Origin of the sequence: Saccharibacillus deserti (genome assembly GCF_013618475.1) — a bacterium.
GTDB classification, from domain to species: Bacteria; Bacillota; Bacilli; order Paenibacillales; family Paenibacillaceae; genus Saccharibacillus; species Saccharibacillus deserti.
The window spans coordinates 286,429-401,771 of the sequence record NZ_JABJVN010000003.1; the positions used below are offsets into that span (position 1 = coordinate 286,429).

Here is a 115,343-nt window from a genome sequence, read left to right on the forward strand (position 1 = left end):
GCCGGAAGCGGGAATACGAAATCGGGGGAGAAAGATGCCGCGAGTGAAGGCGATCCGGCCGTTGGCGGCGTGAACGCCGGACCTCCTCCCGGAATCCCGCTGGACGGGACCGGGCTCGAAGAAGGGCTTCCGGCCGGGGAAGCGTTCCCTCCGGCGGCAGCCGAACCGGCCGGTACCGCGGAAACGGACGGCGCAGAAGCAGATAACGCAAAAGGCTCCGGGACCGCGCCGGACAAGCCGGAGTCCGGACGCTATAGGTATGCCCGCGAACTTCAGGACCCGTGGACGCTTCGGCGGATCGGAATGATGGTCGTGGAATTCGATTCCGTGAGGCTCGAAGCCCTGCTGCAAAGCCAGGCGCCCGCCGCCGGAGGCCAGGTACTCGTATTGGCGGCGGACGGTACGGTGCTCTACGATTCGGAAGCCCTCTACACGGGCGAGGTCTACCCGTATCGGCCGGATGAATCGGACGGCGCAAGCGGAACGGAAGCCGATCTGCCCGGCGGAGCGTTCCGGACGAACGAGCTGAGCGTGGCGGGATCGGGGTTGTCCGTGCTGGGAGTCGTATCGGGTGCGTCCGTCGACCGCAGCATGGCCGGGCTGACCGGCGCCCTTATTCTGGGGACGCTCCTGTTCGCCGGGGCCAGCCTGGGCCTTGCGGCCGGTATCATCCGTTCGCATTCCAAGAAAGTCCAGCGGATTATCCGCTCGATGGGCCGGATCGGCGCCGGCGATCTGTCGACACGGATCGAGATGCCCGGCGAGGATGAGCTTCAGCAGATCGCCCAGCGCATCAATGCGATGTGCGAGCGCCTGGAGACGTATATCGATAAAGTGTACACCTCGGAAATCCGGCAGAAAAACGCGGAGCTTGCGCTGCTGCAGTCGCAGATCAATCCGCATTTTTTGTACAACACCCTGGAATCGATCCGGATGAAGGCTTATTCGATGGGCGCCCAGGATGTTGGCAAAATGATCTACAGCCTGTCGGTCATGTTCCGCAGTCTGGTCAAGAAGAGTACGATCGTCACCGTGCGCGAAGAGATCGAGATCTGCTCGATGTATCTCGATTTGTTCCGGATCCGCTACGAAGGCCAACTGCAGATCGGGATCTCGGTGGCGGAAAAAGCGGCGGACTGCCGCATGGTCAAGCTGCTTGTCCAGCCGGTGGTGGAGAATTACATTCTGCACGGGTTCCGTCCGCTGGACGAAGACAACCGTATCGAAGTCCGTGCGGAGTCCGCGGCCGGGCGTCTGACGATCGCAGTCGAAGACAACGGAACGGGAATCGCGCCGGAACGTCTGGCCGAGATCCGTCTCATGCTCGAAGGAGGCGCCCCGGTTCCCGACAAAGAACATCGTTCGATAGGCCTCATCAATGTGCACGAACGGATCCGGATGAACTACGGAGAAGATTACGGGGTGTCCGTGGAGAGCAAGGAAGGAACCGGAACAACGGTGCGGATGGTCCTGCCGGCCGAAGGTTGAGCGAAGATCGTCGGGAAAAATAGACGGCAGGCAGGCGCAGAGCGTACGCGGTATGCGGGAAATGGAAAATCGACGGCGAAAATGCACGGCGAAAGACAAGCGGTGACAGAACAGATGCAAAACAATCAACTTCATCATTTAACTGCTGGACAACCGTTATTTCAAAAAGGTAGGGCTGATTTGTTCGGTTTGGCAGGAAATAGCTGCCTGTAGGACGTTATGGAATTTGCGGAGCGCACAAGAAAGGATGGGACGGGTATGCGTACGGTATTTTTCGTCGACGACGAGCCGCTGATCGCACGGGGAATGTCGTCGATTCTGGATTGGGAGAAGTACGGGCTGCAGCCCTGCGGCCAGGCGGGGGACGGCGTGCAGGCGCTGGAACGTCTGGGGGACACGGGAGCGGATCTGGTGATCACGGATATCATGATGCCCCGAATGAACGGACTGGAGCTGATCGCCGAACTCAAAAAGCATCATCCGAATATGCGCTTTATCGTGCTCAGCGGCTACGAGGAATTCGAGTATGTCAAAGTCGGCATTCGGCTCGGCATCGAGAACTACATCCTCAAGCCGATCAATATCGAAGAGCTGGAAGCGACCGTTCGCCGGATCGGCGAAGTGTGGGAACGCGAGGAAGCAAGCCGGATCCGGCAGCAAGAAGACCGCCGGGTCCTGCGGAGCCACGTGCTGGTCCGATGGACGCAGGGCGAAATCGGCCGGGAAGAACTTCTGCAGCGGGCGGTGCTGCTGGAGATTCCGACCGATTGCGGCGAGTATCGGGTCGATGTGATCCGGGTGCTGGAGGGTGAAAGGAGAGCCGAGTCCTCGGCGCAGGCGGGACGGGCTGGCGCACCGGCCGAGTGGCAGGCGGCAGGAGGAGCCGGGCGGGCCGGGATGCCCGCCGACAGCGCCGCTGTGCGCCCTTCGTGCCTCGCCGAAATCTGCGAGGCGCTGCTTGCCGCCGCCGAGCCGGGCGCGGCGGCAATCTGCTTCGCGGATGCCGACGACGATATCGTCTGCATTCGCTGCCGCAGCGCGGCCGGCACGCCGCGCCAAGCGTCTTCCGGCGCTGCGCTGCCGGAAGACGACCCGTTGGCCGAGGCTGCGCGGAAGCTCGGCCGACGGGCCGGAGCCGCCGTCTGGCTGGCCGGCGGCGGATCTTCGCCGGACATGGCCGGCGTGCACGTCCGCTTCGCGGAAGCGCAGGCGCAGCTGCGCCGCCTGCTCCCCGCGGGGGAGCGGCAGCTTTGGGTCAGCGGGCCGGATACCGCGCCCGAACTGCAGGGCTCTTCCCTCTCCTGGGAAGAGCGGCTGCTCGGCGGCGCTGCGGAAGCCGCCGTCTGGCTGCCCCGCCGCGAGCCGGTGAACGCGGCCGTGCGGCTCATGCTGGAATCGGTCCGCACGGACGGCGCAGCCGAACCCGCGGAGCCGGATTACGGCGGCCTCTACGCGCCGCTCCAGCGTATCCGTACGCTGGAAGAACTGCGGCGGCATGTCCGCCGCTTTCTTCGCGGAGACTCGGCGGCGGGTGCCGGACCGGCCGCGGCAGGACCCGCGCACAGCGCGCATGTCGCTTTCCTGCTGGAGCAGATTCGCGACCATTACGCGGAAGAACTGTCGCTCAAGACGCTGTCGCAGCGGCTCGATCTGCACCCGAACTATCTGGGGCAGCTGTTCCAGCAGGAGACCGGAGGCAATTTCTCGGATATGCTCAACCGGCGCCGAATCGACCGGGCGACGGCGCTGCTGCTGCATACGAACCGCCGAACCGCCGAGATCGGGGCGGAGGTCGGGTATACGGACAATTCGTATTTTTACCGGCAGTTCAAGAAATATACGGGCCTGTCGCCGACCGAACTGCGCAGCGCTTACGGAGGCGACAGCGGATTCGTACTTGCCGGCCGCTAACGGATCGTATATCCGTTAGCGGCCTTTTTCGCGGCTGCCCGAAGATTTAACGGAACCCAGAGACGCTTAGAAGATAAAAGGGATCGGAAACGCGCCCAAAACCCCGTCGTTTCTCGTCTAAGCGTCTTCTCGTTCCGGTAAAAATTTCCCGCCGCTCAAATCCCGCTCTAAGCGCCGCCTCGCTCCGTTAGCATCCGGACCGGGGGTGCGATCGCGCGGGCCGTTAGCCGAGGCCGCTCCCGCCGCTCTCCCGCGGCCGCTTCGGCCGCGCCCCTGTCACCCGGCCGCGCCCCTGCCCCCGCCCCGCTCTCCCGAAGCCGCCTCCGCCGAGTCCCCGCCCTGTCACTTCCGCCCCCAAAAGGGGCTTTTCTTTACTTTGTCCACCTGAATCTAACATTATTCAACTTGTTTGAAGATAGCGCTTTCAATCACAATAGAAAGTGCCGAAGGCGGGTGGCGAGACGGGAGGCAGGCGATGAGTACGGACGCTTGTCCGCCCGGAGCGAAAGCGATCTTGGGGGATCCGGCCGCGCAGCGCACACCGCCGCTTACAAACGCCATGTTTCGAGGAGGAATCATCTTGACGGCCTTTTGGAAAAAGATCGTGCGCAACCGGGCGCTGCTGCTGCTTGTTCTTCCCGGAACGGTCTGGTTCCTGATCTTCGCCTACCTGCCGATGTTCGGCACGGTGCTGGCGTTCAAAGATTTCCGGATCAGCCCGGATGGATTTTTCGCAAGCGTTCTCAACAGCGAGTGGGTCGGGTTCAAGAATTTCGAGTACCTGTTCCGGACCAGCGACGCCTATATCATCACCCGCAACACCATTTTGTATAATGTCGCGATGATTATCCTGGGACTGGTCAGCGCCGTCGCTTTCGCGATTCTGCTGAGCGAACTGCTCAACAAGCGGATGGCCAAAGTGTATCAGACCGGCATGTTCCTGCCTCACTTTCTGTCGTGGGTCATTATCAGCTATTTCGCTTTTACCTTCCTTAGCCCCGACAAAGGCGTGCTGAACCAACTGCTGACCGCGCTCGGCATGGAGCGGGTCAGCTGGTATTCCGAACCGGCCTACTGGCCGTTCATCCTGCTGTTTGTCGGCATCTGGAAAGGGATCGGCTACAGCAGCGTCATTTATCTGGCGGCGATTACCGGTATCGACAAGTCGTATTACGAAGCCGCGACGATCGACGGCGCGCGCAAATGGCAGCAGATCCGCTACATCACGCTGCCGCTGCTGCGCCCGCTGATGATTATCCTGACGATCCTGGCGATCGGGGGCATTTTCCGCTCCGACTTCGGGCTGTTCTATCAGCTGCCCAAAGACTCCGGCGCGCTGTATCCGGTCACTAACGTCATCGATACCTTCGTGTACCGCGGGCTGATGAACATGGGCGACATCGGCATGAGCACGGCGGCGGGTCTGTATCAGTCGCTTGTCGGCCTGATCCTGATTCTGACGACGAATTACATCGTACGCCGGATCGACCGCGACCAGGCCATCTTTTAGAAAAGGAGGATGGGGCATGGCACAAACGTTCATCAAGCCAAGGGAAGCCGGCGAAGACCGTAGCGGACGCAAGAAGCGCGATTACAACGCCATCACTCCTTTTTGGAACGTGATCTTCAATATCGGGGTCGGGCTGTTCGCCTTCTCCTGCGTCTTCCCGTTTCTGTTCGTCATTATGATCTCGCTGACGGACGAACAGACGCTTGCGCTGGAAGGCTTCAGCTTATGGCCAAGCGAATTCAGCACCGCCGCTTACCGTTACGTATTCCAGTCCGGCAATGAGCTGCTGCTGTCGTTCGGCGTCACGCTTGCGGTCACCGTCATCGGCACGCTGCTCACGCTGGCGCTGGTGACGACGTATTCGTACGCACTGTCGCGCCGCAGTTTCGAATTCCGCGGATTCTTCAGTTTTCTGGCTTTTTTCACGATGCTGTTCTCGGGCGGCATGGTGCCGGGCTACATCGTAATGACCCAGTTCCTGCATCTGCAAAATACGATCTGGGCGCTTATCCTTCCGCTGTCGCTCAGTGCGTTCTCGATCATCGTGATGCGCACCTTTTTCCAGACGACGGTACCGGACGAAGTGGTCGAATCGGCCAAGATCGACGGGGCGGGCGAGTTCCGGGCTTTCTTCAGTATCGTGCTGCCGATCTCGCTGCCGGGGATCGCGACGATCGGGCTGTTCAGCGCATTGGGCTACTGGAACGACTGGTTCAATGCCCTGCTGTACTATAACAATCCCGATCAGACGCCGCCGCTGCAGTTTCTGCTGATGCAGATCGAGAAGAACATGGATTTCCTGACCAAAAACGCGCAGTACCTCGGGAACTTCGACGCCGCCGCGGGTCTTCCGACCGAGACGGTTCGTATGGCGATGGTCGTGCTGGCCACGCTGCCGATCGTGCTGGCGTATCCGTTTTTCCAGCGATATTTTATTCAGGGTCTTACGGTCGGTTCGGTCAAAGGCTGAACGGATCGGTGAACCCGATGTTTGTTGGACAAGGATTCGACGGCTCAACGGGACTTTCGGTGCGTCAAGCACTCGAACATTCCGTTCGCGCCGAATCATGATAGCGTTACCATTTTGAATGCGGAGGGGTCTGTTATGTTAAAAAGAAAAAAGCTGCCGCTTGCGCTCGCTTTGATGCTGATGATATCGGTGCTGGCGGCGTGCGGCGGAGGCGGAGCCGCGGACAAAGGGGCACCGGCCAAAGAATCCGAAGCGGTGCAGAGCGACGGAACGGTGGATGTCTCGAAGCTCGATCCGGTTACGCTCAAGCTGTACCTGATCGGTCCGACGCCGAACGATCTGCCGAAGGTTCAGGAAGAGATGAACAAATACTTAACGGAAAAGATCAACACCAAACTCGATATTTCGATGATCGACTGGGGCGACTACACGCAGCGGATGCAGGTTATTACAAGCTCCGGCGAAGATTACGATATCGCGTTCACGAGCGCTTGGGCGTTCGATTACCTGCCGAATGCGGCGAAGGGCGCGTTCCTGCCGATCAACGATCTGCTCGACCAGTACGGCCAGGGGATCAAGGATACGATCGACCCGCGTTTCCTTGAAGGAAGCAAAGTGAACGGGGTCAACTACGCGGTGCCGAACCAGAAAGAACTGGCCGGCCAAGCCGTATGGCGCTTTAACAAAAAGTATGTGGACAAATACAAGCTTGATCTGGACAGCGTTACGACGCTCGAAAGTCTCGAACCGCTGCTCAAGACGATCAAGGAAAGCGAGCCGGCCGATATTACGCCGCTGGCGGTGCCGAAATCGTTCAAGCCGCCGCTGCCGTTCGACTTCCTGATCGGCGACGAGATTCCGATCGGCATGTACCTCGACGCGAAAGACAACAAATATGTCAACGTGCTGGATACGCCGGAATTCAAGCAGGCCCTGACGACGATGCGCAAATACTATCAAGCCGGCTACGTCCGCGAGGATATCGCCACGCTTGAAGGCATCGACAATATGAAGACGGGCAAGTGGCTTGTCGACAAAGAGATCACGCAGCCGTACGCCGATCTGCTGTGGTCGAGAAGCGCGGGCTACGATATCGTCAGCCGCCCGATGCAGCAGCCGGTCATCGCGACGGGTTCCGCAGCCGGTTCCATGATGGCGATCTCGTCGTATTCGAAAAACCCGGAGCGCTCGATGATGTTCCTCAACCTGCTCAATACCGACCCGGTGCTGCGCAACATGATCCAGTACGGCATCGAAGACGTGCACTACAAAAAGCTCGAAGGCAATTACATCGAAGATCTGCCGGCCATGTCGGAAAATTACGCCATGCCGGGATTCGCGCTCGGCAATCTGTTCCTGACCTACCTGCATGAAGGCGATCCCGAAGACAAATGGGAGCAGTTCGAAGCGTTCAACGAATCGGCGCTGGTCGCCCCTTCGTTCGGCTTCAACTTCGATACCGCGCCGGTCAAGACGGAGGTCGCTTCCGTGACCAACGTCGCCAAGGAATTCATTCCGGTGCTGTTCACGGGTTCGGTCGATCCGGACGAATACCTGCCGAAAGCGCAGCAGAAATTCAAGGATGCCGGAATCGACCGCGTGATTGCCGAAGCCCAGAAGCAGTATGACGCCTGGGCGGCGGAGCAGGGCAAATAAACGCAAACGCAGGCAGATTCGGGAAGAGGGCATAAAGGCCGCATACAAGCCCCGTTTACGCCCTCTACCGAAGCCTAACAGTAAGAATGCTGCAGCAGGTCGTCATTTCGCGCTTTTTTCGCCACATGGAGAGAAGATAAGCCCGGATGCCGCACTTCTGCAGCCTTTTGCTGTACGGACGGCTGTTCCCGGCCCTTGTTGAAGCATAGTCGTATCTTTACCGGCACGAAGTCCGATTCCGAAATCCGATTTGCGAGTATACTACATGCACCGGGAGGAACTTAATCCGATGAAAATGAACAGACGCAAGCCCGATCGCAGGGCGAATGCCGCTTCCCGTACCGCCGCATCTTTCGCTCCGAACGCCGATCCGCAGCAGCCTTTGTCGGACACGCCGCAGTTTGATCGCCCGTCCGGCGGGCATCCCGGATCGCCGCGGCCGGTCCGCAGTCCTTTCCGCATGTGGCGCAGAACGCTGGGGACCGCCGCCGTGACGCTGCTGGCCGTTACCGCGCTGAGCTTCGGCCCGCAGGCGGAAGCCGCCCAGCCGTATTCGTCCTACTGGTATCCGGATACGCTGCTGGAGTGGTCGCCTTCGTCCGATCCCGACGCGCCGTTCAACCGCGGCTCGATTCCGCTGCAGAACAAGCGGATCCAGGGCGCGCCGGTCAATCCAAATACGGACAAAGACGCGCAGGTCATCGCCCTGTCGGCCATGTATCCGAGTACCAGCGGCGCTCCGTCACAGGGATCGGAAACGTTCCATATGTATGCCTTCGGCTTCTGGCAGTATGTCGACAAACTGGTCATGTGGGGCGGATCGGCGGGAGAAGGGGTCATCGTGCCGCCAAGCGCCGATGTGATCGACGCGGCGCACAAAAACGGGGTGCCCGTGTACGGCACCGTCTTCCTGCCGCAGACCGAGCACGGCGGCAAAATCCAGTGGATGCGCGATATGCTGAAACGGGATGCGTCCGGGAAATTCCCGGTTGCGGACAAGCTGGTGGAATCGGCGCGGTATTACGGCTTCGACGGCTGGTTCATCAATCAGGAAACGCAGGGAGGGACGGCGCAGGACGCGGCGGATATGCAGGACTTCCTAAAATATCTCCAGCAGATCAAAGACCCGGGGATGGAGATTCTCTGGTACGATTCGATGATCGAATCCGGTCCGATCCGCTGGCAGGGCGCACTGAATACGCAGAACGACGGATTTTTCCAGCAGAACGGACAGGCCGTCTCGGACGCCGTGTTCCTGGACTTCCGCTGGCAGTCGTCGAGTTACCTGCCTGGCTTCCGTTCTTCGCCGGCCGCGGCGGAGGCGCTCGGCCGCAGTCCGTACGATCTGTTCGCCGGTATCGACGTGGAAGCGAACGGCAGCAATGGCCGCTATAACTGGCCGGAGCTGTTCCCACAGGGCGGCGCTCCGATGTCGCTTGGCCTGTACCGGCCGGATTGGGCATTCAAAACGTCGCAGAATCAGGCGGAGTATCTGGAGAAGGACGAGCAATTCTGGACGGGACCCGCGGGAGATCCGAGCCGCCCGGCGGCGATCGATCCGGCCAATCCGTACGCCTGGCGGGGAATAGCGGCGGATATTGCGGATAAGAGCGCAGTGACGGGTACCGAGTTTATTACGCACTTCGGAACGGGCAACGGGAAAATGTTCGCCGTCAACGGCGAAGTGGTCCGCGAGCGGGAATGGAGCAACCGCAGTATCCAGGACATCCTGCCGACCTGGCGCTGGATGACCCGCGCCGAAGGCGGCGGGCAGGCGCTGGAACCTTCGCTGGACTTCGAGCGTGCCTACTACGGAGGCAGTTCGCTCAAGGTCGCGGGCAATCTCTCCAAAGGCTCTTCGACGACCGTGAATCTGTACCGGACGCAGATTCCGGTGGACCGGACGATGGAAGTCTCGGCGGCCGTTTACGGAATCAACCGCGATGCCTCTGTCCAGATCGGCGTTTCGTTCACCGATGCGCCGGACGAATACGTCTTCCTGGAACCGAAGAACTGGCAGTCCGCCGGCAAAGACAAGTCCTGGCAGCGCGGCAGCGTCAAGCTGAACGCCTACAAAGGCCGCACGGTGGCCGGCCTTGCGCTGAAGTTCGAAGGCAAAGCCGCGATCACCGGCTACGAAGCCCATGTCGGCGAGCTGTCGCTGCGCACGGTCAGCGATGCCGCCCGCAAGCCGGACGCCGTCACCGGACTGACCGTGACGGAGAGCGATTTCCGGGACGGCATCTACGGTGATGCCCGGTTGAAATGGAAGGCGCCGGCCGCGGGAGAAGCGGCGGTGTTCTACCGGATCTACCGCGAACAGGCGGACGGCAGCCGCGAATGGGTCGGCGAGACGCCGAATACGGTCTACTACGTACCGGAACTGCGCCGCGCGGACGGCGAAGACCGGACGAAGCTGGTCGTCGCGGCGGTCAACCGCCACTACGAGGCGGGCAAGGAAAGCACGGCCTCGATGCAGTGGCCGGCCTATCCGGTGCCGCAGGCGAACTTCGAAGCCGACCGCACGCTGATCGCGCCGGGAGAAAGCGTGCAGTTCACCGACCGGTCGTCGGAAGTGACCACCGAATGGAAGTGGAGCTTCCCGGGCGGAGAACCGGCTTCGAGTACGGAGCGCAATCCGAAGGTCGTCTATAAGGAAGCCGGAACCTACGAAGTGACGCTGGTCGCGAAGAACCGGGTCGGCGAAGATACGCTGAAGCGGCAGCTGATTACGGTGACGGACGAAGCTGCAGGCGGCGTGTCGGATCTGGCCCGGGGCGCCAAAGCTTCGGCTTCGGGCTTTACCAATGCCGGCGAAGCGCCGCCGATGGCCGTGGACGGCGATGACAAGACCAAATGGTGCGCGGTCGGCGACGGTCCGCATACCCTGACGCTCGATCTGGGCTCCGCCCGCAAGATCAGCGAGTTCGTGGTCAAGCACGCGGAGACCGGCGGCGAACCGGCCGCGTTTAATACGCGGGCGTTCACCATTCGCGTAAGCGGCGACGGCGAGAACTGGACCGACGCCGTGAAAGTGACCGACAACGCTGCCGGTCTGGGCAAGCATGCGATTCCGCTGACCTCGGCCCGCTACGTGCAGCTTGTCGCGGACAAGCCGACGCAGGGCGGGGATACGGCGGCACGGATCTACGGGCTTGAGGTCATGGGATTGAACGCGGCCGAGTAACCGCCATTTGAAGAAATTTTGTTCGGAATCGCCAAACAAAAAAAGCTGTCCGGCTGTTTAGCCGGACAGCTCAATATGTCGAGAAAATCTGATCCAAAGCGAAGCCAATAGGCGGAAGGAGAAATTCAGTGAAGGAACGATAGTGTTCGCCTTTGAAATCGGGAAAATTCCATTGAAATTTAATCCTTTTTCCCGATTTCAACACGCGACCGGAACGGATTTCTCCTGCAGCCGCCATGCTTCTAAAGCGAATAGGACTTTCTCGACAGCCTGAAGCTGTCCGGCTGTTGAGCCGGACAGCTTTTTGGCGAGCGCTGCCGTCTTATTTCGGCAGCCATATCCGCATCATAGAGAACAATTTCTCGATATCCAGCGGTTTGCTGATATAATCCGACGCGCCGGCAGCCAGGCACATTTCCCGTTCATCCTTCATGGCTTTGGCCGAGAGGACGATAATGGGCAGGCTGCTGAACTCGGGCTTCGACCGGATTTCCTGCATCGCTTCGTATCCGTTCATTTCCGGCATCATGATATCCATCAGAACCAGATCGTAGGAAGGATCGCGTTCCAGCACTTCCAGAGCTTCGCGGCCGTTCTCGGCGATGCCGACTTCCGCGCCCTTGTTCTCGAGCGCGATCGAGATGGCATAAATATTGCGCGCATCGTCGTCGACCAGCAGCAGCCTGCGGTTGCGGAACAGTTCCAGATCGCCTTCCCGGTCCACGGGCATGGAGAGTTTCGATACGCCCGGAGCAATAGCGGGACGTGTCGAAGCGGGAGCGGGCTTGAACATCGGATCCGCTTCGCCCGTTTGCGAAGCGCGCAGATCGAGCGGCAGAATCAAGGTGAAGGTACTGCCTTTGCCGTCGGAACTTTCCACGCCGATCCGGCTTTTGAGCAGCCGCGAGAACTCGCGGCAGATGGATAATCCGAGTCCCGTTCCTCCGTATACGCGCTCCGTCGCGCTGTCGGCCTGGCGGAAAGCTTCGAAGATCAGGCTCCGCTTTTCGTCCGCGATCCCGATGCCCGTGTCGGCGACTTCGATCTTCAATTCGCGGCTTCCCGGCTCCGCTTCCGAACCGACGGTGCCGATCTTCAGTTTCACCGACCCCTGCGGCGTGAATTTAATCGCGTTGGACAGCAGGTTCTTGACGATCTGTTCGACACGTCTTCCGTCCGTCCAGATCAATGCCGGCGTATCCGGTTCGATGGCGGCTTCCAGCAGAAGGTTTTTGCGTTTGGCGATTTCGCTGAACAGACCGAGCATCGAATGGGGAAGTTCCGTCACGTTGTACGGCTCGATCAGGACGTCCATTTGGCCGGCTTCGGCTTTGGCCAGGTCAAGAATATCGTCGATCAGAGCCAGCAGGTCTTTGCCGGAACGATAGATCGTGGCCGCATATTCTTTCTCCTGGCCGCTCAGCGTATGATCTTCTTTCTCGGACAAAATCTGCGACAGAATCAGGATGCTGTTCAGCGGCGTCCGAAGTTCATGGGACATGTTGGCGAGGAACTCGGACTGGAATTCGGAGTTCCGGACCAGCTCGCCCTGCACGACTTCAAGCAGCCTGTTCTTCTCTTCGACCTGCAGGTTGGTGCGCTCCAACTGTTCGTTGGCGCCGCGGAGCGTATCCTGCTGGCTGCGCAGCTCTTCCGACTGGGACTGCATTTCTTCCGACTGGGACTGCAGCTCTTCCGCCTGCGTCTGCAGTTCTTCGGTCAGCATCTGCGATTCGCGCAGCAGGCGGTCGACTTCCATCCGGCCCGCTACGCTGTTGAGGGCGATGCCGAGCGTATTCGTCAGCTGTTCAACCAGGTGCTTCTGCGCAGGGCTAAAAGGTTCCAGCGAAGCAAATTCCACGACGGCTTCGATTCGGTCTTCAAACCCGATCGGCACGATCAAGAGACTGGCCGGAGCCGCTTGTCCCGTTCCCGAAGCAATCCGCAAATAATGTTCCGGTACGTGTGCGATCGAGAGAATCTCTCCGCTTTCCGCGGCGCGCCCTACCAGTCCTTCGCCGATTTTGAAGCTTTCATGAGCTTCTTCCGAAGGATAGCCGGCAAAAGACGAGATCCGTTTCAAGTCGTCGTTTTCCGTACGCAGATAAAAAACGCCGTAAGCCGAGCCCGTCAGCGGGACCACTTTGCGCAGGAAGGTATAAGAGAGCTGATCGAGAGTGTTAATATTCTGATACAGCGCCGAAGATTCCGCCAGCGCCGTCTGGATCCAATTGTATTCGGCCAGTGCTTCATTTAATTCGCGGGCTTTGCGGTTATGCGTCTCCAGCGAAGCGGCCATTTCATTGAACGAAAAAGCGATGTTTCCGATCTCGCCGTGCGGATCGGCATGAAGGCGGGGAAGCGATTCCGCATTGTTGAAATCGACACCGCGCATCACATCGGTTACCGACTTAAGACTGCGTGTCGTACCGCGTATTGTCCAGAACATAAGGAAAATAGAGAGGAGGATGGTCACGGGAATGGCGATTCCGATTACCCACAGCGTGATTCGGGTGATTTCGCCCGTACGTTTACGGGACTCTTCCAGCGCCTGCCGCTGAACGGATTGAAAAGCATCGAGTTTTTTGAGAAGGCCGGCGCGATTTCGCTCCGTGATGCGGCTCAGCTCCGCCGCCGCATCTGCGGTCCGGCCGCTGCCGATTTCTTCGGCCAGCGTCTGCGCGGAATCCAGATAGGTCTCGTAATCGACCCGGATCGCGGCAAGGCGCGCACTGCCCGGATCGCCGCCATCGAAGTTTTCGGCAATCAGCAGCTGCTCCAGCGCCTGCCTGCGGTACTGGCTAATCCGTTCAATCCGCGAGGCGACCCGGGAACGGTCTTGTTCGCCGACGAGACGGACCAATTCGCTGTCCAGTGTATAGAATGTGCTGCGCAGGTCCGAGACGGCTTTGCTTTTTCCGTAACGGGCTTCCATATCGACGTTGACCGATTTGTTGTTGAGATAGAGGAAAACGGAGGCTGCGGCCAATACGATTAACAAAATAGCCAGCAGACCGCTGAACCCTAAAATCTGTCTCTTCTTGTAGTTCAAGGGGGGTGTCCTCCAGACTGGATATAGGTCGGATCGGGTACGTCAGATAAGTTGTGCTCAATTAGTATAAACCATTTTAAGAACCTTTGCCCTACAACTGCCGAGAGAATCAGAAAATGTTTGATCCGCACGAAGCTGGAGCATTGTCCATTGTCTATGAGGCGGCCTCCGCTTCGAATACGGGTACGGATTGCTCTGCCGGTTCGGAAGCCTCAGATGCCGTGTTTGTCTCCGGCGCCGTGTCCGCATCCCCGCCCGGCGTCGGCTCGGGCAGGGGAGGGCCGGTGTTGGAATCCGGTTCGCTTTCGCTGGATAAAGGGTCCTGTACGTCGTCCGGAGTTCCGCCTGGGGAAGGCAGGGGAGCGGCGTCGCCCGTATCCTGCGTCTCTTCGACGGCGCTGCCCGGTTCCAGTTCGACAAAAGAAAACGCAAAGCCCTGAAGCTCGTATACGGCGGTCTGGTCTTCTTCCTCGGCATCGATCGGATGAGCGGCGCGCAGCGTCTGTCCGCCGTCTTCGATCGTGTATCCGTCCGCTTCGACGCGGAACATCGGTGTGAAAGAGCCGCCTTCCAGGCGGATAGCGGTATAGACCGCTTTGCGCGAGAGCGATTCGGACTCGATGACGACGACCGGAGTCGTCCCGTCGGACAGCTGCTCCTGGATCTCCAGGCTTCGGGCGTTCGCAGCAGCCAGATTCTGCGGAGCACGGTACACGGTCCGGCCGCTGCCAAACTTGAAGCCGAAGTGAAGAAGACCTTCTTCGTCCAGAGCGGCGACGTAGACATCCGCGCCGAACCGGCCTGTTCCGCTTACGGCCAAGGAGTAGGAACGCGACGAATCATTCAGTTGGAGGATGCGCAGCGGTTCGGCTTCTATCCAGGCTTCTTCCGCTTTGCGGATCGCTTCGGCCGTATCGGCATAACCGTCCAGCGCTCGGTACAAGGCGATCGCCTCCTCAAAACGGCCGTCCGCAATCAGCGAACCGGCTCGATTATTCAGTTCGCCGATCCGCGTTTCGATCCAGCCCGACAGATCGGAAGATCCTCCCGTTTCCGAGACGAAGTCCGCAAAGTTTCGGGCATGCGAAGCGAACGTCGAATAGGATGAAGCTTCGAGATCTTTGCGAAGCACCGTGCCGGCTGTCTCCTCGGCCTGCGCTCCGACCCACGGCGCCTCCACGCCGATCGCGGCGTAGCTGCCCAGCGTAATCTGCGCTTCATCCAGCATGCCGGTGTAATTTCCGGCAGCGGCGAGCTTTTTGAGCTTGCGGCGGTCGTAATCGGCCCAAAGAGTGTTCAGGTGGTCGGTTTTGACTTGTTCTTGAGCTTCCGTGTCCTGTGCGTTCGCGGTCTGCGTATCGGCGGAATCCGGGGAAGCGTCGTTCGGATTCTTCCCGGCAAAAAAGGCCGCGGGGATACTCAGCAGCTGCTCTTTGGAGGATTCGTCGCGGTAATCGCCCGATTCGAGGTTGCCGTCCAGCTTTTGCTCGAAGCTTTCCCGAAACGTGGAGAATCCTGCGGCCGCCGTTTCCGCTGCGGCGTACCGTTGGTCGAGTTCGCGGTATTCGGCCGCGAATTCGCCGTCCAGAGACAGCTTCCCGAAATCGGCATAGACTTCGTAGGATCCGAGAAATGCTTCGAAATCGCCGGTTTCCGCCGCGTTCAGCAGTTCGCTTTTGGACAACAGGATCTCTTGGCGCAGTCGGGTAATCGGAGCCAGCTCGGCCAGGCGCTCCCGGACATGCTCTTCCCGGTAGCGGATAACGGTGTTCGAGAGTGCCGCCGCATAAGCGGACTCGGCCGCGATTCGCCGGTGCTCCGTGTAGAAGGCATCGGCCTGCCGGACCTGCTGAATCTTCGCTTCGACCCGGAATCCTTTGACCGTTACGGCCGCAAGCGCGGCTGCGCACAGAAAAATCAGCAGATTGCGCAGGGTCAGCGCGCCGCGAATCGTCATAAAGATATTGTAGAGCTTTCGGCTCATGAGAAATCGCCTTCGCCGCCGGATGCTCCTCGCCTTGGGCTTCGTCCGCCGAAGCGGACGCGGTAGACCTCGTCCGCTTCGAGCTTCAGCGGCTCCAGGCTTCCGGGATGCTGGGCCAGTACTTCGCGCAGACGCTCGAGCCGGTCTTCGGGCAGCTTGTGCGCATAGCGGCGGATAAAGTCCGGATACAGTTCGATATATCGCTTCATCCGTACGGCAGCGCCCGCCACGGACGCCAGAATATGGTCGCCGCGGGGCAGACTGCGAATCCGGGGCTCGTACCGCAGACAGTAGCGGATCGCATTTTCTTTGATCAATTCGCGGTTGAGCCGGGCGACCTCGCCGATATAGCCGGCCAGATGCGCGGAGAAGCCTTCCATAATCAGCGAATCTACCAGCAGATCCATATCGCGCCGGAGCAAGAAGGTCTGCAGCAGTTCCGCCTGCAGTCCGCGAATCGGATCGTTGCGCAGCAGCGTATTGACCTCGCGCAGCATCTCGTAGGCGCGAGCGGGTTCGGATTCGAGCCGGGCCTCGGCGGCCCGGATATCCTGAATCAGGCCGTGCCGGATCCGGTCGCGGTCTCTGGCGAACAGGCGGTCGGTTCGGATCCGGATCTGCGCTTCGTAGGCCCGGCGCTGGGCGAACGCCAAGAGACCCGTCAGCAGAATGCCGGCGGCGGCCGAAATGCCGATCCAGGGCATCGTCCCGGCGAAGAACATGGCGAGCAGGGTCAGCAGGGCGGCAAACAGCAGCTCCGACTGCATGGAGCGCCGGGTCTCGCGCCGGGCCGCCGCCGGAATGTCCGACAGCGTTCGGCTTCCGCATGACGGGCAGACGTCCGCAGACAATACGGTATAACTGCCGCATTTGCGGCAAAGCCGAAGTTTGTCGTAGGCATACCGGGTACGTTCGTAGGGGGTGAAGGTAACGTTCAACTTTTTGTTCATTCGCGTTCACGCCGATCGTTTAGAGTATTGAGCAGCCGTTTGTCCAGCTCCGCCCGTTCGGGCGCCTGTCTGGGGCTTCGCATATAGAGTAAGGATTTAATTACCGTAAAAAGAAACAAAATCCCGAGCATTCCGTATGTGAGATAAATCAAATAAGCGGACAATGTCTGCACGTTCCTTTCCGGGCTCGATTTCGGTTCCGCCCAAGCCTGACGAAGCGCCCAAACGGAAACAGCCGCTCTCCCTCGCGGAAGATACGGATAAGCCGCCGTATAGGCCGAGCGATCATTCGGGCAGTGCCTTCTTGGTTAACGATAGCCGGAAACGGCTTCCGGCGCAACCGTTCGCTTGGACGTCGGCGGGAGCCGTTGGTTCGAAGCGCAGGGCGCATATTTGGGCAGGAAAAGGGACAGCCGCCGTTTGAAAAGACATCCTGAGGAGGAAGGTTACAGGGTTTTCAGAAGTTATTAACGAAATATTAAGGATTTTCACAGAAAACAGGCCTATGATAGTTTGGACGGCTTCGGCCGAAATCCGAAAGGCACCGAATACATGAACACGTAATGCATTTAGTCGATAAAGGGGTTTTGATGAAATGGTTCTGAGAATGGGGAAACGGATTTATCCGCTGCTTGCGGCGCTGCTGTTGGCTTCGGGAGTATTCCCGGCCGGCGTGCAGCCTGCCGCGGCGTCGGGAACGGCTTCCTCCCAGCCGGGTGCAGGAGGAACGTCGACCGCCGGCTCCGCGCCGATCGACGCGGTACTCGTGCTTGATGCCAGCAACTCGATGGCGACAAGCGATCCGCAGAAGATCGGGAACGAAGCCATGCGGCTGTTCATCGATATGCTGCCCGTACAGGGCGACCGTGTCGGCATCGTCTCCTATACGGATGTCGTCCAGCGGGAGAAAGCGCTGCTGGAGATCCAGGGCCGGAGCGACAAGGACGAGCTGAAGACGTTCATCGGCCAGCTCGGCCGCGGCGCCTATACCGATACGGCGGTCGGCGTAACCGAAGCGGTCAATATGCTGCGGCGCGGCGCGCAGACCGGCCGGGAGCCGATGATCGTGCTGCTGGCCGACGGCAACACTCAGCTCAATACGACCAAGTCCAAGACGCTCGACCAGTCCAAGCAGGAGCTGGCCGATTCCGTGAAGAAAGCGGCCGACGCCGGAATTCCGGTCTACACGATCGGGCTCAACGCCGACGGCAAGCTGAATCAGGCCGAGCTTGAGAAGATCGCGTCGGATACGAACGGCAAATCGTTCGTGACGGATTCCGCGGACGATCTGCCGGGAATCCTGAGCGAGATTTTTGCCAGCCATCAGCAGCTTAACGTGACGGCGCTTGATCCGCTGACGGGCAATGGAGAATTCCAGAACGTCACGATCGGCGTGCCGAACGCAAACGTCCTGGAAGCGAATGTGTCGATCACCTCGGGCCAGCCGGTCGAGCTCAAGCTCCAAGACCCGGGCGGCGCCGAAGTGACGATTCCTTCGGACGCCGTTACGCTGTCCAAGTCCAAGACGTATTCGCTGCTGAAGCTCATCAAACCGCAGGAAGGCGATTGGACGCTCGGCGTCAAAGGCGCAAACAAAGACCAGATCGATATTAGCCTGGTCTTCAACTACGATCTTGAACTCGCAACCGCTCCGTTGGGCGCGGACTCCTACGGCAAAGGCGACAAGGTCGACGTTTCCGCGTACCTGACGAGCGCCGGCCAGAAGCTGGATTCGCCTGGGTTGGCCGCCACAATGAAAGCAACGCTCGTCGTCAAAGATGAAGAGACGGGAATCGAGACGAATGTGCCCATGGCGCTCAAGGATGCGCAGTTCGACGGCAGCTACGAGCTGCCCGAAGCGCACAAGTATACGCTGATTGTCCGGGCCAAGGCCGACAGCTTCTACCGCGAATCCGCTCCGATCGAGATCGACGCCGCTTCCGGCTCGGTATCCGGCGGTTCGGGAGCCGAAGCGGACAAGCCGTTCCCGCTCGTGCCGGTTATTCTGGGCGTCTTGGGGCTGCTTGCGCTCGCCGCGCTTGTTTTCTTCCTGATGCGTTATCTCAAAAAAGCGAACAAAGGCTTTGTCGGCCAAATGGTGATCGAGATCCGCGACGAAAATACCGGCGAACGTTCTTATCCGCAGTATAAGAAACTAAATACGTACAAAGGCCGTCTTAATCTGCATCAGCTTCTCCAGCTTGCGCCCGAACTGAAAGACGCCGAGAACATCGTCTTCACCCCGGGTTCGAACGACCGGATTCTGCTGCGCAGCAGCGCCGAAGGCGTTCCGATCGAGAAATCCGGCCGCGTCGTCGATACGTCGAAGGGTCTGGAACTGAAAAGCGGCGACCGGATCACCGTTCCGATGGCCCAAGCCGGCAAGACGATTAATTTGGAATATTTAGTCTAGTCAAACTCCTCGCCGCGACTTTGACCAAAGAAGATCGAAGCGGGACGGCTCAACCCGCTTCGATTTCTATCCAAAAGCGATTTCTATCCAATTTGACTAGACCCGCTTCGGAACGCAAAAGGTTTGTCCGAATCCATCCCTATCCGCTATCCGCACCGAATCGGCCTTCCGCGAAGAAGCACAAGCGCGAAGGCCGCATCCCGAAAGGAGCTTTTCATGAAACCGATCGTAAGAGAACATATCCAGCAGCTCGACGTCTCGCTCGGAGGCGGAATCGTCAGCGAGAAGATCCGCGTCGATACCATCGACAATCCGATGCTCATTATCGGACTCGGCGGCACGGGCATCGACGCCCTGCTGCGCCTCAAATACCAGATCAACCGCCGCTTCAAACTGCCGGAAGATCCGGTCTCCAAGAAGAAGATGGAGAAGCCGTCCAACGTCGAGTTCCTCGCGTTCGAGACGAACGAGCAGGATCGCGGCAAGCGCTACAAAGGCATCGGGCTCGACCCGATCAACGAATTCGTGCTGCTCGCCAACGCCGAGATCGGCGGACTGCTGCAGAACCGCAGCATCCTCGAGCCGTACATCACCGAATGGCTGTCGCCGGAGCTCAGCATCACCGACGGCATGAACGGCGCGGCCGGCGTGCGCCAGGCGGGACGCCTGCTGCTGTTCACGAAGATCAACCAGGTCGTGCAGGCGATCGACAAGAAGATCAAGACGCTGTCCGTCGGCACCAACAAGAAGCTCACCGTGTTCCTGCTGACCGGTCTGTCCGGCGGTACCGGCAGCGGCTCGTTCCTCGATATTTCGTACATCATCCGCGGGCTGGTCGAACGCGATCACGGCGCAGCCGGCGTCGACCGCCTCAACATGCTGGGCTACCTGTTCACGCCGGACGTCAATCTGTCGAACAAAAGCCTCAGCGAACATACGCGCGAATACGTCCGCAAGAACGGCTACGCCGCCCTCAAAGAACTGGATTACTGGATGAACGTGGACGCGCGCGGGGAGCGGTTCAAGCAGCAGTACGGCAGTATCCTGACCGTCAACTCGCCGCTGCCGCCTTTTAACCTGTGCCATCTGATCTCCGCGACCAACACCGAAGGCAAGCTGCTGGAGAACGCGTACGATTACTGCATGAACGTGACGGCCGAGAATATTACCAACTTTATGGCCAGCGAGGAAAAAGCGTCGGGCGAAGAGTTCGCGATCCACGATTATATCAGCAACATCCGCACGAACATCGCGCAGATGACCAAAGCTTATCCGGCCAACTACGACTACAACATCATCGGCGCGTCGTCCGCGGTGCTGCCGATCGAAGAAATGACGACGTATCTCGCGTACCGCCTGTTCCAGAAGATGGAGAAGATGTTCCAGCACGCGCCGAACCAGGAAGAGGTCGAGCGGTTTGCGCAGAAGCTCATGCTGGATCCGGATTCGATGCTCAAGACGTTCGAGTCGAGAGTGCCGGAACCGATTCCGGGCTACCAGAACAGCGAACGCCTCAGCTACGCGAACGTGATCAAAATGCAAAGCGTGAGCATGGACGCGGAGCTGGAGCAGACGTTCCTGACGCGGGCGCGCGAAGAATACATCAAGATGAAGAAACAGCTGCCGGGCGAGATGCTGGAGCGCTTTTCCGAACAGATCCGCCGTGCTTTCCTGAGTCCGGAGCAGGGGCCGTTCTACGTCTCCCGCCTCATTTATACGGAGAAGGGATTCTCCCTGCTCAAAATGCTTCAGGCGTACATCGAGAACCTGCGCGAGTCGCTGCTGCGGATTCCGCGCGATATCGAAGCGGCCGAAGAACAGGCGAACGAACGGATGGGCGACGCCAAGAGCGCGCTCATTTCCCGGGACAAGAAGAAGAACGCCTATATCGAAGCCAAAATGAACGAGTACTGGCTGCGGGCCGACATCGAGCGCACCGAGCAGATGATCGAGTTCTATGAAGACTTTTACGAGCTGCTGAACCGGGAAAACAACCGCATCTATGGGGTGTTTACCGAGATTCTCAACGCGCTGAGCTCCATCTTCGAACGCAACGGCGAGATTCTGACGCGCGGCGACGAACAGGTGGACCACAAAGGGAACAAAACGTATTACTGGAACGTGGTCAGCGTGCCGGACATCTCCAAATTCGTCGGCAGCCTGATGGAAAAACGCGACGTGGACGATCTGATCCGCGATTTCTCGCAGGAACTGATCGACCATTCGGACCGCTGGATCAAAGAACAGGAAGTCGATATCATCGGTTCGATCTCGGACTTCCTGACGAGCAAATTCGGCGATCTGATCACGCAGTCGATGGAAGATTTCCTGCGCATGAAGTTCGGCGAAGACGAGTCGATCGAGAAGTTCGTCGAGCGCAACATCGCGGGCAAGCTGGACGAGGAAGCGATTCCGGTCTTCCACTTGAGCAACAGCTCCGGCAATTTGCATTTCCCTTCGTGGGGCTTCGTGTCCGTGCCGGTTCAGGCACCGGGCATTCTGAAGGGCATCCGCAACTACCAGGAGAACGCGATCGGCAAATCGAATTTCACGGTCAAGGAAAGCCAGGTCAAGAACCGGATTTTCTGGCTCAATACGCGCAACGGGGTGCCGCTGTTCGTCTATACGCCGCTCAAAGTCTATGAAGAAAACTACGAACGGACCATTCTCGGCAAAGAAGGCGTCGGACGCCATCTGGTGCAGACCGAACGCGACAACTGGACATATCTGCCGTCGCCGATTCCGCAGCAGTCGTGGGGCGACGTGTACGACAACGGCCGGGTCAAAGACTATAACGGACGCGTCCGCAGCGAGTTCGACCGGGCGCGCCAGTATGGGGTCATCGTGGAAAAAGACGCCGATCAGACGACCAGCAGCCGCTATTCCGTCGTCACGACGGTCGCGTTCGACTTGTTCGCGTCGCTCGCAGGCTTCGATATGCAGCTGCAAAGCGCCAAGCCGAACCTCGGCGAAGTGAAGCGCGCGCATGCCGAACTCAAGCGCCTGCTGAGCGAAGGCATCGGCCGGGAGTCGGTCAAGGATATTTTCGGCAGCATCAACGAAGACCTGGCCAAAGAAAACCTGATCCGTTCGCCGGAGCAGATCCGCCGGGTGCGCGAAGAACTGGCGAAGTACGAGACGATCCAGGCCAAAGTGTCCGAACTGGAATCGCTGCTGTCGCAGCATGCCGGGGAAGAGAAACTGCTGGATCAATATATCGAAGCGCTGTACACCGAGACGATCGTCAAAAAAGGCGCGCTCTACGTCTACGACCGCGAAGAGGACGAAGAGAGCTGGGAGCCGTTCGTCAATCTGATGAAGAGCCGCAGCTATCCGCATTTCGAGATTTACGACGTGTTCCGTTCGCTCGGCGACCGGCAGCGGCAGACGCTGCTGCGCAAAGCGTCCCGCCGCTCCAGCGAGCTGACCGCTTCGGAAGACGTTTCCCTGCTGGCCGGCAAGCTGGACGAGCTGTACACGGCGTTCATCGAAGCGAGGCAGCAGCTGGAATACGAGAAGATGGAACTTGTGAACGGCGAAGAAGCGTACCGCTTCTATCAAGAAACCGCGGCCAAGCTCAACGAGCTGCGCAAAAGGTTGAGATAACATGAACGAGCTGCTGGAGCAATTCGCCGCCGCGTACGCGGCGCGGGAAGAAGGGCTTCCGGGCTTCGCGGAAGGGAGGAGCGGCCTGCATTATCCGGCCGCTTTCCTGTTTGTGGGAGACCGGGCGGCCGAAGCGGCGTCGGCGCTGGCGCGGCTGAACGCGGGCAAATACGATAACGCGGCGGGCATCGCCTATTTCCATGTCGCTTCGTCCGCGCTGCCGCAGGACGATTTGGATCATCACCGTCAGGCGGTACGTTTCCGCTGGGATGCTTTTGGCGGGCAGGACGCGGAAGAGAATACGCTGCGCCGCGATACGCACCGCGCGTTCGTCAACCCGAAAGCGGACCATCTCTATGAACTGAACCGCGCGCTGCGCCGGTCCAGCCGCATGCTGTCCGAGAGCGGCCGGCTGTTCGCGTCGTTCGACCGGCTGCATCTTTCGGTCGTGACGCATGCGGACGACGTGATGAACGTGCTGACGCCGGAGATCTCGCTGCTGGCCGGCGCGGTGTTCGGACAGTCGTTCAAGTCCGTGCAGACGGATCTCTACGTCCTTGTCAGCGATCAGGAGCAGGCCGATTCGTTCGGCTATTCCAGTTCGGTCGGCGTGTCGTTCCTGCGGGAGCTGGATCTCGTCCAGCGTCCGGAATACGCGTTCTCCGCGCCGCTTCAAGTGACGGAAAACCGATTGGCGATCGACGTGAACCACGCGCCGTCGCCGCTGTTCGATCTCGTCTATCTGCTGTCGGACAAGAACGAACGCGGCATCGCCGCGCCGGGCGGCCTGCGCGGCGCATACGAGATTATCTGCCATGCGCATCTGCTCAAGAACCGCCGCCGCGATTCGGGTTCGTCGGCGGGCAGCGCCGCGGCCGGAGAAGAACAGCCGCTGGAAGGATTGAAGACCGGCGCCGGCCAGTACAACAATTCGTCGTTCAAAAGCGGGTTGTCGAACGAGTCCGGGCGCCGGGGGATGGCTTCGGGCGGTTTTGCCCGGGTGACCCGGCCGGACCGCTCGATCGCGCTGGCCGTGCTGCATTATTTCGCGCGCGGCCTGAACCGCCGCATGCGGGAGATTCCCGAGACGCCGGCGGCCGAGCAGCTGTCGCGCCTCGAACTGGACCGCCCGCATATGCGCGAGCGCGCCGAGCGCCTGGCGCCGGACGAAGGCAAGCTTGAAGATATGAACGGTATCATGAGTTCATCCGCGACGTATTCGTCGATCCGCCGCATGACGCTGGCGGAAGCGGAAGCGGCGCTGTTCGGCTCGGCCGCGGAGAGTTTCTTCCGCGGCAACTTCGAGGCGGAAGCGCAGCGGCGCCTGGCCGAGGCCGATATCGGCCGGGGCCTGCGGCAGTATGCCGAGCGTGCGGCGGCGGAAGACGCGCGGCACGGGCTGTACCGGATCGCCGCCTGGAGCGATCCGTCGGAATCCGCGAACGCGGCGCCGTCGGCGCTGCTGGAGCGGATGCGCGAAGCGATGCTGGAGCAGGGCAGCGCCCGGGAGGAGCTGGACCGGCTCTACGGCGGCCTTGTCGAAGAGCAGCCGCACAAGAAAGCGCTGCTGCGCGACAGCCAGAATGTGCGACACTTCGTCCGCTATTTCTTCGAGCAGGTCTACGGTCTCAAGCTGCGCATCCTGCGCCTGGAGATGGAGATCGAGCTGTACCGGCGCTACGAAGACGCGCTGTCCGAGCTGCATGTCCGCTACAAGGCGATGATTCGCCGCGTGGAGCAGCTGGAAGAACGGCTGCGCCGCGCCGCGGAATACAGCGCGAGGAGCGCCGACGATTACATCGGCCAGAACCTGATGCCGTATTACGAGCGCGTCGTCGATACGCTGATGCGTGATGCGGAAGACCGGCGCGGCCGGGATTACTATTTCGAGGAGCGCCGGCTTGGCGACCTCGCCGCGCTGATCGCGGATCGTCCGGAGGACGGGGAGGCTGCGGGAGAGAGTTCGGGAATGGGAACAGGAGTAGGCGAAGCCGGAATTTACGGCAGTGGGACCGGACTGCCGGGCAGCGTGCCGACCGGCATGAACGAAGCCGGACTGCAGCCGATGAACGCGGGCGAGCACCGGCTGCTTCGGCGGCTGACGGATCTGTGCGCCCGCGAGCTGCTGGGCGCGGAGCCGCTTGTGCAGACGTACGAGCAGGAACTGCTGCGCCGGGCCAACGTCGCCGTCGAATACGAAAACCGCGAGACGATGACCAAGGAAGATCTGTTCCGCATTCTCTACCGCAAGCTGGAAGAGCGCGCGGCGATCAATCTGCGGCTGTTCGACTACACCCAGGAGCACCGCCACGAAGAAAAGTATTTCTTCGGCGACGGCAACGGCGAATTCATGCGCTATGCGCTGAACGAGGAAGAGACGTCGCGGATCTACCGCGTCGGCTACGTCCACGAACGCCGCAGCGACGGGGTGGAGAAGCTGAACCTGATGGGCGGCTTCCATATCGAAGACTTGATGTACTACCGTAACGGCCGCGTCTATTACGACGCTTATGTGAAAGCGGGGTATCTGTTCCACGCGATCGACGCCCATCGTCTGCCGGAGATCTGATGGGCCCGCTCGGCTGCCGGAATGTTCCCTTTGAGTGGGCCGGGGCAGGTCTTCTGTGAAAAGCGGGACGAAATAAAAGCGCAGCGGCACTTATTTCGTCGGTTTTGGGCGCTTGAAGTCTTTTAGCTGCGAGAGAACCGTTACTTGGAGCGCCGCCTGCTTTTTTCGCCGGATTCGGAGGAAATAGCTGTCTCTACGCAGTTATTTGCAGGGTATCAGCGGTGAAAAGAAGGATAACGGCTCGTAGGCAGTTATTTGGGGCTGCGCAGGGAGTAAGAGAGTAAGGCGTAGGAGGCCGCTGCCGTCTGCGGCCTGGAGGTGGCTGCGCCAACCGGAACCTATCGATTGGCCCGAAGGGGGATTCAATAGGTTGCGGCATACATAGAGAGGGGTGAGGAAAGATGCAGCGTAAAATCAATGGGCTGCTGCTGGTGTTGGCGCTTGTCGGCGGGGCGGTCGGATTCGGGATCGGGGAATGGCTGCTGAGCCGTTACGAAGGAGAGATATCCAGTATTCTGCTGGTCGGGATCTACTTTGCGGTGCTGGCTTTTTGTATCGGGCTGGGCTGCCTGGCTGCGGAGATGATCTCGCCGAAGCTGAACGGGCGCTCCTGGAGAGAACGCTACGCGGGAGTGTCGTGGAAGATGCTTGTCCCGGTCACGCTGGCTGCGTTTCTGGCGCTGGGTTCGCTGTTTGAGTTCGTGTACGAACTGGATCTGGGCGGAGCCAAGCGGATCAACGATATCGTGCTGTTGATCGACAATTCGGGCAGCATGACGGGCGACGAGGAGAGCAAAGGCAACGATCCCGAGAACGAGCGGTTCACGGCGGCCAAAGAACTGATCGGGCGAATGGACGCGGAGAAGAGAGTGGCCGTGTTTACTTTCGACGAGGTTCCGCAGCTGATCCAGCCGCTGACCCCGACGGCGACGGATAGTGCAAAGCAGCAAATTTATGCGAAGATCGATGCGATCGAGCCGACGACGTACAAAACGAAAATCGACCAGGCGTTGACCGGTACGATGGAGCATATCCGGGAGCAGGGCAATGCGGAGAGCGGCGCGATGGTCATTCTGCTGTCCGACGGCGTGACCGACGTGGATTTGAACGCGGTGGTGTCCGAGTATCGGGACCAGCGGGTTCCGATCAATGCGATCGCCCTCGGCAACGCGGAAGACCAGACGCTGAACGCCCAAGATCGCGAAGCTCTGGCGGAAGGATTCCGTCTGCTGGAGAATCTGTCCGAGCGGACCGGCGGCACCTATACGAATGTCGCCAACGCTGACCAGATCTCGCTGGCGTTCCAGGATATCTACCGCGATCTGGATGACCATACGCTGCTGACCGAACGTACCGGGGCTCCGGCAGGCAGCACCTATCTGCAAATTTTGCATATCGGTCTCATCCTGCTGCTGGGTGCCGCACTCGGCATAGCGCTCGGGACCATGTTCGACAATCGGTTCCTCGCCAAAAGTTTCGGTATCGGCGGAGCGCTGGCCGGTCTGGCCGCGGGCCTGATTCTGGAACTCGGACTGCAGGGCGATTCGCTTGGGCACCCGACGGTCAGACTGCTGGCCGATCTGGCCCTGGCTTTGATTATCGCCGTGTTCACGCTGGTTGTGCCGGTCAGCGACCAGCAGCGGCGGGAACGCAGACGCAAAGGCGCGGGCGTGTCCAATCCGTCTGCGGGTCTGGGGACACGTCCCGGCGATCGCAGCAGCGGTTTTTGATTGCCGGATAAGGAAGTCTGAAACCGAGCGGATTCGCAAAAAGAATTCCGGCCGCCGCGCTGACAGACTAAGAGCGGCATGAGACCGGATAGGCCGGCAGGGTTGACGGAAGAGAGGGACGGTTAAAGATATTGAGAGTGATTAAATAGCGCACTATCGATAGCGGGAGGCAGCCGAAGGGTTTTTTTGTGAAAAAGATCCTGAATTCCGACCCTGCATCCCGAACCCCAAATCCCAAATCCGAGAGGAAGAATCCCATGACTCAATCCCTGCAGCATTCGTTCGACATCCTGTTTATCGGCAGCGGCCAGGCGGCCTGGAACGCAGCGGTGCCGCTTGCCGCGGCAGGCCGGAAGATCGTCGTTATCGAGCGTCACAAGATTGCGGGCGTCTGCACCAGCTACGGCTGCAATCCGAAGATTATTCTGGACACGCCGATCAAGGTAATGGAAGACGCGCAGCTGTATGGCGGGCACGGTCTGGAAAGCTCTTTTTCGCTCGACTGGTCCAAACTGATGGCGCACAAGAATTCGATTCTCGATCCGCTGCCGGACCTGGTGGAGCAGAGATTGACCGGAGCGGGCGTCACGGTCGTGCGCGGCGAAGCGAAGTTTGCCGATCCGCGTACGGTCGTGGTGGACGGCGTGTCCTATTCGGCGGAAACGATCGTGATCGCGGCGGGACAGCGCCCGGCGGAGCTGGACATTCCGGGCAGCGAACTGCTGAAGACGAGCGACGATTTCCTGTATCTGCCGGAGCTTCCGCAGCGGATCGTGTTGATCGGCGCGGGGTACGTGGCGATGGAGCTGGCGTCGATCGCGTCCAAAGCGGGCGCGCATGTCGAAGTCGTCCAGACCTCGAACCGGGCGCTGAACGGATTCCATCAACCGTATGCCCAAGCTCTGATCGAGAAGATGCGGGGCGACGGCGTCGTGTTCCATTTTGAAGACCGGGCGGCAAGTTTGTCCAAGCAGGGCGAAGAGACCGTGCTCAAGACGGAAAAAGGACTTTCGCTGCATGCCGATCTGGTCATCAACGCGACAGGCCGTATTCCGAACACGGATCAATTGGGATTGGAAGCGGCAGGCGTCGAATATACCGGCAAAGGCATCGTCGTCGACCGGTATCTGCGTACCTCGCAGCCGAATATCTACGCAAGCGGCGACGTATTGGACAAAAAACAGCCGCGCCTGACCCCGACATCCGTATTCGAAGCCAAGTATTTGGCCGCGCTGCTGTCGGGAGCGATCGACGCGCCGATCCAGTATCCGCCGATTGCCACGATCGCGTTTACCCTGCCGCGGATCTCGCAGATCGGCATCTCGCCGGAGGAAGCGGAGCAGTCGGATACGTATACCGTGAAGCCGGTCGAGCTGGGCAAACAGTGGGACTTCGCCGGTCGGGGCGATACGGATGCCCATCTGACGCTGGTGTTCGACAAGGACGGCCAACTGGTCGGAGCGGCCGCCTACAGCCGGGAAGCGCTGGATATCGTCAACGCGCTGACGCCGGTCATCGCGCTCAAGCTGTCGGCGGAGCAGGCGGATCAGCTGGTGTACGCTTTCCCTTCGTTCGAATCGACGATACCGGGTCTGCTGCGTCAGGGACAGACGAAGTAACGAGTCAAGAGTCGGCCAGGATGTCTGAAGAACGGCACGCAGGAAGCTTGAAAAAGAAAGCGTAAAAAGAGGAGGAGGCCGATGGATCGACAGGTGTATCGGCCTCCTTTTTGCTCTGCTTGAGCCCGCCTATCGGGCTGTGGGGGAAGACGTGGTATGGCGAAAACGGATGTCGGCCGATTGTTCGGATTCCCCGGCTGGAGGCGGGGGCCGCGAGCAGACGGCTGTGTTATAATGGGAGAAGCTGTGAAGATTGAAGAAAAGCCGTTCGGGAGCCGGGATTCCGACTGCCGGAACCGGCGTGACAAGGCATGAATAGAAGGGCGATTTCGAACAGGGAAACCGGAGCGTATAACGGTCGAGCCGACGTTTGGCGCAGGAATCTCCGTCTCTCGAAATTGTCCCAAGTCCACGAAGGAGGCATCCGGGATGCGGTTTATCGAAGCGGGTCCGGACTCTCCGGTCATCCGCGAACTGACGCGCCGCGTCAGCGGCGACGTCTGCACGCTGCAGTGGCAGTGGCCGTCCGGCGCGGATTCGGTCTATATCGGCCGAAGGGCGCTCGACGCCGATCTTTCCGGCGCGGGCGGAACCCCGTCCGCGCCGGAACGCAGCTTCAGCCCCGATCCGTCCGGGCTGAAGCTGTATACGCGGGAAGAATACAAAGCGGCGGCTGGTTATCGCGATCGTCTGGACGGGATCGGCCGGTTTGCGTATACCGTATACGCGGTGGTCCCGGGCGCCGGCGAACCGGTGCTGGTCCGCCAGCCGGACGGTTCCAATACGATCGAGACGCCGGCCGGCCGCGCGAAGATTCGCTGCGCCGTCCGGGAGAAAAAAGCGCTGTTTCGTCCGTACAAATCGGTGCGGATCGAAATTTCCTGCGAGGTGCCGCTGGGCGAAGACGTACTCTGCTATGTCAAAAAAAGCGGCGCTTATCCGACCGGTCCGCAGGACGGCACGGTGTATCCGTTCGGGACTCCGTTCCCGGCCGGCCGCACCGGTCTGCCGGAGATCGAAGTGGGCAAGAACGATTTTGTGCGGGTGTTTTTTACGGACGGGAAAAAGTATGGGCTCTTGTATGAACTGCTGCCCGAATAAGCGCAGTTCACCTTGGGAATCATGCAGATCGCGATCCAACCAATAAGGAGTCAGGGGGAACGGCGATGAGCTTTTTTAGCCGATTCAAAAGAAAGCTGCAGGAAGAACCGAGGCCGCTGTTTTACGATATCGTCTGTCCGTACTGCTTCAGCAAGTTCTCGCCGGAAGAAGTCGTCTTCCGCGCTTCGCATCATCGCGAGGACGACGAAGACTTCGCGCTGCGCGAAGACGCGCCGCTGAACCGGTACCGGGAGCGGTTCGGTCTCGATACGGTGTACGACATGGAAGCGATTCTGAATCCGCGGGATATTCTGCCGGAGCACCGGACGTACACGGACAATGTCCTCACTTCGCTGACGGACCGCTACGGCGAGACGACGCGCAGACGGCTGTGCCCGCACTGCCATAACGAGCTGCCGGTGACGGCGGGCAAGGTGCCGAGCAACATCATCTCGATCGTCGGCGCGTCGCAGGTCGGCAAGTCCGTCTACATGACGTCGCTGATCCATACGCTGCAGCAGACGACGGCCGACCGGTTCGACGCCGCGTGCATGCCGCTCAACGCGGAGATCAGCCGCAAGTTCCGCATGAATTACGAAGATCCGCTGTTCGAACGCGGCGACCTGCTGGCTTCCACGCAGAAAGAGCGGATGCAGGAGCCCTTCATTTTCCAATTCGTGTTCAAAGACGACAAGAAACCTCCGCTGACGCTCGTCTTTTTCGATGTGGCGGGCGAAGGCATGGTGGACGAAGAATATATGAACCTGCACGGGCGGCATATCCGCAACTCGGCGGGCATCCTGTTCATGGTCGATCCGCTGCAGATCCGTTCGATCCGCGAGCGGATCCGGATCATGCTGGGCGACAAGCCGGGCGAGTGGACCAACCGTTACGACGAGCCGCGCGACGTGGTGCTTACCATGTTCAGCGACTTCATTTCGCATCAGGAAAAAGGCAAAACGGATATTCCGACCGCGGTCGTGCTGACCAAAAGCGATATGCTGCGCGCACTTGCGGACGAAGGCGGCGACTACATACGTCCCAACAGCAACGTATTCAACAATATGGAACACCACGATTACTTCGACCTGACCGAGTTCGGCAATATCGACGGCGAAGTGCGGCGCTTTATCGAAAAGGTGGACCGGCCGTTCAAAGGCACGATGGATGTCTATTTTAACGAGACCGGGTATTTTGCGGTGTCGGCGCTCGGCAGCAATCCGGTGGACCAGAAGATCCAGGGCGTCGTGAGCCCGATCCGGGTCGACGAACCGTTTATCTGGCTGCTGTACAAGCTGAAATATATCGAGGGGAGAGAATAAAACGTGAGCCCATTCTCCTCCAAACCAATCGGCCAGCAGCTCTACACGCGCGCGCGCAGCGGCATTTTCCGGGATACGGAAGGCTACGACACGATCGCGCGGACGGAAGGCCTGGACGAAACTTTTATCAAAAAAACGCTGCACCCGCTCTGCGCCTACGACGCGCCGGCCGAGCTGACCGCTTCCGGCGTCAAGGAAGAGTCCGCCTATCCGGATTCCGTGCATTTGGTGCAGCTCGAGAACGGCGATGTGGTACTTGGACGCAGTCTGTACAAATCGATCGACTTTGCGGGGCTGCGCAGCACCTTTTTCACCCATAACTATGTCATTCCGTCGGAAAAAGCGGATAGCCTGGCTTCGGAGTACATGAATTTCCTGTATGCCGACTTCGCGTCCGAAGCCGCCGAACCGCCGGAAGGCGCGACGGATTCCTCCCTGCTGCCGGAGCTTGCCGCCCTGCCGATGAGAAGCGAGCTGCCGCAGCCGAAGACCGGACCGGACAAACTGGACGAACTCGGTCTCGACGCTTCTTCGTTCAAGCGGCTGCTGCTGGCGCTGATGGAATCGATGGGCGGGCGGCGCAAAGTCTACGTGACGCTGAACGCGCCCGTTGCCGAATCGAGCGCCCGTGCCCTCAGACTGCTGGAGGTGCTGTATGCCGCGCTGCCGCCGGAATTCCGCCGCCGTCTGGGCTTTGTCACGTATTCGCGCGAACCGCACAGCCGCAAAGGCGTCCATCTGACGTTCGTCGAACAAGGCTCGATGCGTCCGGGCGACCGGAATATCGAGAAAGATTTCCTGTTCGATTTCTCGCGCGGACGGATCGTCAATGCCGCCGAAGGCGGAAGTCTGCAGGAACTCGCGGACTTCCTGTATGAAGGCCTGCGCGATCCGCAGCGGCTGGAGCGGTTCTACGCGTTCGCGGACGAAGCGCTGGGCAGTACGCCGGATGCGCTGAACTCCGGGCGCTATCTGGAGCTGTCCCGACTGTTCCGGATCGAAGAAGGCGAAGAAGAACCCTACGAGCAAGATCGGCGGGGAATTCTGGCGCTGCTGACCGCCTGGGTGCGCCGTGCGGGCGAATCGCGCCTAAAGGCCCGGATGTTCGACCTGCTGGGCGGCCGTTTCGACCGCGAGCTGGACGATCTGATGGCCGGACGGATTCCGGAACCGGATCTGCTGCGCGACATCGTCGCGTATTTCCGGGTCGGAGGCAAAGGCGCCGGGGCCGCGGTACTGCGCTATCTGCTGACGCTGATGCCGATGGTGACCCGGCAGAAGCGCAAAGACGGCGGGATGTCCTATTACGCGGTGATCGAAAGCGATCCCGAGCTTGCGGATATGTTCTTCTCGACGCTGATCGGCAACCGGCAGCTGGCTTCCATGCTGTTCGAACCGTATCTGGACCGCAAAATGGAATCGGCGTCGGACGCGGCGGAAGTCGTGCGGATCGTGCAGAAATGGTCCGACGACCATCCGGGCCTGCTGAACAACGATCACTTCTGCGATTCGTCCCTGCGGGCGATGGGCAGCAAGCTGCGCCGTTCCGGCGAACCGGTCTCGGCGGTGAGAGGCGTGGTCGAGACGCTGCGAGGCGACGGCAACCCGACCGCCGGCCTGATGGACGGCACGGGCGAAGAGCTGATGAAGCATCCGCTGTGCGTGGCGCTGGCCGACGAAGCGATCCAATACCTGCTCGATGAATGGGAATGGGAAAAAGTCACGCTGCAGCAGGTGACGGGACTCGGCTTCCTGTTCGAAGGAGAGAGCGACGAAGAACGTAAACGCAAAGTGCGCGGTCCGCGCGGAACGGACCGGTACGCCGCGCTGCGCGCCGCGTATCTCTGGTTCACGCTGGAGCGGCCGGATGCGGGTCTGCTGGACGGTCTGGGGATCCGGGAGACCGACGAAGTGCAGAAGCTCGGCCGGCGCCTGCTGCCGGCCGAAATCGCGGCCGGCCGTTACGGCCGCCTCATGCCGGCCTTCTCGCGCAGCCTGAGCGGAGGCGGCGAAGACGTGGATTACCGCCGCCTGGTCGACGCGGTGCGGATCAATTCTTCCGCGACCGGGGGACGCGAAGCGGTATACCGCTTCTTCGCATGGTCGGCTTTGCAGGAGCCGTACTTACAAGACGGCAGACTGCATCCGGCTTATGCGGCTGCGATCGAACATTACTTTGCCGCCCACGACCGCGAAGCGTTCCGGGACAAGAACAAGCGCCGCGATCATTTCGACGGCGCACCCGCTCCGCTGGCCGCGGTATACCGCAAAATCCAGGCGCAGCAGGCTTCGCCGCTTGTGCGCTGGATGCGCAGGAACCGCAGCCTGGCGCTGCTGCTGATGGGCCTGCTGGCGCTGGTGATCGTCGGCGGCGGAACCGTCGGCGTGCTGTACGCGACCGGCGTGCTGGGCGGCGAAGAACAGACCGCCCAGACGCCGGCCGATCCGCCGGAAGAGACGGTTGCGGATACGCCGGGCACAGGCGAGACGGTACCTGGCACGGATGCGGGGCCGGCTATGCTTGTCATCGCGCCATCTAACGGACAGACGGTCGAATTCCGTTTCCGCACCGCGGAAGAACGGGACGCTTTCCGGCCGGCCAAGCTGGAACTGACCCTGGCGAATACCAGCCGCGTTGTGCTCGACAACCCGGCGCTTGAGCAGGGAGCGGACCCCGACCCGGTCGAAGGGTCGACCGGTACCGAAGACCCGGCCGCAGGCGAGCCTGCCGACGGCACATCCGGCGAAGCCGGGCAGGATGCCGCCGGAGAGACCGGCAGCGGCGGCACGGATAACGCCGGCGAAGAGCCGACCGGCACGGAAGCCGGTACGGAATCGGGAGAGACGACCGGCGAAGCGGCCGGTCAGGGAACCGATCCCGCAGCCGGCGATCCGGCCGGCACAGAGCCGGGAACCGAAGCCGGCAGCGCACCCGGCGAGAGCGCCGACCCGGCCGCAGGCACGCCGGCCGGTGAAGAACCGGGTTCCGGGCCGGAGTCCGGAACCGATGCCGCCGGAGGAAATACCTCCGGCACCGAACCGGGAACCGGCACGGACGCGGCCGGTTCGGGCACCGATGCTTCGGCAGGCGAAGGCGCCGAAGCCGGAAACGGGTCCGCCTCCGAAGCGGCGGACCCCGGGAACTATCCGTACACGGCCGTGTACCGGATCGTGAGTGCGCTGGGTTCCCCGATCGAACAGGTGACGGTCGACGGGGAGAGCTACGACATCCGCACGGATTCTGCGGCGGAATAAATACAAGAACCAAGTGAAGACCCTTAGGCAAGCGGCGGAAGCCTGCATGCCTAAGGGTCTTTTTGTGCAGAATTTAGATATAACTCTGTATGAAATTGTTTATTTACCTTTTATTTGGCGTCATAAGCGAATTAAATAAAGAATAGGTATAGAAGGAATTAATGAAGAAAAAAGACGGACTTAGAACTTTGCTTGTTTTATTTTGAATAATTCTCAGATTCTTTACTTGCTCAATAATCGATGCTAAAATCAAAGTACTTATAAATGTTCTGTAACTAAATTGAACATTTTTTATGAAGGGAAGATACTGAACGATGTTTAATGAAGAAGCTCCAATAAAATCATATTCATCCCATGTTCTTCAACATAGAAAAATAAAAAGTTGGACTCGTTCTGACTTGGCTTTCCACACCGGATATTCGACAAGCTACTTGGGCGGAATCGAGCGAGGCGAGCTGGAAACAACACTTCAGTTTGTCAGCATTACTTCGAAAGCTCTGGGTTTCTCCGAATACAGCAGTTTGGTCTCGTATTATAAATCAAACGGATATGCCAAATTAGGCGCAGAAGTATTCGGGAATGTATGGGATTATACACAGGTAATACAGCAGTTGAGTAGAGGCGAGTATTCTATTCATGCTTATTGGTCTGCCTCGGCAGATTATCGTGAATTTATTGCAGACTCGGAGGGATCGAGTAGAACTCGCTGGGAGTACAAAAAAGGAACGGTGATCGAAAGAAAGACCTCTGTTAGTTATGAACGAATGAGCGAGATATTTAACTCTTACTGGAATCCGATCTATAACGGCGCAACCTTGCAAGAAGCATTGGAAATTTGCGCAGCAACCGATAAGCCTTTTTATCAGCTGTTTGCGGTTTGTTCGGGAAGGTATGGTATTTATGATCAAAATACGGTCCATATCGCGGCTACCTTAAACGCATATATTGAAGAACATAGAGAAGGTACAAAGCGGCAGCTGCAAGAAAAGCAAACCACTTACCAAATTATTGTAGAATCATTTGCTGAAAAAGCCTACTTAGAGGATTGCCTGAAGTTATATCGTGCACATCTGCGCTCTAAAACGGATTAAAGACATAAAAAAACAACCCAGCTCTGCCAGATGGTGGCGGAGAAAGGTTGATTTCTAAGTACTCACAAGCCTTGCACGATGGTGGCGAGGAAAATGAGTACACAAATTTGATTTTCTGCTTCTATTATAGCGTTAATTTGTAAGTTGAACAAGTTCGATCCTTATTAAATTATTAGGTACCCTAATCAAGTCAGGAGACTAAGCTGTGACCTATCATATCTTTTTCGACGAATCGAATAAACTGGATCAGAAACGCGGAGGCTATTCCTATTACGGGGCGTTAGGGATCGATGAGTCTGTGCTGCAGCAGATTTCGGATGCATTGGAATCAATTATAGGCCCCGGGCAGGAGCTTCATTTTGCGGAGTATAAGAATGATCGCAAATTCGAGAAATACTTTCGTTCAATTTTATTGACGATTGCCCAAGATATTCACGTCAATATCTTTTTGGTAAACAACGAAGATGCCCAAAAAATGGGCGAAAGCATGGGGATCAACGATAAACAGTTAAGACAGTTTTTTTACGTGAAAATCCCGGAAAGACTTTTCTACGGCGTGACACGCAATTTGGCCGGAGGGGAACAAGTCCGTATTGCAGTGGACGAAAACAATGAGTATGAGACGCCGGAGATCAATTTGAATGAAAGTCTACACCGGCAGATGAATGCGCACTCCGCTTATCGAAAAAAAGGATATCGAATCGAGTCTGTCATTTCGCAAAAGTCGCACGAGTCTTTTTTGTTACAGATCATCGATGTTTTGATCGGGATGGTTGTATTCTTGATTGAAGAACAATACATAGATACCCCCTCAGCGCAAGAGCGTGATGTACGAAGAGTAAAAGGCGATTTAATTTATCGAATCTTGCTGGAACCGGACATCACCGATCATCTTCAGTCCAAAATCAGACTCTATGAATGGAATACAAAGTCGCTCGAGCAAATTCTTCCGTTGAACTTGGGGAATTACTTGTCTAAGTTCTTGGTCGACCAAACGCAACATGATTTATCGGAGATGCTCAAACTACAGCAAATCCGAATTATAAACCCTTATTTTACGACCAAAGAATTAAGGGAAGCCATGGGATATTCCAACTCAAGATTAAAAACGATACAGGGCTATCTGGATCAGTTGAATGGAAAAAGCCGAAACCATTATTATACAAGTGAGCAGCCGCCTTTTATCCCTTCTGAATAAAAGCCGACGGATCGCCTCGAATACAGGCAAACCGCCGGCTTTTTCAATAGGTCACCCTTTCACAGCCCCCGCCACAACCCCTCTTACGATATACTTTTGCAGCAGGATAAACACCAGAATCGATGGCATCACCGCCATCACCATCGCCGTCATCGCGTACTGCCAGTCCGATGTGTACTGACCCACAAAGGTATAGGCGGCGAGCGTCAGCGTCTTGGTCGCCGGCGAGCCGTTGACCATCAGCAGCGGGAGCAGGAAGTCGTTCCAGATCCACATGACGTCGATGATGATGATGGTGGTCGTCACGGACTTCAGCAGCGGGAAAATGACGGAGAAGAACAACCGGAAGCCGGAAGCTCCGTCGATCGTGGCGCTTTCGTCTATCTCGCGCGGGATGCCTTTGACGAAGCCGTGGTAGATGAAGATCGCGAGCGGCGCGCCGAACCCCCAGTACAGAATGCCGAGTCCCCAGGTGCTTTCGGACAGGTGCAGGGCTTTGGCCATCTGGAGCACGGTCAGCATGATCGATTGGAACGGAATCAGCATCGGGATAATGCAGAGCATGTACAGCACGCCGCTCATGCGCGAACGGCTGCGGGACATTTTGTAGGCGGCGATCGACGAGAACAGAATGATGCCGGCCAGCCCAATTCCGGTGACGATCGTATTGTTGAGGAACAGCCGCGGATAGTCGACGGCTTTCCAGACGTAGGCGTAGTTGGCGGAGCTGAACGACTGCGGCAGGGCGATGACGTCGCTCATGACTTCGGCGAAACTCTTGAACGAGTTGATGACGGTCAGAATCAGCGGATAGAGAAACAGCAGCGACAGCAGCACCATGCAGATTTCCAGCACCAGACGGCCGGGACGGATACGCCGTTTGGGCACTGCGGATACGGATTTGGACATCTCAGGCTTCGACCTCCCGGCGTTTGAAAATATAGAGCTGGACGAACGTGATCGCAAGTACGGCGACGAACAGAATCAGTGCTTTGGCGGTGCCGTAACCGTACAGATTATTCTGGAATGTATCCCGGTAGATGTCGTAGGCGACGCTGTACGTCGTGCCGCCGGGTCCGCCGGAGGTCAGCGAGAGGATCACGTCGAACACCTTGATCGCGTTGGTCAGCGCCATGAACACGGAGATGGTGATCGACGGGGCCAGCAGAGGCAGCGTGATGCTGAAGAATTTTCGGACGGCGCCCGCACCGTCGACGGTGGCGGCTTCTTTGAGGTCGTCCGGCACGGACTGCAGTCCGGCGATATAGATGACCATGTAGAAGCCGACGGACTGCCAGATCGAGACGCCGAGAATGGAGACGAAGGCCAGACCGGGTTCTCCGAGCCAACTGAGCGCAAATACGGACCAGCCGGTGGAGTCGCCGAGCGATTCGAAGCCCTGCATGAAAATGAATTTCCAGATAAAGCCGACGATGACCAGACTCAGAATATACGGGACGAAAAAGGCGGCCCGCAGCCAGTTGGTCGAGCGCAGTCCCATGTCGAGAACCAGAGCCAGCGCAATCGCAAGTACGTTGACGAGCACAATATACAGAATCGTATACTTGAGCGTGAACAAGGCGGCATTCGTGAAATTGGCGTCGCCGGTCAGGATTTGGCGGAAGTTGTCCAGCCCGATGAAGGTCGGGTGCTTGGCGATGCCGTTCCATTTGGTCATGGAGTAGCGTACAGTCAGCATAAACGGCACATAAAAAGCAAAAGCGATACAGATCAGGGCAGGCAGCGTAAACAGACCGAACTCCAGCCGCTCCCCGCGTCTTCTTCCCAGTTTGAACATGGCGCACCTCTTTTTCGATAAACGGATTCTTTCACCCCGGGCCTCAAAACGGGACGTTTGCGGCTCTGCGCGAAAAGGTATGGATTTTCTCGATGTTTGTATTATAGAATGTCGATATTCCGGCCAGAATGGACGAAAGAAAACTCTTGAGGGTAAAAAGGTGAACCAATATGCAAACGCTTACTTCGAAAGGAAGAAAAACGGCCGGACGGCTGTGGAGACGCCTGACCGGCAGACTGGCGTACAAACTGTTCGTGCCGTTCACCACGATCGTGATTCTGGTCGTGGTGCTGCTGAGCGTGGTGTCCGATCAGAGGCTGCGCGGGGAAGCGGTGCGCCACAGCATCGACAGCGCCGCCAACAATCTGCTGCTGGTTAACCGGAATGTGCAGGACTACATGGACGGGATTGCGCAGCTGACGCTGCCCCAGCTCCAGTACGATGATCTGATCCATGCCGTGCTGAATGAAGAAAACGACTACGGGTCGCGGATGTACCTGGAGAATTATCTGCGCCGGATGTTCTATTCGCGCAGCGATCTGGACGGGATGGAGCTGCATATCGTCAAGACGAACAAGACCTATTCGGTGACGCGAGAAGCCTACAATGTGGTCATCCGGGCGGCTCCCGACAGCGGGACGGCGCGGTCGGACTGGTACAAGCGCCTGAAGGAGCAGCCGGACAACCAGCTGTACCGCTCGCTGCTGCAGCTTGAGCCCGGTCCGGCCGCAGCCGAAGGCGAAGGAGAACGGTTCCTCGCGTATCACCGGGTGCTGCGCTCGATCGCATCGCGCCAGCCGCAGGCCGTGCTGACCGTATACGCCAATCCTTCCGGGCTGGACACGATCGTCCGGGACGCGCCGCTCGAACAAGGCGAACATCTGGCGCTGCTGAGTGCGGACGGCGATCCGTACTATACGGACGACCGAAGCTTCTACCGGCAGGCGGAAGCGGGAGGCCTGGTCGGCCGGTTCAAGCAGGCCGCTTCGGCGGGACCGGTGAACGGGGAACTTGGCCGGGAACGTTATCTGCTCATGGCGAACGTGTCGGAGCCGGGCGAGTGGACGCTGGCGAAGTCGATGCCGTACCGTCAGATCTACGAAGCGGCCGACCGGACCCGCCGCCTGAATATCCTGATCGGAGCGGGGTTCGTTCTGCTGTCGGCGGCCTTGGTCGCGCTGGCGTCCGGTGCGATTACCCGTCCGCTGGCCCGGCTCGCCCAGCGGATGAACCGCTTCAGCGGCGGGGATTTCGAGACGCTGGCGCCGGTTCGCGGCCACGACGAGATCGCGCATCTGACGCGCCATTTCAACGAGATGGTGCAGCGGACGAACGAGCTGATCAACGAACGCTACCGGATGAAACTGGTCGAGCAGAGCGCGATCCTCAAAGCGCTCGAAGCGGAACTGAATCCGCATTTTCTCTACAACGCGCTTCAGGCGATCTCGACGCAGGCGCTGCGGGGAGGGCGGCTGGATATCGCGGATATGGTCGACGATCTGGCCCAGTCGCTGCGCTACTGTATCGGAGGGAGCGACATTGTGTCCGCGGGCGACGAACTGCGGCATATCGAACGTTATCTGTCGCTGCAAAAAGCGCGGTTCGGCAGCCGCCTGCGCGTGGAATACGATTGGGACGAATCGCTGCGGCAGCTGCGTATTCCGAGGCTGTCCGTGCAGTCGCTGGTCGAAAATTCGATCAAGCATGCGCTGGAGCGGGTGAAAGACACGGTGACGATCACGATTGAGGCGAAGCAGACGGGGGAAGGAGCGTGCATCACGGTCAGCGACGACGGTCCGGGCATTGAGCCGGGGCGGCTGCGGGAAGTGCTGGATTCGCTGGAAAAGCCTTTTGCGGAGCGGGCGGGCGACCATATCGGTCTGCAGAATCTGCATGCGCGTCTGCGCATTCTGTACGGCGAACAGTCCACGCTTGCGATCGATACGGATGAAGGAGGAACGCGGCTGATGCTGAATATTCCGCAGGGAGGCGAAGAATATGTATAACGTACTCATTCTCGATGACGAAGAACCGCTGCGCGAAGCGATCCGTATTCTGGGGGATTGGGAAGGACTCGGGATCGGAACGATCCATGAAGCGACGGACGGGGAGGAAGGATTGGCGCTGCTGAGGGAACACCGGATCGATCTGGCGATGATCGACATGAAGATGCCGGGCATGGACGGAAGCGAATTTTTGCGGAGGCTGGAAAAAGACTATCCCGATGTGCTCAGCGTAGTCATCAGCGGCTACAACGACTTCGAATACACGCGTCAGGCGATTCGTTCAAGGGCGCTCGATTATCTGCTCAAACCGGTAAACCGGCACGGGCTGAACGATGTCCTGCGGCGGGCCGTGGAGGAGCTGGACCTGCGGCGCCGCAAAGCGGAGGAGAAGATCAGCCGTGGGAGAGCGCTCAATGTCTCGCTGCCCAAACTGCGCGAGAATGTCTATCTGTCGATGATCCGGCGAAGCTTCCATCCGAACCGCGAAGCGGATACGCTTGCCATGATCGGCGCGGGCGGCGGAGAAGCCCGGCTGTACGGAGCCGTGTCCCTGCGCCTGCTGAATCTGGACCGGGTACGGCGGGGGCGTTTCTACGGCGATACCGGCCTGCTGCATGCCGCGATCGCCAATGTCATTCGCGACTGCGCGCCGGAAGGGATGGAGAGCTTCGGCTTCGCCGATCCGGCTGCGGACCGCGAGATGATCGCGGTCTGCGCCTGCCGCACCGACAGCGGCGGAGAAGCTTCTGCGGAGCTGCGCGTCGAAGCTTATCTGTGCGAGCTGCTGCCGACGCTGGAGCGCCTGTTCGGGCTTCGCGCGGCGGCGGGATACGGGCCGCTGTCCGCTTCGCTCGGCAGGCTGGCCGATTCGTACGAAGAGGCGAGAGCCGCGGCCGGGCGGCTGAATCTGCTGCGCATCGACGGGCCGGTGCTTGCGGGGCCCGGCGGTACGGGAGAGCTTCCGCTGCGCCGCGCGGGAGAAGGGGCGCAGCCGCCGGGCCGCCTGCCGGCAGCGGCGGCCCGGCACGGGGCGAAGCCCGATGCGGCGGCGTTTGCGGCCGCGCTGGCGCGTATTGCCGCCGCTGCACAGAGCGGCGCACACGCGCAGGCGCTGCGCATCGCGGAGGATGCGCTCGCCGAGCTGAAAGCGCCGGGATTCCTGGCGCTCGGCGACGCGCAGCGGCTGTTGGCCGAGGCGGAAGCCGTGCTCGGCCGGGGAGCCGACGGGGAACCGGTCGGCGGGTCCGATCCGGCGCACGGCGCACCGGCAGGGCAGGCGGAAGGACGCTCCGCCTGGCAGGATTCCGCGCCGGAAGACGCAGAGGCGGGGGATCTGGCGGATGCCGCCCAGTGGGAGCGGCGGATGCTCGATGCCGTCGAACGCTGCTGCCGGCATGCGCGCAGGGCGGACCGCACCGGGGCGTCTTTTCATATCAGCGATATTCGCGCCTATATCGACCGGCACTATTTTGAAGAGATCAAGATCTCCATGTTTACGGAGAAGTATTTCCTCAGCCGCGAATACCTCATGAAGCTGTTCAAGCAGGAGTACGGCGTCGGCATCCATGAATACACGCAGAAGCTGCGGATGGAGAAAGCGCGCGTGCTGCTGGGCGAGGAAGGGCTGAAGATCCAGGAGATCTCCGATATGCTCGGCTACAACGACAAGAATTATTTCAGCAAAGCGTTCCGCAATTACTTCGGCGTGTCGCCGTCGGAGTATCGGAGCGGGGTGCGGGTGTGGATTGGAGGCAGGAACTAGCCGAACCCCGCTCCCGCTGTCGGAAAGTCCCGGCAAGCGAAAGCTTCTATTCCGTCTCTGTCGATCAGCGATGACCGGCTGTTTGAGCGAACGCCGGTTTCATCGCTTGCTTTTTGTACGGACAGTGAGCGCTCTAACGAATCCTATGAACGCTATTTGATCAAAATGGGCCTTGCACAGAGAAATTGCAGACAATAGAGGGATGAGAATTCGTCAGATTTTAAAAATCCAGAAAAATGGCGAATAGCGATACCGGGATTCGTTAGAGAAGGTTCTTTCCGTTCATCGCCCCAGCAATCGGGAGCGGTAATGACGCGGATAGAAGGTCTAGTCGGTATCCGTTTTTTTCTCGCGAATCAATACGATGACCGCTGCCAGCACGCCTGCAGCCGCGACAATGGCGCACAGCATCGGCTCCGGCATCGGGATTCTCCCACGCAGTACGGCACTGAACAGAAGGTTATGATAAGAAAACGTCATGTAGAGTACAAGTACGGCCAATCCGGACAATGCGATGCCGACCGGCACGAGTTTGATCAGCATCGTCATCAGATTGGAGCTGAACCTTGCCAGCACGAACGCGAAGCAGGCGGCAGCGATGCTCAGTAGAACGATCATGCCGGCGAGAAAAAGGGTGTACGGCCCAAACGTGATCTCGTACAGCACCATGTCGGTAAGCGTGAACGACAAAATCGAGACATTCCCGTAATCGCCGACGCCTGCCGCAAGCAGAGGAACAGCGCTCAAGGCGATCAGCAGAAGCGACAGCGCGCAGCCGCTGACGCACATGGCCGCCGCTTGGATCTTCAAGATCCGCCTGCCGATCCTTGACGAATAGTGAACCTGATGCATGTTTTGCATCCGATCGCGAGAAAGAGGAACCGCCGTGAGCAGCAAAGTCGAAGCGATACTGAACACACCGACTACTGCCGCGTACAGGGAGACGCTGCTGCTCAAATCATGTCGGATCAGGCTGTCGTTTCGCTGCTCCAGAATCTGGCGGGCCGCTTGAACGACAACCGGCCGTTCGTCGCGGTCGATATAAATTTGCAGGAAGGATTCATAATCGGCATACGTCTGTTCAAGCGCTTCGAGCGTTTGCAGGCGGATCTGTGGAGAAGTATACCATTCGTCCAGTGTCTGCTTGTCGTCGCTGAGTGACAGCCTACTTATCATTTGGTTGACCGTCTCGAAAAACTCCATACGTTTTTCTTCGCCGAGACCCTCCGTATCGCGGTCGGCAAAAGCCTGATACTCTTCGGCATTTCGGATACCGTGTTTGGCAAACAGCGAATCGCCCGCGATCAGAGCATCCATTTCCGCATGAATCGCCGCTTTTTTGCCCGGAATGTCGTAGTCGGTCAGTTCCTCCGGTTCCAGAGTCTCGCCGTAGAGTCCGAACATCTCGCGTTGGTACGATCCATATATGCCGTGCGTGCTCAAGCTGTCGTAGGAATCGGCGAATTCGCTCAACATCGAGAACCAGATCAAGACCGCGAGGGCGGCAATCAGGGCGAGCATGCGCCAATTCCATATTTTTTTGAGTTCGTGCAGAAATAAGTTCAATGCGGTTCTCTCCTTTGTGACGATTATGCGGGCACGGGCAGCCTTTTACAAAATGTCCGCTTTCCGTTCGCGCGCCGCGACGATCACCGCTGCCAGCAGTCCGGCCGCCGCCAAGACAACGCACAGAATCAGCTCGGGCATGACGACGCGGCCGTGCAGGATGCTTCTGAACAATGCGTTGCGAGGGTCGAAAGGTTCGCTGATCGCGCTCAAATACAGCACCCAGAATGCAAGACCGAGCGGAACAATCTTGAGTACTGCGCCTATGATGTTCGTGCTGAATTTCGCCAGTACGAACGCGAAACAGGCGGCCGTCATACTCAAGAGAACGATCATGACAGCAAGCAGAAGGAGATACTGCCCGAACGTGATCTCATAGAGGGATTGGATGCTGCCGTAATTCATGGACAGCATCGAAACGCCGAAGTAGGCGCTCATGTCGGTCGTAAGCAGCGCAGTGGCGCTCGCACCAATCGCCACAAGCGAAAATACGCAGGCGCTGACGGTTACCGCCGCCCACTGAATCAACAAGATCCGGCGGCCTACCGTAGATGAATATTGAAGCGGATGAATATGTCGTGCCCGATCGCGAGTCAGCGAAGGGGAGACGAGCAGCAGGGTCGCGAGAATGACGAACACGCCGACCACCGTTGAGTATCCCGATGCGGTACCCTTCAAATTGTAGGGGACCAAGCTGTTGTTATGTTTGGCCAGAATCTGCCGGGCAGCCTCTACAGCCACCGGCTGATTCTCATATTCGAGGTAATGCCCAATATTGCGTTCATACTCCGTATACGTATCGTTCAAGTTCGACAGCATCCCCAATCGAACATAAGGCGAAGTGAATTGTTTCTTGGGATCGTTCCAATATTCGTCAAGCCACAGTTTCCTATCCATCTGCATCGTGATTTCACTAAACTTCTCATATTCTTCCTTATCCATGCTGTCCCTATCTTGAGAACGAAAGTCTTCGTATTCCGCATAAGTCGAAATGCCGTTACCCGTGAACAGCGGATCGCTGGCGATCCAGTCGTCCAGTTCCCCTTCGAGCGCTGCTATTTTTCCCGAAATATCATAGTCGGCCAACTCTTCCGATTCTAACGTCGGACCATATTTGTCGAACATCTCGCGCTGATAAGGACCGAACGAGCTGGCGTAATGGCTCAGCGTTTTGTAAGTCTGCACATCTCCTCTCAGAATCGAGAACCAGACCAGCGCCGCGAACGCGGCCAACAAAGCCAGCACACGCCAACTCCAGATCTTCTTCAGTTCGTACAGAAAAAGTCTCAATGGATTTCCCTCCTTCTCAGCAGGTGGTAAGCGCCCCAGGCTGCAGCGGCAAAAGCGGCCGAGTAAGCGCACAGCCCCAGCGTTTCGAAGTTGGCCCACAACATATCCGCTCTGCCGTCGGTGAACCAGGTGCCGCTGTTTCTCCACAGCCACATCGGATTCAGCCCCCAGGCGCTTTTGAAGATCGAGCCGACGGGCAGAAACGGAGCACGCGCGATCAGATCGAAAGCGGCGAGTACGAAGACGGCCGCGCCGAAAGCTCCGTAAGCGCTGCGCAGTCCCGTACCGGCCGCAAAGCCGAGCAGGCAGCAGCCAAGCGCAAGCCCGATGCCGATCCCGATCGTCGCCCATAGATATTCCGCGACCGTCAGATCGTGCCAAGTAATAAAAGGTTTGGTCTCGCCCAGGGCATGATCGAATACGCTGGAGACATCGGCCTGCCACGGAACGGAGAAGTTGAACAGGGCGAAAAAAATCAGCAGGCTCGCACCGATTACGAACACGCTCAGCAGTGCCGATACGGTCAGCGAAGCGTAAAGCTTGGGCAGCTGTACCCGCCGGCCCGTCTTCGAAGCATAGATGACCGGCTCGGTGCCGCGCATCTGCTCGTAAGCGGCCGCCAGCAGGGCGGCAAGCAGCGCGAGCAGGCCGATCTCCTGGCTGATGAACTTCAATAATTTGCCGAACAGCAGCACCTGGAAATCGGACATTCGGCCGCTGAAGTAAACCGGAGGCTTCTCGCCGACCGCCGCTTTGCGATCGACGACAGGCTGGAGCTTGTCGTATTTATTGCGAATCCGCTGGGCGTTCGTTCCGTCGAGACGATACCAGCGAATGTAACTCTCGGCGATATCCGCCGTTCGATATCCTTCGAAAATAGGAACCGTTCGGGCGGCGACGGCATCGGCGGGTCGGGCCGTCTGACCCATCGGCTCAAGTCCGTCGCGCTCGACGAGCAGAAAAGTCAGATTGACCAGTACGCACAGCGCGGCGAGGCTTAGAATCAAAGGCGACAGCACCAGCTTTTTCAACTCGTAGAAGAAGATCATGGCCGCGTCCTATCGTTCTTCGTCCCGATAGACGTAGAGAAACACGTCTTCGAGATTGGGATTGACGCTCTGCGCGGATTCGCCGCAGTCGTGTTCGCTGGCAAAGCGGGTCACGGTCCGGCCGTTCTCCTGCCGCTCGGTCAGCAGCAGATGCGGTACCCGGATGTCTTCGATCGCATCCGTTTCGTAGACTTTGCCTGCCAGCGTCGCGCAGACGGCGGCCGGGGAATCCTGGGCGAACAGACGGCGGTCTTTGAGCAAAATAACGCTGCCGGCGATCGTCTCGATATCGGACACGATATGCGTCGATAGGATCACGATCCGGTCTTTGGACAGCGAGGAGATCAGATTGCGGAAACGGACCCTCTCTTTGGGATCGAGCCCGGCCGTCGGTTCGTCGAGTATCAGGATCTGCGGATTGTTCAGCATCGCCTGGGCGATGCCGACCCGCTGGATCATGCCGCCGGAGAATTTGCGCATTTTTTTGCCTCGGACCTCCGAGAGGCCGACAAGATCGATCAGCTCGTCGATTCGCTGCGCCGCCTGATCGCGTTTGAGGCATTTGACCGCCGCCATGTACCGCAGGAATTCGCGCGGCGTATGATTGCGGTAGTAGCCGAAGTCCTGCGGCAGATAGCCGATGAGCTCGCGGTACGACGCGTCGAGCGCCACAATATCGTCGCCGTGCCAGAGGATCTCTCCCCGAGTGGGAAAGATCAAGGTGGCGAGCATCTTGATCAGCGTCGTCTTGCCGGCGCCGTTGGGGGCGAGCAGGGCATAGACGCCCTGCGAGAATTCCAGATCGATATGTTCCAGAGCCGTGAAATTTCCGTATTGTTTGGTGACCCGATTAAGCGATAGCATAAGGTTTTACCTCCCGCAGCATTTTTGAGAGCTGCCAGACGAACAAGGCGGCGCCGATAACGGCGAATCCGATCGAGAGAGCGGCCGGCATGCCGCGCAGCAGATTCTCCCACCGTTCGCCGGCGGCAAAACCAAGCGCGAGGTTCGCGAATATCCACCCGGCTGTGAACAGCGCGTGGAACCATTCGTTTCTCGTTCTGTGCAGCATGGATAGCGATAGAGCCGAGCATACGAACAAGGCTGCCAGGCACAGCGGGAACAGCGAGAGAAACCCGCCTTCGCCGTTCGCGCCGGCGAAGGCGACGATCGCCGTCAAAACCGTGCCGGCGGCAGAGTAGACGATCACGCGCAGCGCGGCGATCTGCCGGATCGTGTACCGGCACGTCTGCTTGATCTCGTACAAGCCGCCGAGCCGCTCCGACGTTTCGGCGAACGAAACGGCAAGCAGCATGAGCAGCGGAGCGATAGCCACCGCGGCGGAAGCTCCGGATTCCTCGGGCATGAGCATAAACAATACAAACGCACAGCCGAACGTGAGCGCCGCGAAGAAGAGGCTGTACCCCGTGTCCCAGAAAATAAAACGCAGGCCCAATTCCCGCAGCATGGATCCGATCCGTTCTCCTGCCGCAGGCGGCTTGACCAGCCCCCGATCGAGAATGGTATCGATACTTGCGTTTTTGTCGAAGTCATTCATGATTCGCAAACTCCTTTCCAAGCTGGTTAATCAACCGATAATAACGGGATTTGACACTCCCTTCCGCCAGATCGACCATTTCCGCGATCTCCCGGAAGGTGCAGCCGCCGAACAGATGAAGCCGGAAGATCTTCTGGGTATCCGGCGGCAGTTCGCCCACGAACTCGAAGACCTGGGCGATAAATTCGTCGCTCTCCAGCTGTGTGGTGAAATCGCCGGCGTCGATCGGCTCGATGTCGTCAAGCGTCATCGTCATCGCCGAGTTGCGATAGGCGCGCGAGCGGTACCAATCGATCAATTTGTTGGCGGCGATCCGATAGATCCAGGTTCGGAAGCTCGCCCCTCCGCGCCCCTCGTAATGGCCGATAGAGCGGAGAATAGAGATGAAAATGTCTTGGGTCAGATCCAGCGCGAGGTCGTCGCTTGAGACCTGCCTGCGCACGAAACGGTAGATGTCGTCGTAATAATGCCGGACCAGTTGGTCGGCGGAGGCCCGATCGCCGCTTCGCCGAATCCGCTTGATGAGGCGCAGCTCGTTCAACCGCTCAACCTCCTTTTTCTGTGATTCTATCTGTATAGTCGGTAGGGGCCGCGGAATAGTTTCAGCAGGCTGCGGCTACTTTTTTACCCCTAACAGGCCGCTTATGTACATTCTGCCCGGGCCTCGTCCTGCCCTAAAATAGCGGTAACGGGCGCGGGCCGAGCTTTCTTTCGGAAATGCCGATCCGCTTCACTTTTCGAATACAGGGGGTACGAAAATGTTCAAGAAAATGTTTGCCCTGCCGGCGGTACTGCTGCTCGGCACGTCGCTGCTGGCCGGCTGCGGAAGCAGCCCGGCGGCCGATACGGGAAGCACGGGATCGACGGGAGAAGCCGCCGCCGACCAACCGGTGACGATCAACATGTTCACAGCTTCGCCGGAGTATACGGATGCTTTCAATGCCTATATCGAAGAGTACAAGAAGGTCAAGCCCAACGTAACGATCAACCTCGAAATCATGCAGGCCGATTACAACACCGTCCTCAAATCGCGGATTGCCGCAGGCAGCACGCCGGACGTGTTCCAGACGACGGCGGGCGGGGATATCGATACGTACGCCGACTACAGCGCCGATCTGACGGACGAACCGCTCGCGGCCGCGATGACCGACGCCGTGCGCGCCAATATGAGCTCGCTGGACGGCAAGGTGCTGGGTCTTCCGGTCAAAGGCAATCTGTTCGCGATGATCTACAACAAAGACCTGTTCGAGCAGGCCGGCATCACCGAACCGCCGAAGACGATTGCCGAGATGGACGATGCGATCGCCAAACTTGAAGCCAAAGGAATCACGCCTTTTGCGAACGCGTACAAGGAATGGTGGGTCTGGAAGCATGTCTTCCAGCACTATGTGGACGCTGCCGCGGAGGATGCCGGCATCACCGCGCAGGAGCTGGTGAACAAGTTCATCAAGGGCGAGACCGCGTTCAGCGAATACCCGCTGCTGACGGACAATTTCTTTGCTTTTATCGATACGACCGTCGCGCACGGCACGGACAAACCGCTTGAGCGCGACAGCAACGCCGAAGTCAGCGATTTTGCATCCGGCAAAGCGGCCATGATGACCGGCAAAGGCGCCTGGGACGAAGAAGCGATCATGAAGATCAGCCCGGACTTCAAGATCGGCATCATGGGTTACCCGGTCAGCGACAAAGCCGGGCAGTCCCGGATCATCACCGGTGCCGACCAGGCGCTGCGCATCAACAAAGATTCGGCCGCGGCCCCGCAGACGATCGAATTCTTCAACTGGCTGTACACGTCGGAATACGGCAAGAATTGGTTCTCCCAGGTCGCCAAAGTCATTCCGCCGATCCGGGACGCGCCGCTGCCTGATCTGCAGATGCCCAAAGAAATGGATGAGATTCTGAAGAGCGGCAAATCCGGCGACTTGGCCGTCAACTATTCGCTCGACACCTTCCACCAGAAATTCGGCGAGATCATGCAGGCGTATATCGGCAAAAACAAAACGAAAGAACAGGCGATCGAGGAGATTCAGCAGGCTTGGATTCAGTTGGGATCGTCGCAGTAATATCGATTAAAGTCAAATAGAGCCGGAAGTTCGCCCTCTCGATGATCGAGCGGAGTAGAACGTTCGGCTTTTTGTATAGACATTTATCACGGGATTCAACCGATAAATAGGATGTATTTGTAATTGCATAAAGGTAAAGGCGGTTGAAAAATGATCCGAATTTGCATCTGCGACGATGACCCGCTTCACCGTTCAAGACTGGAGGAGATTATTCTAGACCGTGCAAAGAGCCTCGGGAATATCGAACTGGATGTTGATATTTGTAAATCAGGTAGGGGCTTGCTAAGCGCGCTGATTTTATGGCAAGCATAATCCTAAAAAGGGTAGGCTTCTTGTAAGAAAGAAGCCTACCCTTTTTTAAGTCTGTTTTCTGGCATTCATCAGAGTTCCGGCCGGTACAAGTAAACCCCGCTGCCGTTCTGCGCGCCGAAGTAACGGAGATAGTGGCCGTTTTTGTACAGGTCGCGAGCCTGTTCGACCTGCTCGTCGTTTTCCAACTCGATATGTCCCGTCAAATACAGCATGACCAAATATTCCTCGAAGCGAAGGTTGCCGAGACGTATTTCTTCCTCTGCAATGCCGTGGAAGATCGTGATTTCGAGCGTCAGCATGTCGGACATGCCTATTTGCGTCGAGTTCATGACCCAGGCATAAGACGAATCTTCCGGTTCTTCTTCCGCATTTAGCCGCGCCAGCTTGGCTGTGCCGCGCGGGTCTTCGAAGACGTAAGCTCCTGCTGCATGTTCGAAATTCGCATGGGCATCTTTCCGTAGATCCGCGAAGCGCTCCAGGTCCACTTTTTCCGCATAATAAACCTCGGTCAACCGCTTATGAATCTGTTCGTCGCTAAACGTATTCGGGATATTCAAAGTCAGGTACTTCCCGTAAATCCGCCGAATATCGATGTACATGAAAGATCAGTCCTCCTTCGGCCGATGCTCCAGGCCCCAATCGCACAGCCCTTCCATCAGCGGCATCAGCTGCTCCGCTTTCTTGCGGGGCGGGAACAACCATGTGGATCTCGACGTGCTCGATCCGGCACGAGCCGTATACGTATTCGCCGCTGCCCGCCTGGCCGAGCTGCTGCGCGAACTGTCGGCGGACACGGATGTAGTCGGTCTGGGCTTCGCCGAACATATGCCATGGAACGCGATCCATCTGAAAAGCATGCTGGCGGAAATTCCGATTCTGAACGGGTAAGAGGAAAGAGGAGCCGCGCCGGCATACGCCAAAAAGCCTGAACAATGACCGGTTGCATGCGGCCCGCGTTCAGGCTTTTTCTTACAAACCGGGAACCGGCTGCGGCAGACTTCCGGGTTCGTCGGGCGGAACGGCCCGGCCGAACAAAGGCCCCTGCATCCCGAACCGGGCGAACCCGCGCAGGATCGAAACCTGATCTTCGTTCTCCACGCCTTCGGCCGCCACCCGGATCTGGAGTGCCCTGCCAATGTCGGCGACCGAGGCGACAATCGCCTGTGCAACCCGGCTGCTGCCGATATGGCGGATCAGATCGGGATCTACCTTGAGGGTATCGACCGGCAGATCCTGCAAGCCGGAGATCATGGCATAAGGCGCCCCGCAGCCGTCGACCGATAACGATATGCCAAGCCGCTTGAGTGCATGCAGGCGGGGAAGAAGATGCTGGGGATTGCGTAGAAACGAAGCTTCCGGCAGTTCCAGCTCCAGCAGCTCGGGGTCTGCGCCGCTCTCGTCCAGGCAGTGTTTGAGAAGTTCGGGCAGATTGTCCTGTTCAAGCTGCGGGGAAGACAGATTAAGCGTGGTTTTAACCGGTGTGCCTTGGTCCTGCCAGCTCCTGGACTGCCGGCAGGCTTCATGCAGCATCCACTCGCCGATCGCCGGCATCAGTCCGATTTCCGCCGCGGCCGACATGAAGCGATCCGGTTCCAGCAGCCCGTATCCCGGCCGGTTCCAACGAATCCGGGCTTCGACGCCGGTCAGAACCTGGGTATCGGGATTGAACTGGGGTTCGTAATGGAGAGACAAGGCGTCGTTTGAGAGCGCTTCGGCGAGATCCTGTTCCAGGACCAGTTTGTCGAAGACCCACGAAGCCGAATCGCCGAACAGCCGGTAGTGCCCTTTGCCGCCGTCTTTGACCTGATAGAGGGCGATATCGGCTTTCTTCATCAGGCCGACCGCCGTCGTATCGTCGGCCGGGTAACGGGCGATACCCATGCTCGGCGTTCCCGGCACCTTGCGCCCGTCGATATCGTGCGGGAGGCTCAGTTCATCCAGAATGCGCCGCGCCCGATTCTTGACATCGTCAATGCCCAAGATGTCCTGAAAAAGCAGCGTAAATTCGTCCCCGCCCTGACGGGCGATCCTATCGCCTTTGCGCATGCAGGAGCGAAGGCGATCCGCGACCGAGACGAGCAGTTTGTCGCCGACATCGTGACCCAGCGTATCATTAACGCTCTTGAAGCGGTCCAGATCGATAAAGACGACGGCCAGTTCCTTGTGTTCGGAATCCGCTTCGGTCAGGGCCTGTTTGAGCGCCTCGTCAAAAGAAGTCCGGTTGGCGAGATCCGTCAGCGGATCGTGGTAGGCCAGGCGGCTGATCTTGGCTTCGTTGCGTTTGTTTTCCGTAATGTCTCTGCCGATGCCGAACAATCCCACTACCCGGCTGCCTACCCAGATCGGAATGCTGGTGATGCTTACTTCGTACAGCTGCCCCGCCCGATCCCGGATCGTAACTTCATGCCGCCTCGACTGTCCTTCCCGACGCTGCTTGGCTTCTCCCCATATTCCGGCCGAAGAAGGATCGTCAATAAAGTCCGTGTAGGACATGCCTCTCAGTTCCTCGCCGGTATAGCCGAGGATCTCCGCGCAGGCTCCGTTTGCACTGTCGAAATTTCCGTCCAGATCGAGCGAATAGACCGCGTCGGGATGATAATCGAACAGGGAGCGGTAGCGCTGTTCGCTGATCTCGAGCTCCTGCGTCTTTTCGTACAGATTCTGCAGCAGACGCCGGTTCTCCAGCAGAATGAATACTTGGCGGGCGATGACGAGCAGGATCGAGATTCCGCATCCGATCATGAGGGGATCGATCCGGCCGGAATCCGCGACCATAAAGAGGAACAGGATAATGACGTTCATATAAGGAAACGCGACGCGGACAAGCTCCGTTTTCCGGTTCCGCTTGATAAGGTTCTCCGGCACCCGCGGTGCAGCTTCCGCAGTCAGCCGCCGCTGTTCGAGCGCGCCGGCACCGCCGATCAGCAGCAGACTGAGCGTAAACAAGGGATCGACCAGATTGCCCATCGTATAAGCGTCATGCGAGACCAGATAGAGATAGACCGAATTGGCCGCCGCATGAACGACCAGGCCTCCGACGACCAGCAGCACAAGCTTGTCCGCGAAGATCTGCCGGGCGCCCCAATACAGGCTGACTGCGCCGAGCAGCAGGGCAAGGTCGCCGACCGGATACACCAACGAGACGGCCAGATGAAGCATGTCGGCGTCCCCGGTACTCAGCAGCGGATCGATCAGGAAATGCCAGCTGAAAGTGGTGGCGACCGTCATGACGATCAGGACGTCGAACAGAAGGCGAAGAGCGCGGTAATTCCGCTCAAGCCGGGTGAACGGATAGATGAAAGCGGCCAGATAGAAGACGATTTGAAGAATGAAGAAGACGTCCGTCCAACCCGGAGAAGGCGGAGAAATCCCCAGTACGGCTTCGTCGTACAGCCAAAGCGTCTCCGCAGCCAGATAGCTGAAAGTGCCCAGCGAAAGAAAGATCCAAAAAGATTTCCTCTCGCGGCTGCTTTTTCTCGCCGCACCCGTCAGCCATATGACCGCGATCAGATTGCCGGCGCCCGAGAAGAAGCTTCCCCCCATGGCGGAGAGGTCCGGACTGTTTTTCCAGAGGCCGATCCAGGCGTAATAACCGAGAGTAAATATTATGATAAACATGCCAAGAGCGATGTGTTTGTTACGATCCGTCATGGTCTTCGAGCTCTCCTGTCTAGTTCGGTATGATGCTAAAGCTCTGGTTCTATAGTCTATTATAAACAGGATTGCCAAAAAAACGACTATTCAAGTAAGCAATCGGAAAAACCGGTCCGGTGCGTTCTTCCCTGCCGCCTATCTCTGTGGCGGCCTAGGCGGCATTCGGCAAAAATTCTACAAAAAAAGTCCGCTGGCAGGAGCCGGTTTACGGTTCCCAGCGGCGGACTTTGCGTCATAGCCAAGGGTCAGGCGTAGAAATTCCGTGCCCAACGGTGCGCCTTCAACTTCTCGAGCCGTTCCTGCGGCAGTCCCCGTCCGTCGCCGATCGGCATGTTGCGCTCGACATTGCGAACGCTTCGCATACCGGGAATGACAGTCGAGACAGCCGGATGGCTCAGCACATAACGCAGCGCGGTCTCGGCGATTGCGTCCTGTTCGATGCCGAGTTCCTGCGTAATCTTCCGTACGCGTTCGTACACTTCGCGCTTGCGGTCTCCGCGGAAATAGCGGCCGCGGAAATCGCCTTCCTCGAACTCCGACTCCGGCGTAATGCTGCCGGTCAGCCCGCCTTCGTCAAGCGCCACACGCACGATCACGCCCACATTATGCTCGATGCAGGCCGGCAGCAGGTTGTCTTCCGGCGTTTGCTCGAAAATGTTGTAGATCACCTGTACCGTATCCACTAGACCGCTCTCGATCAGTTTAAGGGCATTATCCGGTTCGTAATCGTTGATCGACACGCCGAAGTAGCGGATTTTGCCCTGCTCTTTGAGCTTTTGCACGCCTTCCAGCCAATCGCCCTGCGAGGTCCATTCATCGGACCAGACATGGAACTGCTGCACATCGATCGTATCGAGTCCCAGATTGCGCAGGCTGGTCTCCGTAGAGGAGATAACGTGTTCGGCGGTAAACGTCTCGCTGGACGGAACGCCCGCCCGTGCCGGCCACTGTCCGTTGGCGGGAGGGATCTTGGAAGCGACGTAGACGGTCTCGGACCGCTCGCGCATCACCTGTCCGACCAGCTTCTCACTGTGTCCGTCACCGTATCCGAGTGCCGTGTCGATAAAATTCAGACCCAGATCGATCGCGCGGTGCAGCGCCTTCACGGACTCGTCGTCCTGCGCCCCGAGCCATCCCGAATTGCCGATGCCCCATGCGCCGTACCCGATCTCCGATACCTGAAGTCCCGTTTTGCCCAGCGTTCTGTAGTTCATGTCCATTATTGGTTTACGCCTCCTTGGCTGTCGTTCGAGTGGGTGACAAAAGATCGAAACGCTAATCTTTAACCCGGATCGGTCCTTTTGATAGAAAGAATAGGCCGGTTCAGCGTATTTTTTTGCAAAAGAGGCCCGAACAAGCGAAGCCGGATCGCCGATACTGTCATCTTCCTGCCGCTTATGGTTAAATGATAAGAATAACGAGACAAGTCCGGGGCTTCGATCTCGCGTGAGCGCGGCTTTCCGACAAAGGCACAAGCGAAGCGCGGAAGAAGCTTTTTCGACGATTTGGCCATACGGGAGGACTTATGAACCTAAAAGAATTCAATGCGACCGTCAGCCGTCCGGCCGATCTGCGCTACGAATATTTCGTGGAAAAAACGGCGGATTCCGAGATGCTCTGGGGATTGTACGAAGAGGGTTGGGCCATGACGAACGATCTGTCCGGCGCGGCTCTGCTGCCCCTTTGGCCCAAGAGCGAATTTGCGCTTCACTGCGCGATCGACGAATGGGCGGGATATTCCAGCCGTCCGCTGGATCTCCGCGCCTTTATGGAGAAGATCCTGCCCCGGCTGGAGCAGGACGGCGTCCGCACGGCTATCTTCTACAACAACAGCGATTCGGCGATCGTGGAAGCGGATAGGCTGCTGAAGGATCTGGAAGCGGCGCTGGGCAAAAGAGGGAAGTAGCGGCGGGTACGAGAGGCACGATAAAAAAGGCAAAAAGCTTGGTCGGGTCCGTAAGCGGGCTTGACCAAGCTTTTTTGAGGTAACCGTATAGGCTGCGGGTTCTATCGGAAGGCTCTCCCGGCTTCGAGCGGCGATTTCTCGAAAGCCTGCAGGCGTCCGCAAAGTCCCGGAGCAGCCCCGCTATTTCAAGGGAGTTTCCGATTCGTCTTCCGGCAGAAAATGCGGGGCCAAATCGCCGATCAGCGAATAATAGTCGCCGTTCGTAAGCTTCTCCTTGTCGGCGATCCGATCCAGAGTCTCCTGTCGGAGCCAGCCGTCCGCGACTAGGATTTCCAGGGCTCCGCCTTCCGGTGGGGACAGATCCATCGCGCTTGCGATCAGCTTGGCCGCCGTCTCCAGGGACAGCGGATCGGTCGACGTTCCGTCCGTGCCGGCCAGCGCCGACTGCATGTCTCCCGGGAAAAAGTCCGGATGCAGCGAACGCATGACGCGTACCGCATTGAAGAAACGCCGGACATTGGCTTCGTTGTCCATCCCCCATCCGTCGTTGTTGTAGCCTCCGGATGTCAGATACATATTGGCCGCGATCAGCATCCCCGGATAATCTTTGTGCTGCATGAACGCCGGCTGCGGCAGATCCGGCATGGACAGATCCATCCCCTGTTTGCGCAGCCGCTGCTGCAGCGCTTCGACCTGCTCCTTCGAGCCGGACAATTCGCGCAGGCTCATATTTCCTTCAAGGGCAAGCTTGACCGCGGCGCCTGCGGCTTGGCCTGTCGCCATGCCGACGGGGATGGTCCGCGCGCTGCCGTGCGGCACGGTGTCGAACCCGGCCGAACGGCCCACGACGAGCAGACCGTCCACGCCGCGGGGGACAAGCGTCCGCAGCGGCACGCCGTATTGGCTCGGCTGCATCAGCACGGTACCGATCCGTCCGTCGCTTGTGCTCTGGATATCGACCGCATAGGAGCCGTAAGCGATATCGTCCCAATGCGTGCGGTTCTCCATCACGTCGGCCAGCTTCAGCCGGTATTCGGCTTGGAGATGGCGCGATTCCCGCACATACAGTTCGCTTGCGACGCCGTCATACTCCAGCGAAGCCATCTCGGGGAAACGCTGTTTGAGGAATTCGACGATCTTGGGCGCCTCCTGCGTTCCGACCGCGATTCCCTGCCGCACCGACTCGGGATCGAGCGGATCGACGCCGAACAGCAGCAGGGCATTGATCAGAATCGTGCCGTCGTTCTGACGCCCGATATTCAGGCCCCGCATTTTCACTTTGGCCGGGTCGCTCGAGACATACTCCTGGGCTTCCTTGTAGCCCCAGGAACTCATCCGGTCGATTCCCGCATCTTCGCGTTTGCCGAGCTTTTCCCAAATTTCCTGCGTCATGCCGCTCATGCGGAAGACGAGGGTGGACGCCATGCGGCTGTTCGTATCTCCGATGTCTTCCCGTCCAACCGTAAACTCGGCGCCGGCGTCGGCCGCAACGTCGGCGTTTTGCGTCGCGTCGATCACGGCGGAAGCGAGCACCTTTTTGCGGCTCCCGTCTTGGAGAGTCAGATTCATGCCGGTCACGGCGATGCGGTCGCCCCGCGTTTCCGTCAGCGGAACCATGGCCTGCGTTTTCATCAGCAGATCGATATTGGATTCGGCTTTGACCATGCCGTAGAACAAATTGGCGGCCGTGTTCACATCAAACGCGGACTCGCCGAAATGATCGTACCATTCATAGAATAGGCCTTTATTCAATTGTTTTTTCTCACGCAGCTGCGGCAGAAATAACGGCTGCTTGGGAGAATAGCTGGGGTCGATCATATTGAGCCAGCCGACCGTCATGAGCCCGCCCAGCACGGATCGGTCGTGTCCGTCGACAAGCAGGACCTTCAAGCCGTTTCGGGCGGCGGATACCGCGGCTGTGACGCCTTCGGGATCTGTTCCGGCCACGATCACATCGTAGCGGTCCGCAATTTCGGTAACGGAGACAACAGGCAGCGGAGCTTCCGGTTTGCCGTGATTGACGAGTCTGGCATGCTCCAGGTAGCGGAGCGTCAGGAATCCCGCGAGGCCCAGGACCAGAATGGCGGCAACGGAGAGGGCGACGACTTTTTTCCGGTTTCTCAAACGCATTTGAATGTGCAATTCCTTTCTTCGATTCGGCGGTACAGCCGCATTTGCGCAGGGTTTTTTCCGCACGCATGGTTTGACTATATCGGTTTTTTTCCAGCCGGACAAGGTTTGATCATTCATTTCGAAGAGAGGGTTTTTCCGTAAAAAGCCCGGATTTTTCTATAAAAAGTTCGGAAAAAAGCCCGTTTTCCGTTGAAAAAACCGAAATAAAAGAAAATTCCGAGCAAAAAGCTGCTTAAACAGGAATTAAGACTTATATATTTAGGTCTAATTGCATAGTAGGATTGGGTAGCATTACGGATTTTCGGGATAGGAGGTGTTGAAATGGAAAAGATCTCTTTCGGTAAAGGAGATTCGGGGGATTGGGGGATGAATTACCGGACTTCGAATATCGTGAACCCGGATCTGCTGGATAAAAGTCCAAAAAGCGAAGGAATCGGATCGAAGTCGATCTTGCAAAAAGACGCGGCCGGGTCGGTGGACGAATCTAATGGAGAAAAAAATCCGGCCAGCCAGACGGAACGCAAAAAGCATGATGATCTGATGGCCCGGAAGTTGGAAGAAGAACATCTGGCGCAGCAGCGTCTGCTCCAAACGTTCTACAGCGAGAAGCTGCGTATCGAACTGTCGCCCGAGAAGTTCAAAGATTCAATGAAATCGATGGCCGAACGTTCGATCGAACAGTTGATGAGCCGGGAAGGCTCATCGCTGAAGCTGGAATGGAAATCGGAATTGCATCAGTTCAGCCTGGCAATCAGCATGGAGGCCTACGACAAACTGAACGGGGAGAATTCCCGGAAGCCGGAACTCGTCGGATCGGACAAATCGTAAACGGCTCAGTCCTTAGCCCGGCAGGCAGCCCGTAATAGGGAACGCGGCGGAAAAAGCGGACGAAACGATCATTGAGACCGTTTCGTCCGCTTTTTGTGGATTTCGAAAAAAACGCTTTACCCGCCTTCGTCTGTTCGGTTTGCTTCGTCCGAAGTCGGCTGCGTCTGATATCCGGCCGTTCGGCGAGCAGCGGCTTGCAAGCCGGATACGGATCCGTGCTTTCTTCTCGGATGTGCCGCGTTATCCATGATGCGGCGCGGCGGATGAGTCGATCTCCGGGCCGCGGATGTGCCGCTTTGCGGGCAGCATGTCTTTGCGCCGATAGATGCCGAGGATCAGGCCGATGATCGCGCAGTGCACGATCGTCGAACTTCCGCCGTAACCGATAAACGGCAGCAGCAGGCTCGTAAAAGGCAGCAGGCTGAGCGAAGCGCCGATGCCGTACACCCACTGCCCAGCCAGCAGAATCGACAAGCCGGCAGCCAGCGAATCGAGCCTTTGAGCAGTTCTTTGCTTACTTTCATCGCGCCGATTCTCCTTTGGGATTATACATAGAATTACTATGTATCGTAAATCTAGGCCTGTGTATTGTTAACCTTTCGAAGGAAAAAAAAGGAATCGGCAGGAATCCGCACCGTGCGGCGCGAATGCTAAGCGGGGCAGAGATAAGACGATCATACATGTACAGGGGGTTGTCATGAAAAAGCTTGGAATCACGCTGCTGACGCTGATGCTGCTCGTCCTGACATTGGCACCGGCGGGACGGTCGCAGGCCGCGGGAGCGAATACCGTCGATCCGTCCGTTACCTATACCTATGGAGTGCTTACCCGCGATATTCGCGAGCTGGCCGCCAAATATCCGGATCTGATCGAATACAAATCGATCGGCAAAACGCTGTACGGACGGGAGATCTGGGCTGTCGGATTGGGCAGCGGCAGCGCGACGGTCTTTTTTAACGGATCGCACCATGCCCGGGAATGGCTGACGACGACGCTCAACATGACGATGATCGAACAGTATGCGGCGGCTTATACGGCGAACCGCAGGTTTGAAGGCTACGATGTCCGCGATATTCTGGGCAAAACGAAGATCTGGTTCGTCCCGATGGTCAATCCGGACGGGGTGACGCTTCAGCAGACGGGCCTGCAGTCTTTTCCCGCCAGTGTCCACAAAGCGCTGATCGCCATGAACGACGGCAGCCGCAGCTTCAAGCGCTGGAAAGCGAACGCGCAGGGCGTGGACCCGAACCGGCAGTATGACGCAAATTGGCGGGAGCTGGTCAACAACTATCATTATCCGCACTGGATGGGGCACAAAGGAACGGCTCCGATGACCGCCCGCGAAAATAAAGCGATGATCGCGTTCACGTACGAAATCGATCCGGAAATCGCGGTCTCGTATCATTCGGCCGGGCGGATTCTGTATTGGAACTTCCGTACGCCGGCCGCCAACGTGGCACGCGACAAGCGTCTGGCGAATATATTTACGGCATTTACCGGGTACAGCCAAGTCAGTCCAAGCTATAATTCGAACGGCGGAGGCGGCTACACGGACTGGTTTATCCAGAAGCTTGGCCGTCCCGCTTTTACGCCCGAGATCGGGATCAAGAACGGAGAGACCCATCTCCCGCTGTCGGCGTTCGGGGAAGAATGGCGCCGCAACAAGAAAATCGGTCTGTGGATCGCCCAGGAAGGCTACTCCCTGTGGGCGGCCAAGAACCGGGCGGCGGTCAAACCGGTCTCGCTGTTCCTCGACGGCAAGCGGGTGGAAGGCGATCCGGCGGCGTTCAGCGAAGACGGCGCGACGTACGTCTCGTACAAGCCGCTGCTGACTGCCCTGGGCTATCGCTTGACCTGGGACGGCGCGGCCAAGTCGGTGACGGGGAACGGTCCTTCCGGCACTTTCCGCTTCGCGCTCGGACAAGCGCAGGCCGAGATTGACGGACAGCCGGTGAAGCTGCCGGCAGCTCCGCGGCTGTACGAAGGCAGCGTCTACGTGCCGGTACGGCTGGTGAGCCAGGCTTCCGGCGCGGTACTGACCGTTCAGAGCGGCACCGGAGCGGTATCGCTCAAGAGTCCCGCCGTCCGGGTGGCACCTGCGGTGCCGGATACACCGGCCGCTGCGGAACAACCGGCGGCGCCTGTGCCGGCAGTCGCACCGGAGGCTCCGGCAGCGACCGTTCCGTCCGGGGTTCCCGTCAACGAAGGCACGGTTCTGCCGAATGCGGCGGGAACGCCGTAAGGCAGCGACAGGCCGGGAGGGTTGACGGCACGGGGTGCGCGGTGGTACAACTAGTCCATTGGCCGGCAGGCAAGACTCGGCCAGCCGATCCTAACTTCGATCAACAGCCATGACCGGAACCCTAACCCGCGAACGCCGCCGTATGCTGCGGCGCATCCGTCTGCCGACAGAGAAGAATCCCTTGAGCTGCGAGGATTTCCGGCAGGCCCGCGGCGGTCCTATTCCGCGAGCTGCGGCGCTTCAATCGCCGCCGGCCGTCCCCGTTACCGGACATCGAGCCTTTTTGCGCCGCTGCGGCTGCCGACCGGATATCCGTCTCTCGAGGGGATCCGCTGCGGTTCGCCTGCGCAGGAAGGGAACCAGGGTGGTACCGCGAAGACGCATTCGTCCCTAACGAATGCGTCTTTTTTGTGTTCTCCGCCCGTGCTTCATCCGTTTGGCCCACCCATTTTTTCGAAGGAGAGATTTGTTATGAAACAAAGTCAACTGTTGATCCCTACCCTGCGCGAAGCGCCTGCGGACGCCGAGGCGGCCAGCCACAAGCTTATGCTGCGCGCCGGATTGATCCGCCAGCTCGCCTCCGGCGTGTATACCTATCTGCCGCTCGGCTTCCGGGTGCTGAGAAAAGTCCAGGAGATCGTCCGCGAGGAAATGGACCGAGCGGGTGCGCAGGAACTGCTCATGCCGGCGATGCAGCCGGCCGAACTGTGGCGCGAATCGGGACGCTATGAGGTGTACGGTCCGGAGCTGATCCGGCTCAAAGACCGTCACGACCGCGAATTTGCGCTCGGACCCACGCATGAGGAAGTCATCACCTCGCTGGTCGCAGGCGAAGTCAGCTCGTACCGCCAGCTGCCGATGACCCTGTACCAGATCCAGACCAAGTATCGCGACGAACGCCGTCCGCGCTTCGGTCTGCTGCGCGGCCGCGAATTTCTGATGAAGGACGCTTATTCGTTCGGGCGAAGCTGGGAAGAGCTGGACGAGACATACCGGGCGATGTACGACGCCTATACGCGGATTTTCACGCGGGTCGGTCTGAACTTCCGTGCCGTTCAGGCAGATGCGGGAGCGATCGGCGGCGAAGGGGAGACGCATGAATTCATGGCTTTGGCGGAGATCGGCGAAGATACCATCGTCGTCAGCGAGAACGGGACCTATGCGGCCAATCTCGAGAAGGCGGAGATGTTCTGGGAAGAACCGGCGGCCGCCGATTCGGATATTCCGGCTATGAACCGCGTGCATACGCCGGGCGTGCATACGATCGATCAGCTGTGCGTCCATTTCTCGATCGAAGCTTCGGCGCTGATCAAGACGCTGCTGTATCTCGTCGACGACCAGCCGGTCGCGGTGGCCGTTCGCGGAGACCGCGAAGTGAACGAGACCAAAGTCCTCAACGCGCTGGGAGGAGAGCGGATCGAGCTGGCGGATGCGGCTGCCGTGGAACGTCTCACCGGAGCGGCTGTCGGCTTCGCCGGTCCGGCCGGGCTTGCGGGCGTTACGCTGCTCGTCGACCGCGAAGTGCAGGTTATGCCTGCGGGAATCGCCGGTGCCAACGAAACGGACTATCATATGGAAAACGTCAAGCCGGGCAGGGATTTCAACAGCGAGAGAGTCGGAGATTTCCGCAACGCGGCCGAAGGAGACCGGAGTCCGGACGGAAGCGGGATGCTGCAGTTCTACCGGGGAATCGAAGTCGGCCATGTATTCAAGCTCGGCACCAAATACAGCGAGAAGCTTGGCGCGAACTATCTGGATGAAGGAGGCCGCCGCCAGACCGCCGTTATGGGCTGTTACGGGATCGGCATCTCGCGGATTCTGTCCGCCGTCGTCGAACAGCATTACGACGAGAACGGCATTCTGTGGCCGCCGGAAATCGCACCTGCGGCGGTGCATATCATTCCGGCTTCGGCCAAGGACAAAGGGCAGATGCAGCTTGCGCTGGCGCTCTATCGGCGCTTTACCGAAGCCGGCATCGAAGCGCTGCTGGACGACCGCGACGAGCGGGCCGGCGTCAAATTCAAAGATGCCGATTTGATCGGCCTTCCGTACCGGATCGTGGTTGGGCGGGAAGCGGCCGAAGGACGGGTCGAGTTCAAGGCGCGCGCTTTCGAAGGCAAAGAAGCGATGACGGCGGATGAAGCATTCGGGCGTGTTGCTGTTCAGAAGCAGGATTGAAGGCTCGGGAAAAGGGCGGGCCTGGATCGATTCCCGGCTGTTCCGAATCGGCAAAAAGGGATTGACAGCAAATGTAGTTTTCTTTTATAATTGGGATAGCTAAATAACCGTTTGAAAGAGAAAAGCAAACCGGATCGAAAGACCGGGACGCAAAGTCTGGAATCTACAGCGGGGCCTTCCGCTATGATCGTCCGACCGCCACAATTTATTGTGGCGGTCTTTTGATTTTTTCGGATTCTGGAGTCCCGGTGGTCCGGTTCTGCCGCAGTACCTCCCCCGCAGTTCCGTTCTCCCCCGAGAAAAGCAAACCAGCCGAAAGGCTGGGACGCAAAGTCAGGAATCTAAGGCGAGCCCCCACTCGTCAAGATCGTCCGACCGCCACAATTTATTGTGGCGGTTTTTTTGTGCCTTTTCTTGTACATATCCCCGCGGGACAGCCCCTTTCAACGAAAAAAGGAGATCAAATGATGCAGATGGCAGACAGAATGGAAACAGCGGAAGCGATCGAAATGGCACAGGCGGCGCAGGCGGCCAAAGCGGCACGGATGGCGAAAGTCATGCGGGCGGCGGAAGCGATGCGGCAGGCCAAGATGATCCCGGCTCTTCAGCCGCTGAGATTCGGAAAAGGATACTGAACGAAAAAGCGGACAGCCGTATTCAATATAAACCTTGAATGCGGCTTTCGTTTTGTGTCATACTTTTAGGTTAGAAGGATTGCGGAAAGTACGGGGCTGCAAAAGGGTCCGGCTTTTTGAAGAAAGGAGTGGGCATATTGAAGAAGGGGTGGCCTTATGTCATTATGCTGCTGGGGCTTTGCGTCGTCCTCTACCCGTCCGTAAATGGCTGGCTGGAAGACCGGACGCAGGATCAGCTGCTGCAGAAAGCGGAGGCGGCGAGCCGCCAGCCGTTGGATCTGTCCAAGGTTTCCGGCGAAGCGGCGGTACCGGACTACGAGAAGATCTCGGATCTGCTGGACGAAGGCGACGGGGCAGGAGCGGAGCCGGCGGAAGCCGACGCGAAAGATCCGCAGGAAGGCGAGATACTGGGCGTGATCCGTTACGATAAGCTCAAGATCAAGCTGCCGGTCGTCGAAGGGGCAACGAAGGAAAATATGCGAAGCGCGGCCGTGCACGTGACCGGAACCGGCTTGGCGGGCGCCGAAGGCAATATGGCCCTTGCCGCCCATCGTGCGCACAAAACGGGCAGACTGTTCAACCGGCTGAACGAAGCCAAAGTCGGCGACGTGATCGAAATCGATCAGGGCGGACAGACCTACCGGTATGAAGTGGACAAGATTCATATCGTTGAACCGACGGACGTCTGGGTACTGGACCCGGTTCAAGGCGAGAAGGGGCTTACGCTGATTACATGCGATCCGCTGGTCAATCCCACGCACCGTCTCATTGTGCATGCGGTATTGAGCGACAGCCCTTCTTCGGCCGCAAATTGAATATCCCATCCCGCCATCCGCTCCCGATTTCCGGAGAGCGGATTTTTGCGCGCCGAACGGTTCTTTATATCCAATAAAATCGACTATAAAAGAAGATGTATAGATCTATACTTTTAATAGTAAATAAAAAGCAACTCGGCTTTAGGTACGGCTTTATGAACTTGAACAGGGATTTGGTAGGAAAGGGCAAAAAATTGCTTGCTAATTCTTTTTTTCATGGTACGATGAGACTAATAGAAGCTTTATCCCGATAAATGGCAAACCTGACTCGAAAGACAGGGACGCAAAGCTAAAGGGCCTTACCCGCAGGGGTTGGCAGCCAGCCGCCGAAAGACAGAGCTTTTTTGTCGTATCCGCTTTTCCGTATTCGTTCTGCCGCACGGCCAAGATAAGACAACAACGATAATGGCAAACCTGACTCGAAAGACAGGGACGCAAAGCTAAAGGGCCTTACCCGCAAGGGTTGGCAGCCAGCCGCCGAAAGGAGTTTTATCCATGCGCAAATGGATGTCCAAGATTGTTCTCGCTCTGAGCTTGACTGCCGGCTTACTGCCCGAAGCCGCCGCACCGGCTTCGGCCGCTTCCGCAGCCGCAACCTGGCTCGACACCTCTTCCCTGGGTCAGGGAACGATCGGGGTCAGCTACAATTCCGCCGCTTCCAAGAGAGTCAAAGTCATGATCGCCAAGGCAAGCACGGTGTACACGTATGACCTGAACACATCGAAACCTTCCGAGAACTTCCCTCTTCAGTCGGGTGCGGGTTCGTACGAAGTGACCCTGCTCGAGAATACCGCAGGCAACAGCTACAAGAAGATCGGCTCGACTTCCGTCGAATTGAGCGCCGAAGATCAGACCAATGTCTTCCTCGGCTCCGTACAGAACGTCAACTGGAAAGAAGCCCGCAATGCGACGGCTTTGGCTGCCAAACTGACGGCCGGCAAGAAGAACGACAAAGAAAAAGCGCAGGCGATCTATAATTATGTAGCTTCCGCCATCAAATACGATAAAGAGCTGGCGAAGAAGGTGGGCACGGTCTACATTCCTTCCGCAGACGCAACGCTCGTTTCCAAAAAAGGAATCTGTTACGACTATGCTTCCCTGATGGCCGTCATGCTGAGAAGCTCGGGAGTTCCGACCAAGCTGGTCATGGGCAGCACTTCGTACGTCAAGGAATATCACGCCTGGAACGAAATCTACCTCGACGGCAAATGGGTTATCGTGGATGCAACCGTCGATTCCGCCTACAAGCAGGCCGGCAAAGCGATTCCATTCGCCAAAGAAGCCAATAAATACAGCGTGCAAAAAGTATACTAAGCGATTGCGGAGTTCCTTCCTATAGGACCTTCCGGTCCCGCTTTCGAAGCCCCATCCAGGAGATGGGGCTTTTTTGCGTTCAAATTTTTGGAGGAAATAGGAGCCGTTTCTCATTCGGGAAGGAGGGATTTGTCCGTTACAAACAGTAGGGACACGTACTCCATCCGAATACGATCCCCGCGCGATAAAGGCAAACCTGCTTTGAAAGACAGGGACGCAAAGCTAAAGGGCCTTACCCCGCAGGGGTTGGCAGCCAGTTATCGAAAGGAGTCTTGAAGATGTACAAATGGATAGGAAAAACAGTCCTTGCCTTGATCCTGACGGCCGCTCCGATCTGCTGCTTCTCTTCCCGTCCGGCCGCGGCCGCGGAGACTGAAGTATCCTGGATCGACACATCCTCTCTCAAGCAGGGAACGATCGGGATTCGCTGCAGCGGCAGTCCGACCAAACGCCATAAAGTGATGATTGTCAAAGCGGATAAGGTCTATACGTACGACCTTCAGGTGGCCGGACAATCGCAAACGTTTCCCCTGCAGTCCGGCAACGGCGCATACGAAGTGACCATGCTGGAACAAACCTCCGGAACCCAGTATCAAAAAATCGGCAGCACCTCCGTCAACCTTCAGGCAGCCAGCGACAATGCGGTATTCCTAGGCTCGGTGCAAAATGTGAATTGGAAAGATTCCAAAACGGCAGCGGCGCTGGCCAAGAAGCTTACCGCCGGCAAAAAAACCGACACGGCAAAAGCAAAAGCCATTTATGAATATGTGACAGCCCATATCGGATACGATTTCAAAAAGGCCAAGTCGCTTGGAAGTCTCTATCTGCCTTCGGCCGACCGGACGCTGAGTTCGCAAAAAGGCATCTGCTACGATTACGCGTCCCTGATGGGGGTCATGTTGAGAAGCTCGGGAATTCCGACTAAGCTGGTCATGGGCAGCACGACTTACGTGAAAGAATATCATGCGTGGAACGAAATTTATCTGAACGGCCGATGGGTCATCGTGGATGCGACGATCGATGCCGCTTACAAGCAGGCCGGCAAAGCGGTTCCTTTTGCCAAGTCGGCCGATAAATACAGTGCGTCCAAAGTCTATTGATCCGAGAGGATTCACCGCGAACCTCGCTTTCGAGCGGGGTTCTTTTTGATAGGGAACAACTTATTGCGACCTCGGAGCGTTTAATGGATAAAGCGGCAGTAATAAGATCCAACGAAGCTCGAATAAGGAGGCCGCATGAAAACACATTACGCACTTGGACTCATTCTTTTGTTCGTGCTGGCCTTTGTGCTGGCGGAGTATCCGTTTACCCGACAGATCGACAAAGCGATTCCGGCGGTGCTGTCGACCGCCGATATACCGAATTCGGACAAGCGGACCGTGATCCGCGTCCAAGGCGAAGTGTCACGGAAGCTTTTTCGCCGCCCGGAATTCAAGGTGAATGTCACGGTCGACGGATTCGACTGGATGACGGATGGCCGCCATTCCGGCGAAGTCATGCGCACTGAACGCAACAAGGGGATCAATATGGGGGTCCTGCAGCATACGTACAGCCCGAAATATGCCGCTTCAAACGGGTTTAATTTTATCAAGATGGCTACGATCTGGTTCGATGACGATTTTGGACAGGTGTATATCATGGCTTCGACTGCTAGCTGGATGGACGATCCGGTCAAGGAGGCGGGAACTCTGCGGATGACCGGGGCGGCCGACAATCCGGACGAAGCCCGGGAGATCCAGCGGCAGCTCGGCGAAGCCTATCCGGGGTGGTTCGAATTGGAATCCGACCAGGTGTCTGCAGCCCTCTCCGGGCCGGGTCTTTCTCCTTGAAGCGGCGGAACGTATAATAGAAGGAAAAAGTGCGGGAGGCTCACGATATGTACCGGATCGCCATTTGTGACGACGAGCAGCCGCGGAGAGAAGACGTCCGGCGGATGCTGCTCGATCTGTCCGTGAAGTCGGGCATCGACTTCGGGACCGGTCTCTTCGCATCGGGCGAAGAACTGCTGGCCCATTACGAGGAGGGCGGCGAGCCTTTTCATGTTCTGGTACTGGATATCGAGATGAACGGCCTGAGCGGGATCGAGACGGCGCGGAAGCTGCGGGACATGCGGCGTCTGGGCGAACAGATCATCTTCCTGACGAGTTACGCCGAATACATGCTGGAGAGTTTCGACGTCATGACGTTCCAATACCTGCTCAAGCCGGTCGATCCGGCCGTGTTCGAAGAGAAAATGCTCAAGCTGTGCCGTTATTTCGAGGAAAAGGAACGGGAAATTCTGATCGTCAAGTCGGCGGAAGGCGATCTGGTGCTGCATCACGACGAGATTGTTTCGATCGAAGCCGCCAACGGCCTGACCGTCAAAAATAAGCTGAAAATCACGACGACCCGCGGGGTGTACGACGGCCGGGGCTTGATCTCGAGCTATGCCGAAGCGTTGAAAGACGGACGTTTCCTGCAGATTCATCGTTCGATCCTCATCAATCTGTCCCATGTGCATAAATTCGCCGGCAGCCGGGTCGTCATGTCCAACGCGGCGGAACTGCCGATCGGACGTTCCAAAGTCAAAGAGGTCAAAGACGCCTGTACCCGGTTCATGGTTACGAGGGCGGAAGGATGAACAGTCCCGGACTTCTGATCCTGCTGAATATCGGAATTGCGATTGTCATGACCGTGCAGGCCCACTTTTATTTCAATTCCGTTTTCGGCAAAGAGAAAGGCAAGCCCGGCAAAAAATACTGGATCGCCGCTTTTTTGCCGCTGACGTTTCTCTATCTGACTTTCGATCTTCCGGATCTGCTGTCTTCGCTGATTGCGCTCGGCATCTTGTTCCTGTTCGCTCAAGGGTACGAGGTATCCCAGAAACTCAGAGCCATGTTCGCGATCTTGTACGCCGTACTGCTGACGCTCATCAATTTTCTGCTGATCTACCTGCTTCATCCTTCCCTGCAGATCGAAACGGCCAGACCCGACGATCTCCTCGAGCGGATCCAACTGGCGACGGTGCTGCTGATCGGCTGCACAATCATGTTTGCCGTGATCCAGGCGATCCGGCTTGTCGTTAAACGGCGCCGCTTTCCGCTGGAGTCGCGTTATTCGCTTCTGTTCTTGTGCGTGCCGCTGATCAGCGTCTATCAGGTCAACGCCATTACCTTGTACAGCGTCAAAAACATCCATTATTTCGTGACGGTGTTTGGTTTTATCGTGCTTAATATCCTGGTCGTCTATATGCTGGATACGGTGATCGCCCGGTTTCAACTGACGCTTCAGAACGAACGGCTGCAGAGCCAGATGGATTATCAGGATGCCAATTACGAGAAGACGGTGCACAGCTTCAAAGAGATCAAGCGTATCATTCACGATACGAACAAGCAGCTGCTGGTCGTGGCGGAATATATCGAGCGCGGCCGGGGCGAAGAAGCGCGCGAGCATATTCTGACCACGCTCAGCGAGATCGACAGCGCTTACCGGCGGGTCAATACCGGCAATCTGGTAGTTGATGCGCTGGTCACGAATGCGCTGAACGTGGGCCGGGCGAACGGCATCCGCATCGATACGGAACTCGGCATACGCGAGCCGGAGGTGCCGATCGAACGCTATGATCTGTGCGTCGTGCTCGGCAATATGCTGGACAATGCGGTCGAGGCGTCGAAGAAGATCAAGATCGCCGAAGATCGGCATATCCGCGTCCATATCCGTTCGAGCGAAGCGGCGCTGTTCATCCGCGTACGCAATCGGACCGAGCGGGAAGTGACCGATCTGCGCAGCCTCAAAGCCGATCCGGACAATCATGGGTTCGGGCTGACCAATATCGAGCGAATCTGCGATAAATACGGCGGCCATATGGCGATCGAGACGGAAAACCTGACGTTCGACAATATGGTCATGCTGCCTTTTTCCCGATAAAAAAGAACAAAGATCTCCGGCGGCGATGTCGTTCGGGGGTCTTTTTTGACGTTTCGGGATCTTTATGCGCACCGGACGGCTGCCGGGGCTATGCTGAGTACACGAAGCGCAGATCACGAATCCAACCGGAAAGAAGGAGTTAGCGATGAAACGAACCAAGAGGAGTACGAAGATATGGAAAAAGACAGGGACGGCTGCCATGGCGGCGATGCTGCTCGCACTGCCGCTGGCCGAAGGGCAGGGACGGGCACAGACCGCTCCGGCTTCATCCGGGCAGACTGCTCCGAACGTGCTGTCGCACAGCGCCGCCCAGGCCGCAGCAAAGAAAATGACCGAAGCGCTGATGGAAAATTACGGCGTGACCGGCGTACAGTATGCGATCCGGGACAAAGGAAAAGTGGTGCTGTCGGGCGGAACGACGCTTGATGACGCGGGTGCCAAACAAGACATTTCCAATACCCGAATGTTCGGCGTAGGCTCCGTCAGCAAAATGTACGTGACCGCGTCGGCCATGATGCTGGCGGACGAAGGGAAGATCGATATCGACCGTCCGCTGACCGATTATATTCCCGATTTCAAGATGGCCGACGAACGTTACAAACAGATCACGGTACGCATGCTGATGAATCACTCGTCGGGCCTGTACGGTTCGCATTACAAGAACAGCATGCTGCTCGGCGATAACGATTCGGAGAATTACAAGGCCCTGCTCTCGAACCTGAGCGTACAGCGGCTGAAGTCCGACCCGGGCGAATATTCCGTATATGCCAACGACGGCTTCCAACTGCTGGAGCTGCTGGTCGAACGGGTAAGCGGAATGAGCTACAGCGATTTCCTGCGTAAACGGATTGCGGAACCGTTGTCGCTGACTTCGACCCGGACACCGATGGACGAGTTCGACCGCAAGCAGCTTGAGCCGATCCGCCTGCCGGGGATCAAGCAGGCCCTGCCGCCGGAAAATGCCAATATTCTCGGTACGGGCGGCGTGTATTCGACAGCGGAAGAGCTGACGTTATTCTCGGAAGTGCTGAGCGGCAAGCATCCGAAGCTGCTGTCCGAAGCGTCGGTCGAAGCCATGCTGCAGCCGGAATACCGCAAAGGCGTCTGGGTACCGGATACGAAAAACGCCTTCGGCTACGGCCTGGGCTGGGATTCGGTCGATCTCGAACCGTTCGGCGACTACAACATCCGCGCGGCGACCAAAGGCGGAGACACGATCATGTACCACTCCGCACTGATCAGCCTGCCGGACGACGATATTTCGATCGCATTCCAGACCTCCGGCGGTTCGTCCGTGTTCAACACGACCGCAGCGACGAATATTCTGTTGGAATATTTGAAGCAGACCGGGAAGATCACGAACCTTTTGCCGGAAAAAACGCACGCAAAGCCGGTTAAGCAGACGATGCCGGCAGAGATGGACAAGTACGCCGGACTGTATGGAATGGTGGGAGAGACACGCGAACTTAAGATCCAAAACAGCGAGATCCAAATGCCGGCGCTGATGAGCGACATGATCCCGGCCCAGACTTATGTCTATACCGGAAAAGGAGAATTCACAAGCGAAGACGGCCGCACCGTGCTGGGCTTCGACGAACAAACCAACGGACATACGTACATGCGCATTCGCAGCGATATCGCGCTTCCGGGCATCGGAAATTCGCGGATGGCCTTCTATGAAGCACAGAAGCTGGATCAAAATCCGGTAGACGCTTCGGCAGCGGCAGCTTGGGCGAAACGCCAGGGCAAAACGTATTATGCGCTGGACGAGAAGATCAATTCCCTGTTCTACATCTCGCCTTCGATTCTAACCAAGAAAATCGCGGTGAAGGCGGAGAGCGGCTATGCCAACGGAACCCGGATCGTCGATGCGGACCATGCGGTCAACGCCGTCGAAATCCCGGTCATGAACGGACGCGATACTTTCGATCTGGACTTCTCCCGCGAAGGCGGCGCCGAGTACCTCAAAGCCGACGGCCGGACTTATGTGAGCGAAGACGCGATCACTCCGATCTATGCAGGAGAGTCCTCCGTCGTAACGATTCCGGCTGCCGGAAGCGTGCGCTGGTTCAAGATTCCGGCCGGCGCGGCGGGCAGGACGCTGATGCCGACCCTTCCACAGGGAGCGGGCTTTGCGGTCTACGATGCTGCGGGAACGCCGGTCGCCCTGTCGATCGCAAGCGGCGTCAAAACGGCGGTGCTGCCGGAAGGCGGCATGGTGGTCTTCGGAGGCCAAGCCGGAGACACGCTGAACGTGTCGCTGAAGAAACAATAAGCACGGGAAGAGTCAAGCAGGCCGATTCGTCGGTCATACCGGAGTCCGGTTCCCTTCTGACAGGGGGAGCCGGATTTTTTTGCGTGGATCGATGAATCTCCCGATTTAGGTATATCTTCTTCATTAAATTTCAAAAAATAATATCATGCCCTATACATACGGCCGCCCTAAATGTCGAAAAGTAGGTACGGACCTATATAGAGGAAGCCAAAACGAACGGCCGCCCATTCTCAAGTGCCGAAATCGAATATAAAGGAGCCTGTAACGGATATGAAGTTGTTTCGAAGCCTGACCGAAAGCTTGTTTTTGCGAATATTGTCTATTGCGGCTGTATGCATCGTCGTATCGATGGTCATTTCTATCGCGGCGATCGGATACATGACTACCCGTTCGTACGAAAGCATGAACACCGAGTCTCTGACGCGGGTCGCGGACGAGAAAGTCACCGAGCTTCAAATGATGGTCTCGGCCCAGCAGAACATGACCGATTCGATCTCCAAAGAACTGTTCAACCTCGATTATTTCAAAAAATTGAACGCAACCGGCGCAGCCGAGCAGGCGGGATTCGATCGAATCCAAAGCAGCATCGCCGAAAAGCTGAACAGCTCAAACGGATTGTATGAAAATATCTTTTTTACGTATCGGGATAAAGTGTATGTAGACGGTCTGGGAGGCGTATCGCAGGGTACGGACATGCTGTCGACATCGCCGTGGTACAAACCCGTGCTCGACAGCGGCGCTCCCGTGGTGGGGGATCTGCAGGCATCGCCGGTCACGGGTCTTCCCGCTATCGCGATAGCGGCTCCTGTCAAAGACCCCGCTACCGGTACTCTACTGAGCGTGTTCGCTCTTCCGATCAACGTAAATGTCCTGCTGAGCGAAATCACCCAAAAAGAAGACGAGCAGGTCATTACGACCGTCGTCACCGACGAAAAAGGGATGGTGATCGCCTCGCACGATGTGGACCAGGTGCTGAAGACCGACTTCACCAAGCTGGCTAACGAAAAAGGACTGCGGCAGCTTGCCGTATCCGAACAAGGAACCGGTTATGTGACGATTGACGGCGTGCGCTACCTCGCTTCTTTTATCAAAGACGATGTGCTCAAAATGAATGTCGTGACTTACCTGCCCGTCAGCAGTTATATGAACGGCCTGTACAGCATGCTCGCGACGATGGTTGCCATAACGTTGGCCGCGCTGCTGATCGCTTTGACGGTTCTGTTCCTGGTGGTACGCAGCATTGTCCGTCCGATCCGGGTGGCGTCCGAGCAGTTGGAGTTTATGGCTCAAGGCGACTTCTCCCGGGAACTGCCGCAAAAATATATCGGCAGCGCCGGCGAGACAGGGGTGCTTATTCGCTCGATGAACAAGATGCACGAGAATACGAAGAAGGTAATCCGGTCGGTCAACGAAGAATCCGCCCATCTCAAAGAAGTATCCAACACCGTACATTTCATGTTTACCGATATGGACAACGAACTGCGGGAAGTCTCGCTCACGACGCAGAGCATGTCCGCGGGCATGGAGGAAACGGCGGCTTCGGCGCAGCAGATCAATGCGTCCACGGATGAATTCGAGAAAGCGATCGGTTCGATCTCCAGAGGCGCCCAAGAAGGGGCGGAAGAGGCCGCCGTCATCAGCAGACGTGCCAAAGAGCTCAAAACGGCGCTTGAAACCTCCATTGCCGAGACGACGAATGCTTATGGGGAAGTGCAGGCCGGTCTGCGGGAAGCGCTGGAAAAATCCAAGTCGGTCGATGCCATCAAGGCGCTGAGCGAAGCGATTCTGCAAATCACCCAGCAGACGAACCTGCTGGCGCTCAACGCTTCGATCGAAGCGGCAAGAGCCGGGGAAGCGGGCAGAGGGTTCGCCGTCGTGGCCGACGAAATTCGAAAATTGGCCGACGCTTCCAAAAACACGGTGGGACAAATCCAGCTGATTACCGGAAGCGTGACGGACTCGGTCAGCAACCTGCAGCATTTCACGCAGCGTCTGATGGACATGCTTACCGGCACGATTGCCGAAGATTATACGATGATGAGCCGAACGAGCGAGTCTTATCTGAACGATGCGCTCTACATGGACCGGATGGTATCCGAGTTCAGTTCGACCAGCGAGGAGCTGAGCGCATCCGTGCAAAATCTGGCGCAGGCCATCAACGAAATTTCGAGTTCCAACAACGACTCCGCCGAAGGAACGGAAGAGATCGCGGACAAGACGGCCAGTGTCGTCGGCAAAGCCAACGGCATTGCCGGAGAAGCGCGGAAAACGAACGAAAGCGCGGACCGTTTGAATCAAATGATCGGGCAGTTCAAGGTGTAACCGGAAATAAACCGGTAAAGGAAGGACCGATCCGGACACCGGATTCGGTTCTTTCCCGTGTCCGGGGAGGAGCGGGCGGGTTCGCTTTTTATATTCGAAATTTATTTATCCGCGGGCAAACGATGGTATAATGGACGAATCGAAAATTCAGGAAAGCCCATTATCGGCGCAGCTCTACAATTTGTCGGACAAGGGAGTCAGGGGAGTGGAATGAGCGACTTTTTCGCAAGGACGGCGGCGTATTCGTACCATCTGTATCTGAATGCGGACAGCGGAGGACAGTTCTGGCTGAGCGCAACGGACGGGGAAGGACCCGTTCTGCTTCGCGATGCCCTGACGCCGCTGCCGCGCTACATGCTGCCGGAGTATCGGCTGAACCGGGAAGAGACGCCGATCCGCGCTTCCCGGCTGCTTGTCGTACGCGACACGCTGCTGAAAGCGATCGGAAGAGGCGATGCTCCGGGCATGCATCTGCATATGGGCGACGAGGTCGAACTGGCGCTGATGGCCGATCCGGACCGGGGACTCGGCCTGACGTTCTTCCTCGACGGCGAACGTTCTTCGCTGATCGGACGGCTGCCGGAAGGCGCGCTCTATCTGGAGCCGGGCTGGTTCGGCCGCTTCGTCGACGCCGGATACGAGCTGATCGATATGCCCGGGTTCGAAGAAGACGACCTGGACTGGATCGGACGCCGGATCGGACCGGAAGAATGGGAAGAACTGCTCGTTCGGACGATTCCGTCCATGCGCGGGCGAGGACTTGCCGTGAGCAGCGAGATCGAGTATTCGGCAGAACCGGCGGGCCGGATCGACCTCGTGGACTGCGGCGAGAATCATGCGGCCGTTGAAGTCTCCCGCGGTGCGAATATGCTGCGGATAGCCGGATTGGAAGGGTATGTGCTGCAGCTTGTCCCAAGCAGAGACGGCGCCGAAGAAGCCGCCGTCTCTGATTCGGGCGGAGCCGGAAATGCGGAGGCCGCTTCGGGCGAAGAACCGGACGGTCCGGCGGGCAGCGCAGGCGATCGCCCCGTCGAACGGCTGCCCGAAAGCTCGGGTGAGAACGCGGGGCCGGCGTTTCTGATGCGTCCGGCCCTGGGGACGGAGACGGTGAGCCGTTTATTCGGTTCCGCAGGCGGCGGAACGGTGGGCGGCGAAGCCCTGGCGGAATTCGCGCGCCTGGCCGAACGCGAATGGGGTCCGCTGATTGCGGGCCGAAGCGCGGCGAAGTTCCGCGATCTGCACCGGCTCTACGACGCGTCGGATTGGAGCTGGTCGCTGCGCGGCGGTCCGGTCCTTGAGCGGGGCGTGGGGGTCGTTCACGCCGAGCCGGTCTTGAGCGCGGGCGGGCGGCTGTTCACGGCCGCCGAGCTGGTCGACGCCTGGAGCACGGGGCGTCGGTATCTGCGCCTCGAGGACGGATGGATCGACCTCGAGGCGCCGGAATTTGCCCGGAGCCTGCGCGAGCACGGCGCGGGCGGAGGGTCGGCCGGCCTGGTCTCGGCCGGCTTCTCGTACCGGCAGCGCCTCGGGCTGCCGGGCGAGGCGGAGGCCGGAGAGCTGCCGCTGGCGCTCGAAGGGCCCAAGCCTGCGCAGGCCGGCGAAGAACGGCCGGCGCTTGCGCATCTGCGCTACCTGGCCGGCTGGGGCATGAACGGCGGCCTGTACGGCGGAGCCGAGCGATGGCTGGCGGAGCTGGCGGCTTTTGCGGCGGAGGCGCTGGCCGCGGCACCGGACTGCCGGCTGGTTGTGGTCGGACGCCGCGAGCTGCTGACGGCGCTGGCCGAGGCGGTAGAACCCGCAGCGGGCGGAACGCAGGCAGGCGGGGTGGCCGGGGACGGAGAACCCGGCGGCGCACACTCTCCTCTATCGAACGGACCCACGGAAGAGCAGTCCTCCGTTCACGGCGGCTCTGCGCGGACCGGTTCGGAAACGACGAACTCCGACCCGGCGCCGGAAAGCGGCCTTGTCGAACGGCTGCAGCGCTGGGCGAATGAACGCCCGCCCCACGGAGATTCGTCTAAGAACGAAGAAGAAGCGGCCTCGGGTCTGATTCTGCGCCCGGTCTCCCAACTGCAAAAAGGCGAATTCGAAGACAAGCTGCAGGCGGATATTCTGCTTCTGCTGGAGCCCGACGCGTCCGTTCGTTCGGACGAGACCCGTCTGTTCAGCCGGATCGACTCGGCCGAAGCGAGGGTCCGGATCGCCGTCTATTCGGACGAAGGCCATATGAACGATGCGCGTGTCCGTGCCGTACAGATTCGGCTGCTGAAGCTCTACGATTCGCTGACGCGCAGCTTCCTGCTGCTGGATCCCGGCCGAGGGGCGGCGGTGCCGGGCGGGCGGCCTCCGCTGCAAAGCAGACCGGAAATGAAACTGTCTTCCTGGAAGAAGGATACGGCCGGCATGGCCGAGATGTTCGTCGACGAAGCGGCTGCCCGCCCGGAAGCGCCTGTGCGGCGGGGAATGTCCATCCCGCCCCGCGCGCCGGGCGCCTGGCCCGAGCCCGATCCGCGCGACACGCAGATCTCGCGTCCGCAGCCGGAGCGTTCGGCGCCTGTACCCCGGCGCCGTCCGTCTTCTTCCGCCGCCGGCGAAGTCCGGCCGGTACGCCCCGTGCAGCCGCAGTCCGCGGAGCGGGAATTCGTACGTCGCGCGCGCGAAACGGCGGAACGCACGGAAGAAGAAGTGCCGTTCGCACCTTTTTCGAGCTATTGGCCGACGTTTGCCGCGATGAAGCCCGAGCAGGAGCGCTGGTATTTTTATTGGAGAACCGAGTTTCGTCGGGGCGAAAAAGTCGAGACGGATCTGTCCTACCTGTTTATCTACATTTATGAGCTCATCAACGGAATCGGCTGGGAGCATCCGCATGACGGACTGGAGATGCTGATCCGCGTATGGGAGAGCTACCGGGCACGATTCCGCCGCCTCGACGGCTATATGGCGGATTGGGTGCGCGAATTTGCGCTGGTCCATGCGCTCGATCTGCCGGAATCTCCCGCACTCGAGCAGACGTCCGGGCTTCTCGCCGGCGAACTGCTTGATCTCGAGCTGTCCCGGCGGTTCGAAGGACAGCCGGCCGACCTGAGCTGGGAACTGATCGCCCGGCTGTCGGATTACGACGTCACGACGAGCCGTTTCTACAAGGACGCCGGCAAAAAGACGCTCCCGCGCGTGCTGCCTCTTGTTGTACAGGCGCTCGACGAGCATCTGATCCGCTCCCGGGGCATCCGGCTGACCGGTTTGTTCCGGGAAGCCGATATCCGGATTACGGAACGCTATTTGTTCCGCAGCGCCGTGTACGATCCCGAGCTGTACGGACGGACGTTTCTTGTCCGTGCGCCGAAGCTTGGACTGCATGCGCAGCTGCGCGATTTCATCACGCAGGTGGTCCGCCAGACGGAGAACGAGCTGCGTGCCCGCTTTAAGTTCGGCGGCCGGCTGCGCGGCATCAAACTTGATCCGGAACTGGCCGAAGTGATCGCCGGTGCGGCGGAGCGCGAGTTCCTGCCGCCCGAAGAACGCCGTGCGCCGGAACCGCCGAAACTTCCCGAGGTCCGGTTCGACCTTGAAGAATTGGAGAAGCTGCGCCGCGATTCCGACGAGGTGCTGCGTATGCTGACCGGAGAATTGATGGCATCCGGCAGCCCGGCAGAACCGGCGGATCCGGGGCAGAGCGATCCGGAGCCGGTCCCGCACGCGGACGCAGACCAAGCGGCCGGCGGAAGCGGTACCGCAGCCCGGGCAGACGAAACCTCCGATCTCTTTGTACAAGAGGTTTCACAGCAAGGGGAGCTGCCCGAAGCCGGCGAATACGAAGGTTTCGAGACGCTCGAGCTGCCGGAAGACTCCGGATACGGCTGGGCGGGAGAAACGGTTCCCGGCGCCCTGTCGTTTGAACCGGAAGATTCTCCGGCTGCGGGAACTTCAAAAGCGGCTGCGCAGGAAGCGGGTTATGCCTCGGTTTCGGAGGCGGCAGCGCCGCGGCGAACAGACGAGGCCGGCTGCGGCAAAACGCCCGATCGCTCTGCCGCAGTTCCGGAGGCGGCAGCGCCGGGCGGCGATTCGCCGCAGGCCGACGCGGCAGCCTCGGACGGATGGGACGTCTCTGCGCTCGGCAGCGACTGGCAGGATTTGGCCGCCAGGCTCGGTCCGGCGGAGCGTGCCATGATCCGCGCCGTGCTGCTCGGTTCAAGCGATGCGCAGCGGATGGCGATTGCCGGGGCTTCCGGCGAACTGCCGGAAACGATGATCGACCGGATCAACGAAGCGGCGATGGAAGCGATCGGGGATCTGCTGATCGACGGCGGCGAAGTGCTGGAAGAATACACGGAGAATCTCGCCGGACTGCGTACGGATTGAAATCGGCGCATGTTCCGCGTCCGTATCCGTCTGAATGCGAACGGAGGGTCCTGCATGCGCAGAAAGACGTTTTTGGAAACGGAAGAAAAACAAAGACTGTGGTATAGTGTGGGCGGGACGATACGCTTCGGCGGACGTCCCGTGGAGCAACATTCGGAGGTGACTGAACGTGAATGCTAATCAAACGAAGATCCCCAAGCGGATATCGTCGGCACTGGTGAACTCGCTGAGCGCCGGCGTCGTGCCGCGGATCGGACTTGAATATATAGCGGTGGGGCGGAAGCCCGAGATCGAATCGGTGCTTCGGGAGCTTGGGAACGTGGCGGAAGGCGGAGCGGCGTTCAAGCTGATCACGGGCCGTTACGGCAGCGGCAAAAGCTTTTTGATCCAGATTCTGCGCAACTATGCGATGGATCGCGACTTTGTCGTGGCCGATGCGGATCTGTCCCCGGAACGCCGATTGGTCGGTACCAAAGGGCAGGGACTCGGGACGTACCGCGAGCTGATGACGCATCTGTCGACGCGTACGCGGCCCGATGGCGGAGCGCTGGAAGCCGTGCTGCAAAAATGGTTCGCCTCGCTCCAGCAGCAGGCGATGGCGGAACTCGGCCTGCGGCCGGACGATGAGAAGTTGCAGGTGGAAGTGGAGCGGCGCATCTTCGAAGTGACGGGCAATATGGAGCATATGGTGCACGGATTCGACTTCGCGCGCGTGCTGTCGGCGTATTGGAACGGCTACAAGATGTCCGACGACGAACTGAAGCAGAATGCGCTGCGCTGGCTTCGGGGAGAGTTCCCGACCAAGACGGAGGCGCGCAAATGCCTGGGAGTCGGCGTCATCATCGACGACGACAACTGGTACGACTATATGAAGCTGTGGGCGGAATTCATGGCGAAGATCGGGTACAAAGGACTGCTGCTGTTTATCGACGAAGGCGTCAATCTGTACAAGATCACGAATACCGTGTCCCGGCAGAGCAACTACGAGAAGCTGCTGACGATCTTCAACGATACGATGCAGGGCAAAGCGCAGCACCTCGGGATCTTCCTCGGCGGCACGCCGCAGTTCGTGGAAGACCAGCGCCGCGGGCTGTTCAGCTACGACGCGCTGCGTTCGCGGCTCGTCGCGGGCCGCTTCGGCGAAGGGGCGGGCATGCTGCATTACGCCGGCCCGATCCTGCGGCTGGAGATGCTCTCGCACGCGGAGATTCTCGTGCTGCTGGAGAAGCTGCGAGACCTGCACTCCTCGCATTACGGCTACGCGGCGGCGCTCGATCAGAAGCAGCTGACCCGGTTCATGGAGTCGGAGCTTGGCCGGATGGGCGCGGATGCGCTGCTGACGACCCGCGAAGTCGTACGCGACTTCATGGATCTGCTCAATACGCTGCACCAATACCCGGACCGCAGCTTCGACGAGCTGCTGCCGGACGTCCTGGGCCGCGCGCCGCAGATCGGCGGTTTGTCGCTTGGCGGACCGGGCAGTCCCGGTCTTGGCGTATCGGGCGCTCCGGGCTTAACCGGCACGGATGCCCCGCGCGGAAACGTCGGCCCGAGCCGCAGCGATTCGGGGCCGGCGGCTCCAGGTTCCGATTCCGGCATGCGTGTATCCGGCGCGGGCGGAAGCGAATCGTCGGGGCATCCGGCCGGTCGGGGCAGCTTGGCGGATGCGAGACAGCCGCAGTCCGGCGGCGATCTCTTCTCTTCGGCCGGCGAGGCGTCATCCGCGCCGGAGCCGGAATTCTCTGCCAAGCCGCGTCCGCGCGGAAGCGGCTTCCAGAGCGGAGAGAATGTCGACGGGCTGCGGGCAGCGGCTTTTGATCCGTATGGCGGTGCTTCTTGCGAAGCGGCGGGCCAGGCGTTCCGCGGCGGCGTGTCGGAAGCGCGTCCGGCCCGCGGTTTGTCCGACTCCCGCTCCGGACGTTCGCCGGAATCGGCGGAAGACACGCTTCCGGGCAGTGCCGCGGCGGGCGACGAAGGGCCGGACGATATTCTCGCGGAGCTTGATCTGTGAGCGCGGAGCATCCGTTTTACCGGCTGGCCCCGTTCATCCAGGAGTATATTTACCGCAGCGGCTGGGAAGAGCTGCGCGAAGTGCAGGTGGAAGCGAGCCGCGTGGTGCTCGATACGAACCATCATATGCTGATCGCTTCCGGGACGGCTTCGGGCAAGACCGAAGCCGCCTTTTTTCCGGCGCTGACGCTGCTTGAACAGGAACCGTCCTCTTCGGTCGGCATTCTGTACATCGGACCGCTCAAAGCGCTGATCAACGACCAGTTCCAGCGGCTCGAAGGGCTGATGCGCGATGCGCATATCCCGGTCTGGCATTGGCACGGCGACGTGCCGCAGTCCGAGAAGACCAAAGTCATGCGCCATCCGTCGGGCGTGCTCCAGATTACGCCCGAATCGCTGGAAGGGCTGCTCATGAACCGCCCCAACGCCATTCCGGCGCTGTTCGGCGACCTGCGCTTTATCGTCATCGACGAAGTGCATGCCTTCATGGGGGCGGACCGCGGCTCCCAGGTGCTGAGCCAGCTCGAACGCCTGTCCCGCATGGCGGGCTGTTCGCCGCGCCGGATCGGCTTGTCCGCGACGCTCGGCGACTACGAGGCCGTGAAGTCCTGGCTGGCCGGCGGCACGCGTATTCCGGTCGAGCTGGTCTCGCCGCCGGGCGGACGCAAACTGCGGCTGTCGATCGAGAACTTCGCCATGCCGGACGCCCGCGACGAGCGGCAGAGCGAAGCGCTGGAGAATGCGAAGAAGTCGTACAACAACTTCATTTATGACCATACCCATCTCAAAAAGGCGCTGATCTTCACCAACAGCCGCACCGTTGCCGAGACGACGATTCTGGAGATGCGCCGGATCGCCGAGCTGCGCCAGCAGCCCGACGTGTTCCACGTGCATCACGGCAGCATCTCTTCGATGCTGCGCGAAGAAGCCGAGACGGCCCTGCGCGAAGGGTACGGCCCGGCGGTCGCGGCGGCGACGCTGACGCTTGAACTCGGTATCGACCTCGGCAGTCTGGAACGGGTGATGCAGCTCGGCGCGCCGTATTCCTGCGCCAGCTTCGTCCAGCGGCTCGGCCGTTCGGGCCGGCGCGAAGGCGCGGTCGCGGAGATGATGTTCGTCTGCGCGGAAGAAGACGACGAGGAAGCGCAGCTTCCCGCGCGCATGCCGTGGACGCTGCTGCGGGCGATCGCCGTGTGCGAACTGTACGTCAAGGAGAAATGGATCGAGCCGCAGACGGTGCGCCAGCTGCCGCTCGGCCTGCTGTACCATCAGACGATGAGCGTGCTGCGCAGTTTTGGCGAAGCGGAAGCGGGCGAACTCGCCCGCGCCGTGCTGACACTGCCTCCTTTTGCCAACTTTACGACGGATCAGTACCGCGAGCTGCTGGAGTATCTGCTTGCGACCGACCATATCGAACAGACGGAAGACGGCATGCTGATCGTGGGACTGATGGGCGAGCGCGTATCGGGCCATTACCGCTTCTATGCCGTATTTCAAGACGAAGAAGAGCATGCCGTCTACGACGGTTCGGAAGAGATCGGTTCGATCACGACCGTGCCGCCGGCCGGCTACTGCTTCTCGCTCGCCGGTCGGCTCTGGAAAGTCGAAGAAGTCGACAACCGGCACAAAGCCGTCTACGTCAAACATGCCAAAGGCAAAGTCGATACGCTCTGGCTCGGAGCAGGCGGCGATATGCATACGCGGATCGTGCGCAAGATGCGCGATATTTTGCGGGAAAACACGCTCTATCCGTATCTGGCTCCCAACGCGGCCGCCCGGCTCGAACGCGCCCGGCGCCTGTCCCGCGAGACCGGCCTGACCGAACGGCTCGTGCTGCCCGCGGGCGGCGATTCCCTGTTCGTTATGCCGTGGATCGGCAGCCGGGAATTCCGGACGTTGGAGCGGCTGCTGAAGAACAATCTGTCGCGGCAGCTCTCGCTTCGTTCCATCGTCCCGATGGAACCGCATTACATGGTGGTAGCCGGACGCACCGACGCCGACGAACTGCAGCAGCTGATCCTGTCCGAGAGCGAGCGCATGGAGGATTCGATCCAGATGCTCGACGAGTTCGAAGCGCCTTACCTCGGCAAGTACGACGAGTTCACGCCGCCGAACCTGATCCGAGCCGCTTTTGCGGCGGACGGGCTGGATCTGGAAGGGTTAAGGCGGGGACTGCGGGGCGTGTTTTAAGCGTTAAGTCGCAGCGATGTGACACAGGCAAAAGAGTCTTTTCCGTATTCGTCAGATAACGGGAAGGCTCTTTTTGGCGTTAACGCGGGGTGCAACTTTTAACGCTGCCGAAACGTCGGAAAGAAAATGGGTTATTTGGAAAACAGAACCTCCGGGAGGGGATTATATTGCCGAATAGCGGATCGACGCCCGCCGAAGCTGTTCGCGAAGCTATCGGACGGCTTGAGCCGGACGAACATTCTTTTGCTATTGTGCGGGATGCGGAATATCGGGAAATCGGGAAATCGAATAGACGCCGACAGATTGTCGGGTTCGGAGGGGTAGGACTGGCTCTGCTTATTGCATCGGCCTGCGGATCAACCGAGGCTGATCGCCGTGCATCATCCGGGCCGCAGGCGAATCCGAAAGACGAACAAGGCTTGGTCTCTGCGGGCAGCGGGTACGTCATCCAGGCGGACAGCCCGGAAGGCGTTTTGGTCGTCTCGCCGGAAAAAGAGGATTTTGGCGATAGCGGAGGAGACGACGCTTATTACGACGCGACTTTCTTCTACGGCGCCCCGGAAACCGCCGATATTCGGGTCGGGATGGGCGTCGATGTCCGGATGGAACCGGGCAGCACGGTGATGACCTCCTACCCGGCAAAAGCCGCCGCCGCGCGAATCGAGATTCTGGAAGATCCCCGGCCCGAGGGAGCGGAACTGGCGCAGTCTCGGGCCGTAGAGATGGCGCTCGATTCGCTCAAGAAGGGAGCAGCGGGAATTCCGGTTGTGCAGGAAGCGATGTACGACGAAGCGCGGGACACCTGGACCGTGAAGCTGCTGGATAGCAAACGCAGGCCGATTGCGATTGAAGTGCAGGACGAGTTGGGCAAATAACTGCGCAGGAACCGTTATTTGGGCAGGCGCGAGACGCCGTCTTCGGCGTAAGTCTCGCCTGGCGGCTAAGCGCTCCGCCTTCTCCCGCCGTCCCCGCCTGCAAAGCCGAACAGCCCGGGCCGATGTCCGGGCTGTTCGGCGTATGCGCGCTCCTTAATCGAGGTTTCGTCCGGACGCTTCCGCCCACGCCAACGCACGTTTTTCCAACTCGCCGACGTAAGTTTTTTTGGCCGGGCTGTAGCCGCTCGTTTCGTCGAAACGGGAAGCCAGGGCCGCTTTGAATGCAGTGTAAGCCTGCGCTTCGTCCGCTCTCGCCCGCAGGTAATCGCGCACGGTCAGATGACGCGCGATGTGCGGGCTGTCGGCCTCGTAGAAGTGGATATGATGCGTACGCGCCTCGCCGCCTTTGCGGAACAACCGGCGGCCGGGAATCCCCCAGTCGCCTGCCGCGTCGTAGCCGAGTTCGATCATGCGCGCGTTGTACCCGTCGATCGCCGCAATATCGCGCACGATCGCCATCATGTCGATGACCGGTTTGGCGCTCATGCCGGGGACCGAGGTGCTGCCGAAGTGTTCGAAGCTCACTATTTCTTCGCCGAACACGGTGCGCAGGAATTCGGTTTCTTCCTGATACCCGACCGCCCACTCCGGGTTATACTCGCTTAGACGAACCTGCATGTCATCGCTCCTCTCGCTTCGCGGACAGCCGCGGTTGCCGGCGTATCCGCGTCCGACTGGGACTATTCGACGGAAGGAGGAGGGATTCCTGTGGAATCCGCGAAACAAACTGACATACATGGCGTTCAAGCCGCGTCTAATATAAAAAGAGGATAGAAAGGAGGCGGTGTTTTGGCGGAGCGGATATGGAGCGGGGGCGGAGCACCGATTCTTATGTCGAAACCGGACGGATCTACAAAAGAACAACAGGCGGCAGCGGCGGACGGATCCGAAGGGGAGCAGCTGATCGCGGAATGGTTCGAATCGTATTACGAAGATATTCATCAATATTTGTATTTTATGCTGGGAGACCGGGGCAGCGAAGCGGAAGATATTCTGCAGGAAGTCTTTATCAAAGCGTACCGCAATCTGCACGCGTTCAAAGGCCAATCCTCGCCCAAAACCTGGCTGACGGCTATTGCGCGCAACGCCGCTCTGGATGCGCTGCGGCGCAGGCGCTGGACGCTGGCGGGATTCGTGTCCCACAAGGAAGAGCATGCATCCGCGGCGGACGAACCGGAACGGGCGCTGCTTACGGAGGAGCGGCGTGCGAAAGTGCTGGGACTGCTGGACGCGTTGAAGCCGGCGCAGCGGGAAGTGATCTTTTTTCTGTATCAAAAAGAATTGAGCGTCAAGGAAACGGCCGCCCTGCTCGACTGCAGCGAAGCCAGAGTACGGACGGTGAGCCACCGGGCGCTGCGCGTTCTGCGCAAAAACGGCGAATTTCAAGAATGGATAGGGGGAGCAGCGGGCGATGGGGATTAACGGACCGACAGGAGGAAGCGGACGGGGGCCGGGCAAAGGGCTGATTGATATTCCGAAGCTGGACGCGCAGCGCAAAGAGCAGATTCGCAGCGGCATCCTGACCGGCATCCGTTCCTGGACGAAGCTGCCGGGCGAAGCCGAGCCGCCCCGCCGGGAGTCGGGGAATGGCCGGCGTCGGCTGCTGATGGGCGGCGGAATCGGAGCGGGCTGCGCGGCATTGGCGCTGGCCGCCGTATTGATGGTGCAGACGCAGGGAGGGGAGCCGGGCGCAGTGTCTTCCCGGGCGGTTCCCGCGGCGGCATCGGCCGATGGACCGGGGCAGCCGGCTGCGGAATCCGGGAGTGCCGATCGGGACCTGGAAGCCGGCCCGACTGCCGACAAGAGCACGGAGTCTCCGCCGATTTGGACGGAAGAGGAAGACCGCAGCGGCGAAGGTCCGCATGGAGTAGCGGGAACGCGGTTGGGATTGACGTACGAACAGTTTCTGATGCGTTGGCGGACGGGGGCCAGTCAAGAGCTGGAACAGCTGATCCTGCCGGTAAGCGATCATGTCATATTCAATCAATCGATTCCCGGACTTAGCGACACCGCGCAGAGGTTTGGTGTGCAGGGCGCCGGTTACGGATACAGAGCCTGGATGAACGCGGATAACGACGAGCTGCGCCGGATCACATTTCAACTGGCGCCGATCGAAGCCGGGCAGTTCGAGAACGAATCCAACGACGCGGTCGTCCGTTATGTGACGCAGGTGCTGCAGCCGGACTTGACGGAGGCGCAGCGGGCCGAGCTGCTGGACCAGCTGCGATTCCGAGACTATGAGCAGCCGGGCGGATCGCGCTTTACCGAGAACGGCGGGGTGCTGTATACGCTGGACCAAAGCGAAGGGAATCCGAGACTCATCGTGGAATTTGCGCGCAAAGACGGAGAACTCGACGAGATGGGCGAATTCCAGGACACCCTCCTTCCTATTGTGTCTTAACAATCGAAGCAGATAAAAAAGAGGTTTGGGTGATCGAATGTTCGGAAAAAGAGTAAAATAATTATTTTTCGAGCGAATTTAATAGAATTTTTCCGTTTAAATCGAATAATGCGGATATTTCGCCTTGACTCTTTCCCGGGGATTAAGTATGATTGGTTTTGTTGAAAAGCGAACAATACCATACTTAATCATATAATCATTCGTATATTCCCGGAGATAAGGTTCGGGAGTCTCTACCAGGGAACCGTAAAGTCCCGGCTACGGATAGGATGCTTTTCGCATACCTGCCGTCAGCCGGGCTTTTTTGCGCGTTCAGCAGCTTGTCCGCCGCCGCCCACCCGTCTGTGCAATCCGAAGCCCGGTATGCGCCCATCAGAGGAGGAGACTACCCATATGACCGATTCCCTTACTTTTGAAACGATCGAACAGAGTTCCGCAGCATCCAATCAATACGACTGCATTATCGTCGGTGCGGGTCCGGCCGGCATCTTCGCCAGCTACGAATTGACGCGTCAGGCCCCCGACTGGAAAGTGCTGCTCGTCGACAAAGGCCACGATATCTACAAACGCCGCTGTCCGATTCTGGAAAATAAAGTCCAGTTCTGTCCGCCGGCCGCGGGACGCAAAGAGTTTGCGGGCTGCCTGCCGGCCTGCTCGATCACGGCGGGATTCGGAGGCGCGGGCGCGTACAGCGACGGCAAGTTCAATATTACGACGGAATTCGGCGGATGGATGACGGATTATCTGTCGCCTTCGCAGGTGCTGGAGCTGATCCAATATGTCGATTCGATCAATCTGGAGCACGGCGCGACCGAGTCGATCACCGATCCGACGACCGATACGATCCGCGATATCGAGCAGAAGGCGTATTCGGCGGGACTCAAGCTGCTGCGCGCGGAAGTCCGCCACCTGGGAACGGAGCAGAACCTGGAGATCCTGAAGTCCATTTTCGAATATCTCAAACCCCGCGTCGAGATGAAATACAAAGCCGAAGTCGACGACCTGATTACGACAAAAGAAGGCGGAGAGCACACGGTCACGGGCATCCGTCTCAAAAACGGCGAAGAGTACCATGCGCCGCGCGTCATGATCGCACCGGGGCGCGACGGCTCGGCTTGGCTGGCGGACGTGTTCAAAAAGCGCCGCCTGAAGCTGACCAACAACCAAGTGGACGTCGGCGTGCGCGTCGAGACGTCCGACGTGGTGATGCGCCAGATCAACGAACATCTGTACGAAGGCAAATTCGTGTTCAACACGTCGGTCGGCACGCGTGTCCGCACGTTCTGCAGCAATCCGTCCGGCCACGTCGTGGTGGAGAATCACAGCGGCGTCATGGCGGCGAACGGCCACTCGTACAAAGACCCTGCGCTCGGTTCGCGGAACACGAACTTTGCGCTGCTCGTTTCGCATAAATTCACGGAGCCGTTCGACAAACCGAACGAGTACGCCCGCGAGATCTGCGAACGCGCCAACGATCTGTCGAGCGGCGGCGTCATCGTGCAGAAGTACGGCGATATCCTGCGCGGACGTCGCTCCACGCCGGACCGCATCCGTGAAGGGTTCCTCGAGCCGACGCTGAAGGAAGCCGTGCCGGGCGACCTGGGTCTGGTGCTGCCGTACAACACGATGAAGAGCCTGATCGAGATGGTGGAAGCGCTGGAGAAGGTCACGCCGGGCATCGCGTCCGAGCATACGCTCTTCTACGGCGTGGAAGCGAAGTTCTACTCCGCCCGTCCGAAGCTGGACGAGACGCTTGAGACCGAGATCCGCGGCCTGTACTGCGGCGGCGACGGCGCGGGGATCACGCGCGGTCTGGCCCAAGCCGGCGCGGCGGGCGTGCATATCGCGCGCGGCATGGTGAAGAAAGCCGCAGCCGCCGGAACTCCGGCGGTCGAGCGGACGCTGGGTTAAAACTTTAAAATTAGATGAAAAATCACTTCAGTATTTATTGCCGAAGTGATTTTGTGCTTCATACGGACTACTTTTTCTTAACAAATTCTGATACTGTAATGATTATGAAAATATGAAAGGAAGAAGGATGACATTGTCTAAGACTGTAAATGATCTCGTGTCTCATATAACCGAGCTGTCAAATGAAGACTTCAACAGTCTTTTTTCTAAACTGCTAGACATGCAAGGTGTTTTAGGTCATTTGGACAAGATAACACCGGAAGAGAGAATTAAGACGCTATCTCGGTTAGAATTATTTGCAGAACGCAGCTCAAAGTCCTTTAATTATGATCCTGCAAGGCCAAAAGATTTTCTGCCGAAGCTATCAAGGCTTGATGTAGTAGACTGTTATTTTACTGGAATGGGGTTTGAGTGGGACGAAAAGCATAAAGCTATAATATGGGACATTTATCCGCAGTTTGATTCTGTAATGGTTATTCCAACAACGAGTAAAGAACGTGTTGAATCAAAAGGGGTTTTTAATGTTGGGAAAATACAGGGGTTGAATGGATTAAATACAACATTGTTAGTTGGTGATATGACCAGAGTTTCACGAAAAAGAATTGAGGTCATTCCTCCTTATAACCATCCTAAAAATGGTCCTCAGGCAGTAAAATTAAACAAAGCTTGGGAAGGAAGGATTTTGAATGCAATAGTGAGTCTATACGCTAATACATTGACTTTAGAAGATGTTCTTAGGTATCGAACCGGTGTAGCAATGCCTGACAAGCTAGACGCAATTAAATCAAAAAGGTTTAATGCTATTCAATACAAATATGATGAAGGTAGTTGTACACTCAATTACTGGGGCTGGAACAAACATGAGCAAGAAGGGGAAACCCTTACTTTGATTCAACCTAAAGTCTCTATTTCGAAATTTGAAAAACAAAGGATAATCGAAGATATTTGTTCTAAACTTGAGCCAGTACGTATACAAGCAGAAGCTCGATACTTCAACTGGTATCACGGAGGAAAAGCTTAAATTCTATTGACTTTTCGAATGATTATGTGTAATATAGTAAATGAACGTTATCCCCGTTAAGGGGCGCATTATAGAATCACTTGTTGATTTACGGAATCCCCGTTAAGGGGCGCAAGAAAAAAAAGGGAACTTAGCGGCCGCTAAGTTCCCTTTTTGTGTGGATTTTTGATTTTGGAATACTGATATTGATTTCTTGAAAGACAAGCCGGCTGTGTATTTGATGATTGACACACACAACCGGCTTATTTGTTCAATCCCCGGCCAACTCTTTCGCCGGCATCGCCACCCAGTGCCCTGCCGACACCTCCACCAGTTCCGAACCTTCCAGCCCGTACTTGTCTTCGCGGACGTCTTCTTCCATCAGCACACGCTTTTTCTTCGCTTCGATTGCGGGATCGGGGACGGGAATCGCCGCCAGCAGCGACTTCGTGTACGGATGCTGCGGATTGCGGTACAATTCTTCGCTTTCGGCCAATTCGACGATTTTGCCCGCATACATCACGGCGACGCGGTCGCTGATATGTTTGACCATGGACAGATCGTGCGCGATAAACAGATACGTCAGGCCGAGCTTCTGCTGAAGGTCTTCCAACAGCGTCACGATCTGCGACTGGATCGAGACGTCGAGTGCGGACAGCGGCTCGTCGCAGACGATGAACTTCGGTTCGACCGCGAGCGCGCGGGCGATGCCGATCCGCTGGCGCTGGCCGCCGGAGAATTCGTGCGGGTAGCGCAGCGCGAACGCCGGGTCGAGGCCGACCATTTCCAGCAGTTCCTCGACGCGGGCGCGGCGCTGGACCGGATTTTGCGACAAGCCGTGCACGTCCATCGCTTCGCCGATAATGTCCAGAATCTTGAGCCGCGGATTGAGCGAGGCATACGGGTCCTGGAAGATCATCTGCATCTCGCGGCGCATCAGCTTCATTTCTTTGGGCGACAGCCGGTTGACGGCCATGCCGCGATACAGCACGTCGCCGCCCGTCGGCTCGTGCAGACGCAGAATCGCCCGGCCGGTCGTCGATTTGCCGCTGCCGGATTCGCCGACCATGCCAAGCGTCTCGCCTTCGCGGATAAAGAAGCTGATATCGTTGACGGCGCGCAGCGTACGGCCTTTGCCCAGGTTGAAATGCTGCTGCAGCGAACGGACTTCGAGCAGGGGAGGAGAGTCGGCGAAAGCATTCCCCGAAGTCCCGTGCGCCGCGTGTTCATTCGAAGAGGAAGCCGCTCCCGCCGCGACGCCGCTTCTGCCGCCGGCTGCTGCAGAGGAAGGCTCTCCCGCCAAAACCGCCCGCGCCCGCTTGGGCTTTTTCGGCTCATCAAGCCTCGGCAGCGCGTTCAGCAGCTTTTTCGTATACGGATGCCGCGGATTGGCAAAAAGTTCTGCCGTCGTGCCTTCTTCCACAATTTCGCCGCTTTTCATGACGACGACGCGGTCGCACATGCCGGCGACGACGCCCAGGTCGTGCGTAATCAGGACGATCGACGTGCCGAGCTTTTCCTGCATCTGCTTCATTACATTCAGGATCTGCGCCTGAATGGTAACGTCGAGCGCGGTCGTCGGCTCGTCGGCGATCAGCAGCGACGGCCGGCAGGCGAGGGCGATCGCGATCATCGCGCGCTGGCGCATGCCGCCGGAGAATTCGTGCGGATATTGATTGAAGCGGGTCTCGGGGTCGCGGATTCCGACCAGCTTGAGCATTTCCACCGCTTCGGCGCGGGCTTCGCGCTTGGACATTTTGCGGTGCTTGCGTAGCGTCTCGGCGATCTGCTCGCCGATGCGCAGCGTCGGATTGAGCGACGTCATCGGGTCCTGGAAGATCATGCCGATCTCTTTTCCGCGGATCTGTTCCATTTCTTTTCTCGTTTTCTGCGCTAGGTTTTGTCCCAGAAACAGGATCTCGCCGCTCTTGACGCGCGCGGAAGCTTCCGGCAGCAGGCGCATGATCGCTCTTGCCGTGACGCTCTTGCCGCTGCCCGATTCGCCGACGATTCCGAGCGTTTCCCCTTTGCGCAGCTCGAAGCTGACTCCCCGCACCGCTTCGGTCTCCGTTTCGCGCGCCGCGAACGAGACGCGCAGATTGCTGACTTGCAACAGTTTCTCCATTCCCGCAGGCCCCCGTTATGTATTCCAGTATATTCCATGATCAAAAATGTTTTCGGATGTCTTGACTTTAGGGGAGAAAGAACCCTAAAATACGACTTATAAATACGAGTAGTTCAATCGGAATTAAACGTTATGAACGAATTATACATTTACAACGTTTTGGGAGGCAAGTTTTTTATGGAGGCGGCACAAAAAAATAGACGTTCGCCCTGGCAGGTGCCAATTGGGCGGCTGTATCGCAAAATGCTTGGTATTCCCGGTTACCGCTTCTGGATGCTGCTGCTTGGGGCACCCGTCAACCTGATTGTGCTTGCCGTATGGCTTGCCCGGCGCGGCAGCGGCGGATATGCGGCACTGCGGGCTTCGGTACTCGAGGAACTTCGGCAGTCCGGTTGGGAAAAAGGACTCAAGGAAGACTTCGCCCGGCAGTTGGCGGAGAAGCAGCGCTTCTTCAAACAGTCCGCGAACGCGAAGGAGACGGAGCGGGAAGTGAACCGCAGAGCCGAAGAACGGCTGCAGGCCCGGGCCGACCAGATCACGGCCGAACGGGCCCGAACCGGCGGCGTGGCTCGCAGCGATTACGCGGCGGCGTTCGAATCGCTGATCGGCAATCCGTTCTTCGCGGTACTTGCGGCGATCCTCGGACTGCCGATGGCCGCATTGATGCTTCTGTACAGCAATGCCTACTCGAAATACATATTCGAACGGCTGCTCATGACGCTGTTCGTGGTCGTGGGCGTCTCGGCTCTCGTATTCACGATCCTGCATCTGTCTCCGATGAATCCCGCCGCCAATATTCTCGGCGAGACGGCTACCGCCGAGCAGATCGATACGTTTAACCGGATCTACGGACTGGATCGGCCGTACCTGGCCCAGCTCTGGGACAATATCCGCGGCGTACTGACGCTGGATCTGGGCAAGTCGTTCGCGGGCAACGAAGACGTCGCTTCGACCATCATGCGCAAGTTCCCGGTCACGCTGACGCTGGCCTCGGTCTCGCTGGCGCTGGCGCTGCTGGTGGCGCTGCCGATCGGCATCCTGTCCGCGGCGCGCCGCGGTTCCTGGCTCGACTACAGCTTCATGTTCATCGCGCTGATCGGATTGTCCGTCCCGAACTTCTGGCAGGGCCTCGTGTTCATTCTCGGCTTCTCGATCAAGCTCGGCTGGCTGCCGGCGACGTATACGCCGGGCAATCTGCTGTCGTTCATCATGCCGGTCGTCGTGCTCGGCACGGGCCTGACGGCAGCGGTGGCGCGGATGACTCGCTCCTCGACGCTTGAGGTCATGAACGAAGATTATATCCTGACCGCCAAAGCCAAAGGGCTCGGACGCAGCACCGTATTAATGAAGCATACGGTACGCAACGCCCTCATTCCGATCGTGACCGTGGTCGGCCTTCAGTTCGGCGGGATGCTGGGCGGAGCGGCCATTACGGAGAAGGTATTCAATATCAGCGGCCTCGGCAGCTACATCGTCGACAAGCAGTTCGTGCCGGACATTCCGGCCGTCATGGGCGGCGTCGTCTACACGGCGATCGCGATCTCGCTCGTCAACGTCATTATCGACGTCATGTACGCCTTTATCGATCCGAGAATCCGGACCAAGATGAAGCAATATTAGACAAAGGGGGACATGCGACATGTCCGAATTATCGGTTACCGAACCTTCGGCCGCAGGTTCTTCCCCGTCGGGACCCGATGCCGGCGGAGCCAAATCTTCGTCCGAATACGCACAGGCCGGCTTCGCCTGGGTCGCTTCGCTGCTGCTGACGCTGCTCCTGCTGGCCAACGCGTTCGATTACGCCGCCGGAACGGTCAAGCCCGCGGTCATGACGATCGCCGCCGCGTATGCTTTTTTCACGCTGATGCAGATTCTGATCGCTCTCTTGATCCGGCGCGACCTGGCGACCACGGGGCGAATCAAGGGCCGAACGCGGGCGCTCGGCTGGGTGCAGCTGCTCAGCCTCGCGACCGGCAATGTGTTCGCGGCCGCCGCCGCATTCCAATTGATCAAAAAGGTCAAAACGCCGGAGTACGTGTTTGCCGGGTACATGCTGCTCACCCAGATCGGCGTCATCGCGGTATCGGCGCTCAACCTGTTCAAGCCGTACGTCGCGGATACGTTCCCGCTCGGCATGCTGGTGCTGCTGATCGTAGCCGGATTCCATCTGCTGACGCTGATCCTGATCGCCGCGTTCGTCAAGCGTAACGCCGTGCCGCCCCGTATGACCTGGCTCGCGCTTGCGTTGATCCTGACCGCCGCGACCGGCAATCTGTTCGCGCTGCTGCTCGGCATCGTGCTGCTGGCGAAGATCCGCAGCCAGAAATCGCCGGCTTCCCCGAGATGGGAAGACGCGATCGACCGGTTGTCGAGAGGCACCACGTCGATGCTGGGGATGTTCTTCATCTTCTTCCTGTTCTCGCTGTCCGTATCCAGTTTGTTCACCTTCGATTACGGGATGGCGGTCGAGAACAATTACGGCGCGATCCTGCAGACGCCGAGCCTGGCTTATCCGCTTGGGACCGACAACTTCGGCCGCGATTTGTTCTCGCGGATCGTGTTCGGAGCCCGCATCTCGCTGATCGTCGGCGCCGTATCCACGCTCATTCCGTTCGTGATCGGCGGAATCCTCGGTGCGGTGTCCGGATATTACGGCCGCCGTACGGACAATATCATCATGCGGGCACTCGACATCCTGTATTCGATTCCCGGCATTCTGCTGGCGATCGCGATTATTGCGGCGTTCGGCGCGAACACGATGAACTTGATCCTCGCGCTCAGCGTGGGAGCCATTCCGACGTACGCCCGGACGATGCGCGCCAACGTCATGATGGTGTCCACCTACGAATTCGTCGATGCGGCGCGGGCTTTCGGTTCCGGCAGCCTGTCGATTATTTTCAAACATATCGTTCCGAACGCCATGGCTCCGATGATCGTCAAAGCGACACTGACCATCGGCACGGCCGTCATCTCTACCAGCAGTCTCAGCTATCTGGGACTCGGCGTGGAGCCGCACATTCCCGAATGGGGCAACATTCTGAAGCTCGGCAGCGCGTATCTGGAAACGAACTCTTATCTGGCCGTCTATCCGGGTCTTGCGATCATCGCACTCGTCCTCTCGTTCAACTTTCTGGGCGACGGGCTGCGCGATGCGCTGGACCCGAAACTGGACTAAACCTGGAGAAATCGGCAAAAGAACGCGGCTTGGCTTCGGACAAACATACACAGCTTCACACTCATGGAGGGGGAGAAAAACATGCGTAAATCTTACAAGTTCACCAAGACGCTGACCGTGCTGCTGCTGGCTCTGCTGCTGGTACTGGCGGGCTGCTCGTCTGTCAAAACGAAGTCCGATACGGCCGCTCCGGCCGCCGGGACGGCGGACAAGGGCGAAGAGGCCGCCGCCGAGCCCACAACAGCCGCTCCGGTGGATATCGAACTGCTGGCGATGACTTCGCAGGAAGCGGACGTCAATATCATTCGCGACCAGCTTACCAAGAACGGCTTCAACGTGAAGCTGAACCTGCAGCCGGACTACGGCAGCTTCAAAGCCCAGCAGGATGCCGGCAACTATGACGCCGCGCTGTCGAGCTGGACGACCGTAACCGGCAACCCGGACTACGCGGTGCGTTCGCTGTTCAAGACGGGCGGCGATTACAGCATCCTGGCCGATTCCGAGATCGACAAGCTGATCGACAAAGCGGCGACCGAATCGCCGGAAGATTACGCGGCGACGTACAAGGAACTCGAGCAGAAGCTCGTCTTCGACAATGCGTATATCGCGCCGCTGTACATCTCGCTCAAGAGCCAGGCGATCAACAAGGATATCCTGAATCCGGAGTCCGTCCGTCTGTCCAAATCCCGCGCCCTGGCCTGGGAAGATATCGAATTCAAAGACGCCGCGAAAAATGCGTCCGAGCCGCTGGTGCTGACACAGGCCATATCGACGCTGACTTCGCTTGATCCGATCAAAGGCAACGACGGTTCGATCAATACGCTCAATACGAATATGTATGTGCGCCTGATCAACTTGACCGACGACGACAAGATTACCTCCGACGGTTCGCTGTCGCGCAACTTCAGTATCGCCGACGGCAACTCGGATTATTACTTCATCCTGCGCGACGATATCAACTTTGCCAAAGTCGAAGACGGCAAAGCCGTCGATACCGGCGAGCGCGTAGGAGCGGACGACGTGATCTTCGCGCTGGACCGCGCGAAAAACAAAGACTCCGTGCCGGATCACCGCACGTATTCGCTGCACGAACATATCAAGACGGTCGAAGCCGTCTCCGATCTGTCGGAACTCGATTCCGTCAAGACGACAGACGGCGGAACGGTCCGCGAAGCGCTTGAGAAAGGGCTCGACACGCCGATCTCCGCACTTGTCGCGGACAAGAAGCAGGCCGACAACGCATCCGGCAAATATCAGGTCGTCAAGCTGACCACGACCGAGCCTTTCCCGCAGGTCCTGAACTACCTGGGCCACCAATCCGCGGGTATTGTCTCGAAGAAGCAGGTCGAAAGCATCAACACGTATGATGTAGCCAAGTTCGACGTCACCAAGGATATCCCTTACGGCGACCAGAATACCGTTACGGAAGGCGCGGCCTACAACAACACGCTGTATGCCAGCGGCCCGTATATCCTGACGACCAAGAACGATTACGACGCGAAGTTCGTCAAGAATCCGGCCTACATGCCGGGCACGGAGAACGAGCCGAAGATCTCCAATATTTCGGTCCGCTTTATCGCCGATGCCGACAGCGCCCTGGCCGCTCTGCGCAGCGGCGAGATCTACTCGTATTACGGCGTACCGGAAACGAAATTTTCCGTAGTCGAAGGCGACGCCAAGCTGCAGCTCCAGAAGATTGAAAGCAACGCCGTCAGCTACCTGCTGTTCAACACCGCGGAGAACCGTCCGATCGGCAAGAGCGCCGACCTGCGCAAAGCCGTGCTGTACTCGATCAACCAGGACGAAATCCTGCAGTTCTACGAAGGCAACAAGATCAAAGCGGCTTCCACGGTCAGCCCGCTCGTCGATACCGGCAACGTGCTGACGGCGGACCCTGCCAAGGTCAAAGAAGCTCTGGCCGCTTACGAAGCTTCGAAATAAGCGCGTTTCGCGCATAGGCGCAAGTTCTGCTGGATGAAAAAAAGCACTTTCCCGAATAGGGAAAGTGCTTTTTGCGTACGCAGTTCTTGGCGGCAGGGTCCTTATCGGGACGTGCCTAGCGAAGGCTCGAAGAAGCCATTCTTACGTAAGTATGACGTCTTCCTCTAACGGCGATCGAATATGTCATGATGTTTTCGGGAACGGCGATTCCATAGAAGCCGGTATCGCCGATATGGCAAATGTCCGCACCGGCCATCTTGCTGTTCAAAGCGATCCGGCGGATCGTTTCTTCGTCCGAGCCTTCTTGGCTGGTGCCGATCGCGAGCATGGCCAGCGCGCCTCTGGAGTGGACCAGGCGAACATGCTTCTCGCTGGACTCCAGCGTGATTCCCGGCACGGTTCCTGGAGCCGGCAACAAGATGATATCGGCGCCCGCCTCAATGAAGCTTAGGATGTCGCTATCGGCAATGATACGGCTGCCGGTTTCGTTCGCCACTCCGGCACCGTGCATTTTTCCCGCAATGATCAAACCGTCTCCGCCGAACACTTCGCGAGCCTTTTTTATGGCTGAAAGGGTTGCGTTGTTCGTGACTCCCGTTTTCGGGTTTCCCGTCAAGCATACGAAATCGAATCCCAGCTTTTTCGCTTCCTTCAGCGATTCTTCGGTGGCGGTCCGTCCTTGCGATACGGTGTCCAGCGTTTCGATTTGCCGCGCTTCGGGATCGACGGGTTCCAGATTCAAGCCCACGGGGCGTCCCGTCAATTTTTTTATTTGCCGAACGACCGATTCGTTTCCGTTGCACTCGTATCCTGCGACCGACGGGTCGAAGACGTCGAACAAATTCAGCAGCAGCAAGTCCGCGCCGAAGGCGGCAGCGAGTTCGGCATTGGTGACGCTCGGATACAGCGGCGCCACGGAAGTCATGGTCTCCGCCAGAATCACCCTGCCTTCGGAAGCGGCGATCGACTGCTTCAACTCTTGGCCTTTCATTTGCAGGAAATCCGATGCCGTGCAGTCCAATATCCTTTTCATCGCGAAACTCCTTTCTTTTACCGGGTTTCGTGAATCTTTTTAACTTCGTCGGCTACGAATTGAACCTGCGTTCCGATCACGACTTGAATACTGTTTTTTCCGGTCACGACGACCCCGGGAACGCCCGTGGCTTTGATCTTGCCCTGATCGACCGCGGACGAATCCTGGACTTCCACCCTCAAACGGGTGACGCAATTGTCGATCGACGTAATGTTTTGTTTTCCGCCCAATCCTTCATAGATCGTATGGGCCATCGCGGCGAATTTGTTTCCTGTGCTGTCCGTTTGCAGCGTCGTTTTCGCTTCGCTGTCGGCCGTTTCGGCTTCTTCGACGTCATCTTCCCGTCCCGGGGTTTTGATATTGAACTTTACGATCAGGAACCGGAATACGACATAATAGATAGCGAAGAAGACCGCGCCTTGGAGCAGCAGCATATAAGGTTGGTTGGCCATGGGCAACCGCGAACTTAAAACGAAATCGACCAGTCCCGCGCTAAAACCGAAACCCGCGGTCCAATGGAAAGCGGCGGCGATCGCCAGGGAGATACCGGTCAATACGGCATGAATGCCGTACAGCAGCGGAGCCGCGAACATGAAAGCGAATTCAATAGGTTCCGTGACTCCGGTGAAAAACGAAGCGAAGCCGCCGGCCAGCATCAGGGAAGCGATCTGCTTTTTCCTTGCCGTTTTTGCCGTATGATACATCGCGAGTCCCGCCGCAGGCAGACCGAACATCATGATCGGGAAGAATCCGGCTTGATACATGCCCGTAATTCCTTTCACTCCGGTACCGGCCCAATAATTGCCGATATCGTTGATCCCGGCCACGTCGAACCAGAATACGGAATTGAGCGCGTGGTGCAGGCCGATCGGAATCAACAGCTTGTTCAAGAATCCGTAGATCCCCGCGCCCAAAGCGCCCATCGTGCTGATCGTTTCGCCGAAAGAAACCAAACCCGTATAAACGGCGGGCCACACGAAGTACAAGACCGCCGAAACGAGAATCATTAAAGCGGAAGTGAGGATCGGAACGAGGCGTTTTCCGCTAAAGAAAGCCAAAGCGGCCGGCAGTTGGACATGGCTGAACCGGTTGAACATGACCGATGCCGAGATACCCGAAAGGATGCCGATAAACGCATTTTCGATTTTGCCGAACGCGGGATCCACGTTTGCGGCGTCGATGCCCTGCAGCAGTGCTACGGTATTCGTGGAGAGCAGGGTCGTGACCACCAGGTAAGCGACCAGACCGCTCAAAGCAGCCGCGCCGTCCCTGCCTTTCGACATGCCGAGCGCGATCCCTACCGCAAACAAAATCGGGATGTTGTCGATAATGGAAGATCCGGCCTTGATCAAGAAAGCGGCAGCCGGGTTGCCCGCCCCCCAACCCGAAGGATCTATCCAATACCCGATCCCCATCAAGATAGCCGCAGCCGGCAGTACGGCCACAGGCAGCATCAACGACCGACCGATGCTTTGAAGATATTTCATCATTTTTGTTCCTTCCCTTCTTGGGTGAGTATGATCTATGTCGATTGCATGCTTGAAGTGTAGTTTGCGCAACGCGTTTCGCGTCAAGACTTTTTTTTCGGGCAGTGGATATCATGGTAGAATAATGAAGCCGGTATGAGGGAAGAGGAGGCAGCTTTATGGTAAATATCAGGCATATCGCAAAGATTACGGGATACTCGATTTCTACCGTTTCCCGGGCATTGAATAACAAGCCCCGGATTTCGCAATCGACCCGCGAGAAAATTTTTGCAGCGGCCAAAGAGCTGGACTATATTCCGAACAGCAAAGCCGTAAGTTTGAGCATCGGGAAGAGTTTCAGTTTGGGCGTGATCGTACCTTATGAAGCGTCCAATCATTACTACGACAAAATTATAAGCTCCATTATTTCGGAAAGTTTTAAAAACGGTTATCGGGTCACCTTTTTGCCTACCAATTACGATAAAGAATTGGAATTGGCTTATTTGAAAATGCTGACGGCAAAAGAATATGACGGGATGATCATCACGTCTGCCGCCAACGATTATAAAACCATAGAAAAGTTTCGGAAATTCGGAAATATCGTCAGCTGCGAAAATAACGGAGAGTCCGCCCTTTCTTCCGTCGTGTTGGAACGCCGAAAAGCTTATGAACCGATACTGGAACGTTTGAAGAAGCGAGGGATCGGAACTTTTGCCATCACTTTCAGCAGGGGACCGCTCAGCAGCGTCGGAGCCACCGAAGTTTTTCGGACATTCTCTCGAACGGTGGACCGTTTTTCCGAGCGTTATACCTTCTCGAACTGCCGTACTTTCGAAGATGGAATAAAGGCGGCCGAATATTTCGATTCTTTGGAGGAGAACGTCGAGTGCTGTTTCGCGAACAGCGACGAAATTGCCGCAGGGATGCTCACCTATTTTTCTTCCCAACGAAAAAAGCCGCCTATCGTCATCGGGCAGGATAACCTTACGATCAGCAGGGCGTTGAATATACCGACTATCGATTTTCGACTGCATTCGTTGGGAAGCGAAGCGGTCAAGGTATGCCTTTCCGAAAAAACGGAAAAAAAAGTATTGAAAAGCGTTTTTATTGATCGAGGTCTTTTTGACGGGGAATCGCCCTGGTTTCTTGATGACAAGAACGTCCCGAAAGATTGAATCGGCCCGGGAGCAAGGAGGAAAAAGCATGCAAACGACGATCCGGACAGAAAGACTGATCCTGCGGGACCCCGTGCTGGAAGACTGGGCCGCCATTCATGAGTATTCGTCCGATCCGGATGTGGTCCGTCACTCCATGTGGGGGCCCAATACGGAGGAAGAGACCCGCGGGTACGTGGCGCAGATGATCGAAATGCGGCAGGAACAGCCCCGGACGAGCTATGAACTCGTAGTGACGTTAAAAGACGGCGGGGAGCTGATCGGCGGCTGCGGCATTCACAAAGCCGGTTTCAACGCGGAGATCGGCTACACGTTCAATCCGCGCTTCTGGGGAAGCGGCTACGCGTCGGAAGCGGCTTTTGCGCTGCTTCGGATGGGCTTCGAAGAACTGGGCGTGCACCGCATTTACGCGACCTGCCGCCCGGCAAACGAAGCTTCCGCCAATGTGATGAAGCGAATCGGGATGCAGCGGGAAGGACGGATGAGAGAGCATTTGTTTTTCAAAGGCGCGTTTCACGATTCGGAATTGTATTCGATATTGAGGCGGGAGTTTTAGAAAGCGGGGCATTTCGCGGAAAGGCCCTAATTTCCGAATGCGGCTTTCTCTGCGTCTGTCGGCTGTTTTAAAAACGGATTTGCAAAGCAGAAAAAACCGGCAGAAACTTCTGCCGGTTTTTTCGTTATATGCGCAACAGCCGCAGACGGATGGCACAGGTTGACCATGAAAGGTATTACAGCGTGAACTTGGTCATTTCCTGCTGGAGCTCTTCGGCCAGACGGGAAAGGTGGCGGGCGGAGCCGTTCACTTCTTCCATCGTGGACAGCTGTTCTTCGCTTGCGGCACTGACTTCCTGAAGGCCGGCTGCGCCTTGCTCGGTTACCCGGCTGATACTCTGCATCGCGCGTCCGATCTCGGTCGATTGGCCGGAAGCGGAAGCGATGGTATGCGAGATCTGGCCGATCCGGCCGGAAACGTCCGCAATCGACTGCTGGATCGCGGCGAACGATTCGGACACGCGGCCCGCGCCTTCCACGCCGTGCTTGACCCGTCCGGCAGCTTCGTCCATGGAAACGACGGCTTTGCGGCTTTCACCCTGCACGGAACGGACGGTTTCGGTAATTTCCGAAGCGGACTGCGCGGCCGACTCGGCCAGTTTGCGGATCTCCTGGGCGACCACGTCGAAGCCTCTGCCGGCTTCGCCGGCGCGCGCCGCTTCGATGGAGGCATTGAGCGCCAGCAGGTTGGTCTGTTTGGCGACCTGCTGAATCGCGGAGACGAGCATGTCGATATCTTCGATTTGCCGCTCAAGGGAAACGATGACCGAACCGGCATGTCCGACGCTCGACTCGATATCCTGCATCTGGCGCAGGACGTCTTGGACTTCGTTCAGTCCGTCGCGAGCCGAACTTTCCGTGTGTCCGGCCAATTCCGCGATCGACTCGCTGCCTCCGCGGATATTATTCATGTTATCGGCAAGCTGTTCGGCAGAATTCGTCACTTCCGCCACGGACTGCGTTTGCGTCTCGAAGCCGTCGGACAGTTGACCCGACGAAGAAGCGATATGCCCGGAAGCTACGGAAGTCTGTTCGGCGCTTGCGGTCAATTGCTGCGCGGAGGCGGACAGCGTCACGGCGCTTTCGTCCACTTTTTGAATAATGACGCGCAGGCCGCCGATCATGCCGTTGAACGAAGCCGACAGCAGGCCGATCTCGTCGCGGGAAACGTAATCCGCCCGCACCGTAAGATCGCCGTTCTCGGCATTCTGCATCAACTGCTGGATATTGCGCAGCGGATTCGATATGGCGCGAGCGATCAAGTAACCGGTGACGAGCAGCAGGATCAAGCCTCCGATAAGCAGAGAGAGAATCAAGACAAGGGAACCAGCTTTGAGAGCCATGGCTTTTTGGCTGTTGGTTTCCGCTTCGCGGGCCTGAAGTTCCGAGATTGTTTTCAGCTTGCCGTTCATTTCCACCCGAAGAGGCTGTACGATTTTCTCGAACACGCCGTACGCTTGATCGTTTTCGCCGTTTTCGGCGAGGGCGACCACTTTATCGATTGCAGTGCGGTAGTCCGGCAAAATGGTTTGGAACATGCCGTACTGCTTGCTCATCTCCGGCGACATTCGCGAGGATTCGATTTGTTCGTACAGAGCGTCGTTGGCTTCTTTGGTTTGAAGAAGCTCGTCTTGCAGTCTCTTTACGATAGTATCGTCCGAGGTTACGATCATTTCGAGCGCGATCGACTGTCTGGCAAGGTTGTTGGACCGAACCTCGTCGAGAATCGCCATCACTTTCACGGTTTCGTTATACATCCGTTCGGAGGCGTCGGCAAGTTTCTTCGTTGCATCGTATCCGCTGTAGCCGATTGCGGCGAGCAGAAGCGCGGCAATGAAAGTGAGTACTAAAACTTTCCAGCGCACGTTTAAATTTTTCATGATATAGGCCTCCTTGGCTTCGCAAACAAAAAATAGCGTGCCCTCTTTTTTCTTAAAGTCTAAAATTGTCGAAATTATTTTTCTTTACTATACTATCGGTAGGCAGGGAAATAGATATTATATTTTTTCAATTTTATTGTTTTATATGTAAAAAAATACATCGTAAATATATACAATATAAAAAGGTGTCCGTTTACCTGAATCCGGAAGCTGGTTACAGCTCGAATGCAGGTCTATGGACACCGGTTAGAGGAAACGAGATAAAAATGGAAGTCGAGTCACTTTTGGGCCTTCAAGCTTCCGGATCGATATGCGCCGAATCCACGTAGCGGCCGCTGGCCGGCACGGCAAGACGATCGAAGTCGTGGTGCAGCCGTTCGAGTCCTTCGTTCAGTTCCGCTCCCGCCATCGGCTCGCCGTGTCCGGTAACGGCCGAAGCCGGGCGCAGCGCGGCAAGACGCGCGACCGAGGTACGGGCCGCTTCCCAGTTCGGCGTAAAGTAGGTTGGCGGACCGTGAATCTCGCGGCGCTGGGTCAGCACGGCCAGGGCGGATTCCTGCTTGACCGTGATAAAGGCGTCTCCGGCTACAAGCGTACCGTCGAGGCTGCGGAACAGCGAGATATGGCCCTCGGAATGACCCGGCGTATGCAGCCAGTGCCAACCGGGAAGGAACGGTACGCTCCCGTCTTGCGGAAGCGGTTGGACGCGGGCACCGAGATCGATGCTCTTGTTGGGATACAGCGGAGCCGAAGCGGCCATCAGACCTCCGCCGACGGTCGGGTCGCCCGGCGGATAATCGGCTTTGCCGGTCAGGAACGGAATTTCGAGTTCATGGGCGTATACGGGAAGATCCGGGAAAAGTTCCATCAAGTCTTGAATAGAGCCGGTATGATCGAAATGTCCGTGTGTCAGCAGAATTGCCAACGGCTTCTCGCTGCCGAAGCGTTCCCTGGCGGCCTTCATGATCTTGGACGCGGAACCGGGCATGCCGGTGTCGACGAGTACCCAACTGCCGCTGCCGGGCACGCCGATCATCACGACATTCGAGATCATCGTACGCAGATAGGTTACGTCTTCGGGCAGTCGGTCTTCGGGACGGCTTGCATCCGGCGAACCGGAATTGGAATAGGGCTGCATGGGTCTGTACCTCCGTAAGATTGGAATAAAAAGAAGGGAAACAACGAAAGACCTATCGGTTGCCCTGTTTTACCCGTTACGAAGAGCGCTGACACAAAGAACCCCTGCGTAAAACGAACAATTTGCGGACGACCCGGCCGAAACCGGGGCTGCTCCGCGGGTCTTGCCCGCTATGCCCAAGGGAGCGTGCATACGGGTCTTGCGGCCGCACATCTTAACGTGGTTCTGCCGGTGCGGATAATGCGGGCGCCGGGACCCGAGATGCGCCGCGGTCCGAAGGCGGACCCCGGAGAAGGCGAAGACACCGGCAGCTCCCGAAGAGCCGAATTGCCGCACACGCAAAAACCGGCTCCTTATCGCTCGGGTACGCTGCGACAAAGGGCCGGTTCTGTCCGGAACGCCGCAACCTGGGCGGAAGCGGCGGTTACAAGGGCGGATTGGCGTGGCATTTGCGGCAGACGGGGAAGTAGCGGTCGTTGCCGCCGATCTGGATCTGTTCCCCGGTGTACAGCGGTTTGCGGTTCTCGTCGACCCGCAGCGCCATGGTCGCTTTGCGTTCGCAGAACCAGCAGATCGTTTTCATTTCCTCGATTTTGTCCGCATACAGAAGCATGTATTGGCTGCCTTCGAAGAGCTCGTTGCGGAAGTCGTTTTTGAGACCGAAGCCCATGACCGGGATATTCAGCTCGTCCACGATCCGCGTCATCTGAAGCACCTGCTCTTTGGTTACGAACTGCACTTCGTCGAACAGGACGCAGCTGATCTTTTGTCCGTGGTAATTTTTCACTTCTTCATACAAGTCGGTATCCGCATAAACGGAGATCGCTTCGCGCTTCATTCCGATCCGGGAAGAGACATGGCCCACTTCGTCGCGGTCGTCGATACCGGAGGTGAAGATGAGGACGTTTTTGTTTTGTTCTTCGTAATTATGGGCGACTTTGAGAATTTCGATCGATTTCCCGCTGTTCATTGCCCCGTATTTAAAAAAAAGCTGTGCCATCGTATTCGCTCCTTAGCTGTAAAGTCCGACTTTCATTGTAGCAGGAATGCGGAGCCGGGAAAAAGAAATTTGCGTGAAGCGGTTCCGGAAGCTTGTCTCGATCAAGGCGAATGAACTTCCGTGATACCCGCGCGCCTGTTTAGAAAAAAAAGGTACCCCCCGGGGGTAAGCGGCGAATCCGGACTCCGCAAGCAAGGTTTGGCGAAGAAAATTTAATTTGGGGCTTTACATACCCTATGGGGGTATATTATGATAAGGACAGAGCTTGAACCAAAGCCGCTCGTCGCAGACGTTCCAACAGGAACCAAGCTGCAGCGAAGAAGGAGTGAGCCTATGGCGATTCAGAAACAAACCGAAGTGGCGCCAGAAATCGAGAGCTGCCATATTCCCGGAGAAGACGGCAAACTGCCAAGAAAGAGCCATCACTCCGACCAAACCAAGAACAATCTCGTTTCCCGTCTGAACCGCGTCGAAGGCCAGATTCGCGGCATCAAAGGGATGATCGAGAAAGATACCTACTGCGACGATGTGCTGAACCAGATCGCCGCCGCCCAGTCCGCGCTGAACAGCGTCGGCCGGCTGCTCCTCGAAGGTCATATGAAGAGCTGCGTAATCGAACGGATCGAAGCCGGAGAGACCGAAGTGATCGATGAGCTGCTGATCACCGTGAATAAACTGTTGAAGTAAGACCTTCCATCCCGCCTTCAGCTCCTTCCAATCAGAGCTTGGAAAACCGGACGGTCTAACCGGTTATCCAAGGTATCCCGGGAGCGGTTCCGATGAGGGATGGAAGGTGTGAACACGTGCTCAAAGTACCTTTCACCCTATTCACTTTTACGCTTCATTTCATACCAAACAAATCCAATCTCCCAAGGAGGAACCACCCATGCAAACTACAACCCTTAACGTCGAAGGCATGTCCTGCAACCACTGTGTCCAAGCTGTCGAAGGAGCCGTCAAAGAAGCCGGAGCCGAAGGCAAAGTCGATCTGGGCGCAAAAACGGTAGACATCTCGTACGACGAATCCGCCGTCAACCTCGATACGATCAAAGCCGCGATTGAAGACCAGGGCTACGACGTCGTGTAATACGATCGAGCCGTCCGGACGCCGCTTCATAAAAGCTTCGTCCGGATTTTTGCTTTCATGTGAGGTTCGCCCTGCTCGAACGCGGCGGTTGGCAGTAATCTTGGGCTAACGAATCGGGGTAACGTTATTTGGCCGATCTGGAGGTTTTGCGGATTTAGCGAATCCAGATCACGCTAATCGTCCGAAAAAGGTCGGGTAAGCGAGAAAAGGAATAAATAGCGTGACTGCGATTCGTTAGAGTAAGAGAACTACGTAAAAACGGCAGATAACGTGATGACGATTCGTTAGATTTAAATGCAGCGCGAACGGCCTTTTTATTTTCATCGAAATATACCCCCCAGGGGTAAAATTAAAGGGAGGTCAACAGGATGACGGTACCCACCGAAACAAAATCTGCGCCCGAACGCGGACGTACGCAGCAGACCACGCTTCAGATCAGCGGGATGACCTGTGCCGCCTGCGCCAACCGGATCGAGAAAGGCCTGAACCGGATGCCCGGAGTCGCCGAAGCCAACGTCAATCTGGCGCTCGAGAAAGCTTCGATCGATTACGATCCCAAAGAAACGAGCCCGGCGGAGATCGAACACAAGATCGAATCGCTCGGCTACGGCACGGTCAAAGAAACGTCGGACTTCGATATTACCGGGATGACCTGCGCGGCCTGTTCCACGCGGATCGAGAAAGGCCTGAACCGGATGCCGGGCGTGCTCAGCGCAAGCGTCAACCTGGCACTGGAGACGGCGCATGTGGAATATTCGCCGGGAGCGATGGCTCCGGCGGATATTATGCGCAAGGTGCAGCAGCTGGGCTACGAAGCGAAACTCAAAGAGGACGGTCAGGCGCGCGACCGCGGCGGGGAAGAACGCAAGCGCGTAACCCGGGTGCTGATCTCCGCGCTGCTGTCGCTGCCCCTGCTGTGGGCGATGGCCGGTCACTTCTCGTTCACGTCGTTTCTCTACGTGCCCGAATTGTTCATGAATCCCTGGTTCCAGCTGGCGCTTGCAACGCCGGTACAGCTCGTCATCGGTTGGCCGTTCTACGTCGGCGCCTATAAAGCGCTGCGCAACCGCAGCGCCAACATGGATGTATTGGTGGTGCTCGGCACATCGGCCGCCTACTTCTACAGCCTCTATCTGTCGATCCGCTGGCAGCTCGACGGCGGATCGGGCGCGATGGCCGGCATGGAAGGCATGGAAGGGATGGGCGGAAGCGGCGCGCCGGAATTGTATTTCGAGACCAGCGCAGTCCTGATTACGCTGATTCTCGTCGGCAAGTGGTTTGAAGCCCGGGCCAAAGGGCGCTCGTCCGAAGCGATCCGCAGCCTGATGGGACTGCAGGCCAAGACGGCGATCGTCATTCGGGGCGGAGTCGAGACCGAAGTGGAAGTCTCCGAAGTGGTACCCGGCGATATCGTCCGTGTCCGTCCGGGCGAGAAGATTCCCGTGGACGGAGTCGTGACCGAAGGCCGCTCGTCCGTCGACGAATCGATGCTGACCGGCGAGAGCCTGCCGGTCGACAAGGAAGCGGGATCCGCCGTCACGGGAGCGACGATCAACAAGAACGGTTCCCTGCTGATGCGTGCAACCAAGGTCGGCCGGGATACGGCGCTTGCGCAGATCGTGCGCGTCGTCGAAGAGGCCCAGGGCTCCAAAGCGCCGGTCCAGCGGATGGCCGACGTGATCTCCGGCATTTTCGTGCCGATCGTGGTCGGCATCGCGGCCGTAACGTTCCTCGTCTGGTATTTCGCGGTAGAGCCGGGCGCTTTCTCCGAAGCCTTGGAGAAAGCGATCGCGGTACTCGTGATCGCCTGCCCCTGCGCATTGGGGCTTGCGACCCCGACTTCGATCATGGCCGGTTCCGGCCGGGCGGCGGAGTTTGGGATTCTGTTCAAAGGCGGAGAGCATCTTGAAGCCGCGCAGAAAGTCGATACGGTCGTGCTGGACAAGACCGGTACGATTACCAAAGGCAAACCGGAACTGACGAATGTCATCGTCTATGGCGGAAGCCGGGAGAATGAACTCCTGGCGCTCGTCGGCGCGGCGGAGAATGCTTCCGAGCACCCGCTGGCCGAAGCTCTGGTCCGCGGAGCCGGCGAACGCGGAATCGTCCTGCCGCAGGCGGAACGATTCGAATCGCTGCCCGGCTACGGCATCGCCGCCGCAGTCGCCGGCGCCGAACTGCTTGTCGGTACCCGCCGCCTGATGGGTGAACGCGGGATCGACGCTTCCCAAGCGCTTCCGGACATGGAGCACCTGGAGAGCGAAGGCAAAACGGCGATGCTGATTGCCGTGGACGGCCGCCTGTCCGGGGTAGTCGCGGTCGCCGATACGCTCAAGGAATCTTCGCCCGAAGCGATCCGCCGTCTGCGCGGCATGGGGCTGCGCGTCATGATGATTACCGGCGACAATCTGGCGACGGCACGCGCCATTGCCCAACAGGCCGGCATCGAAGAAGCCGACGTATTGGCCGAAGTGCTGCCGGAAGGCAAAGCGGCCGAAGTGAAAAAGCTTCAGGAAGCGGGGCACCAAGTCGCGATGGTCGGCGACGGCATCAACGATGCGCCGGCGCTTGCAACCGCCGATACCGGTATGGCCATCGGCACCGGTACCGACGTGGCGATGGAAGCCGCCGATATTACGCTGATGCGCGGCGATCTGAACGGGATTGCCGACGCGGTGGAGATGAGCCGCCGCACCATGCGCAATATCCGGCAGAATCTGTTCTGGGCACTCGCCTACAACGTGGTCGGCATTCCGATCGCCGCAGCCGGATTCCTGGCCCCGTGGCTGGCCGGCGCCGCGATGGCATTCAGTTCCGTTTCGGTCGTGCTGAACGCGCTGCGCCTGCAGCGGGTAAAGCTCTGACCTGTCCCGGCACATCGCCGGCAGCGTTACAGAAAAAAAGCGTCACGGAGAGCCGGCCGGCTTCCCGTGACGCTTTTTTCGATCTATAGATCCGTACGGCCCGGCCCAGGGGCACGGCTGCGCGGATCCGCATCGGCCAAGCCTTTCACAAGAGCTCAATCCTACCTTAAGCCCACATTAAATTTTGGGATTTACGAGTCGTTTCCCCGATTGGCGCGTATATACGCCAAAGAACATGTATCCGCTTGCAGCGAAGCGCAAAGCGGCGGGACACATCCGAGGAGGAGACAGCATGAGCGGAACAAGAAACCGGACAAGCAAGAAGATTCCCGCACTGGCTGCGATCGCATTGATGACGGCATTGACCGGTTCGGTCCTGCCGCCGGAACGGGCGGCCGCCGCACCTGCGGGCCAGGAACGGCCGGGCAGCGGACGGGAAACGAAGGCTCCGCAGAACGGGACCAAGCCCCGGCGCGAGGCAGCCGGTTCGCAGGCGGCGCCCGCTTCCGGCGAAGCCGCGGATTTGCCGTCGGCGATGCCGCTTCGATCGGGGGCTTCCGCATCGGGGAATGCCGCGTCCGCCGCTTCCGCGTTTGCCAAGCTGGCAGCCGCGAACGATGTGCCGCGCATGTGGGCTTATATCGATTCGCGGGCGGAGGCGTCCTCGCCGGCGGCCGTAACCGTCTGGCTGCGCCGCCTGGAAGCGGTCCAAACGAAGCGGCTGATCGCATTGGATGAACAATTGAGCGCAGAGAACGTGCAGCAGGCGCTGATGAGGACGGATCAGTTCGACAGCAAAGACGGAAGCTGGCTGCGCAGCGTCCGCACCGGAGTGCCGAAAGCCGATGCGCTGCTGAAAGAAATGGCGGCGCAAGGCTATGTGCTGGATACCGCCGAGGGGTATTATTTTCCGAAGATCGATTATGAACGCTACCGGAAATATGCTTCGGAAGTAAGCGCACGCTACGCCGCCTATCTGACGATCCGCGCCGACGAGACGAGAAGCGAATTGACCAAAGATGCCGGGCTGATCGTCAGTTGGGCCGAGCTGCTGGAACGGGCCGAGCGCCAAAGTCTCTACCTGCACAACTATCCGAACTCGCCCGAGGATGAAGTGGTGATGCGCATGTATCGGCAGTCGCTATATATCGCCTTATACGGTACGGACAATGTGCCGCTGTTCGATCACGAGAATCAACGGATCGAACCGGATGCGAAGAAGGCATACGAGCGCCAGGTACGCAAAAGCGGACAATCGCCGTTTGCCCGAAGCCTGCGCGGGTACATGCGGGTACTGGCCGACGGCGGCGGAAAGCTGACGCCTGCGGCTGACGCTTATCGCGAAGCGCAGGATCCGTGGGGAGAAGCATGGAAGGAATAACGCTGCCGATTCGGCCGAAATACAGACAAATGAACAAAGTGTGTCGAGAAAATGCGAAATCCGCCCTTTTTTTTCCATAAATCATGAGTCAAAAGCGGCTAATAACGTTAAATATACACAAAGCTTAGCCGACATGTAGGATAAGATCACGCGAAGGGAGAGAATCGAATGAGCAAAAGCCGCCGACATCCGCACCATCTACCGTTTACCGCCGCTTTTGCGCTCATTCAGGCACTGCGTGAACCGGCCGGCGTTCGGGAGACCGAAGCGCGTACCGATTTTCGCGGCGGACCTGACCGGCAGATGGAACCTTTTGCCTTTTTGCCGGATTCGGGAGATTCTTTTCGCCCTGCTTCGCATGAAGAGTTTCGCCCGGACTTTTTGAATCCGCTTTCTTCCGACCTTCCGCAGAACGGCAATCCGAAGCGGAAGCATTGACGGGAATCCGTCTTATTCTCCTGCCCGGCAGGCTCCGGCGTACCCGCCCGGGGTCTTTTTTGTTTTCCGCCGCGCCGAACGCGATGACGAAAATGGGGTTCGGCCGCAGCTCCCCGCGTCTATGCTTGCGCCTCGACTGCCGGAGTTCCATAATAGAAACGACACGGATTCCGGTCTGCGCATCCGGTGCAGCCGGTTACGGGTCCGTACCGAATCCCTTAAGGAAAGAAGGCTTTTATCATGAACGATACCCTTTCACTGCTGATGAACCACCGTTCCGTACGCAAATATACCGATCAACCCGTTGCCCGGGAGCATCTCGAAGCGATTGTGGCTGCAGGCCAGATGGCTTCAAGTTCCAGCAATGTGCAGGCCTATACCGTTATTGCCGTTACCGATCCCGATTTGAAAAACAAGCTATCGGCCCATGCGGGCAATCAGGCTTATATTCGCGAGTGCCCGGTCTTTCTGGTCTGGTGCGCCGATCTTTCCCGTCTCAAAAAAGCCGCCAAGACGCATACTCCGGACGTTCCTTCGTACGAAGGCGCAGCCGAGAATTTTATCGTAGCGACGGTGGATGCGGCGCTTGCGTCCCAGAACGCGGCCGTAGCCGCCGAATCGTTGGGACTGGGCATCGTCTATATCGGCGGTATCCGCAACGAGATCGAACAGGTCTCGGAAACGCTTGGACTGCCCGACTATGTCTACCCGGTGTTCGGCATGTGCGTCGGCTACCCCGATCCGCAGCACGGGGCGGGCCTGCGTCCGCGGCTTCCGCTTGAAGCGGTGCTGCACATGAACGGCTACAGCGAAGAGCAGAGCGAGCGCGGCGTGGAAGCGTACGACGAGACATCGGTTCGCTATATCACGGAGCGTACCGGCGGACAGCGCACCTCTTCCTGGTCGGAGCAGATGGCGGTCAAACTGACCACGCCTTCGCGTATGCAGCTCCGCGCTTTTTTGGAGAGCAAAGGCCTGAACAAAGAGTAACGCCGGCGCAGAACGATCAACGAACCGACCCGCCCGGCGCCCTGCCGGGCAGAGGCGCCGCAGCGAAACGAAGGAGTACGGGATGCTGGAATCCATCAAAGAATTTATCCGGGCCTGGCGCGATTATCCGCTGCAGCCGGGGGACGTGATCGGAGAACGCTACGAAGTGGCCGAATGGTTGGGCATGGGCAGCTACGGCCTGAGCTACCGCTGTATCGACCGGGAGAGCGGGGGCGAGGTGGCGCTCAAGCAGGCCAAGCCGAGCCGCCGCCGTCTCGCTTCTTTCCTGCTGAAGCGGGAGAACGAAGCGCTGCTGGCGATGGACCACCCTTTTATTCCCCGCTGCCGTGGGTTCTTCTCCGATCGCCGCAGCGTGTGGCTGGCCGCCGATTATGTGCGCGGGCGGACGCTGGAAGATCTGATCTTCGAAGAAGGCCGGGTATTCGATGAAGCCGACTGCCTGAGCTGGGCGCTGGAACTGTTGGACCGGATCGCCCACGTGCATCGGCGCGGATATGTGCATCTGGATATCCGGATTCCGAACGTGATGATGGACGACGCCGGTATCCATCTGATCGATTTCGGGCTGGCCCGGCGGATCGGCGAAGACGGGGCCCAAGCTCCGGACGGCTCGCCGCTGCCGAGTCGCGTGCCGCCCCGAATCGTATCGGATCTTGAAGATGCCGGCCATCTGCTGCTGTATATGCTGTATTCCGGTTACACGCCGCCGGGCGGGACACGGGAAACGCCGGATACGGCCGAAGCGGCTGCCGGGACTCTGGCTGCCGGCCTGCAGGAAGCGCAGGGTCCTTCGTGGGAAGAAGAGCTTTCGCTGTCCGGGCCGACCGCCGCGCTGCTGCGCAGACTCCTGCGTCTGGACGCTCCTTTTGCCGATGCGGAGGAAGCTTCCGGTGCGATTCGATTGAGCCTGGAGCAGATTCGCCGCGGCAGTGGACCGGAAGCCTCGCAGCAGGACCCCGCACTCTAACCGCCTCGCGGCGAATTTCGCATTTTCCGGGGGAATACCTGGGTCCGGGCAGCGCAAATAAAACCAAAAGCCGTTCTCTTCGTCAGATCGACGAGGAGAACGGCTTTTTGGCATTTCCGGCAAAGGGGATACCGATGCTTTCGATCAACTGGAGCTTCCGGATTTTCTTTTGTAATACGAGTGTCCGTGACGTCCATGCCCGCCGTGCCGGTAATCGGAAGACGAAGAACGCGAATATCTCGGGCGGCTGCTGGAACCGTGGCGGCGGCCGCGATGACTGCTGGAACCGCGTTTATGGCTTGAACTCGAAGCGGAGTGGATGATTTTGTCGACAATTTTCTTGAACATGACTGATTCCTCCTTAAAAGTGGTCGTCTCAGTGTCCTTCGGCTTTGCGGCGATGAAGGGTATACGCAGTACACAGGCGGGCGTTTCAATTCGGATGCGTTCACGAGCTGCAGGTTGTTGCTTCAAAATTACCCGATTTGGCAGGCGAGGAACATTAGAACTTGATGAGAAAAAGTCCTGCGGCAAAATGCGGCTTCGAACAAGGTTTACAGGCGGATGTTTCTCCCGGTACACTGGTCTAGGCAGGGAGCGTTCCATAGGGAAAACGACTTCGCCGAACCTGCCCGCCGCTGCGGAAAAATGTTCGGGAAGCGACCATTCGAGGAGGAATCAGGATGCAAAAAACAGAGGAAATTATGGAAGCGCGCGATTTTATCGCCGCCAAGACGGAGCACCAACCGACGATCGGTCTGATTCTGGGATCGGGTCTGGGCACACTCGCCGACGAGATCGAGAACGCAGTCGTGATTCCGTACGCCGACATTCCGTATTTCGCGAAATCGGAAGCGATCGGCCATGCCAACGAGCTGGTCATCGGGCAGTTGAACGGCAAGACGGTTGTCGCGATGAAAGGACGTTTCCATTACTACGAAGGGTATTCGCTCAAGGAAGTCACGTTCCCGGTTCGGGTGATGAAGGCGCTGGGCGTCGAGACGGTTATCGTGACCAATGCCTGCGGAGCGGTCAATACGAGTTTCAAGCCTGGCGATCTGATGCTGATCAGCGATCACATCAATCTCGTCGGCGCCAATCCGCTGATCGGGCCGAACAACAGCGAGCTGGGCGTACGTTTCCCCGACGTCTCGCAGGTCTATAACCGCGAACTGCGGGAGCTGGCACAGGAAGTGGCGGCGCAGCAGGGCACGGCATTGCAGCAGGGCGTATACGCCTGGTGGAGCGGCCCGGCTTACGAGACGCCTGCGGAGATCCGCATGATCCGTACGCTCGGCGGCGACGCGGTCGGCATGTCCACCGTACCCGAGACGATCGTAGCCGTTCACGGCGGGATGAAAGTGCTCGGTATCTCCTGCCTGACGAACATGGCCTGCGGCATTCTGGATCAGCCGCTCAGCCACGACGAAGTGATCGAAGTAGCCGCACAGGTACGCGAGAAATTCGTCGGTCTGGTCAAAGGCATCCTGGCCCGGGCGTAAGCGGCCGGTTAGCCTCGCAGGAGCTGCGGCAGGAAATCGGGAGCAAGCCGTGAAAGCTTGCGGGCAGAGCTTGGGGAGAATTTGGGAAGAGTTCGGAAAGAGTTCGAGAAAAGCGCGATGACGGCTCCGGAAAGTGTGAGAGGAGTTGGGAAAGAGCCAGACAGCCGGTTGAACGGCTGTTTGGCTCTTTTTTTGCATAGGCAGCCTATCTGGGAAACCGAAGATCGGCTAGCGAATCCAGGGAGCGTTAAACGGACAGATGGGTGCTTTTTTCAAACCTAACGAATCGTCATATCGCTAATCGATCGTAAAGCGGGTATTTTCGCTCAAATCGGGTGAATAGCGATACGAGGATTCGTTAGCATTCCAAACGGGCCGCGAAGCCGCAAATAGCGATAGGACGATTCGTTGGAATATGGACGATTGAAGCGATTGAAGCGATTGAAGCACGGCTTCCGCCATAGCCGTACCGAATCGCCGCGGCCGACAGGGACCCAACCTGTCGTTCCCTGTCGTTCGCCGCGCCATCGAATCGACAGGCCGGGTGCGCAAAAGCTGTTGAATTGTTGAACCAATCAGAGTGGGCCAGGGGATTAGGATCGAACAAAAGCCGGCGATCCGGCTGCTCAATCCCGGGAAGGAGAATAGAAAAGCCTGGCGTTGTCGAGCAGGAGGGTGCGGGCGGCGGATTCGTCGATTCCCCGCAGCCGTGCCCATTCGCGGCAGACATCGGCAGTCATGGAAGGATGGGTGCCGCGTCCGGCGAAAGGTCCTTCGAACGGCCAGGGTCCGTCGGTCTCGCTCATGACAAGCGGGTCCGGATAGCGGCACGCAAGCTCGCGGATTTCTTCTTCGTAGAGAAGATCCGGCGTGAAGGAGACGAAATATCCGTTGGTTATCATGCGATCGACCGTGGCGGGCGAGCCTTTGAACCAATGGAAATGGGCCCGCCCGATCCCGTGGCGCTCAAGCAGATCGCAGACGGTATCGGCATCTTCGTAGACGGCATGCAGCACAATCGGCAGATCGTGCCGGGCGGCAAAAATAACGAATCGCTCGAGCAGGCGGACATAGCCGGCTTCGTCCAGCGCCTCGCCGCGCTCGGCCGCTTCCAGCCGACTGTAGTATGGCAGGCCGACTTCGCCGACCGCCGCCATGCGGGACGCGGCAGCGGGGCTTGAGCCAAGCGGGGATGCCGCCGGCTCCTCCGCACGGCTCAAAGGGGCCGGCGGCGCAGCGGCACCGCCCTGCGGTTCTGCCGCCTCGCGCCCTGCGGCGGCCGTCCGCGCTTCCATCCAGGCGAACAGCGCTTCTTCTTCCTCGGGAGTCGGAAGAGGCTGCTCGGGATGGAAGCCGTAGGCCGGGCGCACGAGGCCCGGGGCCTGCATCGCCAGCCGTTCGGTCCGGCGGGCGGATTCCAGGTTCATCGAGACGGCGACGACAAACTCGCCGCCCTCCTCTTGAAATTCGCGCAGCATCCGGGCCGCTTGTTCCGGCTCATACTGCTCGAGATGAATATGCGTGTCGGCCAGTTTGACAGTCATGGCGGATGAACCTCCTTTTGAAATGTGG

General features: G+C 58.3%; 77 protein-coding genes, 3 pseudogenes and 6 riboswitches (1 of these 86 running past the window's edge). Of the genes and pseudogenes, 55 read left to right on the forward strand and 25 right to left on the reverse strand.

Features of this window, described 5'->3' with window-relative positions:
* From HOP44_RS11535 to HOP44_RS11560, 6 genes are all read left to right on the forward strand, one after another.
* On the forward strand, positions 1-1,488 hold the 3' portion of the coding sequence (locus HOP44_RS11535) for a sensor histidine kinase (RefSeq protein ID WP_246369744.1). 639 nt of this gene lie to the left of the window's left edge; the window shows 1,488 of its 2,127 coding nt (coding positions 640-2,127); the start codon falls outside the window, past its left edge; its stop codon occupies positions 1,486-1,488.
* 258 nt (positions 1,489-1,746) lie between these two features.
* Complete coding sequence (locus HOP44_RS11540; protein ID WP_172253396.1) at positions 1,747-3,399, forward strand: response regulator transcription factor; 1,653 nt, start codon at positions 1,747-1,749, stop codon at positions 3,397-3,399.
* A 580-nt stretch (positions 3,400-3,979) separates the two neighbouring features.
* Complete coding sequence (locus HOP44_RS11545; RefSeq protein ID WP_246369746.1) at positions 3,980-4,909, forward strand: ABC transporter permease; 930 nt, start codon at positions 3,980-3,982, stop codon at positions 4,907-4,909.
* A 16-nt stretch (positions 4,910-4,925) separates the two neighbouring features.
* Positions 4,926-5,879, forward strand: a complete 954-nt coding sequence (locus HOP44_RS11550; RefSeq protein ID WP_172253398.1) for a carbohydrate ABC transporter permease — start codon at positions 4,926-4,928, stop codon at positions 5,877-5,879.
* 135 nt (positions 5,880-6,014) lie between these two features.
* Positions 6,015-7,535 carry an ABC transporter substrate-binding protein gene (locus HOP44_RS11555; RefSeq protein ID WP_172253400.1) on the forward strand — a complete coding sequence of 507 codons (1,521 nt, stop codon included), beginning with the start codon at positions 6,015-6,017 and terminating at the stop codon, positions 7,533-7,535.
* 289 nt (positions 7,536-7,824) lie between these two features.
* On the forward strand, positions 7,825-10,722 hold the full coding sequence (locus HOP44_RS11560; protein WP_246369747.1) for an endo-beta-N-acetylglucosaminidase: 2,898 nt from the start codon (positions 7,825-7,827) through the stop codon (positions 10,720-10,722).
* Between the two features lie 322 nt (positions 10,723-11,044).
* On the opposite strand, the gene HOP44_RS11565 is transcribed toward HOP44_RS11560, so the two are convergent.
* The 3 genes from HOP44_RS11565 to HOP44_RS11575 all read right to left on the reverse strand — a co-directional run bounded on the left by HOP44_RS11565 (position 11,045) and on the right by HOP44_RS11575 (position 16,708).
* Positions 11,045-13,774 (reverse strand): response regulator, encoded by a 2,730-nt coding sequence (locus HOP44_RS11565; protein WP_172253401.1) that lies wholly within the window; start codon positions 13,772-13,774, stop codon positions 11,045-11,047.
* A 154-nt stretch (positions 13,775-13,928) separates the two neighbouring features.
* On the reverse strand, positions 13,929-15,758 hold the full coding sequence (locus HOP44_RS11570) for an ICP22 family protein (protein WP_172253402.1): 1,830 nt from the start codon (positions 15,756-15,758) through the stop codon (positions 13,929-13,931).
* The gene (locus HOP44_RS11575) at positions 15,755-16,708 is read right to left on the reverse strand and encodes a hypothetical protein (protein ID WP_172253403.1); all 954 of its coding nucleotides are present in this window, start codon (positions 16,706-16,708) and stop codon (positions 15,755-15,757) included. Before HOP44_RS11575 ends, HOP44_RS11570 begins: the two co-directional genes overlap by 4 nt.
* A gap of 595 nt (positions 16,709-17,303) precedes the next feature.
* Between HOP44_RS11575 and HOP44_RS11580 the strand changes: the two genes are divergently transcribed.
* The 10 genes from HOP44_RS11580 (at position 17,304) to HOP44_RS11625 (ending at position 36,612) form a co-directional block, all read left to right on the forward strand.
* Complete coding sequence (locus tag HOP44_RS11580) at positions 17,304-19,121, forward strand: vWA domain-containing protein (RefSeq protein WP_172253404.1); 1,818 nt, start codon at positions 17,304-17,306, stop codon at positions 19,119-19,121.
* A 216-nt stretch (positions 19,122-19,337) separates the two neighbouring features.
* Positions 19,338-22,727, forward strand: a complete 3,390-nt coding sequence (locus HOP44_RS11585) for a tubulin-like doman-containing protein (RefSeq protein ID WP_172253423.1) — start codon at positions 19,338-19,340, stop codon at positions 22,725-22,727.
* Between the two features lies 1 nt (position 22,728).
* Complete coding sequence (locus HOP44_RS11590) at positions 22,729-25,296, forward strand: transcription initiation factor TFIID (protein ID WP_172253425.1); 2,568 nt, start codon at positions 22,729-22,731, stop codon at positions 25,294-25,296.
* Positions 25,297-25,697: 401 nt separating this feature from the next.
* The gene (locus HOP44_RS11595; protein WP_172253427.1) at positions 25,698-27,026 is read left to right on the forward strand and encodes a vWA domain-containing protein; all 1,329 of its coding nucleotides are present in this window, start codon (positions 25,698-25,700) and stop codon (positions 27,024-27,026) included.
* A 257-nt stretch (positions 27,027-27,283) separates the two neighbouring features.
* Positions 27,284-28,645: a dihydrolipoyl dehydrogenase family protein gene (locus HOP44_RS11600; RefSeq protein ID WP_172253429.1), complete on the forward strand. Its 1,362-nt coding sequence runs from the start codon at positions 27,284-27,286 to the stop codon at positions 28,643-28,645.
* Between the two features lie 429 nt (positions 28,646-29,074).
* Complete coding sequence (locus HOP44_RS11605; RefSeq protein WP_172253431.1) at positions 29,075-29,746, forward strand: beta-mannanase; 672 nt, start codon at positions 29,075-29,077, stop codon at positions 29,744-29,746.
* A 65-nt stretch (positions 29,747-29,811) separates the two neighbouring features.
* Positions 29,812-31,068, forward strand: coding sequence for a TRAFAC clade GTPase domain-containing protein (locus HOP44_RS11610; protein WP_172253433.1), 1,257 nt, complete (start codon positions 29,812-29,814; stop codon positions 31,066-31,068).
* 3 nt (positions 31,069-31,071) lie between these two features.
* Positions 31,072-34,323 (forward strand): GAP1-N2 domain-containing protein, encoded by a 3,252-nt coding sequence (locus tag HOP44_RS11615; protein ID WP_172253435.1) that lies wholly within the window; start codon positions 31,072-31,074, stop codon positions 34,321-34,323.
* A gap of 314 nt (positions 34,324-34,637) precedes the next feature.
* A complete protein-coding gene (locus HOP44_RS11620) occupies positions 34,638-35,414 on the forward strand; it encodes a helix-turn-helix domain-containing protein (protein ID WP_172253437.1) in 777 nt (258 codons plus the stop codon).
* A gap of 205 nt (positions 35,415-35,619) precedes the next feature.
* The gene (locus tag HOP44_RS11625; protein ID WP_172253439.1) at positions 35,620-36,612 is read left to right on the forward strand and encodes a DUF3800 domain-containing protein; all 993 of its coding nucleotides are present in this window, start codon (positions 35,620-35,622) and stop codon (positions 36,610-36,612) included.
* A 51-nt stretch (positions 36,613-36,663) separates the two neighbouring features.
* On the opposite strand, the gene HOP44_RS11630 is transcribed toward HOP44_RS11625, so the two are convergent.
* The gene (locus HOP44_RS11630) at positions 36,664-37,521 is read right to left on the reverse strand and encodes a carbohydrate ABC transporter permease (RefSeq protein ID WP_172253440.1); all 858 of its coding nucleotides are present in this window, start codon (positions 37,519-37,521) and stop codon (positions 36,664-36,666) included.
* Position 37,522: 1 nt separating this feature from the next.
* Complete coding sequence (locus HOP44_RS11635; RefSeq protein WP_172253441.1) at positions 37,523-38,410, reverse strand: carbohydrate ABC transporter permease; 888 nt, start codon at positions 38,408-38,410, stop codon at positions 37,523-37,525.
* 170 nt (positions 38,411-38,580) lie between these two features.
* Between HOP44_RS11635 and HOP44_RS11640 the strand changes: the two genes are divergently transcribed.
* Positions 38,581-40,416: a sensor histidine kinase gene (locus HOP44_RS11640; protein WP_172253442.1), complete on the forward strand. Its 1,836-nt coding sequence runs from the start codon at positions 38,581-38,583 to the stop codon at positions 40,414-40,416.
* Positions 40,409-42,178, forward strand: a complete 1,770-nt coding sequence (locus tag HOP44_RS11645; protein ID WP_172253443.1) for a response regulator — start codon at positions 40,409-40,411, stop codon at positions 42,176-42,178. The genes HOP44_RS11640 and HOP44_RS11645 overlap by 8 nt, the downstream gene beginning before the upstream one ends.
* A gap of 327 nt (positions 42,179-42,505) precedes the next feature.
* On the opposite strand, the gene HOP44_RS11650 is transcribed toward HOP44_RS11645, so the two are convergent.
* From HOP44_RS11650 to HOP44_RS11675, 6 genes are read right to left on the reverse strand one after another with little or no spacing between them, the layout of a single operon-like run.
* Positions 42,506-43,744: a hypothetical protein gene (locus HOP44_RS11650; protein WP_172253444.1), complete on the reverse strand. Its 1,239-nt coding sequence runs from the start codon at positions 43,742-43,744 to the stop codon at positions 42,506-42,508.
* 45 nt (positions 43,745-43,789) lie between these two features.
* The gene (locus tag HOP44_RS11655) at positions 43,790-45,034 is read right to left on the reverse strand and encodes an ABC transporter permease (RefSeq protein WP_172253445.1); all 1,245 of its coding nucleotides are present in this window, start codon (positions 45,032-45,034) and stop codon (positions 43,790-43,792) included.
* Positions 45,031-46,083 carry a hypothetical protein gene (locus tag HOP44_RS11660; protein WP_172253446.1) on the reverse strand — a complete coding sequence of 351 codons (1,053 nt, stop codon included), beginning with the start codon at positions 46,081-46,083 and terminating at the stop codon, positions 45,031-45,033. The genes HOP44_RS11655 and HOP44_RS11660 overlap by 4 nt, the downstream gene beginning before the upstream one ends.
* A 9-nt stretch (positions 46,084-46,092) precedes the next feature.
* A complete protein-coding gene (locus tag HOP44_RS11665; RefSeq protein WP_172253447.1) occupies positions 46,093-46,947 on the reverse strand; it encodes an ABC transporter ATP-binding protein in 855 nt (284 codons plus the stop codon).
* Complete coding sequence (locus tag HOP44_RS11670; RefSeq protein ID WP_172253448.1) at positions 46,934-47,641, reverse strand: hypothetical protein; 708 nt, start codon at positions 47,639-47,641, stop codon at positions 46,934-46,936. The genes HOP44_RS11665 and HOP44_RS11670 overlap by 14 nt, the downstream gene beginning before the upstream one ends.
* Positions 47,634-48,182: an RNA polymerase sigma factor gene (locus tag HOP44_RS11675; RefSeq protein WP_172253450.1), complete on the reverse strand. Its 549-nt coding sequence runs from the start codon at positions 48,180-48,182 to the stop codon at positions 47,634-47,636. The genes HOP44_RS11670 and HOP44_RS11675 overlap by 8 nt, the downstream gene beginning before the upstream one ends.
* A 217-nt stretch (positions 48,183-48,399) precedes the next feature.
* Here HOP44_RS11675 and HOP44_RS11680 point away from each other — a divergent pair, with 217 nt between their 5' ends.
* The gene (locus tag HOP44_RS11680; protein ID WP_172253452.1) at positions 48,400-49,707 is read left to right on the forward strand and encodes an ABC transporter substrate-binding protein; all 1,308 of its coding nucleotides are present in this window, start codon (positions 48,400-48,402) and stop codon (positions 49,705-49,707) included.
* Positions 49,708-50,087: 380 nt separating this feature from the next.
* On the opposite strand, the gene HOP44_RS11685 is transcribed toward HOP44_RS11680, so the two are convergent.
* Positions 50,088-50,618, reverse strand: coding sequence for a pyruvate kinase (locus HOP44_RS11685; RefSeq protein ID WP_172253454.1), 531 nt, complete (start codon positions 50,616-50,618; stop codon positions 50,088-50,090).
* A 160-nt stretch (positions 50,619-50,778) separates the two neighbouring features.
* Between HOP44_RS11685 and HOP44_RS11690 the strand changes: the two are divergent.
* Positions 50,779-50,907, forward strand: a pseudogene (locus tag HOP44_RS11690) (arginase family protein); the annotation flags it as partial.
* An 81-nt stretch (positions 50,908-50,988) separates the two neighbouring features.
* Here HOP44_RS11690 and HOP44_RS11695 read toward each other — a convergent pair.
* Together HOP44_RS11695 and HOP44_RS11700 are read right to left on the reverse strand one after the other, a co-directional pair.
* Positions 50,989-53,670 (reverse strand): putative bifunctional diguanylate cyclase/phosphodiesterase, encoded by a 2,682-nt coding sequence (locus tag HOP44_RS11695; RefSeq protein WP_246369748.1) that lies wholly within the window; start codon positions 53,668-53,670, stop codon positions 50,989-50,991.
* Between the two features lie 248 nt (positions 53,671-53,918).
* Positions 53,919-54,893: an aldo/keto reductase gene (locus HOP44_RS11700; RefSeq protein WP_216667556.1), complete on the reverse strand. Its 975-nt coding sequence runs from the start codon at positions 54,891-54,893 to the stop codon at positions 53,919-53,921.
* Between the two features lie 305 nt (positions 54,894-55,198).
* Here HOP44_RS11700 and HOP44_RS11705 point away from each other — a divergent pair, with 305 nt between their 5' ends.
* Positions 55,199-55,579, forward strand: a complete 381-nt coding sequence (locus tag HOP44_RS11705; RefSeq protein WP_172253456.1) for a DUF2750 domain-containing protein — start codon at positions 55,199-55,201, stop codon at positions 55,577-55,579.
* 180 nt (positions 55,580-55,759) lie between these two features.
* On the opposite strand, the gene HOP44_RS11710 is transcribed toward HOP44_RS11705, so the two are convergent.
* Positions 55,760-57,709, reverse strand: coding sequence for an FAD-dependent oxidoreductase (locus HOP44_RS11710; RefSeq protein WP_172253458.1), 1,950 nt, complete (start codon positions 57,707-57,709; stop codon positions 55,760-55,762).
* 324 nt (positions 57,710-58,033) lie between these two features.
* On the opposite strand from HOP44_RS11710, the gene HOP44_RS11715 reads away from it, so the two are divergent.
* Positions 58,034-58,540, forward strand: coding sequence for a hypothetical protein (locus tag HOP44_RS11715; RefSeq protein ID WP_172253460.1), 507 nt, complete (start codon positions 58,034-58,036; stop codon positions 58,538-58,540).
* Positions 58,541-58,780: 240 nt separating this feature from the next.
* On the opposite strand, the gene HOP44_RS11720 is transcribed toward HOP44_RS11715, so the two are convergent.
* Positions 58,781-59,104: an FtsW/RodA/SpoVE family cell cycle protein gene (locus tag HOP44_RS11720; protein ID WP_343059862.1), complete on the reverse strand. Its 324-nt coding sequence runs from the start codon at positions 59,102-59,104 to the stop codon at positions 58,781-58,783.
* Between the two features lie 133 nt (positions 59,105-59,237).
* Between HOP44_RS11720 and HOP44_RS11725 the strand changes: the two genes are divergently transcribed.
* The 15 genes and pseudogenes from HOP44_RS11725 to HOP44_RS11795 all read left to right on the forward strand — a co-directional run bounded on the left by HOP44_RS11725 (position 59,238) and on the right by HOP44_RS11795 (position 83,661).
* Positions 59,238-60,782 carry a M14 family zinc carboxypeptidase gene (locus HOP44_RS11725; RefSeq protein ID WP_172253464.1) on the forward strand — a complete coding sequence of 515 codons (1,545 nt, stop codon included), beginning with the start codon at positions 59,238-59,240 and terminating at the stop codon, positions 60,780-60,782.
* Between the two features lie 471 nt (positions 60,783-61,253).
* A complete protein-coding gene (locus HOP44_RS11730) occupies positions 61,254-62,960 on the forward strand; it encodes a proline--tRNA ligase (RefSeq protein WP_172253466.1) in 1,707 nt (568 codons plus the stop codon).
* Between the two features lie 113 nt (positions 62,961-63,073).
* Positions 63,074-63,163: riboswitch (cyclic di-GMP riboswitch) on the forward strand.
* An 89-nt stretch (positions 63,164-63,252) separates the two neighbouring features.
* Positions 63,253-63,343: riboswitch (cyclic di-GMP riboswitch) on the forward strand.
* Between the two features lie 90 nt (positions 63,344-63,433).
* Positions 63,434-63,595: a hypothetical protein gene (locus HOP44_RS11735; protein ID WP_172253468.1), complete on the forward strand. Its 162-nt coding sequence runs from the start codon at positions 63,434-63,436 to the stop codon at positions 63,593-63,595.
* Positions 63,596-63,732: 137 nt separating this feature from the next.
* Entirely contained in the window at positions 63,733-64,410 is a 678-nt protein-coding gene (locus HOP44_RS11740; RefSeq protein ID WP_246369749.1) for a class D sortase, read from the forward strand.
* 246 nt (positions 64,411-64,656) lie between these two features.
* Positions 64,657-64,741, forward strand: a riboswitch (cyclic di-GMP riboswitch).
* A 66-nt stretch (positions 64,742-64,807) separates the two neighbouring features.
* Positions 64,808-64,892: riboswitch (cyclic di-GMP riboswitch) on the forward strand.
* 13 nt (positions 64,893-64,905) lie between these two features.
* Positions 64,906-65,724 (forward strand): transglutaminase family protein, encoded by an 819-nt coding sequence (locus HOP44_RS11745; RefSeq protein ID WP_172253470.1) that lies wholly within the window; start codon positions 64,906-64,908, stop codon positions 65,722-65,724.
* Positions 65,725-65,903: 179 nt separating this feature from the next.
* Positions 65,904-65,989, forward strand: a riboswitch (cyclic di-GMP riboswitch).
* 13 nt (positions 65,990-66,002) lie between these two features.
* On the forward strand, positions 66,003-66,824 hold the full coding sequence (locus HOP44_RS11750; RefSeq protein ID WP_172253472.1) for a transglutaminase-like domain-containing protein: 822 nt from the start codon (positions 66,003-66,005) through the stop codon (positions 66,822-66,824).
* 135 nt (positions 66,825-66,959) lie between these two features.
* The gene (locus HOP44_RS11755) at positions 66,960-67,553 is read left to right on the forward strand and encodes a hypothetical protein (protein WP_172253474.1); all 594 of its coding nucleotides are present in this window, start codon (positions 66,960-66,962) and stop codon (positions 67,551-67,553) included.
* Positions 67,554-67,600: 47 nt separating this feature from the next.
* Positions 67,601-68,344, forward strand: a complete 744-nt coding sequence (locus HOP44_RS11760) for a LytR/AlgR family response regulator transcription factor (protein WP_172253476.1) — start codon at positions 67,601-67,603, stop codon at positions 68,342-68,344.
* Entirely contained in the window at positions 68,341-69,630 is a 1,290-nt protein-coding gene (locus HOP44_RS11765; RefSeq protein WP_172253478.1) for a sensor histidine kinase, read from the forward strand. Before HOP44_RS11760 ends, HOP44_RS11765 begins: the two co-directional genes overlap by 4 nt.
* Positions 69,631-69,775: 145 nt before the next feature.
* Positions 69,776-71,905, forward strand: coding sequence for a serine hydrolase domain-containing protein (locus tag HOP44_RS11770; RefSeq protein ID WP_172253480.1), 2,130 nt, complete (start codon positions 69,776-69,778; stop codon positions 71,903-71,905).
* 270 nt (positions 71,906-72,175) lie between these two features.
* A complete protein-coding gene (locus tag HOP44_RS11775) occupies positions 72,176-74,227 on the forward strand; it encodes a methyl-accepting chemotaxis protein (protein ID WP_246369750.1) in 2,052 nt (683 codons plus the stop codon).
* A gap of 210 nt (positions 74,228-74,437) precedes the next feature.
* Positions 74,438-78,586 carry a TerB N-terminal domain-containing protein gene (locus HOP44_RS11780; RefSeq protein ID WP_172253482.1) on the forward strand — a complete coding sequence of 1,383 codons (4,149 nt, stop codon included), beginning with the start codon at positions 74,438-74,440 and terminating at the stop codon, positions 78,584-78,586.
* Between the two features lie 169 nt (positions 78,587-78,755).
* Positions 78,756-80,036: pseudogene (locus HOP44_RS11785) on the forward strand (ATP-binding protein); the annotation flags it as partial.
* A 557-nt stretch (positions 80,037-80,593) separates the two neighbouring features.
* Entirely contained in the window at positions 80,594-82,786 is a 2,193-nt protein-coding gene (locus tag HOP44_RS11790; protein ID WP_172253486.1) for a DEAD/DEAH box helicase, read from the forward strand.
* Positions 82,787-82,953: 167 nt separating this feature from the next.
* Positions 82,954-83,661, forward strand: coding sequence for a DUF3221 domain-containing protein (locus HOP44_RS11795; protein ID WP_172253488.1), 708 nt, complete (start codon positions 82,954-82,956; stop codon positions 83,659-83,661).
* A gap of 153 nt (positions 83,662-83,814) precedes the next feature.
* Here HOP44_RS11795 and HOP44_RS11800 read toward each other — a convergent pair whose 3' ends face one another.
* A complete protein-coding gene (locus tag HOP44_RS11800) occupies positions 83,815-84,339 on the reverse strand; it encodes a GrpB family protein (RefSeq protein ID WP_172253490.1) in 525 nt (174 codons plus the stop codon).
* A gap of 171 nt (positions 84,340-84,510) precedes the next feature.
* Between HOP44_RS11800 and HOP44_RS11805 the strand changes: the two genes are divergently transcribed.
* The 4 genes from HOP44_RS11805 (at position 84,511) to HOP44_RS11820 (ending at position 89,054) form a co-directional block, all read left to right on the forward strand.
* Positions 84,511-85,143 carry an RNA polymerase sigma factor gene (locus tag HOP44_RS11805; RefSeq protein ID WP_172253492.1) on the forward strand — a complete coding sequence of 211 codons (633 nt, stop codon included), beginning with the start codon at positions 84,511-84,513 and terminating at the stop codon, positions 85,141-85,143.
* On the forward strand, positions 85,133-86,122 hold the full coding sequence (locus HOP44_RS11810) for a hypothetical protein (RefSeq protein ID WP_172253494.1): 990 nt from the start codon (positions 85,133-85,135) through the stop codon (positions 86,120-86,122). Before HOP44_RS11805 ends, HOP44_RS11810 begins: the two co-directional genes overlap by 11 nt.
* Positions 86,123-86,302: 180 nt before the next feature.
* Positions 86,303-86,403, forward strand: a riboswitch (purine riboswitch).
* 112 nt (positions 86,404-86,515) lie between these two features.
* On the forward strand, positions 86,516-88,033 hold the full coding sequence (locus tag HOP44_RS11815) for an NAD(P)/FAD-dependent oxidoreductase (protein WP_172253496.1): 1,518 nt from the start codon (positions 86,516-86,518) through the stop codon (positions 88,031-88,033).
* Positions 88,034-88,166: 133 nt separating this feature from the next.
* Entirely contained in the window at positions 88,167-89,054 is an 888-nt protein-coding gene (locus tag HOP44_RS11820) for a hypothetical protein (protein WP_172253498.1), read from the forward strand.
* Between the two features lie 250 nt (positions 89,055-89,304).
* Here the strand turns inward: HOP44_RS11820 and HOP44_RS11825 are convergent, their stop codons facing one another.
* A complete protein-coding gene (locus tag HOP44_RS11825) occupies positions 89,305-91,158 on the reverse strand; it encodes an ABC transporter ATP-binding protein (protein ID WP_172253500.1) in 1,854 nt (617 codons plus the stop codon).
* A 177-nt stretch (positions 91,159-91,335) separates the two neighbouring features.
* Here HOP44_RS11825 and HOP44_RS11830 point away from each other — a divergent pair, with 177 nt between their 5' ends.
* From HOP44_RS11830 to HOP44_RS11840, 3 genes are all read left to right on the forward strand, one after another.
* A complete protein-coding gene (locus HOP44_RS11830) occupies positions 91,336-92,778 on the forward strand; it encodes an ABC transporter permease (protein ID WP_172253502.1) in 1,443 nt (480 codons plus the stop codon).
* A 19-nt stretch (positions 92,779-92,797) separates the two neighbouring features.
* On the forward strand, positions 92,798-94,333 hold the full coding sequence (locus HOP44_RS11835) for an ABC transporter permease (RefSeq protein ID WP_172253504.1): 1,536 nt from the start codon (positions 92,798-92,800) through the stop codon (positions 94,331-94,333).
* A gap of 81 nt (positions 94,334-94,414) precedes the next feature.
* Positions 94,415-96,274 (forward strand): ABC transporter substrate-binding protein, encoded by a 1,860-nt coding sequence (locus HOP44_RS11840; protein ID WP_172253506.1) that lies wholly within the window; start codon positions 94,415-94,417, stop codon positions 96,272-96,274.
* A 115-nt stretch (positions 96,275-96,389) separates the two neighbouring features.
* On the opposite strand, the gene HOP44_RS11845 is transcribed toward HOP44_RS11840, so the two are convergent.
* Together HOP44_RS11845 and nagE are read right to left on the reverse strand one after the other, a co-directional pair.
* Positions 96,390-97,307, reverse strand: coding sequence for a DUF7916 family protein (locus HOP44_RS11845; RefSeq protein WP_172253508.1), 918 nt, complete (start codon positions 97,305-97,307; stop codon positions 96,390-96,392).
* A 17-nt stretch (positions 97,308-97,324) separates the two neighbouring features.
* Complete coding sequence (gene nagE, locus HOP44_RS11850) at positions 97,325-98,797, reverse strand: N-acetylglucosamine-specific PTS transporter subunit IIBC (protein WP_172253510.1); 1,473 nt, start codon at positions 98,795-98,797, stop codon at positions 97,325-97,327.
* A gap of 155 nt (positions 98,798-98,952) precedes the next feature.
* Between nagE and HOP44_RS23260 the strand changes: the two are divergent.
* The 3 genes and pseudogenes from HOP44_RS23260 to HOP44_RS11860 form a co-directional block, all read left to right on the forward strand.
* A pseudogene (locus HOP44_RS23260) lies at positions 98,953-99,084 on the forward strand (LacI family DNA-binding transcriptional regulator); the annotation flags it as partial.
* A gap of 57 nt (positions 99,085-99,141) precedes the next feature.
* The gene (locus HOP44_RS11855) at positions 99,142-99,948 is read left to right on the forward strand and encodes a type 1 periplasmic-binding domain-containing protein (RefSeq protein ID WP_343059863.1); all 807 of its coding nucleotides are present in this window, start codon (positions 99,142-99,144) and stop codon (positions 99,946-99,948) included.
* A 28-nt stretch (positions 99,949-99,976) separates the two neighbouring features.
* Positions 99,977-100,504 (forward strand): GNAT family N-acetyltransferase, encoded by a 528-nt coding sequence (locus tag HOP44_RS11860; RefSeq protein ID WP_172253514.1) that lies wholly within the window; start codon positions 99,977-99,979, stop codon positions 100,502-100,504.
* Between the two features lie 175 nt (positions 100,505-100,679).
* On the opposite strand, the gene HOP44_RS11865 is transcribed toward HOP44_RS11860, so the two are convergent.
* From HOP44_RS11865 to HOP44_RS11875, 3 genes are all read right to left on the reverse strand, one after another.
* Positions 100,680-102,383: a methyl-accepting chemotaxis protein gene (locus HOP44_RS11865; protein WP_172253516.1), complete on the reverse strand. Its 1,704-nt coding sequence runs from the start codon at positions 102,381-102,383 to the stop codon at positions 100,680-100,682.
* A 292-nt stretch (positions 102,384-102,675) separates the two neighbouring features.
* A complete protein-coding gene (locus HOP44_RS11870; RefSeq protein ID WP_172253518.1) occupies positions 102,676-103,521 on the reverse strand; it encodes an MBL fold metallo-hydrolase in 846 nt (281 codons plus the stop codon).
* 424 nt (positions 103,522-103,945) lie between these two features.
* The gene (locus HOP44_RS11875; protein ID WP_172195690.1) at positions 103,946-104,521 is read right to left on the reverse strand and encodes a thymidine kinase; all 576 of its coding nucleotides are present in this window, start codon (positions 104,519-104,521) and stop codon (positions 103,946-103,948) included.
* 333 nt (positions 104,522-104,854) lie between these two features.
* On the opposite strand from HOP44_RS11875, the gene HOP44_RS11880 reads away from it, so the two are divergent.
* From HOP44_RS11880 to HOP44_RS11910, 7 genes are all read left to right on the forward strand, one after another.
* On the forward strand, positions 104,855-105,208 hold the full coding sequence (locus HOP44_RS11880) for a metal-sensitive transcriptional regulator (RefSeq protein WP_246369752.1): 354 nt from the start codon (positions 104,855-104,857) through the stop codon (positions 105,206-105,208).
* Positions 105,209-105,407: 199 nt separating this feature from the next.
* The gene (locus HOP44_RS11885; RefSeq protein ID WP_172253520.1) at positions 105,408-105,608 is read left to right on the forward strand and encodes a copper ion binding protein; all 201 of its coding nucleotides are present in this window, start codon (positions 105,408-105,410) and stop codon (positions 105,606-105,608) included.
* Between the two features lie 368 nt (positions 105,609-105,976).
* Positions 105,977-108,472, forward strand: a complete 2,496-nt coding sequence (locus tag HOP44_RS11890) for a heavy metal translocating P-type ATPase (RefSeq protein ID WP_172253522.1) — start codon at positions 105,977-105,979, stop codon at positions 108,470-108,472.
* 292 nt (positions 108,473-108,764) lie between these two features.
* Positions 108,765-109,853, forward strand: a complete 1,089-nt coding sequence (locus HOP44_RS11895) for a hypothetical protein (RefSeq protein WP_172253524.1) — start codon at positions 108,765-108,767, stop codon at positions 109,851-109,853.
* A 168-nt stretch (positions 109,854-110,021) separates the two neighbouring features.
* On the forward strand, positions 110,022-110,291 hold the full coding sequence (locus HOP44_RS11900) for a hypothetical protein (RefSeq protein WP_172253526.1): 270 nt from the start codon (positions 110,022-110,024) through the stop codon (positions 110,289-110,291).
* 240 nt (positions 110,292-110,531) lie between these two features.
* A complete protein-coding gene (gene nfsA, locus HOP44_RS11905; RefSeq protein WP_172253528.1) occupies positions 110,532-111,281 on the forward strand; it encodes an oxygen-insensitive NADPH nitroreductase in 750 nt (249 codons plus the stop codon).
* An 82-nt stretch (positions 111,282-111,363) separates the two neighbouring features.
* A complete protein-coding gene (locus tag HOP44_RS11910) occupies positions 111,364-112,269 on the forward strand; it encodes a protein kinase family protein (RefSeq protein WP_172253530.1) in 906 nt (301 codons plus the stop codon).
* Between the two features lie 144 nt (positions 112,270-112,413).
* Here HOP44_RS11910 and HOP44_RS11915 read toward each other — a convergent pair whose 3' ends face one another.
* The gene (locus tag HOP44_RS11915) at positions 112,414-112,617 is read right to left on the reverse strand and encodes a hypothetical protein (RefSeq protein WP_172253532.1); all 204 of its coding nucleotides are present in this window, start codon (positions 112,615-112,617) and stop codon (positions 112,414-112,416) included.
* Between the two features lie 335 nt (positions 112,618-112,952).
* Between HOP44_RS11915 and HOP44_RS11920 the strand changes: the two genes are divergently transcribed.
* Entirely contained in the window at positions 112,953-113,771 is an 819-nt protein-coding gene (locus HOP44_RS11920; RefSeq protein WP_172253534.1) for a purine-nucleoside phosphorylase, read from the forward strand.
* A 626-nt stretch (positions 113,772-114,397) separates the two neighbouring features.
* On the opposite strand, the gene HOP44_RS11925 is transcribed toward HOP44_RS11920, so the two are convergent.
* Positions 114,398-115,315, reverse strand: a complete 918-nt coding sequence (locus HOP44_RS11925) for a TatD family hydrolase (RefSeq protein WP_172253536.1) — start codon at positions 115,313-115,315, stop codon at positions 114,398-114,400.
* Between the last annotated feature and the right edge of the window lie 28 nt (positions 115,316-115,343).

Excerpts from the sequence above, each read along its gene's own strand:
- HOP44_RS11540 (WP_172253396.1), top strand. The coding sequence starts at position 1,747 with ATGCGTACGGTATTTTTCGTCGACGACGAGCCGCTGATCGCACGGGGA.
- HOP44_RS11550 (WP_172253398.1), top strand. The coding sequence starts at position 4,926 with ATGGCACAAACGTTCATCAAGCCAAGGGAAGCCGGCGAAGACCGTAGC.
- HOP44_RS11555 (WP_172253400.1), top strand. The coding sequence starts at position 6,015 with ATGTTAAAAAGAAAAAAGCTGCCGCTTGCGCTCGCTTTGATGCTGATG.
- HOP44_RS11560 (WP_246369747.1), top strand. The coding sequence starts at position 7,825 with ATGAAAATGAACAGACGCAAGCCCGATCGCAGGGCGAATGCCGCTTCC.
- HOP44_RS11570 (WP_172253402.1), bottom strand. The coding sequence starts at position 15,758 with ATGAGCCGAAAGCTCTACAATATCTTTATGACGATTCGCGGCGCGCTG.
- HOP44_RS11575 (WP_172253403.1), bottom strand. The coding sequence starts at position 16,708 with ATGAACAAAAAGTTGAACGTTACCTTCACCCCCTACGAACGTACCCGG.
- HOP44_RS11580 (WP_172253404.1), top strand. The coding sequence starts at position 17,304 with ATGGTTCTGAGAATGGGGAAACGGATTTATCCGCTGCTTGCGGCGCTG.
- HOP44_RS11585 (WP_172253423.1), top strand. The coding sequence starts at position 19,338 with ATGAAACCGATCGTAAGAGAACATATCCAGCAGCTCGACGTCTCGCTC.
- HOP44_RS11590 (WP_172253425.1), top strand. The coding sequence starts at position 22,729 with ATGAACGAGCTGCTGGAGCAATTCGCCGCCGCGTACGCGGCGCGGGAA.
- HOP44_RS11595 (WP_172253427.1), top strand. The coding sequence starts at position 25,698 with ATGCAGCGTAAAATCAATGGGCTGCTGCTGGTGTTGGCGCTTGTCGGC.
- HOP44_RS11600 (WP_172253429.1), top strand. The coding sequence starts at position 27,284 with ATGACTCAATCCCTGCAGCATTCGTTCGACATCCTGTTTATCGGCAGC.
- HOP44_RS11605 (WP_172253431.1), top strand. The coding sequence starts at position 29,075 with ATGCGGTTTATCGAAGCGGGTCCGGACTCTCCGGTCATCCGCGAACTG.
- HOP44_RS11610 (WP_172253433.1), top strand. The coding sequence starts at position 29,812 with ATGAGCTTTTTTAGCCGATTCAAAAGAAAGCTGCAGGAAGAACCGAGG.
- HOP44_RS11620 (WP_172253437.1), top strand. The coding sequence starts at position 34,638 with ATGTTTAATGAAGAAGCTCCAATAAAATCATATTCATCCCATGTTCTT.
- HOP44_RS11630 (WP_172253440.1), bottom strand. The coding sequence starts at position 37,521 with ATGTCCAAATCCGTATCCGCAGTGCCCAAACGGCGTATCCGTCCCGGC.
- HOP44_RS11635 (WP_172253441.1), bottom strand. The coding sequence starts at position 38,410 with ATGTTCAAACTGGGAAGAAGACGCGGGGAGCGGCTGGAGTTCGGTCTG.
- HOP44_RS11640 (WP_172253442.1), top strand. The coding sequence starts at position 38,581 with ATGCAAACGCTTACTTCGAAAGGAAGAAAAACGGCCGGACGGCTGTGG.
- HOP44_RS11645 (WP_172253443.1), top strand. The coding sequence starts at position 40,409 with ATGTATAACGTACTCATTCTCGATGACGAAGAACCGCTGCGCGAAGCG.
- HOP44_RS11660 (WP_172253446.1), bottom strand. The coding sequence starts at position 46,083 with ATGATCTTCTTCTACGAGTTGAAAAAGCTGGTGCTGTCGCCTTTGATT.
- HOP44_RS11665 (WP_172253447.1), bottom strand. The coding sequence starts at position 46,947 with ATGCTATCGCTTAATCGGGTCACCAAACAATACGGAAATTTCACGGCT.
- HOP44_RS11670 (WP_172253448.1), bottom strand. The coding sequence starts at position 47,641 with ATGAATGACTTCGACAAAAACGCAAGTATCGATACCATTCTCGATCGG.
- HOP44_RS11680 (WP_172253452.1), top strand. The coding sequence starts at position 48,400 with ATGTTCAAGAAAATGTTTGCCCTGCCGGCGGTACTGCTGCTCGGCACG.
- HOP44_RS11685 (WP_172253454.1), bottom strand. The coding sequence starts at position 50,618 with ATGTACATCGATATTCGGCGGATTTACGGGAAGTACCTGACTTTGAAT.
- HOP44_RS11695 (WP_246369748.1), bottom strand. The coding sequence starts at position 53,670 with ATGACGGATCGTAACAAACACATCGCTCTTGGCATGTTTATCATAATA.
- HOP44_RS11700 (WP_216667556.1), bottom strand. The coding sequence starts at position 54,893 with ATGGACATGAACTACAGAACGCTGGGCAAAACGGGACTTCAGGTATCG.
- HOP44_RS11705 (WP_172253456.1), top strand. The coding sequence starts at position 55,199 with ATGAACCTAAAAGAATTCAATGCGACCGTCAGCCGTCCGGCCGATCTG.
- HOP44_RS11710 (WP_172253458.1), bottom strand. The coding sequence starts at position 57,709 with ATGCGTTTGAGAAACCGGAAAAAAGTCGTCGCCCTCTCCGTTGCCGCC.
- HOP44_RS11715 (WP_172253460.1), top strand. The coding sequence starts at position 58,034 with ATGGAAAAGATCTCTTTCGGTAAAGGAGATTCGGGGGATTGGGGGATG.
- HOP44_RS11725 (WP_172253464.1), top strand. The coding sequence starts at position 59,238 with ATGAAAAAGCTTGGAATCACGCTGCTGACGCTGATGCTGCTCGTCCTG.
- HOP44_RS11730 (WP_172253466.1), top strand. The coding sequence starts at position 61,254 with ATGAAACAAAGTCAACTGTTGATCCCTACCCTGCGCGAAGCGCCTGCG.
- HOP44_RS11735 (WP_172253468.1), top strand. The coding sequence starts at position 63,434 with ATGGCAGACAGAATGGAAACAGCGGAAGCGATCGAAATGGCACAGGCG.
- HOP44_RS11745 (WP_172253470.1), top strand. The coding sequence starts at position 64,906 with ATGCGCAAATGGATGTCCAAGATTGTTCTCGCTCTGAGCTTGACTGCC.
- HOP44_RS11750 (WP_172253472.1), top strand. The coding sequence starts at position 66,003 with ATGTACAAATGGATAGGAAAAACAGTCCTTGCCTTGATCCTGACGGCC.
- HOP44_RS11755 (WP_172253474.1), top strand. The coding sequence starts at position 66,960 with ATGAAAACACATTACGCACTTGGACTCATTCTTTTGTTCGTGCTGGCC.
- HOP44_RS11760 (WP_172253476.1), top strand. The coding sequence starts at position 67,601 with ATGTACCGGATCGCCATTTGTGACGACGAGCAGCCGCGGAGAGAAGAC.
- HOP44_RS11765 (WP_172253478.1), top strand. The coding sequence starts at position 68,341 with ATGAACAGTCCCGGACTTCTGATCCTGCTGAATATCGGAATTGCGATT.
- HOP44_RS11770 (WP_172253480.1), top strand. The coding sequence starts at position 69,776 with ATGAAACGAACCAAGAGGAGTACGAAGATATGGAAAAAGACAGGGACG.
- HOP44_RS11775 (WP_246369750.1), top strand. The coding sequence starts at position 72,176 with ATGAAGTTGTTTCGAAGCCTGACCGAAAGCTTGTTTTTGCGAATATTG.
- HOP44_RS11780 (WP_172253482.1), top strand. The coding sequence starts at position 74,438 with ATGAGCGACTTTTTCGCAAGGACGGCGGCGTATTCGTACCATCTGTAT.
- HOP44_RS11800 (WP_172253490.1), bottom strand. The coding sequence starts at position 84,339 with ATGCAGGTTCGTCTAAGCGAGTATAACCCGGAGTGGGCGGTCGGGTAT.
- HOP44_RS11810 (WP_172253494.1), top strand. The coding sequence starts at position 85,133 with ATGGGGATTAACGGACCGACAGGAGGAAGCGGACGGGGGCCGGGCAAA.
- HOP44_RS11815 (WP_172253496.1), top strand. The coding sequence starts at position 86,516 with ATGACCGATTCCCTTACTTTTGAAACGATCGAACAGAGTTCCGCAGCA.
- HOP44_RS11825 (WP_172253500.1), bottom strand. The coding sequence starts at position 91,158 with ATGGAGAAACTGTTGCAAGTCAGCAATCTGCGCGTCTCGTTCGCGGCG.
- HOP44_RS11830 (WP_172253502.1), top strand. The coding sequence starts at position 91,336 with ATGGAGGCGGCACAAAAAAATAGACGTTCGCCCTGGCAGGTGCCAATT.
- HOP44_RS11835 (WP_172253504.1), top strand. The coding sequence starts at position 92,798 with ATGTCCGAATTATCGGTTACCGAACCTTCGGCCGCAGGTTCTTCCCCG.
- HOP44_RS11840 (WP_172253506.1), top strand. The coding sequence starts at position 94,415 with ATGCGTAAATCTTACAAGTTCACCAAGACGCTGACCGTGCTGCTGCTG.
- HOP44_RS11845 (WP_172253508.1), bottom strand. The coding sequence starts at position 97,307 with ATGAAAAGGATATTGGACTGCACGGCATCGGATTTCCTGCAAATGAAA.
- nagE (WP_172253510.1), bottom strand. The coding sequence starts at position 98,797 with ATGATGAAATATCTTCAAAGCATCGGTCGGTCGTTGATGCTGCCTGTG.
- HOP44_RS11860 (WP_172253514.1), top strand. The coding sequence starts at position 99,977 with ATGCAAACGACGATCCGGACAGAAAGACTGATCCTGCGGGACCCCGTG.
- HOP44_RS11865 (WP_172253516.1), bottom strand. The coding sequence starts at position 102,383 with ATGAAAAATTTAAACGTGCGCTGGAAAGTTTTAGTACTCACTTTCATT.
- HOP44_RS11870 (WP_172253518.1), bottom strand. The coding sequence starts at position 103,521 with ATGCAGCCCTATTCCAATTCCGGTTCGCCGGATGCAAGCCGTCCCGAA.
- HOP44_RS11875 (WP_172195690.1), bottom strand. The coding sequence starts at position 104,521 with ATGGCACAGCTTTTTTTTAAATACGGGGCAATGAACAGCGGGAAATCG.
- HOP44_RS11880 (WP_246369752.1), top strand. The coding sequence starts at position 104,855 with ATGGCGATTCAGAAACAAACCGAAGTGGCGCCAGAAATCGAGAGCTGC.
- HOP44_RS11885 (WP_172253520.1), top strand. The coding sequence starts at position 105,408 with ATGCAAACTACAACCCTTAACGTCGAAGGCATGTCCTGCAACCACTGT.
- HOP44_RS11890 (WP_172253522.1), top strand. The coding sequence starts at position 105,977 with ATGACGGTACCCACCGAAACAAAATCTGCGCCCGAACGCGGACGTACG.
- HOP44_RS11895 (WP_172253524.1), top strand. The coding sequence starts at position 108,765 with ATGAGCGGAACAAGAAACCGGACAAGCAAGAAGATTCCCGCACTGGCT.
- HOP44_RS11900 (WP_172253526.1), top strand. The coding sequence starts at position 110,022 with ATGAGCAAAAGCCGCCGACATCCGCACCATCTACCGTTTACCGCCGCT.
- nfsA (WP_172253528.1), top strand. The coding sequence starts at position 110,532 with ATGAACGATACCCTTTCACTGCTGATGAACCACCGTTCCGTACGCAAA.
- HOP44_RS11910 (WP_172253530.1), top strand. The coding sequence starts at position 111,364 with ATGCTGGAATCCATCAAAGAATTTATCCGGGCCTGGCGCGATTATCCG.
- HOP44_RS11915 (WP_172253532.1), bottom strand. The coding sequence starts at position 112,617 with ATGTTCAAGAAAATTGTCGACAAAATCATCCACTCCGCTTCGAGTTCA.
- HOP44_RS11920 (WP_172253534.1), top strand. The coding sequence starts at position 112,953 with ATGCAAAAAACAGAGGAAATTATGGAAGCGCGCGATTTTATCGCCGCC.
- HOP44_RS11925 (WP_172253536.1), bottom strand. The coding sequence starts at position 115,315 with ATGACTGTCAAACTGGCCGACACGCATATTCATCTCGAGCAGTATGAG.